Annotated in this window: 73 protein-coding genes (1 of these 73 cut by a window edge); 44 read left to right on the plus strand and 29 right to left on the minus strand. The window is 67.9% G+C overall.

Features of this window, described 5'->3' with window-relative positions; all coding sequences use genetic code 11:
* On the minus strand, positions 1 to 182 hold the start of the coding sequence (locus tag F1599_RS03740) for an SDR family oxidoreductase (RefSeq protein WP_150082224.1). It extends 547 nt beyond the left edge of the window; the window shows 182 of its 729 coding nt (coding positions 1-182); the start codon lies at positions 180 to 182; its stop codon lies beyond the left edge, outside the window.
* A 345-nt stretch (positions 183 to 527) separates the two neighbouring features.
* Between F1599_RS03740 and F1599_RS03745 the strand changes: the two genes are divergently transcribed.
* Complete coding sequence (locus tag F1599_RS03745; protein ID WP_150082225.1) at positions 528 to 1,007, plus strand: DUF4351 domain-containing protein; 480 nt, start codon at positions 528 to 530, stop codon at positions 1,005 to 1,007.
* Between the two features lie 87 nt (positions 1,008 to 1,094).
* Here F1599_RS03745 and F1599_RS03750 read toward each other — a convergent pair whose 3' ends face one another.
* On the minus strand, positions 1,095 to 2,081 hold the full coding sequence (locus tag F1599_RS03750) for a Bug family tripartite tricarboxylate transporter substrate binding protein (protein WP_150082226.1): 987 nt from the start codon (positions 2,079 to 2,081) through the stop codon (positions 1,095 to 1,097).
* 41 nt (positions 2,082 to 2,122) lie between these two features.
* Entirely contained in the window at positions 2,123 to 3,214 is a 1,092-nt protein-coding gene (locus F1599_RS03755) for a porin (RefSeq protein ID WP_150082227.1), read from the minus strand.
* A gap of 286 nt (positions 3,215 to 3,500) precedes the next feature.
* Here F1599_RS03755 and F1599_RS03760 point away from each other — a divergent pair, with 286 nt between their 5' ends.
* From F1599_RS03760 to F1599_RS03820, 13 genes are all read left to right on the plus strand, one after another.
* Positions 3,501 to 4,385, plus strand: a complete 885-nt coding sequence (locus F1599_RS03760) for an alpha/beta fold hydrolase (protein WP_190286293.1) — start codon at positions 3,501 to 3,503, stop codon at positions 4,383 to 4,385.
* Between the two features lie 193 nt (positions 4,386 to 4,578).
* The gene (locus F1599_RS03765; protein WP_150082228.1) at positions 4,579 to 4,884 is read left to right on the plus strand and encodes a recombinase-like helix-turn-helix domain-containing protein; all 306 of its coding nucleotides are present in this window, start codon (positions 4,579 to 4,581) and stop codon (positions 4,882 to 4,884) included.
* Positions 4,885 to 4,933: 49 nt separating this feature from the next.
* A complete protein-coding gene (locus F1599_RS03770) occupies positions 4,934 to 6,001 on the plus strand; it encodes an aromatic ring-hydroxylating oxygenase subunit alpha (protein ID WP_150082229.1) in 1,068 nt (355 codons plus the stop codon).
* Positions 5,994 to 6,776: an SDR family oxidoreductase gene (locus F1599_RS03775; RefSeq protein ID WP_150082230.1), complete on the plus strand. Its 783-nt coding sequence runs from the start codon at positions 5,994 to 5,996 to the stop codon at positions 6,774 to 6,776. The genes F1599_RS03770 and F1599_RS03775 overlap by 8 nt, the downstream gene beginning before the upstream one ends.
* Before the next feature lie 104 nt (positions 6,777 to 6,880).
* The gene (locus F1599_RS03780; protein WP_150082231.1) at positions 6,881 to 7,417 is read left to right on the plus strand and encodes a cupin domain-containing protein; all 537 of its coding nucleotides are present in this window, start codon (positions 6,881 to 6,883) and stop codon (positions 7,415 to 7,417) included.
* Between the two features lie 74 nt (positions 7,418 to 7,491).
* The gene (locus tag F1599_RS03785) at positions 7,492 to 8,313 is read left to right on the plus strand and encodes an IclR family transcriptional regulator (protein WP_150082232.1); all 822 of its coding nucleotides are present in this window, start codon (positions 7,492 to 7,494) and stop codon (positions 8,311 to 8,313) included.
* A 32-nt stretch (positions 8,314 to 8,345) separates the two neighbouring features.
* The gene (locus tag F1599_RS03790) at positions 8,346 to 9,149 is read left to right on the plus strand and encodes an SDR family oxidoreductase (RefSeq protein WP_150082233.1); all 804 of its coding nucleotides are present in this window, start codon (positions 8,346 to 8,348) and stop codon (positions 9,147 to 9,149) included.
* Positions 9,142 to 10,890, plus strand: coding sequence for a thiamine pyrophosphate-binding protein (locus F1599_RS03795; protein WP_150082234.1), 1,749 nt, complete (start codon positions 9,142 to 9,144; stop codon positions 10,888 to 10,890). Before F1599_RS03790 ends, F1599_RS03795 begins: the two co-directional genes overlap by 8 nt.
* 12 nt (positions 10,891 to 10,902) lie before the next feature.
* On the plus strand, positions 10,903 to 11,709 hold the full coding sequence (locus tag F1599_RS03800) for an aspartate dehydrogenase (RefSeq protein ID WP_150082235.1): 807 nt from the start codon (positions 10,903 to 10,905) through the stop codon (positions 11,707 to 11,709).
* Between the two features lie 22 nt (positions 11,710 to 11,731).
* Complete coding sequence (locus F1599_RS03805) at positions 11,732 to 13,213, plus strand: aldehyde dehydrogenase (RefSeq protein WP_150082236.1); 1,482 nt, start codon at positions 11,732 to 11,734, stop codon at positions 13,211 to 13,213.
* Positions 13,214 to 13,236: 23 nt separating this feature from the next.
* Positions 13,237 to 14,211 carry a VOC family protein gene (locus F1599_RS03810; protein WP_150082237.1) on the plus strand — a complete coding sequence of 325 codons (975 nt, stop codon included), beginning with the start codon at positions 13,237 to 13,239 and terminating at the stop codon, positions 14,209 to 14,211.
* Between the two features lie 108 nt (positions 14,212 to 14,319).
* Positions 14,320 to 15,276, plus strand: coding sequence for a PDR/VanB family oxidoreductase (locus F1599_RS03815; protein WP_150082238.1), 957 nt, complete (start codon positions 14,320 to 14,322; stop codon positions 15,274 to 15,276).
* Positions 15,277 to 15,415: 139 nt separating this feature from the next.
* On the plus strand, positions 15,416 to 16,915 hold the full coding sequence (locus F1599_RS03820; RefSeq protein WP_395894739.1) for an MFS transporter: 1,500 nt from the start codon (positions 15,416 to 15,418) through the stop codon (positions 16,913 to 16,915).
* Between the two features lie 60 nt (positions 16,916 to 16,975).
* Here F1599_RS03820 and F1599_RS03825 read toward each other — a convergent pair whose 3' ends face one another.
* On the minus strand, positions 16,976 to 17,539 hold the full coding sequence (locus F1599_RS03825) for a MarR family winged helix-turn-helix transcriptional regulator (protein ID WP_150082239.1): 564 nt from the start codon (positions 17,537 to 17,539) through the stop codon (positions 16,976 to 16,978).
* A gap of 217 nt (positions 17,540 to 17,756) precedes the next feature.
* Here F1599_RS03825 and F1599_RS03830 point away from each other — a divergent pair, with 217 nt between their 5' ends.
* Positions 17,757 to 18,587 (plus strand): IclR family transcriptional regulator, encoded by an 831-nt coding sequence (locus F1599_RS03830; RefSeq protein ID WP_150082240.1) that lies wholly within the window; start codon positions 17,757 to 17,759, stop codon positions 18,585 to 18,587.
* 61 nt (positions 18,588 to 18,648) lie between these two features.
* Complete coding sequence (locus F1599_RS03835; protein ID WP_150082241.1) at positions 18,649 to 19,623, plus strand: tripartite tricarboxylate transporter substrate binding protein; 975 nt, start codon at positions 18,649 to 18,651, stop codon at positions 19,621 to 19,623.
* Positions 19,624 to 19,648: 25 nt separating this feature from the next.
* Here F1599_RS03835 and F1599_RS03840 read toward each other — a convergent pair whose 3' ends face one another.
* Positions 19,649 to 20,488, minus strand: a complete 840-nt coding sequence (locus F1599_RS03840; RefSeq protein ID WP_149319556.1) for a FadR/GntR family transcriptional regulator — start codon at positions 20,486 to 20,488, stop codon at positions 19,649 to 19,651.
* Positions 20,489 to 20,809: 321 nt separating this feature from the next.
* On the opposite strand from F1599_RS03840, the gene F1599_RS03845 reads away from it, so the two are divergent.
* The 7 genes from F1599_RS03845 (at position 20,810) to F1599_RS03875 (ending at position 28,442) form a co-directional block, all read left to right on the plus strand.
* Positions 20,810 to 22,012: an ABC transporter substrate-binding protein gene (locus F1599_RS03845; protein ID WP_150082242.1), complete on the plus strand. Its 1,203-nt coding sequence runs from the start codon at positions 20,810 to 20,812 to the stop codon at positions 22,010 to 22,012.
* A 105-nt stretch (positions 22,013 to 22,117) separates the two neighbouring features.
* The gene (locus F1599_RS03850; protein ID WP_006579287.1) at positions 22,118 to 22,975 is read left to right on the plus strand and encodes a branched-chain amino acid ABC transporter permease; all 858 of its coding nucleotides are present in this window, start codon (positions 22,118 to 22,120) and stop codon (positions 22,973 to 22,975) included.
* Positions 22,975 to 23,988, plus strand: a complete 1,014-nt coding sequence (locus F1599_RS03855; protein WP_150082279.1) for a branched-chain amino acid ABC transporter permease — start codon at positions 22,975 to 22,977, stop codon at positions 23,986 to 23,988. The genes F1599_RS03850 and F1599_RS03855 overlap by 1 nt, the downstream gene beginning before the upstream one ends.
* Positions 23,985 to 24,752, plus strand: coding sequence for an ABC transporter ATP-binding protein (locus F1599_RS03860; protein WP_150082243.1), 768 nt, complete (start codon positions 23,985 to 23,987; stop codon positions 24,750 to 24,752). Before F1599_RS03855 ends, F1599_RS03860 begins: the two co-directional genes overlap by 4 nt.
* 2 nt (positions 24,753 to 24,754) lie before the next feature.
* Positions 24,755 to 25,456 carry an ABC transporter ATP-binding protein gene (locus tag F1599_RS03865; protein ID WP_150082280.1) on the plus strand — a complete coding sequence of 234 codons (702 nt, stop codon included), beginning with the start codon at positions 24,755 to 24,757 and terminating at the stop codon, positions 25,454 to 25,456.
* Positions 25,457 to 25,489: 33 nt separating this feature from the next.
* A complete protein-coding gene (locus tag F1599_RS03870; protein ID WP_223819447.1) occupies positions 25,490 to 26,866 on the plus strand; it encodes a Zn-dependent hydrolase in 1,377 nt (458 codons plus the stop codon).
* A 97-nt stretch (positions 26,867 to 26,963) separates the two neighbouring features.
* Positions 26,964 to 28,442 carry a M81 family metallopeptidase gene (locus F1599_RS03875; protein WP_150082244.1) on the plus strand — a complete coding sequence of 493 codons (1,479 nt, stop codon included), beginning with the start codon at positions 26,964 to 26,966 and terminating at the stop codon, positions 28,440 to 28,442.
* Positions 28,443 to 28,511: 69 nt separating this feature from the next.
* On the opposite strand, the gene F1599_RS03880 is transcribed toward F1599_RS03875, so the two are convergent.
* The 4 genes from F1599_RS03880 to F1599_RS03895 form a co-directional block, all read right to left on the minus strand.
* On the minus strand, positions 28,512 to 29,051 hold the full coding sequence (locus F1599_RS03880; protein WP_150082245.1) for a DUF3597 domain-containing protein: 540 nt from the start codon (positions 29,049 to 29,051) through the stop codon (positions 28,512 to 28,514).
* A 256-nt stretch (positions 29,052 to 29,307) separates the two neighbouring features.
* Positions 29,308 to 30,867, minus strand: a complete 1,560-nt coding sequence (locus F1599_RS03885) for a methyl-accepting chemotaxis protein (protein ID WP_150082246.1) — start codon at positions 30,865 to 30,867, stop codon at positions 29,308 to 29,310.
* A 203-nt stretch (positions 30,868 to 31,070) separates the two neighbouring features.
* Positions 31,071 to 32,042 (minus strand): tripartite tricarboxylate transporter substrate binding protein, encoded by a 972-nt coding sequence (locus F1599_RS03890; RefSeq protein WP_150082247.1) that lies wholly within the window; start codon positions 32,040 to 32,042, stop codon positions 31,071 to 31,073.
* Between the two features lie 153 nt (positions 32,043 to 32,195).
* Positions 32,196 to 33,320, minus strand: coding sequence for a muconate/chloromuconate family cycloisomerase (locus tag F1599_RS03895; RefSeq protein WP_150082248.1), 1,125 nt, complete (start codon positions 33,318 to 33,320; stop codon positions 32,196 to 32,198).
* Positions 33,321 to 33,441: 121 nt separating this feature from the next.
* Between F1599_RS03895 and F1599_RS03900 the strand changes: the two genes are divergently transcribed.
* Positions 33,442 to 34,392 carry a LysR family transcriptional regulator gene (locus F1599_RS03900; RefSeq protein ID WP_150082249.1) on the plus strand — a complete coding sequence of 317 codons (951 nt, stop codon included), beginning with the start codon at positions 33,442 to 33,444 and terminating at the stop codon, positions 34,390 to 34,392.
* Between the two features lie 60 nt (positions 34,393 to 34,452).
* Here F1599_RS03900 and F1599_RS03905 read toward each other — a convergent pair whose 3' ends face one another.
* Positions 34,453 to 35,340: a LysR substrate-binding domain-containing protein gene (locus F1599_RS03905; protein ID WP_150082250.1), complete on the minus strand. Its 888-nt coding sequence runs from the start codon at positions 35,338 to 35,340 to the stop codon at positions 34,453 to 34,455.
* Positions 35,341 to 35,476: 136 nt separating this feature from the next.
* Here F1599_RS03905 and F1599_RS03910 point away from each other — a divergent pair, with 136 nt between their 5' ends.
* Positions 35,477 to 36,202, plus strand: coding sequence for a glutathione S-transferase family protein (locus tag F1599_RS03910; RefSeq protein ID WP_150082251.1), 726 nt, complete (start codon positions 35,477 to 35,479; stop codon positions 36,200 to 36,202).
* 114 nt (positions 36,203 to 36,316) lie between these two features.
* Here F1599_RS03910 and aqpZ read toward each other — a convergent pair whose 3' ends face one another.
* A complete protein-coding gene (gene aqpZ / locus F1599_RS03915) occupies positions 36,317 to 37,015 on the minus strand; it encodes an aquaporin Z (protein ID WP_053823523.1) in 699 nt (232 codons plus the stop codon).
* Between the two features lie 260 nt (positions 37,016 to 37,275).
* Positions 37,276 to 37,974, minus strand: a complete 699-nt coding sequence (locus F1599_RS03920; RefSeq protein ID WP_149319575.1) for a hypothetical protein — start codon at positions 37,972 to 37,974, stop codon at positions 37,276 to 37,278.
* 422 nt (positions 37,975 to 38,396) lie between these two features.
* Between F1599_RS03920 and F1599_RS03925 the strand changes: the two genes are divergently transcribed.
* Positions 38,397 to 38,645 (plus strand): hypothetical protein, encoded by a 249-nt coding sequence (locus tag F1599_RS03925; protein WP_149319576.1) that lies wholly within the window; start codon positions 38,397 to 38,399, stop codon positions 38,643 to 38,645.
* 32 nt (positions 38,646 to 38,677) lie between these two features.
* Here the strand turns inward: F1599_RS03925 and F1599_RS03930 are convergent, their stop codons facing one another.
* Positions 38,678 to 41,239, minus strand: a complete 2,562-nt coding sequence (locus F1599_RS03930) for a hybrid sensor histidine kinase/response regulator (RefSeq protein ID WP_150082252.1) — start codon at positions 41,237 to 41,239, stop codon at positions 38,678 to 38,680.
* 310 nt (positions 41,240 to 41,549) lie between these two features.
* Positions 41,550 to 42,875, minus strand: a complete 1,326-nt coding sequence (locus F1599_RS03935; protein WP_149319578.1) for an MFS transporter — start codon at positions 42,873 to 42,875, stop codon at positions 41,550 to 41,552.
* 201 nt (positions 42,876 to 43,076) lie between these two features.
* On the opposite strand from F1599_RS03935, the gene cyoA reads away from it, so the two are divergent.
* The 10 genes from cyoA (at position 43,077) to F1599_RS03985 (ending at position 54,106) form a co-directional block, all read left to right on the plus strand.
* Positions 43,077 to 44,234: a ubiquinol oxidase subunit II gene (cyoA, locus tag F1599_RS03940; RefSeq protein WP_149319628.1), complete on the plus strand. Its 1,158-nt coding sequence runs from the start codon at positions 43,077 to 43,079 to the stop codon at positions 44,232 to 44,234.
* A complete protein-coding gene (cyoB, locus tag F1599_RS03945) occupies positions 44,227 to 46,230 on the plus strand; it encodes a cytochrome o ubiquinol oxidase subunit I (protein ID WP_150082253.1) in 2,004 nt (667 codons plus the stop codon). The genes cyoA and cyoB overlap by 8 nt, the downstream gene beginning before the upstream one ends.
* On the plus strand, positions 46,223 to 46,879 hold the full coding sequence (cyoC, locus tag F1599_RS03950; protein ID WP_223819448.1) for a cytochrome o ubiquinol oxidase subunit III: 657 nt from the start codon (positions 46,223 to 46,225) through the stop codon (positions 46,877 to 46,879). The genes cyoB and cyoC overlap by 8 nt, the downstream gene beginning before the upstream one ends.
* The gene (gene cyoD, locus F1599_RS03955; protein ID WP_149319580.1) at positions 46,876 to 47,316 is read left to right on the plus strand and encodes a cytochrome o ubiquinol oxidase subunit IV; all 441 of its coding nucleotides are present in this window, start codon (positions 46,876 to 46,878) and stop codon (positions 47,314 to 47,316) included. The genes cyoC and cyoD overlap by 4 nt, the downstream gene beginning before the upstream one ends.
* Positions 47,313 to 48,110 (plus strand): SURF1 family protein, encoded by a 798-nt coding sequence (locus F1599_RS03960; protein ID WP_395894760.1) that lies wholly within the window; start codon positions 47,313 to 47,315, stop codon positions 48,108 to 48,110. Before cyoD ends, F1599_RS03960 begins: the two co-directional genes overlap by 4 nt.
* Positions 48,111 to 48,262: 152 nt before the next feature.
* Entirely contained in the window at positions 48,263 to 49,639 is a 1,377-nt protein-coding gene (locus tag F1599_RS03965; protein ID WP_150082254.1) for an ATP-binding protein, read from the plus strand.
* Positions 49,640 to 49,715: 76 nt separating this feature from the next.
* On the plus strand, positions 49,716 to 50,231 hold the full coding sequence (locus F1599_RS03970) for a response regulator transcription factor (protein ID WP_150082283.1): 516 nt from the start codon (positions 49,716 to 49,718) through the stop codon (positions 50,229 to 50,231).
* A gap of 269 nt (positions 50,232 to 50,500) precedes the next feature.
* Complete coding sequence (locus tag F1599_RS03975; protein ID WP_149319582.1) at positions 50,501 to 50,998, plus strand: VOC family protein; 498 nt, start codon at positions 50,501 to 50,503, stop codon at positions 50,996 to 50,998.
* 238 nt (positions 50,999 to 51,236) lie between these two features.
* Positions 51,237 to 52,799, plus strand: a complete 1,563-nt coding sequence (locus tag F1599_RS03980) for a class I adenylate-forming enzyme family protein (RefSeq protein ID WP_190286295.1) — start codon at positions 51,237 to 51,239, stop codon at positions 52,797 to 52,799.
* Between the two features lie 68 nt (positions 52,800 to 52,867).
* Positions 52,868 to 54,106, plus strand: a complete 1,239-nt coding sequence (locus F1599_RS03985) for a TetR/AcrR family transcriptional regulator (protein WP_150082255.1) — start codon at positions 52,868 to 52,870, stop codon at positions 54,104 to 54,106.
* A gap of 66 nt (positions 54,107 to 54,172) precedes the next feature.
* On the opposite strand, the gene F1599_RS03990 is transcribed toward F1599_RS03985, so the two are convergent.
* The 7 genes from F1599_RS03990 to F1599_RS04020 form a co-directional block, all read right to left on the minus strand.
* Positions 54,173 to 55,258, minus strand: a complete 1,086-nt coding sequence (locus tag F1599_RS03990) for an ABC transporter ATP-binding protein (RefSeq protein ID WP_283949978.1) — start codon at positions 55,256 to 55,258, stop codon at positions 54,173 to 54,175.
* Complete coding sequence (locus F1599_RS03995; RefSeq protein WP_149319584.1) at positions 55,255 to 56,244, minus strand: ABC transporter ATP-binding protein; 990 nt, start codon at positions 56,242 to 56,244, stop codon at positions 55,255 to 55,257. The genes F1599_RS03990 and F1599_RS03995 overlap by 4 nt, the downstream gene beginning before the upstream one ends.
* An 82-nt stretch (positions 56,245 to 56,326) precedes the next feature.
* A complete protein-coding gene (locus F1599_RS04000) occupies positions 56,327 to 58,054 on the minus strand; it encodes an ABC transporter substrate-binding protein (RefSeq protein WP_149319585.1) in 1,728 nt (575 codons plus the stop codon).
* A gap of 122 nt (positions 58,055 to 58,176) precedes the next feature.
* Complete coding sequence (locus F1599_RS04005; protein ID WP_187829282.1) at positions 58,177 to 59,010, minus strand: ABC transporter permease; 834 nt, start codon at positions 59,008 to 59,010, stop codon at positions 58,177 to 58,179.
* A gap of 152 nt (positions 59,011 to 59,162) precedes the next feature.
* Positions 59,163 to 60,119, minus strand: a complete 957-nt coding sequence (locus tag F1599_RS04010; RefSeq protein ID WP_149319586.1) for an ABC transporter permease — start codon at positions 60,117 to 60,119, stop codon at positions 59,163 to 59,165.
* Between the two features lie 311 nt (positions 60,120 to 60,430).
* Complete coding sequence (locus F1599_RS04015) at positions 60,431 to 61,648, minus strand: acyl-CoA dehydrogenase family protein (protein ID WP_150082256.1); 1,218 nt, start codon at positions 61,646 to 61,648, stop codon at positions 60,431 to 60,433.
* A gap of 80 nt (positions 61,649 to 61,728) precedes the next feature.
* Positions 61,729 to 62,913, minus strand: a complete 1,185-nt coding sequence (locus F1599_RS04020; protein ID WP_150082257.1) for an acyl-CoA dehydrogenase family protein — start codon at positions 62,911 to 62,913, stop codon at positions 61,729 to 61,731.
* Positions 62,914 to 63,248: 335 nt separating this feature from the next.
* Between F1599_RS04020 and F1599_RS04025 the strand changes: the two genes are divergently transcribed.
* From F1599_RS04025 to F1599_RS04045, 5 genes are all read left to right on the plus strand, one after another.
* Positions 63,249 to 64,184 (plus strand): alpha/beta fold hydrolase, encoded by a 936-nt coding sequence (locus F1599_RS04025; RefSeq protein WP_149319589.1) that lies wholly within the window; start codon positions 63,249 to 63,251, stop codon positions 64,182 to 64,184.
* Positions 64,185 to 64,186: 2 nt separating this feature from the next.
* A complete protein-coding gene (locus F1599_RS04030) occupies positions 64,187 to 64,912 on the plus strand; it encodes an alpha/beta fold hydrolase (RefSeq protein ID WP_149319590.1) in 726 nt (241 codons plus the stop codon).
* On the plus strand, positions 64,909 to 66,243 hold the full coding sequence (locus tag F1599_RS04035) for an MFS transporter (RefSeq protein WP_150082258.1): 1,335 nt from the start codon (positions 64,909 to 64,911) through the stop codon (positions 66,241 to 66,243). The genes F1599_RS04030 and F1599_RS04035 overlap by 4 nt, the downstream gene beginning before the upstream one ends.
* Before the next feature lie 129 nt (positions 66,244 to 66,372).
* Positions 66,373 to 68,130, plus strand: a complete 1,758-nt coding sequence (locus F1599_RS04040; RefSeq protein WP_150082259.1) for a long-chain-fatty-acid--CoA ligase — start codon at positions 66,373 to 66,375, stop codon at positions 68,128 to 68,130.
* A 123-nt stretch (positions 68,131 to 68,253) separates the two neighbouring features.
* The gene (locus F1599_RS04045; RefSeq protein ID WP_150082260.1) at positions 68,254 to 70,335 is read left to right on the plus strand and encodes a 3-hydroxyacyl-CoA dehydrogenase NAD-binding domain-containing protein; all 2,082 of its coding nucleotides are present in this window, start codon (positions 68,254 to 68,256) and stop codon (positions 70,333 to 70,335) included.
* A gap of 151 nt (positions 70,336 to 70,486) precedes the next feature.
* On the opposite strand, the gene F1599_RS04050 is transcribed toward F1599_RS04045, so the two are convergent.
* The 4 genes from F1599_RS04050 to F1599_RS04065 are packed head-to-tail and all read right to left on the minus strand — an operon-like array spanning position 70,487 to position 73,396.
* On the minus strand, positions 70,487 to 71,479 hold the full coding sequence (locus tag F1599_RS04050) for a TauD/TfdA family dioxygenase (protein ID WP_190286296.1): 993 nt from the start codon (positions 71,477 to 71,479) through the stop codon (positions 70,487 to 70,489).
* Positions 71,476 to 72,414, minus strand: a complete 939-nt coding sequence (locus F1599_RS04055; protein ID WP_150082261.1) for a 4'-phosphopantetheinyl transferase family protein — start codon at positions 72,412 to 72,414, stop codon at positions 71,476 to 71,478. The genes F1599_RS04050 and F1599_RS04055 overlap by 4 nt, the downstream gene beginning before the upstream one ends.
* Positions 72,408 to 73,175 carry a thioesterase II family protein gene (locus F1599_RS04060; protein ID WP_190286297.1) on the minus strand — a complete coding sequence of 256 codons (768 nt, stop codon included), beginning with the start codon at positions 73,173 to 73,175 and terminating at the stop codon, positions 72,408 to 72,410. Before F1599_RS04060 ends, F1599_RS04055 begins: the two co-directional genes overlap by 7 nt.
* Positions 73,172 to 73,396 carry an MbtH family protein gene (locus tag F1599_RS04065; RefSeq protein WP_149319596.1) on the minus strand — a complete coding sequence of 75 codons (225 nt, stop codon included), beginning with the start codon at positions 73,394 to 73,396 and terminating at the stop codon, positions 73,172 to 73,174. The genes F1599_RS04060 and F1599_RS04065 overlap by 4 nt, the downstream gene beginning before the upstream one ends.
* Positions 73,397 to 73,643: 247 nt before the next feature.
* Between F1599_RS04065 and F1599_RS04070 the strand changes: the two genes are divergently transcribed.
* Complete coding sequence (locus F1599_RS04070; protein WP_150082263.1) at positions 73,644 to 75,005, plus strand: lysine N(6)-hydroxylase/L-ornithine N(5)-oxygenase family protein; 1,362 nt, start codon at positions 73,644 to 73,646, stop codon at positions 75,003 to 75,005.
* 94 nt (positions 75,006 to 75,099) lie between these two features.
* Here F1599_RS04070 and F1599_RS04075 read toward each other — a convergent pair whose 3' ends face one another.
* Complete coding sequence (locus F1599_RS04075) at positions 75,100 to 76,197, minus strand: GNAT family N-acetyltransferase (RefSeq protein ID WP_150082264.1); 1,098 nt, start codon at positions 76,195 to 76,197, stop codon at positions 75,100 to 75,102.
* A gap of 193 nt (positions 76,198 to 76,390) precedes the next feature.
* Between F1599_RS04075 and F1599_RS04080 the strand changes: the two genes are divergently transcribed.
* Both F1599_RS04080 and F1599_RS04085 read left to right on the plus strand, forming a co-directional pair.
* Positions 76,391 to 77,599: a PepSY-associated TM helix domain-containing protein gene (locus tag F1599_RS04080; protein ID WP_150082265.1), complete on the plus strand. Its 1,209-nt coding sequence runs from the start codon at positions 76,391 to 76,393 to the stop codon at positions 77,597 to 77,599.
* Positions 77,596 to 77,841 carry a hypothetical protein gene (locus F1599_RS04085; protein WP_149319600.1) on the plus strand — a complete coding sequence of 82 codons (246 nt, stop codon included), beginning with the start codon at positions 77,596 to 77,598 and terminating at the stop codon, positions 77,839 to 77,841. Before F1599_RS04080 ends, F1599_RS04085 begins: the two co-directional genes overlap by 4 nt.
* Here the strand turns inward: F1599_RS04085 and F1599_RS04090 are convergent.
* The 3 genes from F1599_RS04090 to F1599_RS04100 form a co-directional block, all read right to left on the minus strand.
* Positions 77,792 to 84,886 (minus strand): non-ribosomal peptide synthetase, encoded by a 7,095-nt coding sequence (locus F1599_RS04090; protein ID WP_190286298.1) that lies wholly within the window; start codon positions 84,884 to 84,886, stop codon positions 77,792 to 77,794. The genes F1599_RS04085 and F1599_RS04090 overlap by 50 nt on opposite strands.
* A gap of 67 nt (positions 84,887 to 84,953) precedes the next feature.
* Entirely contained in the window at positions 84,954 to 89,588 is a 4,635-nt protein-coding gene (locus F1599_RS04095) for a non-ribosomal peptide synthetase (protein WP_150082267.1), read from the minus strand.
* A partial coding sequence (locus tag F1599_RS04100; RefSeq protein WP_150082268.1) for a non-ribosomal peptide synthetase occupies positions 89,585 to 91,698 on the minus strand: 2,114 nt, incomplete at its 5' end. The genes F1599_RS04095 and F1599_RS04100, both read right to left, overlap by 4 nt.

Below are 91,698 nucleotides of genomic sequence, written 5' to 3' on the forward strand. Positions count from 1 at the left end.
TCCGAGCCAAAGGCATGGGCAATGCCGCCTTCGGCTTCGATCCGCTGGACCAGCGGTGCCAGCTTGTCGGCGTTGCGCCGGGTCACGCAGGCGATATAGCCCTCGCGCGCAAAGCGCCGCGCGATCGCTCCGCCGGTCGCGTCGCCGGCACCGATGACGAGGATGGCCTTCCTTTGGCTCATGGTGTCTCCTTCGAATGGGGCGCTGCTTCGCCGGTCATCCGGCGGCAAGCCGATTGAGAATCTTCGCAACGCCAGACAGTGTCCGCGATTTCGCCGAATGCTGCCGAGCGAGCCATCGATGTGCCGCGCGATCGGGCGTTGATCGATGCCGGTCCGCCGGGCGGCATGAAACGCAAAATGCGTGTCCTTCTGTGAAGCATCGAGAGCTCATGCGGAGGATGCTGTCGGCCTCGACACTCCTAAGTTATCGGCTCCAACCATGGTTCAGCTCGAAGACGCCAGCTACAAGCAGTTGTTTTCCTCTCCATCGATGGTTCGCAACCTGGTTTAAGGCTGAAATACCTGTTGCTGGATAGCGGACGCATCGGCAAGGCGCAACTGCGCGCGATGCGCAATCCGGTTGCCGTGCTGATGCAGCTGGAAGAGGCGGAAACCCAGCAGGAGGTCGGCGAGTTGATCGACAAACTCGCCGACATCGTGAAAGGCGACGAGGAGCTGCAGCGAATCTTCCTCAACGTGTTGCCGGGGCTCATTGGCCGGCGTAGTGGCAACACGCTGGACGTACCGGTGGTCAATGATCTTGTGGAGATGAAGATGAAACTAAGTCAGAGCTTCAAGGTGTGGGCGCATGAATATAAGGCGGCCGGACGGCTGGAGGGCGAGGCCCGGATACTGCAGCGGCAACTTGCCACTCGCTTCGGAACGTTGCCAGAATATGCGGTAGCCAGGATTCAGGCCGCAACGGAGGAGCAGCTCGATCACTGGTCAACGCGATTGCTTCGCGCCGAAACCCTGGCCGAGGTATTCGAAGACGACCCAGCATGACCGCCCGGCCCTTTCACAGAGGCCAACATCCAAAACGGCGCCGCCGTCCACCCGACCCGAACGACCGCGCCGATACCTCCCTCAACATCAATCCGCCTGAATCCCGAACTCCTTGACGATCCGCGCGTAGCGGTTCGCGTCGGCCGCAATCAGCTTGCCGAGATTCGAAGCATCGCCGCCGACCGGGCTGATGCCGAAGGTCGCCATCTTCTCGACGATGTCCGGCATCTTCAGGATCTCGTTGATATGCCCGTTCAGCGTGCGTACCACGTCCGCGGGCATGCCCTTGGGGCCGAGGATCGCCTGCCACGCGCCGACTTCGACGTCCTTGTAGCCCAGCTCGGCCAGCGTCGGCACGTTGGGCGCGAACGGCGAGCGCTTCGGGTCGGCCACGGCGATCGGCAGCAATCTACCGTTGCTCACGTACTGGAACACCGCGCCATAGGTGGAATAGGTCATCGGCACCTGGCCGCCGAGCACGTCGACCACCGCCGGGGCGGTGCCCCGATACGGGACCTGCGCGATCCGCACGCCGGCCGCCTTGTTGAACAATTCCCCCAGGATATGCATCGGCGAGCCGTTGCCCGGCGAGGCATAGGTTTGCACCGTGCCGGCCTTGGCGCGCGCGACCAGATCGCTCATCTTGCTGATGCCGGTCGACTTGTTGACGACCACGAACAGCGACTGGCTGCCGGTCTGGATCACCGGCGTGAAGTCGCGCTGCACATCGTAGGCCGCGCCGGAGCCGGGTTTGAGAACGAGCGGGGCGAGCGCCACGGTGTTCGGCGCGGCCAGCAGCGTGTAGCCGTCCGGCGCCGCCTTGGCGACGTAGGCGCTGCCGATCGTGCCGGCGGCGCCGGTGCGGTTCTCGACGACGACCGACTGGTTCAGCCTGATCGCCAGCTTCTCCGCGATCATGCGGGCCAGCACGTCGGTATCTCCGCCGGCCGGATAGGCGACCACGATCGTGATCGGCTTGCTCGGATAGCCTTGGGCCTGCGCGGCGCCCGTGCCGAGCAGCGCGCTGGCCACGGCAACGGCGGCGAACAATTTGCGGGTGGTGGACTGCTTCATGGTTCCTCCAGTTTTCTGCGCTCGGGGGCGATGGTCGGCGATCAGAACACGTGCTTGATGCCCAGCATCGCGCCGAGCTGCGAGCCGCCGGGGCGGGTGTTCGAACCCGGCGATCCGCCGCTGACCGAAGTGGTCAGCGTGCCGTCGTTGTCGATGAAGCCCGCGGTCGCATAGACCATGGTCCGCTTCGAGAAGGCATACGAGCCGCGCAGCGCGTACAGCATCTGGTCGTTGTCGCTGTGGCGGTACTTCAGGTAGTAGACCTGCCCGGCAAGCTGGAACGCCGGCGTGATGTCGTAGGCCAGGCCCGCGTACCACATGTCGCTGCGCGGGGTGGGGCTGGCCTCGTTGTCGCGGCGGATCAGGCCAGCGCCGGCCTTGACGCGGTCGAGCAGCACATAGCCGCCGACCGACACGCGGTCGTCGGTCAGGCTGCTGCTGGTCAGGCCCGCGAATGCACCGGGGCCGCCGCGCAGCGAATCGTAGGCGGCATGCACGCCCCAGGTCTTGGTCGCGTACTGGACCAGCGCCGACCAGGCGCGGCAGGCGCGCGCATCGGCGGGATTCTCGCCCGCGCAATTGGTCCCCGACGGGCTCGGGCCGGCATTGGCCGCATCGCGGCCGAAGCTGTACGAGGCGCCCACCGTCAGGCCGCCGAAGGTGCCCTTGTAGACCACGGCATTGTCGTGGCGCGTGTTGGGGATATAGCTGTCCAGCGAACCAGAGCCGTAGACGTTCGGCCCGAGGATGTCCGAATCGAGGATCGCCCAGAACAGCATCGTGTACTGCCGGCCCAGCGAGATCTGGCCCCACGGACCGGACACGCCCACCCAGGCCTGACGGCCGAACAGCCGGCCGCCCTGGTTCGCATTGCCCGTATCCGGGCCGAAGCCCGACTCCAGCACGAACAGGCCCTTTAGGCGGCCGCCCAGGTCCTCGGTGCCACGGATGCCCCAGCGTGACGGCACCGTCGCCGTCAGATTGGGCATGCGGACGAGGCTGTCCTTGTTGGGGCCGACATTGTTCACGTACTCGATGCCGGTATCGACCACGCCATACAGCGTGACCGATTGCGCGGCCGCCATCATCGGCACAGCGGCAAGCGCAGCCAGTGCGATCCGTCCAAATTTCATTGCGATTCCTTCCCGTTTCCGTCTCGTGGTGGTTGCTGGCAGCCGCGTCGTCTCTGTGGCCGATCGCGTCCGCCCCCTTGTTGTGGTGGCAGTCATGATTGTCCGTTGCGTTTCATATATAAAACGACGAATTACATAGGAAACGACAAGCGCAATATAGCGGGGGTTTTCGCTTGGGGCGGGCAGGGAATTCCCTAGCGCGGCGCTAGGTGTTTACGCGGATCTTCAGCGGGTTTTCCGGGCGATATAGTCGGAAAGTTTTTACCGACGGACGTAGGTTTCATATATGGAACAATATGCGAGACCCAATCCGGCCTCCATGCTGGCCGGGCTGGCGGATACGTTTGCGGAAGCCGTAGCCACGGTGGATGCCGGCGGAGCCCAGGTGGCCTACCGCAGCGGCGGCGGCCAAGGGCCTGTGGTGCTGCTGTTGCACGGCATCAGCTCGGGCGCGGCGTCATGGTTGCCATGCGCAAGCCTGCTGGCCGCGCACGCCCGCGTGATCGCCTGGGACGCGCCCGGCTATGGCGCGTCGAGTCCCCTCGCCGGGAAGGCGCCGCGCGCCGCCGACTACGCGGTCCGCTTGCAGGGCCTGGTGCGGGCGCTCGATCTGCGGCCCGCCGTGATCGTCGGTCATTCGCTCGGTGCATTGATGGCGGCGGCCTACCTCGCGCAGGCCGAGCCGGGCCGGCGCCCGGCCCGCGTGTTGCTGGCCAGTCCCGCACAAGGCTATGGCGCCACCGGCAAGGAACGGAAGGCGGCGGAGGTCGCGCGGCAACGGCTGGAGGCGCTCGCCACGCTGGGCGTGTCCGGCCTGGCAGAACGCGGGCCCGCGCGGCTGTTGAGCCCGCACGCGGCCGCCGGCGCGCGCGAATGGGTGCGCTGGAACATGAGCCGCCTGAATCCGGACGGTTATCGCCAGGCGGTGGCGATGCTGTGCGGCGACGACATCGACGCCTACCTGGCGCGCCGGCCGGAGGGCGTGCCCGTCGAGATCGGCTGCGGCACGCTCGACGTGGTGACGCCGCCGATCGGCGCCGAGACGCTGGCCCAGCGGTTCGGGCTGCCGTTCACGCCGATCGCCGATGCTGGCCATGCCTGCTACATCGAGCAGGCTGCGGCGGTCGCGCGATGGATTCGCGCGGCGTTGGACCAGCGTCCCGCCCGCTAGACGGCGTCGTTCCTGCGGAGGCGGGGACGACAACATCACCTCTTTCCTCTCCAACGCCCGGTTCCGGGGTAAACCCCAGTCCAATCCCGCAACGCCGAGGTCTATAGTTTAACCGTGTTCAATACATGGATCGCTGTTCCATATATAAAACATACAGCGAGACACCGGCCGATCGGAAAAAGGAGCAAGCGCAATGGAAATCCTCGACTACAACCCGCAGCTCGCGCCCTGGGACAAGCCCACGCCGAACAACGTGGCGGGCAAGGGCTATATCGAGCGGCCGGGCAAGGTTCCCAACATCGTCTGGCAGACGCGCTCGGCGCCGCCGACCGCCTACGAGAACGCGCTCGGCGACGCGCTCGAAGCCGCCTTCGAGGCAGGCGCGACGACTCCCGAAGACGTGGTGCGCGCCTTCAACCGCGCCGGCTTCCTGACCGCGGACGGCCAGCCCTGGACCGAAGCGCGCTTCCTGGCCGAGATGCAGCGCCTCGGCGCCTGACCCGCACGATCCCCGACGACACCCAGCGGTCCCGCAAGAGAGAACAACGATGGAATCGAACAAGCAAGCCCGCATCGAAGAACGGCTCAATACCGGCCTGCGCAACTACTGGTATCCGGTGGCCGCGTCGTGGTCGGTCACCCATGCGCCGATCGGTATCACCCGCCTGAGCCAGAACATCGTGCTGTGGCGCGACGGCGCCGGCCGGGTCCACGCGCTGGAGGACCGCTGCCCGCACCGCGGCGCACGCCTGTCGATGGGCTGGAACCTCGGCGATCGCGTCGCCTGCTGGTATCACGGCGTCGAGGTCGGCGGCGACGGTCAGGTCAAAAGTGTGCCGGCGGTCGAGAGCTGCCCGCTCGAAGGCAAGACCTGCGTGCGCAGCTATCCGGTCCAGGAGAAGGCCGGCGCGATCTTCCTGTGGTTCGGCGACCGCGCTCCGGTCGAGGGCGCCGACAGCGCCGACGCGCTGCGCCTGCCCGAAGAGCTGGAGAACCGGGAGCACAGCCACTTCCTGTGCGTCGCGCACTGGGACTGCAACTACCGCTACGCCATCGACAACGTCATGGACCCGATGCACGGCGCCTATCTGCATGCGGTCTCGCATTCGATGGCAAGCGGCGAGAAGCAGGCGGTAATGGCGGTGCGCGAGACCGAGCACGGCCTGATGTTCGAGAAGACCGGCCAGCGCGGCGTCAACTTCGACTGGGTCGAGTTCGGCGAGACCGGCACGATGTGGCTGCGCCTGGCGATCCCGTATCGCCCGAAGGTCGGCCCCGGCGGTCCGTTCGGCATCGTCGGCGTCGCCACGCCGGTCGACGAGGACCACTGCATGGTGTTCTTCTGGCGCACCCGCCATGTCCAGGGCTGGGAGCGCGACGTCTGGCGCTTCCTCTACCGCAACCGGCTGGAAAAGCTGCACTGGGACGTGCTGGAGCAGGACCGCGTGGTGCTCGAGTCGATGGCGCCGAACGCCCGCGATCATGAAATGCTGTACCAGCACGATGTCGGCATCACGCGCGTGCGCCGCCTGCTGCGCCGCCGCGCCGAGCAGGAGCTGGCCGATGCGCCGGTGGCGATGCTGCAGCCTGCCACGGGAGTCGCCAGCCATGCCTGAGTTTGCGCATCCCGGCGGCGCGTCGCCGATGCTGAGCGGCCGCAAGGTGCTGGTCACCGGCGCCGCGCGCGGCCTGGGCCTGGCGTTCGCCACCGCGATCGCCGAAGCCGGCGCCTCGGTGGCGATGGCCGACATCCTGGCCGATCGCCTGCATCAGGAAGCCGACGCGCTGACGTCCCGCGGCTTGCACGCGGTGGCGCTGCCGCTCGACCTGGCCGACCCGGCCTCGGTGCAGGCCTGCGCCGCCGAGGCGGTGCGCAAGCTCGGCCGGCTCGACGGCCTGGTCAACAACGCCGCGGTGACCGACTCCGGCGGGCGCGATGCCAGCGCCATCGATATCGCGACCTGGGACCGCGTGATGAACGTGAACGTGCGCGGCACCTGGCTGATGACCACGGCCTGCCTGCCGGCGCTGCGCGACAGCGGCCGCGGCGCCATCGTCAATCTGGCCTCCGACACGCCGCTGTGGGGCGCGCCGAACCTGCTGGCCTACGTGGCGAGCAAGAGCGCCATCATCGGCATCACACGCTCGCTGGCACGCGAGCTGGGGCCGGACAACATCACGGTCAATGCCGTGGCGCCGGGCCTGACGCTGGTCGAGGCCACCGAATATGTCCCGCAGAAACGGCACGAGCTCTATCGCGAGCAGCGCGCGATTTCGCGCGAGCAGCTGCCCGCCGATGTCTGCGGCGCCGTGCTGTTTGCGCTGTCCGATCTTTCCCGCTTCGTGACCGGCCAGACCCTGGCGGTGAACGGCGGCTTTGTCATGCATTGATGCATCGATGCACCGACGTACCGACGCATCGAAGACCCGCAAGACTCTCAAGACCCTCAAGACCCTCAAGACCTGAAGACACCGAAAGACCGAAGGAAATCCAAATGAGCGATCTCTCCGAACAACAAGACCTCAAGCGCAGCTGGGACCGTCCCGAGGGCGCCTCGTTCGAACAGTGGATGGAAGGCCGGGTCGCGCGCTTTGCCACGCGCCGCTACGACTGGAACGCGCTGAAGTTCCAGGCCGATTACGACCCGAAGTACCGCCGCGCGCAGATGCGCTATCTGGGCACCGGCGGCACCGGCGTGGCCGCGGACAGCAACACCGTGCCGTCGGAGCATTTCACCTTCTCGACGATGATCATCCCCGCCGGCCATGAGGGTCCGTCGCATCTGCACACGGATGTCGAGGAAGTGTTCTTCATCCTGCGCGGCAAGATCAAGCTGGTGCTGGAGAAGGACGGCGAGCGCTACGAGACCATCCTGACCGATCGCGACCTGGTGTCGGTGCCGCCGGGCGTCTATCGCGAGGAAATCAATATCGGCGAGGAAGACGCGCTGATGTGCGTGATGCTCGGTGCGAAGAAGCCCATCACGCCGACTTATCCGCCCGACCACCCGCTGTCGAAGATCAAGCGCTGACATCCCGCGGCGGCCGCTGAGCGAAGCATCACGACGCGATACAAGCGGCCGCCACGCCCGACCCTCGGATTCTCATGACCCAAGCTCTGCCGCCGGACACCGTCCAGGACAAATACATCGTGCCCGGCCTCGAACGCGGCCTGCGGCTGCTCGGCGAATTCAGCCGCGCGGAACGCACGCTGAGCGCGGCCGAACTCGCCCGGCGTCTGCAGGCGCCGCGCTCGACCGTGTTCCGCCTGCTGGCCACGCTGGAGATGCTGGGCTTCGTCGAGCGCACCGACAACGGACGCGAGTACCGCCTCGGCATGGCCGTGCTGCGGCTGGGCTTCGAATACCTGGCCTCGCTGGAGCTGACCGAGCTCGGGGCGCCGCTGCTCGACCGCCTGCGCGACGAGACAGGCTATCCGTGCAACCTGGTCGTGCGCGACGGCCGCTCGATCGTCTATGTCGCCAAGTCGGTGGCGCCGCGGCCGTTCGCCAGCAGCGTCAACGTCGGCACGCGGCTGCCGGCGCATGCCACGGTGCTGGGGCGCGTGCTGCTGGAGGACCTGACGCTTGCCGAGCTTCGCGAGCTCTATCCCGAGCCGCAGCTGGAGGCCTTCTCCGAAGGCACGCCGCGCACGGTCGATGCGCTGTTCGAGATGGTGCAGACCGACCGCGAGCGCGGCTACGTGCTGCAGGAGGGCTTCTACGAAGCCAGCATCTCGACGATCGCCGCGCCGGTGCGGGACCGCAGCGCACGCGTGGTGGCGGCGATGGGCGTGACCATCCCGGCCTCGCATATCGATCCCGAGGAACTGGGCGGCATGGTCGAAAAGGTCAGGAATACCGCGGGCGAGCTGTCGCGCCTGCTCGACTACCGGCCGCAGCTCGGCCGCAAGGTGGTCAACCTGTGAACGCAGTCAGTGCAGTGAACGGAGCAAGCAAGATGTCCATGATTGAACTCGGCGGCAAGGTTGCCGTCGTGACCGGCGGTTCCTCCGGCATCGGCCTGGCCACGGTCGAGCTGCTGCTGGAGGCCGGCGCCGCGGTGGCGCTGTGCGGCCGCGACGCCGACCGGCTGGCGACCGCCGAGGCGCAGCTGCGCGACGCGCATCCGGGCTGCCGCCTGCACGCGGCGACCTGCGACGTGCTGCAGCCCGAGCAGGTACGCGCCTTCGCCGCCGAGGTCGAAGCGAACCTCGGCCCCGCCGACATGCTGATCAACAACGCGGGGCAGGGCAGGGTCTCGACCTTCGCCGATACCGAGGACCAGGCTTGGCTGGAAGAGCTGCAGCTGAAGTTCTTCTCGGTGATCCACGCCACCCGCGCCTTTCTGCCGCAGCTCGAACGCTCGCCCAGCGCATCGATCGTCTGCGTCAACTCGCTGCTGGCGGTCCAGCCCGAGCCGCATATGGTCGCCACCTCGGCCGCCCGCGCCGGCGTGCACAACCTGGTGCGCTCGCTGGCCACCGAGTTCGCGCCGAAAGGCATCCGCGTCAACGGCATCCTGCTGGGCCTGGTCGAATCGGGCCAATGGCGCCGCCGTTTCGAGGCCCGCCCCGAGGCCGACCGCCATCTGGACTGGGCCGCGTGGACCGCGCGCCTGGCGCAGCAAAAGCATATCCAACTGGGCCGTCTCGGCCTGCCGCAGGAGGCCGCCCGCGCCATCCTGTTCCTTGCCTCGCCGTTGTCTTCGTACACCACGGGCAGCCACATCGATGTTTCCGGAGGACTCTCCCGTCATGCGTAACGAACAACCCCAACAAGATCAACAAGCCGCGCGCGAGCAGCAGGTCACGGTCGGCTGGGCCATCGCGGCCTTCCTCGAGCAGTGCGGCGTCAAGGCGGCCTTCGGCGTGATCTCGATCCACAACATGCCGATCCTCGACGCGATCGGCGAACGCGGCAAGATCCGCTTCGTGCCGGCGCGCGGCGAGGCCGGCGGCGCCAATATGGCCGATGCCTGCGCACGCACCACCGGCGGCCTGGGCGTTTGCCTGACCAGCACCGGCACCGCCGCGGGCAATGCCGCCGGCGCGATGGTCGAGGCGCTGACCGCGGGCACCCCGCTGCTGCATATCACCGGCCAGATCGAGACGCCGTATCTGGACCAGAGCCTGGCCTACATCCACGAGGCGCCGGACCAGCTGACCATGCTCAAGGCTGTGTCGAAGGCCGCCTTCCGCGTGCGCAGCGCCGATACCGCGATCAGCACCATCAAGCTGGCGGTGCAGACCGCGCTGACCGCGCCGACGGGCCCCGTCAGCGTCGAGATTCCGATCGACATCCAGGCCGCGCTGATTCCGCTGCCGACCGACCTGCGCCCGCTGCCGGTGCCGACCCACGTGCCGTCGGCGCACGCGCTCGACGCGCTGGCCGAGCGTCTCATCAATGCCCGCCGTCCGCTGCTGTGGCTGGGCGGCGGCGCGCGCCATGCCGGCGCGCAGGTCAAGCGGCTGCTGGACCTGGGTTTCGGCGTGGTCACCAGCACGCAGGGCCGCGGCATCGTGCCGGAGGACGATCCGCGTTCGCTGGGCGCCTTCAATCTGCACAAGCCGGTCGAGCAGTTCTATCAGACCTGCGATGCGATGGTGGTGGTCGGCTCGCGGCTGCGCGGCAACGAGACGCTGAAGTACGAACTGAAGCTGCCGCGTCCGCTGTTCCGCGTCGACGCCGATCCGGCCGCCGAGGGCCGCTGCTATCAGAGCGACTACTTCGTCAGCGGCGATGCCGCACTGGTGCTCGACGGCCTGGCCGATCGCCTGGAAGCCCGCATGCAGATCGACCCGGCGTTCGCCGGCGACCTGCGCCGCGCGCACGAGATCGCCGTCAAGGGCCTGGTCGACGGCCTCGGGCCGTACTCGGCGCTGGTCGAGGCGCTGCAGGGCGCGGTGGGCCGCCATTTCAACTGGGTGCGCGACGTCACGGTGTCGAACAGCACCTGGGGCAACCGCCAGTTGCGCATCTTCGATTCGCGCGCGGGCGTGCATGCGCTGGGCGGCGGCATCGGCCAGGGCCTGGCGATGGGCATCGGCGCCGCGGTCGGCGCGGCGGCCACCGGCTCGGGCAAGAAGACGTTCTGCCTGGCCGGCGACGGTGGCTTCATCCTGAACCTGGGCGAGCTCGCCACCGCGGTGCAGGAGCGCGCCGATCTGGTGATCGTGCTGATGAACGACAAGGGCTACGGCGTCATCAAGAACATCCAGGACGCGCAGTATGGCGGCCGCCGCCACTACGTCGACCTGCATACGCCGGACTACGCCGCGCTGTCGAAGGCGCTGGCGCTGCGCCATCGCCGCGTCAGCCGCCTCGACGAGATCGGCGCCGCGCTCGATCAGGCCACGATCGAGCCGGGTCCGTTCCTGCTGGAAATCGACATGCTGTCGATCGGCAGCTTCAAGACCGCGTTCGCCGGCCCGCCGGTCAATGCCGCCGAGTCGGCGGAGGAACCGGCCCAGCGTGCCGCCGAACGCGCCACGCTGACGGCCTGAAGGAGAAGCGCGATGCTGCATGTGTCGATGGTGGGCTGCGGCGCGATCGGGCGCGGCGTGCTGGAGCTGCTGAAGTCCGATCCCGACGTGGTGTTCGACTTGGTGATCGTGCCGGAAGGCACGATGGACGAGGCGCGCAGCGCGGTGTCCGAGCTGGCGCCCCGCGCCCGCGTCGCCACGCATCTGAGCGAGTCCGACGGCCGTCCCGACCTGCTGGTCGAATGCGCCGGGCATCGCGCGCTGGAGGAGCACATCGTGCCGGCGCTGGAGCGCGGCATCCCCTGCATGGTGGTGTCGGTCGGCGCGTTGTCCGAGCCGGGCCTGGCCGAGCGGCTGGAAGCGGCGGCGCGGCGCGGCGGCACCCAGGTGCAGCTGCTTTCCGGCGCGATCGGCGCGATCGACGCGCTGGCCGCGGCCCGGGTCGGCGGCCTCGATGAGGTCGTCTATACCGGCCGCAAGCCGCCGCGCGCGTGGAAGGACACGCCGGCCGAGCAGCGCGTCGACCTCGATGCGCTGGACGGTCCCACGGTGATCTTCGAGGGCAGCGCGCGCGATGCCGCGCGCCTCTATCCGAAGAACGCCAACGTCGCCGCGACGCTGTCGCTGGCCGGCCTGGGCCTGGACCGCACGTCGGTCAGGCTGCTGGCCGACCCGGGCGTCGAAGAAAACGTCCATCACGTGGAAGCGCGCGGCGCCTTCGGCGGCTTCGAGCTGACCATGCGCGGCAAGCCGCTTGCCGCCAACCCCAAGACCTCGGCGCTGACCGTGTTCAGCGTGGTGCGCGCGCTGGGCAACCGCGCGCATGCGGTATCGATCTGAACAGCCGAAGCGAGACGCAAACATGAAGACGCAAGACCTTCTCCCCATCTGCATCGCCGGCCAATGGCGCCTCGGCGGCGGCGACCGCTATGCCACGCGCTATCCCGCCACCGGCGAGGTGGTGGCGGAACTCCATGCGGCAAGCCTCGCCGACGTCGAGGAAGCGGTGCAGGGCGCGCAGCGCGCCTTCGAGACCAGCGGCTGGGCCCAGCGCAAGCCGCACGAGCGCGCCGCGGTGCTGTATCGCGTCGCCGAGCTGATCCGCGCCCGCGCCGAGCCGTTGGCGCAGCGGCAGCGGCTGGACAACGGCAAGCCGATCAGCGAGACGCGTGCGCTGGTCGCCAGCGCCGCCGGCACCTTCCAGTTCCTCGCCGCCGCCTGCGAGACGCTGGAGGAAACGCTGACGCCGCCGCGCGGCGACTTCCTGACCATGAGCGTGCACGAGCCGATGGGCGTGGTCGCGGCGATCACGCCGTGGAACTCGCCGATCGCCAGCGAGGCGCAGAAGCTGGCGCCAGCGCTCGCGGCCGGCAATGCGGTGGTGGTCAAGCCGGCCGAGGTCACGCCGCTGATGGCGCTGGAACTGGCCGCGATCTGCGAGGAAGCCGGCGTGCCCCCGGGCCTCGTCAGCGTGCTGCCGGGCAAGGGCTCGGTGATCGGCGATGCGATCACGCAGCATCCGCTGGTGCGGCGCGTGTCGTTCACCGGCGGCACCACCACCGGCAAGCACATCGCGCATATCGCCGCCGACAAGATGATGCCGGTATCGCTGGAACTGGGCGGCAAGTCGCCCACCATGGTGTTCGACGACGCCGACCTCGACCATGCGGTCAACGGCGTGCTGTACGGCATCTTCAGCTCGTCGGGCGAATCGTGCATCGCCGGCTCGCGGCTGTTCGTCGCGCGTTCGCTGTACGAGCCGTTCATGGATCGCCTGGCCGCCGGCGCGGCGCGCCTGCGCGTCGGCGACCCGGCCGACGAGCGCACCCAGATGGGGCCGCTGATCACCGACCGCCATCGAGATTCGATCGAATCGTTCGTCGCGATGGGCGTGGAGGAGGGCGGGCAACTGCGTACCGGCGGCATGCGGCCGAGCGTGCCCGGTCTGGAGAACGGCTACTTCTATACGCCGACCATCATCGAGGGGCTGGATAACCGCGCCCGCATCTGCCAGGAAGAAATCTTCGGGCCGGTGCTGGTGGCGATGCCGTTCGACGACGAGGACGACCTGATTGCCCAGGCCAACGACAGCGTCTATGCGCTGGCGGCCGGCGTCTGGACGCGCGACTACAAGCGCGCCTGGCGCGTCGCGCGCGCGGTGCAGGCGGGCAACGTCTGGATCAACACCTACAAGCAGTTCTCGATCTCGACCCCGTTCGGCGGCTGGCGCGACAGCGGCCTGGGGCGCGAGAAGGGAAGACTGGGAATCCTGCAGTACATGGAGCAGAAGAGCGTGTACTGGGGCCTGCATCAACAACCGCTGCCGTGGGCCAACTGCAATTGAGCCGACGGCCGCTGGAGACCGACATGAATCAAGTACTGGGCATCGACGAGATCGTCTACGGCGCCGACGATTTCGACGCCTGCCGCGGCTTCTTCAACGATTGGGGTTTGACCCTGAAGCGCGACGACGCGCAAGGGCTGGACTTCGAGACGATGAACGGCTGCCGCGTGCTGGTGCGTCGCATCGGCGATCCCGCGCTGCCGCCGGCCATCGAGGCCGGCCCGACGCTGCGCGAGGTGGTCTGGGGCGTCGACACGCGTGCCGCGCTGGACCGCATCGCCGAAGCGATCGCCGGCGAAGCGGGCTTCGTCCGCCAGGGCAGCGGTGACGAGGCGCGCATCGGTTGCACCGATCCCAACGGCCTGGCCGTGCGCTTCCAGGTCACCCGCAAGCGCGACATCGAAGTCGAATGCGCGGCGATGAACACCTGGAGCGCGAAGCCGCGCGTGAACCAGCGTGGGCCGATCTACGAGCGTGCCACGCCGATCGAGGTCGGCCACGTGGTGTTCTTCGTCAAGGATGTCGAGGCCACCGAGCGCTTCTACACCGAGAAATTCGGCTTCGTCGCATCGGACCGCTATCCGGGCCGCGGCGCCTTCCTGCGCTGCGCCGACGAGGGCGGCCACCACGACCTGTTCCTGCTGCAGTTGCCGCAGCCCAGGAGCGGGCTGAACCATGTCGCGTTCACCGTGCGCGATATCCACGAGGTGTTCGGCGGCGGCATGCACATGTCGCGCACCGGCTGGGAGACGCAGCTCGGCCCGGGCCGCCATCCGATCTCGTCGGCCTACTTCTGGTACTTCAAGAATCCGGCCGGCGGCCTGATCGAGTACTACGCCGACGAGGACCACCTCGACGCCCACTGGGAGCCGCGCGAGTTCGAGCCGGGCCCGACGATGTTCGCCGAATGGGCCATCGAGGGCGGCATCGACGGCAATACCCGCCGCCAGAAGAATGCAGGCGGCCCGGAAGGGAAATTCCTGACCGAGAAACGTTGACAACCTTGGCGTCCCGCCTGCGCGGGAACGCCATGGCGGCAGTCGGGGCTTTCGCAGGCATCGTTGCCGTATCGCGCCCCGGCGCGAATCGATTCAGAAGGAAGTGTGATGAGTGCCAGCCCCACCCTGACGATGCGCGTGCAGGCCATGCGCTACGAAGCCCGCGGCGTCGTCAGCATCGAACTGCAGGACCCCGCCGGGGCCGCCTTGCCGGAATTCAGCCCCGGCGCCCATATCGATCTGCATCTGGGCAATGGCCTGGTGCGCAGCTATTCGCTGTGCGGCGCGCCGGAAGCCCGGCACAGCTACACCGTTGGCGTGCTGCTCGATCGCGGCAGCCGGGGCGGCTCGCGCTACATCCACGAGCAGTTGCGCGTCGGCGCGACGCTGCCGGTCGGTGCGCCGCGCAACAACTTCGAGCTCGACGAGAGCGCCTCCCATACGGTGCTGGTCGCCGGCGGCATCGGCGTGACGCCGATCGTCTGCATGGCCCGCCGCCTGCATCAGCTCGGTCGCGCGTTCACGCTGCTCTACTGCGCGCGCTCCCGCGAGGAGGCCGCCTTCGTCGCCGAACTGCAGGCCTATGGCGACGCGGTGCGCCTGCATTTCGACGCAGAGGCCGGCGGCCCGCCCGATCTGGCCGGCATGCTGGCCGGACAGGAGCCGGGCACGCACTTCTATTGCTGCGGCCCGGGTCCGATGCTACAGGCCTTCGAGTCGGCCTGCGAGGCGCACGGCTATCCGAACGTCCATATCGAGCGCTTCGCCGCCGACCCGTCGGTGGAGGCGGTGCAGGAAGGCGAATACGCGGTGTCGCTGGCGCAATCGGGCATGGAGGTGAAGGTGCCCGCCGGCAAGTCGCTGCTCGACGCGCTGCTCGAAGCGGGCATCGCCGTCGACTACAGCTGCCGTGAAGGCGTATGCGGGTCCTGCGAGACGCGCGTGCTCGAAGGCGAGCCCGACCATCGCGACGGCGTGCTCAGCAAGGCCGAGCGCGCTGCCAACCAGTCGATGATGGTCTGCGTGTCCGGCTGCAAGGGCAAGCGGCTGGTGCTGGATCTGTAGCCGCGCCGGTAGGGCCTCTCCTCCGTGGCGCGCCGTGTCCCGCGGCGCCGCCGGTTTTGTCCCTCACCGTCCGTTCCCACGACAGGTCCGCCTCCCGACCGCGGACCGGCCACGGCAATATCAGGAAGCAAGCATCGTGTTGACAGAAAGACAAGAGCTGGCGCCCGCCAGTGTTCCGGGGCCGGCCACGGCCATGTTTCGCGGCGGCGCGGATGGTGAGGCCGCCGGTGTCGGCGCCGATGCGTCAGCCACGAACGGCACCAACGCCACGGCCGCCGATGCCGCGGGTGGCGTGACCCGCGGCCAGATCGTCGCCCGCATCGAGCGCCTGCCCAACAACCTGATGCACGTGAAGGCGCGATTGCTGATCGGGTTGGCAACGTTCTTCGACGGCTTCGACGTGATCGCGATCGCGGCCACGCTGCCGCTGCTGATCGCGCAGTGGTCGCTGACGCCGGGCCAGATCGGCTTCCTGATCGCCGCGCCCTCGGTCGGGCAGCTGGTCGGCGCCCTGTTCTTCCCGTGGCTGGCCGAGCGCTATGGCCGGCTGCACTCGATTGCCTGGAGCGCCGGCATCATCGGCCTGATGAGCATCGCCTGCGGCTTCGCGCCGTCGTTCGAGCTGTTCGCGCTGCTGCGGATCGTGCAGGGCCTGGGGCTGGGCGGCGAACTTCCGGTCGCGGCGACCTATATCAACGAGGTCACGCGCGCGCATGGCCGCGGCCGCTTCGTGCTGCTGTACGAGGTGGTGTTCCCGATCGGCCTGCTGGTGTCGAACGGGGCCGGTGCCTGGCTGGTGCCGCGCTACGGCTGGGAGGTGATGTACTTCATCGGCGGCGTGCCGATCGTGCTGTTCTTCGTGCTGCGCAAGATCATCCCCGAGTCGCCGCGCTGGCTGGCCGAGAAGAATCGCATGGCCGAGGCGGACCGCGCGGTGCGCGCCTTCGAATCGCATGCGCGCACGCCGTTGCCGCCGGTGTGCGATGTCGCGTCGTTCGATGCGATGGCGGCCAGGCATCCGAAGCGGCGCGTGCGCGATCTGCTCAGCGGTGCCTACCGGGGCCGCACGCTGGCGGTGTGGATGCTGTGGGCGACTTGCGGCTTCATCCAGTACGGTCTTTCGACGTGGCTGCCGACGATCTACAAGACCGTCTATCACGCGCCGCTGCAGCTGGCGCTGAACCTGGCGGCGGGGGCTTCGGTGCTGGGCGTGGTCGGTTCGCTGGTCTGCGCGATGGTGGTCGACAAGGTCGGCCGCAAGCCGGTGATCAACGTGTCGTTCGTGCTGTGCGCGCTGTCGCTGGCGCTGGCCGGGCTGCTGCATGCGCAGTCGGTCTATGTCGTGGCGACCCTGTGCGCGTTCGCGATGGGCTTCCTCGCCAGCGGCTTCATCACCGCCTATGTCTATACGCCGGAGCTGTACCCGACGAGCGTGCGGGCGATGGGCTGCGGGTTCGGCGGCGCCTGGCTGAAGATCGCGGCGATCTTCGCGCCGACGCTGATCGCCGGCACCATCGGCAGCGGCGACCTGAGCAGCGCCTTCTATGCCCTGGCCCTGGTACCGTTCGCGGCAGCGCTGACGGTGCACTGGCTCGGCATCGAGACCAAGGGCAAGGTGCTGGAGCAGCTTGAGGCCTGAGTCGTGCGCGGGAACTGCGACCGAAAGACACCAGGCCGCCATCGCGACCTCGTTTGTCCCTCAGCTGGCCTTCCTTGGCCGGGTGCCGGGCTCCACCCCGGGACCCATCACGCATTGCGCGTGCAGTTTCCGCAGCGCCCGATACAGCGCCTCACGCTCGCCGGTGTCCAGCAATCGCAGTACCGCGGCCTGGTGGCGCCGCGCCAGCGGGATGGCCTGGTCGTGCAGCGCCATGCCCGCGCGCGTGATACTGCAAAACAGCTTCTTGCGCGGCGTATTGCCCGCGGAGGTCAGCTTTACCAGCCCCCGCTGTTCCAGCAGGCGCAGCGTACGGCTGACGAGGGCCTTGTCCGAGGTCGACTGCACGACCAGTTCGGCGAATGGCAGCTCCCCCGCATGCGCCAGCAACGCCAGCAGCCGCCATTCCGGCACGGTCAGATCGAATTGCTCGGCGTAGGGCTGGGTCACGGTCCGCCGCAGCGCATTGACCAGCTGACTCAGCATCGTGGTCAGGAAATCGTCGACCGTCAGGCCGGTTCCCTGTTCATCGAGCCCGGTCCAGGGCGTGCGCGCTTCGCGTGTTCCGGCGACGCCCTGGCGGCTGACCTCTGCAGATGTCTTCATCGTATCGGCCTGGATCCAAGGGGAAGGGGGGCGATTGTCGCACAGGGATCGGCGGCGACAGATCGGATGCGGCGCGGGGAAGGCAGCGATTCTGAAGTCGCGCGCCATTCCATAAAGGAAGACGGCACCGATCGGTGCTTTCCGTTCCCGGCGCCGGCGTGTTATATGAGTGTCGATTATCTGGATGGAATGCACTCCGAGAATTCGAGAACCGATCATGAACAACGCTTCCCTGCCCGACGATTCCCAGGAACGGTACATCGTGCCCGGCCTGGAGCGCGGCCTGCGGCTGCTCGGCGAGTTCAGCCGCACCGACCGCACGCTGTCGGCGGCCGAACTGGCCCGGCGCCTGCAGATTCCGCGCTCGACCGTATTCCGCCTGCTGGCGACGCTGGAGATGATGGGCTTCGTCGAGCGCACCGACGGCGGGCGCGAATTCAAGCTCGGCATGGCCGTGTTGCGGCTGGGCTTCGAGTACCTGGCCTCGCTGGAGCTGACCGAACTGGGCCGGCCGCTTCTGGAGCGGCTGCGCGACGACATCCAGCTGCCCTGCAATCTGGTGGTGCGCGACGGCCGCTCGATCGTCTATGTCGCCAAGTCGGTGGCGCCGACGCCGTTCGCCAGCACCGTCAATGTCGGCACGCGGCTGCCGGCGCACGCCACCGTGCTGGGACGCGTGCTGCTCGAGGACCTGACGATGGCCGAGTTGCGCCAGCTCTATCCGGAGCCGCAGCTCGAAGTGTTCTCCGACAGCACGCCGAGGACGGTCGAGGAACTGTTCGACATGGTGCAACGGGACCGCGAGCGCGGCTATGTGCTGCAGGAAGGCTTCTTCGAGGCCAGCATTTCGAGCATCGCGGCGCCGGTGCGCGATCGCAGCGGCAAGGTGGTCGCGGCGATGGGCGTGACCATCCCGGCGGCGAAGATCGATCCGAACAAGCTGGATACGCTGGTCGAGAAGGTACGTGGCGCGGCCCTCGAACTGTCGCGCCTGCTCGACTATCGGCCCCAGGACGAGGGCAAGGTGGTGCCGCTGCATCGCGGCTAGCCGCCAACTGGAAAGGGCGGCCGGCCGGCCGCGGACACGGGAGAGCACGATGAAACGGCGCATGCCCTTTGCCACAACCCTTGCCCTGGCGGCCGCCGTCGCGGCCGGCACGCCGTCGGCCCACGCGGCCACCGCCTGCGCCACGACACGTATCGTAGTGCCGTTCCCCGCGGGCGGCCCCGCCGATCTGCTGGCGCGCACGCTGGCGCACGGCATGCAGCGCGGGCAGGGCCGCACCGTGATCGTCGACAACAAGCCCGGCGCGAACGGCAACATCGGCATCGACGCGGTGCGGCGCGCGGCCGGCGATGGTTGTACGGTGCTGATCGCGCCGGCCGGCAATCTGACCATCTATCCGACGCTGATGCCGCAGCTGCCCTATCGCGTCGAGCGCGACTTCCGCCCGGTGTCGCTGCTGGCGAGTTCGCCGAATGTGCTGGCGGTCCATCCGTCGGTCAAGGCGACGTCGGTGGCCGAACTGGTGGCGCTGGCGCGCACCGCCGAACGTGAAGGCAACCCGCTCGGCTATGCCAGCCCGGGCGTTGGCAGCGGCCTGCATCTGGCCGGTGAACTGTTCCGACAGAAGGCCGGCGTGGCGCTGCTGCATGTCCCGTACAAGGGCACGACCCAGGCGCTGAACGATGTGGTCGGCGGCCAGGTGCCGATCCTGCTCGGCACGCTTCCCACACTGGCGCCGTTCATCCAGTCCGGGGCGCTGCGCGCGATCGCCGTGACGCAGGCCAAACGCTCGCCGGCCGCGCCGAATATCCCTTCGATGGCCGAGCAGGGCATGGCTGGCATCGAGGTCAGCTCGTGGTACGCGATGCTGGCACCGCGCGCGACGCCGGCCGAGACGGTCGTGCAGTTGCACGAGGCGGTGCGGGCCGTGCTGGCGACACCGGCAGTCCGGGCGGACCTGCAGCGCCAGGGCATGGAGCCGCAGGCCGACACGCCGGAGGCGCTGGCCACGCGTATCCGCGAAGAAACCGCGAGCTGGGCCGAGCTGATCCGCGCCAACGGCATCAAGGCGGAATAGCGCTCCGGCGCGGCGTCGCGGCGCCTCAGCTCGTCTGCTCGGGCTCCCGGTCGCGCGGGCGTACCACCAGCGAACGGCGCGGCAATTCCGAATCGAGCACCAGGCGCCCGTGCACGCGCCCGTTCATCCGCGTGATGTGGCGCGTGCAGTCCTGCATATGCGCGGCCATCAGCTTGCGCACCTGCTCGGCATCGCGCGCGCGGGCCGCGGCGACGATCTTCTTGTGGAAGCGGACGTTGGATGCGCCGAACTTCTCGTGCTCGCAGGCCGGCGTGTCGTTGCCGAACACCACCAGCTGCCGCAGCATCTCGTTGATCAGCTCGCAGCAGAACCGCAGCATCGGATTCGGATTGGCCGCGGCCAGGATGTCGTGGAAGCTCAGGTCCTCCTGGCGCTGGTCCAGCGGCGCCGCCGCCGAGGCCGAGGTGGGGTCGCACAGGTCGATCGTATGTTCGAGCGCGCGGAAGTCGTCCTCGGTCAGATGCGGCACCGCGCCGGCGGCCAGCTCCGGCTCCAGCAGCCGGCGCACCGTATAGACGTCGGCAATGCCGACGTCCTTGAAGAACAGGTAGTTCTGCATCAGCTGGAAGGTGCGGTCCAGCGGCACCTCGACGATGGTGCCGCCGCCGGCCGGGCCGGTGCTGACGCTGATCAGCCCCTGCACCTCGAGCGACTTCAGCGCTTCGCGGATCGTGCTCTTGCTGACGCCGAAGGTCTGCTGCAGCTTGATTTCCTGCGGCAGCTTGTCGCCGGGCTTCAGATCGCGCTCGGTGATCAGGCGCTTCAGTTCCTCCGCCACCAGGTCGGCGCGCTTCTGCTTGCGGATCGCCAGAGCCGGCGCCTTCGCGCCGCGGAACGTCACCATGGATTGTCCTTCCTTTCGTTTGATCGCCATGCCGGTGCGGCATGCGCCTTGCCGGCCCACGGCGCGCTGCAACGGTCCTGCCGCGGTCCGTCGCGGTGCGCGCGGCACCGCCATCGCGCATCGGGATCGCGTCCCTGGGCGCAGGTAAACCCTGACCGGCGCTTCATTGACAGTCCCGCAAACCGGCTCCTATGATGCCTTCAACCAGTTTATACGTATAAATAGAATAAACGGGTTCGATTCTTGCTGTAGCGCTGTTGCGATCCTGTCGCGTGCCGGACCTTCCCTTTCGATGGACCCCACAGATCCAAGGAGTGAGCTTTGAATCGTCGTGACGTGCTCAAACTCGGCGCGCTGGCCGCCGTCCCCGCCTCCCTGCTGCGCGCCGGTGCCGTGCTGGCCGCCGACGATGCGATCGAACTCGGTTGCCCGGTGCCGATGTCCGGCCCGTTCGCCGCCAACGGCAAGTTCGCCGACCTCGGCATGAAGCTGATCGTCGAGCAGTACGGCAAGGTGCTCGGCAAGTCGTTGCGCTACAGCGTGCTCGATACCGAAGGCAAGCCCGCCACCGCGGTGCGCAAGGTGCAGGAACTGGCGCAGCAGAAGAGCGCGCGCTACTTCGCCGGCGGCATCCTGTCGTCGGAATCGCTGGCGATGGGCAAGGAGGCCGAGAAGTTCGGCGGGGTGTTCGTCACCACCGCCGGCGCGGACGAGATCACCGGCAAGGACTGCAACCGCGCGACCTTCCGCTGGTCGGTGCCGACCTACGGCGCGATCGAGCGCACCGTGCGGCCGCTGATCGAGTCGATGCCCAAGGCCAAGCGCTGGTACACCATCACGCCGCAATACGTGTTCGGCGAGGGCCTGCTGTCCGCCGCGAAGAACATCTTCAAGGAAAAGGGCATCGAGCACGTGGGCAACAGCTACCACGCGCTCAACGAGAAGGAATTCAGCGGCTATCTGACCAACGCGATCGCCGCCAAGCCCGACGTGCTGCTGATCCTGAACTTCGGCTCGCAATCGGCCGACACGCTGCGCCAGGCGGTCAGCTTCGGCATGAAGAAGAACACGACGATCCTGCTGGCCTGGGCCTCGGGGCTCGAGCAGTTCGAATCGCTGGGCGCGGACCTGTGCGATGGCGTCTATTTCGGCGCGCAGTACTGGCACGGCGTCGATACGCCGCTGAACCGCGATCTGGTGCAGCGCTGCAAGGCCACGTTCAAGTCCAATCCGAACTACAGCCTGGCCGGCTCCTATATCTGTACCAAGCTGATGCTGGACGCGATGGTCAAGGCGGGCAGCGCAGATCCGAAGGCCGTGATCGCGGCGATGGAAGGGCTCAAGTACGAGGGGCTGACCGGCCCCGAGGAAATCCGCGCGGCCGACCACCAGGTGCTGAAGAACTACTACCTGCTCAAGGGCAAGGCCAAGGCCAGGATGAAGGACAAGGACGACTATGCCGACGTGATCAGCGTCGGCAAGGCCTTCCTGCCGCCCGAGCAGACCCAGTGCAAGATGGCGTAAGCCTCTGCCACCGGGTTGTCTCCTCTCGACGACCGCTCCCCAACCCTCTCCCCTTGATCGGGAGAGGGTGCCCGCCAACGCGATAGCCAAAGCGAAAAGCGCTTCATGAACGTCTACCTGTTGCAGGTCATCAACGGCATCGGCATCGGCATGCTGTATTTCCTGCTGGCCGTCGGACTGTCGATCGTCTTCGGCCTGCTGCGTTTCGTCAATTTCGCGCACGGCGCCTTCTATGCGCTGGGCGCCTATCTGTGCTTCCAGGCGCTGCAGCTGGGCATGAACTTCTGGGCCGCGCTGGTGCTGGCGCCGCTGGTGATCGGCGCGCTCGCCTGGCTGGTCGAGCGCGTGATGCTGCGCCACGTCTACGCCCAGCCCCATGAGTTCCATATCCTGGTGACGGTCGGCCTCGCGCTCGCGGTGCAGGAGCTGATCATCGTCGGCTGGGGCCCGCTCGGTGTCGACGTGCCGCCGCCCGACGCGCTGCAGGGCGTGGTGATGTGGGGCGACTTCATCTATCCGAAGTACCGGCTGTTCGTGATCGCCTTCACCGCGCTGCTGGCGGTGGCGCTGTGGTGGCTGCTGGAGGGCACGCGGCTGGGCAGCGCGGTGCGCGCCGGCAGCGAATCGACCGAGATGGTGTCGCTGCTCGGCATCAACGTGTTCCGGCTGTTCAGCCTGATGTTCGCGCTGGGCGCGGCGACGGCGGCGATCGCGGGCGTGCTGGCCGCGCCGATCCGCGGCGCCGAACCGTTCATGGGCGTCGAGGCGCTGGGCGTGGCCTTCATCGTGGTGGTGGTCGGCGGCATGGGCAGCTTCACCGGCGCGCTGATCGGCGGCCTGCTGGTCGGCGTGGTGCAAAGCCTGATGAGCACGCTGTGGCCCGAGGGCGCGCGGCTGATGATCTATGTCGCGATGGCGGCGGTGCTGCTGCTGCGCCCGCACGGCCTGCTGGGGAGGGGATGATGGCGTATCGATTCTGGTGGCTCGCGCTGGCCGTCACGCTGCTGCTGCCGCTGACGCTGCGCTCCGGCACGCTGGCGACCGAGGTGCTGATCTACGCGATGGCGGTGATGGCGTGCAATCTGCTGCTCGGCTATACCGGCCTGCTGTCGTTCGGCCAGGGCATCTTCTTCGGCCTGGGCAGCTATTCGCTCGGGCTGGCGCTGACCCGCATCGCGCTGCCGGTGCCGCTGTCGCTCGCGTTGGCGATCGGCATCGGTGCGGTCGCGGCGGCGCTGGTCGGCTGGTTCTCGATCCGGCAGCGCGGCACCTACTTCGTGATGCTGACGCTGGCGTTTTCGCAGATGTTCTATTTCCTGGCCTATTCGGTGCCGTCGCTGACCGGCGGCGACAACGGCCTGCTCGACATCCCGCGGCCCGCGCTGTCGATCGCCGGCCGCGAGCTGGTCTCGCTGGCCTCGCCGTGGCAGTTCTACGGCTTCGTCGCGGTGCTGTTCCTGCTGGTGTTCTTCCTGGTGCTGCGCGTCACCGATTCGGTGTTCGGCCGCACGCTGCTGGCGATCCGCGACAACGAGGAGCGCGCGCTGGCGGTCGGCTACAACATCAAGGCGTTCAAGCTGCTGGCCTTCGTGATCTCGGGCGCGGTGACCGGCCTGGCCGGCGGCCTGCACGCGATGCTGACCGGCATCGCGCCGCTGGCCAATATCGACTACCACGTCAGCGAGATGATCCTGATCATGACGGTGATCGGCGGCACCGCCAACGTGTTCGCCTCGGTGCTGGGCGCGGCGTTCTACGTGCTGCTGGCCGACTGGCTGTCGACGCTGTGGCCGCGCTGGCTGATGCTGCTGGGCTTCCTGCTGATCGCGGTGAGCCTCTTCATGCAGCGCGGCCTGTGGGGCCTGGGCACGACGATATGGCTGCGGCTGCGCGGCATCCGCCGCGAGCCGGCCGCGATCGGCCCCGACCCGGAGGCCGCCACGAAAATCGTCACCACGGGGGAGGAACGCGCATGACCGCCCCGATTCTCGAGGCCACCGGCGTGGTCAAGCAGTACGGCAAGTTCATGGCGCTCGGCGGTGTGGACCTGCGCGTGATGCCGGGCACCGTGCATTCGGTGATCGGGCCGAACGGCGCCGGCAAGACCACGCTGTTCCATATGCTGACCGGCACGCGCAGCGTCACCAGCGGGCGCATCGTCTTTGACGGACACGACGTCACCGGCGAGACCGACTACCAGCGCGTGCAGCGCGGCATCGCACGCTCGTTCCAGGTCACCAGCCTATTCCCCAGCCTGCCGGTGCGCGAGAACCTGCGGCTCGCCGCGCTCGGCACGCAGCCGCGGCGCGCGATGAACTGCTGGCGGCGGCCGGTCGGCGAGCTGGCGTGTACGGACACCGTGGAACGCGTGCTGGAGCGGCTGGAGCTGACCCGCGTCGCCGATGCCGTGGCCGGTGCGCTGTCGCACGGCCAGCAGCGGCGGCTCGAGGTCGGCATGGCGCTGGCCGCGCGGCCGCGCGCGATCTTCCTGGACGAGCCGACCTCGGGCATGGGCGTCGACGATCTCGGCGCGATGAAGCGGCTGATCCGCGGACTGGCCGAGGACCATACCGTCGTGCTGATCGAGCACAACATGGACATCGTGATGGACATCTCCGACACCATCACCGTGATGCAGCAGGGCAAGGTGCTGATGGAAGGCCCGCCCGACAGCGTGCGCGGCGATCCGCGCGTACGGGCCGCCTATCTCGGCAACATGATCACCGGAGGCCAGCGATGACGATGCTCGATGTGCAAGCCATCCATGCCTACTACGGCAAGAGCCACGTGCTGCAGGGCGTGTCGCTCGCGGTGGGCGAGGGCGAACTGGTCACGCTGCTGGGCCGCAACGGCGCCGGCAAGTCGACCACGCTGAAGGCGATCGCCGGCGTGGTGCCGCCGCGCGGCGGCCGTGTGCTGTTTCGCGGCAACGAGATCGGCGGAATGCCGCCGCATCGCATCGCCGCGCAGGGGCTGTGCTTCGTGCCGGAGCATCGCGGCGTCTTCAAGCTGCTGACCGTCGAGGAGAACCTGAAGCTGGGCGCCCGGCGCGATTCGCCGTGGCAGCTCGACGACGTCTACAAGATCTTCCCGCGGCTGCGCGAGCGGCGCCGCAATGGCGGCGCGCAGCTGTCCGGCGGCGAGCAGCAGATGCTGGCGATCGCGCGGGCGCTGATGAACCATCCGCGCCTGCTGATGCTGGACGAGCCGGTGGAAGGGCTGGCGCCGGTGATCGTCGAGGAGATCGTCGCGCAGCTGAAGATGATCAAGGCGGCCGGCGTGCCGATCCTGCTGGTCGAGCAGAACCTCGAAGTCTGCACGCAGCTGGCCGACCGGCACGTGATCATCGAGCAGGGCGCCGTGGTCTATACGGGCACCAATGCGCAATTCATCGCCGACGAGGCGGTCAAGGACCGCTATCTCGGCGTCGGCCTGGCGGCTTGAATCGAACGATGTAGCGGACGCGAATTGACGGACATGGCAGAAGACACCACCACCAACACAAAGGCCGGCAACCGGCAGGCCGGCAGCACGCAGATTGGCAACCCGCAGGTCGGCGTCCCCCAGGCAGGCACCGCGCCCGCCGGCAACGTGCAAGGAGGCGCACCTCACGCCGGCACCGCGTCGCTGCGCATCGACGGCGCCCGGCTGTGGGACGCGCTGATGCGGCTGGCGAAGATCGGCGCGACGCCCAAGGGCGGCGTCTGCCGGCTGGCACTGACCGATCTCGACCGGCAGGGCCGCGACTTCTTCGTCGCCGAGGCCAAGGCGATCGGCTGCACGGTGCGCGTCGATGCGATCGGCAATATCTTTGCCCGCCGGGCCGGCCGCGACGGCACGCTGCCGCCGGTGATGACGGGCAGCCATATCGACACGCAACCGACGGGCGGAAAGTTCGACGGCAACTATGGCGTGCTGGCCGGCCTCGAAGTGTTGCGCACGCTGGCCGACGCCGGCATCGTCACCGATGCGCCGCTCGAGGTCGCGGTGTGGACCAACGAGGAAGGCTCGCGATTCGTGCCGGTGATGATGGGCTCCGGCGCCTTCATCGGCGAATTCGCGCTGGACCATGTGCTGGCGCAGACGGACCGCGATGGCGTCCGCGTCGGCGACGCGCTGAAGGAAATCGGCTATGCCGGCGCCGAGCCCGTGGGTGGCCGCGCCGTCGGGGCCTATTTCGAGGCCCATATCGAGCAGGGGCCGCTGCTGGAGGCGAACGACACCGTGATCGGCGTGGTCACCGGCGCGCTGGGCCAACGCTGGTACGACGTGGTGTTGACCGGCATGGAGGCGCACGCCGGACCGACGCCGATGGCGCTGCGACGCGACGCGCTGCTGGCCGCGTCCGAACTGGTCGGCATCGTCAATCGCATCGCGCTGGATCACCCGCCGCACGGGCGCGGCACGGTCGGCTGCCTGTCGGTCCATCCGGACTCGCGCAACGTGATTCCCGGCCGCGTGACGATGACGGTGGACCTGCGCGCGGCGGACGACACCGTGCTGTCCGCGATGGACGCGGCCCTGCATCGGGCCTGCACCGCGCTGTCCGAACGCTCGGGCATCGATATCGACGTCAGGCAGGTGGTCTACTTCCCGCCGCAGCCGTTCGAGCCGAGGCTGGTGCAGGCCGTGCGCGACGGCGCCGCGCAGCAGGGACTGTCGGCGATGGACGTGGTCAGCGGCGCCGGCCACGATGCCGTCTATCTGGCCCGCGTCGCGCCGACCGCGATGATCTTCGTGCCCTGCAAGGACGGCATCAGCCATAACGAGATCGAGGACGCGCGCCCCGAGCATCTCGAGGCGGGCGCCAACGTGCTGCTGCACGCGATGCTCGACGCCGCGCGCCGGCGCTGATGCCGCCGACCTTGCCGCCGACGCTGAAACGCTGACGGCGCTGACCGCGTCGCCTGACACGGCCTCCGACCCACACCGCACCGACCGGATCCACGCGATGAAAATCCTGATCGCCCGCCTCAATCACGAGACCAATACCTTCTCGCCAGTGCCCACGCCGCTGGGGTCGTTCGATCCGCGCTATGGCGAGGACGGCTACCGCGCCGCGCGCGGCACGCGCACCGCGGCCGGCGCCTTCATCGACCTGGCCGAAGCGGCCGGCGCCGAGATCGTGGTGCCGGTGATCGCCGGCGCCAATCCCAGCGGGCGCGTCGCAGCGCAGGCCTATACCGCGCTGTGCGACGCGATCGTCGCGGCCGCGCCGGGCTGCGATGCGGTGATGCTGGACCTGCACGGCGCGATGGTGGCCGAGAACAGCGACGACGGCGAGGGCGACCTGCTCGAACGCCTGCGCGCGGTGCTGCCCGACGCGCCGATCGCGGTCGCGCTGGACCTGCACGGCAACATCACGCAGAAGCTGATCGACCATGTCGACGTGGCGGTCAGCTTCAAGACCTATCCGCACGTCGACATGTACGAGACCGGCGAGCACGCGGGCCGGCTGCTGCTGGACCATATCGCGGGCCGCACGAAGCCGGTGGTGGCCTGGCGCCGCCTGCCGCTGCTGACGCATACGCTGTGCAGCCGTACCGATCAGGGTGCGATGCAGCGCGCGGTGGCGGCCGCCAGGGAAGCGGAAGCGCAAGGCATGTTGGGAGTCTCCGTGCTGGCCGGCTTTGGCCTCGCCGATATCGCGGCCCCTTGCCTCAGCGTGATCGTGGTCGGTGACGGCGATGCGGCCGCCGCCGATGCGGTGGCGCAGCGCATTGCCCAGCAGATCTGGGACGACCGCGCCGGCTTCGTCTATCGCAGCGAGCCGCTGGCGCAGTCGATCGCGCACGCAGCCAAACTTGCCGACGCGCCGGGGGAAGGCCCGGTGCTGCTGCTCGACCACGGCGACAACTGCATGTCAGGCGGCACCTGCGACAACATGGCCGTGCTGCACGAAGCGCTGGCGCAGGGCTTGAGCGGCATCGCGGTCGGGCCGGTGTGCGACCCGGAGGCGGTGGCGGCGCTGGTCGCGGCCGGGGTCGGCGCCACGGTGACGCTGCCGGTCGGCGACAAGGTGGCCCTGACCCAGCTGGGCGTCTATCCGCAATCGAAGCCGCTGACCGGCAAGGTCGCCGCACTCGGCGATGGCGAATACGTGATCAGCGGACCCACCTATACCGGCCAGCGCATCCGCATGGGGCGCAGCGCGCTGCTCGATATCGGCGCGGCGCGGATCGTGATCGTCGAGACGCCGCAGGAGCATTGGGACCTGGGCATCTTCACGCATATCGGCGTGGACCCGCATCGCGCGCGTTTCCTGCTGCTGAAATCGCGGATGTACTGCCGGCCGGTGTTCGTGCCGATCGCGCGTGCGGTGGTGGAGTGCGACGGCGAGGGCGTGACCAGCTCGCGCTACGAGCGCTTCCCGTTCCAGCGCGTGGCGCGGCCGGTCTATCCGCTCGACCCGGACACGCGCTGGCCGTAAATCGCTCGCGGTAAAGGAGAACGGGCCGATTCATCGGCCCGCATGTCGCTCAATCTGCCGCGGCAAGCTTCAATCGCGCAATTCCGGCGGCAGCTTGCCGCCGTTGGCCGCGAGCTCCTTCATCACGCGCTTGTGCAGCCATACGTTCATGGCGGCCGAGTCGTTCATGTCGCCGCGGTATTGCAGTTCGCGCGCCAGCTCCTTGCGGTGCTCCAGGCTGCTGTCGATGCCCAGCGCCTTCATGGTGTCGACGATGGACGTGCGCCAGTTCAGCTTCTGGCCGCTCTGCTGCGCCAGGTCGTCGAGGATCTTCTCGACATCGACCTCCGACAGCGGCGCGCTGGCGGCGCCGGTCGCCGTTCCGGCCGCAGTGCTACCCGCCGCAGCGCCGCCCGCCGTGGTGTTGCCGCCGCCGGTGCCCGCCGTCACCGGTGCCGTGGCCGGCGGCGCGGCGCCCTGCGTCTGACCGGCAGCGCCGGTCTGCGGCTGGCCCGCGGTGCCGGTCTGCGGCTGCTGGGCCTGTGTGGATGCCTGCGGGGACGCCTGCGTGGAAGGCTCCGGCCGCGCCTTGCCGCGCAGCCTGTTCAGGATTTCGCCAAAGATGCTCATTGCAGATCCTCCGGTTGCGATGTGCTGCCAAGTACTGGGATGTGCTGGGCTGTGCAGGGGGGCAGCCCGGACGCCGGGCTGCGCCACGCCACCACGCAGGATCCGCGCCACGGCGCGGCGGCCGGTGCTGCCGTGAGGCGGTCTCGGCAAGGCGGGTACTTTTGACAAGGATTGCCGCTTTTTGGGGGGGGCAAAGCCGCGCGCCAAAGCAAAACGGGCCGCATCGCGGCCCGTTCCGTGTTTGTCACTGCACCGATCAGGCGAGTGTCATCTGCGCCGTACCGAGTCGGAACGTCGACACGGCCTGCTTCAGGCGTTGCGCCTGCTCTTCCAGCGAGCCGGCCGCGGCGGCGGCCTGCTCGACCAGCGCGGCGTTCTGCTGCGTCACGGTGTCCATCTGCGTGACGGCCTGGTTCACCTGCTCGATGCCGGCGCTCTGCTCGGCGGACGCGGCGCTGATCTCGCCCATGATGTCGGTCACGCGCTTGACCGCGCCGACGATCTCTTCCATGGTCTGACCGGCTTCCGACACCAGCTGCGAGCCCTTTTCGACGCGCTGGGCCGAATCGTCGATCAGCGACTTGATCTCCTTGGCGGCGGTGGCGCTGCGCTGCGCGAGGCTGCGCACCTCGCCGGCGACCACCGCGAAGCCGCGGCCCTGTTCGCCGGCGCGCGCGGCTTCCACCGCGGCGTTCAGCGCCAGGATATTGGTCTGGAAGGCGATGCTCTCGATCACCGCGATGATGTCGGTGACCTTCTTCGACGCACCGTGGATCTCGTCCATGGTGTCGACCACCTGGCCGACCACGGTGCCGCCCTTGACGGCGATGTCCGAGGCATCGACCGCAAGGCGACTGGCCTGCTTGGCGTTGTCCGCGTTCTGGCGCACGATGCTGGTCAGCTCTTCCATGCTCGAGGCGGTCTGCTGCAGCGACGCGGCCTGTTCCTCGGTGCGCTGCGACAGGTCGGTATTGCCCGCGGCGATCTGGCCGGTGCCGGTGGCGATGGCCTCGGTGCCCAGGCGCACCTCGTTGACGATGCGCAGCAGGTTGCCGTTCATCTCGGCGAGAGCCTGCAGCAGCTGGCCGGTCTCGTCCTTGCTGTCGACGTCGATGCGCGCGCTGAGGTCGCCGGCGGCGACCGTGCGCGCGATATGGACCGCGCGATGCAGCGGACGCGTGATGCCGCGCGTCAGCCAGACCGCGAAGGCGATGCCGATGGCGAGCACCAGCACGCCCAGGCCGATCAGGCGGTTGCGCGCGGTCTGGTAGACGGCGTTGATATCGCGCGCGGTGGCGTCGATGCTGGCGCGCTGGATGTCGAGCAGCTTCTGGATCTCGGCAAGATAGGCGTCGCCGGCCGGCACGAATTCCTTCTCCAGCACGGTGTTCGCTTCGTCGGTCAGCCCTTCCTGCTTGAGCTTGGTGATCTTGTCGCGCGAGGCGTTGTAGGGCTCGCGCACGCGCAGGATGGTCTGGAACGCCTGCTTCTCGGCGTCGGTGCTCAGCAGCGGCTCGATCTTGTCGCGCAGATCGGCGATCGCCTTGACCGAGCCCTTGGTCTCGTTCGCGAAGAACGCGCCGAGCGTCGGGTCCGAGCTCTTGGCCACCGCGGTGGTCCGGCGCACGCTGGTATGCATGTAGCGGTACCAGTCGCTGACCAGCCGTTCCTTGGCCAGCGGCTGCTGCATCATGTCATGCGTGCGCTCCGCGACCTGCTGCAACCGAAGGATGCCAAGTCCGGTCATCAGCGTGGACAGCAGCAATACCACGCCAAAGCCGATGCCAAGGCGCGCACCTATTCCCAAGTTTTTCATTTCTTCTACCTGATGGACATTGAATCGCGGCGAACAACGCCACGCCCGCGGAAGTCCCGCGTGCGTGGTCCGCATTCGCTCTTCGCTCTTGTGTTGCCGCCCGTTCGCTGACGATTGCTTCGGGGGTCGATGTCAAACAACGGCAGTTGGTAGAAAAACTTGAGGAGAGGGCGTCTCGGCAACGGAGAAACCGCGCAGGGTGTTCAGTCCGCGCGGATGCCCCGCGCGCGGATCAGCTTGCCCCATTTGTCGGTTTCCTTCGCCAGATGCTGCTTCAGCTCGGCGGGCGTGCTGCCGATCGGCTCGGCGCCGATCGCGGCCAGGAGCTTCTGCACCGCGGGCTTGCGCAGCGCGTCGACCATCGCGCGGTGCAGCGTCTCCACCACGGCTGGGGGCGTGCCGGCCGGCACGAACGCGGCGAACCACGGCGACAGCTCGTAGCCCGGCAGGCCGGCCTCTGCCACCGTCGGCACGTTGGGCAGCGTGGCCGAGCGCTTGCTGGTGGTCACCGCGATGGCGGTCAGCTTGCCGGCATCGATATGCGGCTTGGCGGACGTGATGCTGTCGAACATGTAGTCGACCTGGCCGCCGAGCAGGTCGGTGACCGCCGGACCGCTGCCCTTGTAGGGCACGTGCAGCAGCTCGACGCCGGCCATCGACGTGAACAGCTCGCCGGCCAGGTGGATCGAGGTGCCGTTGCCCGCGGACGCATAGGTGTACTTGCCCGGCTGGCTCTTCGCGCTGGCGATCACCTCCGGCACGGTCTTCGCGCTGGTCTTCGCCTTGTTGGCGACCAGCACGTTGGGCACCACGGCCAGCAGCGATACCGGCGCGAAATCCTTGATCGGGTCGTAGGTCAGCTTGCGGTACAGCGCCGGATTGACCGCCATGCCGTTGGCGACGATCAGCATCGTGTAGCCGTCGGCGGGCGAGCGCGCGACCAGCTCGGCGCCGATATTGCCGCCGGCCCCGGGGCGGTTCTCCACGACGATCGATTGGCCCAGCGTTTGCGACATCTCCTCGCCGAGCGTGCGGGCGATATTGTCCATCGCGCCGGCGGCGGGGAAGGGGACGATCCAGCGGATCGGACGTTCGGGGTAGGCGGCCTGCGCGGCCGGCGTGGTGAGGGCCGCGGCGAGGCCGAGGACCACGGTGGCGAGAGTGAGCGACTTCATTGTCTCCGTTCCTTCGTGAAGTTCGAAACTAGGGTGCCCGGCCCGCGTTGGGCGCGGCTCGGTGGCGTTATCCAGCGGTGATGCGGCTGTGGTGCGGCGCTTACACGGGCGTGGTGCGGCCGTTATGTGGCCATCATGTCGTTGTTGTCGGTGCTATGCGCAATCGCGCCGGTAATGTGCGAGCTTGTCCTCGTCCAGCGCCAGACCGAGCCCGGGACCGTCCGGCAGGCGCAGCGCGAAGTCCCGATATGCGGGACGTTCGAGCACCACGTCGTCCTTGAGCAGCAGCGGCCCGAACAGCTCGGTGCCCCAGGCCAGTTGCGGCAGCGTGCAGAAGCCGTGCGCCGCGGCGATGGTGCCGACGCTGCCTTCGAGCATGGTGCCGCCATAGAGCGCGATGCCGGCTGCATCGCCGACCGCGGCGGTGCGCAGCATGCCGAAGATGCCGCCGGACTTGGCGATCTTCAGCGCGAATACATCCGCGGCGCCCAGGCGCGCCAGTTCCATCGCGTCCTCCGGCCCGGTCACCGCTTCGTCGGCCATGATCGGCACCACGAAGCGCGCCGCCAGCCGCGCCAGCCCGACACGATTCTCTCGGGCGATCGGCTGCTCGATCAGGTCGATGCCGGCGGCCTCCAGCATCGCGATGCCGTTGGCCCCGTCCGCCTCGTTCCAGGCCTGATTGACGTCGACCGTCACGCGGGCGCGGTCGCCCAGCGCGCGCTTGATCGCGGCGACATGGGCGACGTCGTCGCGCACGGCACGGCGGCCGATCTTGAGCTTGAAGGTGTCGTGGCGGCGCTCGGCCAGCAGGCGCTCGGCCTCCTCGATATCGCGCGCGGTATCGCCGCTGGCCAGCGTCCACAGCACCGGCAGCGCGTCGCGCACCGCGCCGCCGAGCAGCGTGGCGAGCGGCACGCCGAGCCGCTTGCCCTGTGCGTCGAGCAGCGCGGTTTCCAGCGCCGACTTGGCGAAGCGGTTGCCGCGCGCGACCTTGTTCAGCCGGGCCATCGCGCCATGGACATTGGTGGCGTCCTGGCCGATCAAGGCCGGGGCCAGATAGGTATCGATGGCCAGCTTGATGCCTTCCGGGCTTTCCTCGCCGTAGGACAGGCCGCCGATCGTGGTGGCCTCGCCGATGCCTTCGATGCCGTCGCTGGCGCGCAGCCGCACGATGACCAGCGTCTGCTGCTGCATGGTCGCCATGGCCAGCTGATGCGCGCGGATGGTGGGCAGGTCGACCAGGATCGCGTCGACGGATGTGATGGTGGTTGCCATACCTGGAGGATTGGATTGAGGGTTTGCGGTCGAGTATGCGGCTTGACCGGAGGCCTGTCCAAGACCGAAGATGTCTGATTCCATACCCGTAAGGTATGGATGGAAGGTCAAGGAGGCCACCATGGAACTGCGCCATCTGCGCTATTTCCAGACCGTCGCGCGCGAGCTGAACGTGACCCGCGCCGCCGCGCTGCTGCATATCGCCCAGCCGCCGCTGTCGCGCCAGATCCGCCAGTTCGAAGACGAACTGGGCGTGCCGCTGTTCGAGCGCGTCGGGCGCGGGTTGCGGCTGACCGAGGCGGGGCGCTTTCTGCTCGAACAATCGCTGCAGTTGACGCAGCGGCTCGACGAGATGATCGAAGGCACCCGGCGCATCGGCCGCAACGAGAAGCGCTGGTTCGGCATCGGCTTCGTGCCGTCGGTGCTCTATGGCGTGCTGCCGGACCTGATCCGCGAGTTGCGCGCCGACCAGAGCGAGGTCGAGGTCGGCCTGACGGAAATGATCTCGGTTCAGCAGCTCGAGGCGCTCAAGTCCGGCCGCATCGATCTGGGCTTTGGCCGGCTGGCGCTGAGCGATCCTGCCATCGTGCAGCAGGTCGTGATGGCAGAGCCGCTGGTCGCGGCGCTGCCGGCGCGGGCCGCCCCGCGTGAAGGTGAAGGCGGCGATGGCGGTGGCCGTGGCCGCGTCGGTGGCGATGGCCGTGGGGGTGGCGATGGCCCGATGGCGCCGGCCGAACTGGCGCGGCGCGGGCTGATTCTCTATCCCGCGCGTCCGCGGCCCAGCTATGCGGACCACGTGCTGTCGCTGTTCCGCGCCCAGGGGCTGCAGCCGCGCGTGGTGCAGGAGGCGAACGAGCTGCAGACCGCGCTGGGCCTGGTCGCCGCGGGGCTCGGCATCACGCTGGTGCCGGCCTCGGTGCAGCGGTTGCATCGGGACGATGTCCGCTATTGCCCGATCGACGCGCCGGGCTTCGTGTCGCCGGTGATCATGAGCTATCGCGCGGGCGATGCGTCGCCGTTCCTGGCGAGGGCGGTGGCGTGGGTGCGGAGGCAGGCGGAAGCCTCGGGTTGAAACCTCGGGCTGAAACCTCGGGCTGAAACCTCGGGCTGAATCGGGGCCGTCGCCGATCGTTCATTCTTCGGCAAAACACCGCGCCAGAAATTCCACCACCGCCCGTACCGCCGGAAGCTGCCCGCGCCGATGCGGCATCACGACCGACGTCATCACGTGGCCGGCGGTCCAGTCCGGCAGCACGCGCACGATGTCGCCGCGCTGCAGGGCCGCGCGGCAGACCGACAAGGGCAGGCATGCAATGCCGAGGCCGGCCGCAGCCGCGCTGAGCAGCGCGGTCGATTCGTTGGCGGTCATGCGTGGACGCGGGGTAGCGATGACCGTCTCGCCGTCACGGCTCAGTCGCCAGCTCGTCGCCAGCGGGCGGGTCAGCAGCCCGTCATGGCCGGCCAGCGCCGCGGGCGTCTGCAGCGGGTCGGCGGCGGCGAGATAGCGCGGCGAGGCGACCAGGATGATCGGCTCGGTCGACAGCAGCCGCTGCACCAGTTCGGAATCGGGCAGCGGCGCGAAGTGGCTGCGGATCGCGAGGTCGTAGCCCTCCTGGGCGACATCGACGAAGCGGTCCGACACGTCCAGCTGGAGATGCAGCTTCGGGTAGGCGAGGGCCAGTTCGGGCAGGCGCGGCGCCAAGGTTTGCTGCGCGACCGGTACCGAGGTCGTCAGGCGCACCGTGCCGCTCGGCTCGGCGGCGCGCTGGCGCACCACGTCGTGCGCGGCCTCGGCCTCGATCAGCGCGGCGCGGGCGTGCTCGTGGAAGGCTCGGCCGACGTCCGTCAGCGCGAAGCTGCGCGAGTTGCGGTGGATCAGCCGCGCGCCCAGCCGCTGTTCGAGTTCGGCGACGCGCTTGCTCAGCGTCGACTTCGGGATGCCGAGCTGGCGGGAGGCCGCGGCAAAGCCGCCGTGTTCGACGGCGGCGACGAACAGCGAGAGGTCATTCAGGTTGAGCATGGGAGTCCGCAGCAGCGCATCAAAGTCCATATATATGGACGTTGCGTTGAATTTTTGCCGACTACCGCTTCAATGTCCACAAATCTATAGTCTCTCCATCGACCCGATGCCCGGGTCCTTCACTCGGAGAAACAACATGACCCCCATCCTCTTCTATGGCGTTCCGTCGGGATGCTCGTTCGGTTCGATCGTCGCGCTCGAATGGCTGGGCCAGCCGTATCGGCTGTCCCGCATCGAGATGCCGGAGGTGGTGACCAGCGAGGCCTTCCGCCGCATCAACCCGGTGGGCGAGACGCCGGCGTTGGCCACCGATGCCGGCGCGATCGTGACAGAAAGCATGGCGATCATGAACTGGATCGGCGCGCGCGGCATCGACAGCGCGCTCGGCTTTGCCCAGGGCACACCGGAATTCAACCGGCTCAACCAGATGCTGGCCTACCTGAACACGACCTTCTTCAACGCCTTCGTGCCGCTGTGGCATCTATACGAGCACGCCAGCGACGACACCACCAAGGCGGTGCTGCGCGAGTTCGGGCGGGTGAAGGTGGAGAAGGCGCATGCGCAGCTGAACGCGATGCTGGGCGATCGCCGCTGGCTGCTGGGCGACCGGCGCACGGTGGCCGACGCGTACTTCGCCGGGATTGCGCGCTGGACCGACTACCACGGCGTCGTAAACCGCGCGGACTACCCGAACCTGGATCGGCTCTATCGGCAGCTGCAGGAGGATCCGGCCGTGCGCTTCGCGCATGGGATCGAGGCGCAGGCCGAGGTGAAATCGGCCGGCGGCTTCGCCGGCCATGTGGAACTGGAGCAGGCCTGGGCAGAGACCCTGGCCGCGCGCCAGCAGCGGCTGGCGGCTTGAAGCTTGAGGCTGAGGCTTGAGGCTTGAGGCTGAGGCTCAGCCTCGCTGAGCCGAGGCTTGTGGCGCGGCCGGCGGGGATGTCGCCGGCCATCCCCGCAGTACCTTGGTGTTCGCTTACTCGTCGTCGCTGTACAGCACGCGGCCGACCACGCCGGCGGCGATTGCACCGACGATCGGCGCCACCCAGAACAGCCACAGCTGATGCAGCGCCATGCCGCCCACCATCAGCGCCGGGCCGGTCGAGCGGGCCGGGTTGACCGAGGTGTTCGACACCGGGATCGTGACCAGGTGGATCAGCGTCAGGCACAGGCCGATCGCGAGCGGCGCCAGCGCGCCGTGCGCGCGTTGCGCGGTCGCGCCCAGGATGATCAGCACGAAGAAGAAGGTGGCCAGCACCTCGGTGGCGAACACCGGCATCATGCCGAAGCCGGACGGCGAGCCGGCGTCGAAGCCGTTGGCGGCCAGGCCGCTGACGGTCACGTCGAAGCCGGGCTTGGCGTCCATCAGCTGCAGCAGCGCCAGCGCGGCGAGCGCGCCGCCGATCACCTGCGCCACGATATAGACCGGCGCTTCCTTCCACGGGAAGCGCCCCGCGGTGGCGAGGCCAACCGTCACGGCCGGGTTCAGATGGCATCCCGACACCGGACCCACCGCATAGGCCATGGTCAGCACGGTCAGGCCGAAGGCCAGCGAGACACCGGCAAAGCCGATGCCCAGGTGCGGAAATGCGGCCGCGAGCACGGCCGAGCCGCAGCCGCCGAAGACGAGCCAGAACGTGCCGAAGGCTTCGGCAAGGGGGCGCTTGAAGTGCATGGATCCTTCTCCCGATTGTTTTGAGGCGCGCCGCACGGACACGCGAGGGCGACGTCCGAAAGGTCGCAGCGTGCGGGAGGATTCTAGGTGCCGGTTACGGCGATGTCATGACTCAGGGCGCACTCTTTGCAGTCGTTCACAATTGGCCGGATGAGTGAGACAGGCTTGAACCCAACGTGAATGCTCTCGTGCCAGCCGATGTCTCGAATGCGGGCTGTCAGCAACGGCGCTGGTGGGAGGCGGCTTTCGAGTGGAATGCGTCATGCTTCCTCAGGCTCGAAGCAGGGCTGCACCTTCGTCCGGCATGCCGCGAATGCGGCCGCCGACAGCGCCCCGTCGAAAGGGTCGCAATGCGTCAGCAAGCAGGCTGCGGCCGGACAAAGCGAGCGGACAACGCGGTCGATATCCTGCTTGCGCTGTGCCAAGTCGGGGAGGTGGGCCACGCGTTCCCAATGGGACACCCGATTGCGCAGTGTTCGTAGCGGTTGCAAGAGAGCACTGATTGCGTTGCGTTGTCGCAGGTGCCGCGGCGCATGCGGGAAGATGGCTCTCAGCAGATCTGGTTGGGCGCGCCAGTAGGCCTCGTAGTACCCCGCAAACAAGCCCGCCCAGAACCCCATTGTCAGTTCGGCAACTAATCGATCTGGTGTTTCGGTCTTTTGTGCCTTGTGAAGGGTTGTGCGCGCGACCGCAATCTGGCCGATCTGCTTGTACCCGAGCCACTCCGCCGTGTCGTACCACGTCGCGGTGCCGTATTTCGCCGAAAAGGCGCTGTGGATATTGTTGCGAAGCGCCACCTCCAGCACGTGCAAAGCCGGAGACAAGCGCATCGCGACATCCATGTTGTGTGCATAGCGCGTGGCGATGTCGAGTTTCGAAGGGGCCGGTTCGCCATCGTGGTAGGCGTGCAATCGAGCCACCGAGAAGGTACGCTGAAGCGCCGGGTAGAAGCCTTGCATGGGGATTCCGTCCTGCTATACTCGCCGAGTAATCCCCGGCAAGGTCTTCTCCTGGCCACGACCCGCGCAAGCGGGGTGCCAAACAGTCAGTGCTCAGACTCCGGGGCTGGGATTGGAAAAGGGCGCCTAATAAGCGCCCTTTTCGCATTTGTGCGTGCCGTTAGGCACAAAGACTGATCTTAGCTTCGGGACGCCGACGTTACATCCGCTTCTTGCTTGCAAAGCAGTGGGGCTTGTTGCATTCCAATAGTGTGGCGACGAAATCGAACGCGGTTTGTGGGCCGGCTCGATTGGGTTCTCGCTGTTGCCGGCCCGCCCCGCATCGCAGCATGACAACGCATCGACCGACGCCGAGGATTTCGGTCGGGGTTGTCCGCTTGCGAGCGATTCGGACGTCGCGATGTTTCCGCTGCGAGAACCGCATGTACAAAGTCTATTGGACCACCTACGACGCCGACGGCGTGCCTGCCGCGCATGCCGAGGACTACGGCCCGGATCAGCTTGCCGCCGTGCTGGCGCGTTGCGAGGCGCTGCGGGCGCGGCAGCGCGCCGGTGAGCCGGTCGGCTTTGTGACGATGGTGTCGGAGAATCCGTATAGCGTCGGGCATCCAGGGGCGGCCGATGTCGAGCCCGGCTATGCCTGGTACAAGCGGCGGCCGCCGCCGCGCTAGGGCAACGGGAGGATGCCGAGGCTTGCGCCTGACTACTGCACCGCCTCGATGTCCCCCATCCACGGGCCGAGCTCGCGCCGCAAGGTCGACAGGTCGATCGGCTTGCCCAGCACGCGCGCACCGGCGATCGGCTCCTGCAGGTCCGCGCCGGCGCCATAGCCGGTCATCAGCACCACATCGATATGCGGCTGCTGGGCGCGCAGCGCTACGGCCAGCGCGTCGCCGGCCATGCCCGGCAGCGTGATATCGGTCAGCAGCACGTCGAAGCGCCGGGCGTCGGCCAGTTGCAGCGCTTCCTCCGCCGAAGCTGCCGCGGAGCAGTCCAGGCCGAAGCCGAGCAGTACTTCCTGCAGTGCCTCGCGCGACGGGACGTCGTCCTCCACCAGCAATACGGTGGCGGCCACGCCATCGCGCCGGGGCTGCGGCAACTGGGCAGGCGCCGGCTCGCTCTTGCGCCGATGGGCGTCCAGCACGGCGCGGACCGCGCGGGCCAGATCGTCGCGCCGGTAGGGTTTGTTCAGCAGCGTCACCCCGTGGTCGAGCCTGCCCAGGTGAAAGATCTCGTCGCGGGTATAGCCGGAGGCGAACAGCACCGGAATCGGCGGCCGGCGCTGCGCCGCCCGGCGCGCCAGTTCGCCGCCCTTGATGGTGCCGGGCATGATCACGTCGGTGAACAGCAGGTCGATGCCGATGCCGCTGTCGATCAGCGACCAGGCGGCGTCGCCGTTCGGCGCGATGCGCACGCGATAGCCGAGCTGGGCCAGCATCTCGACCGCGGTGATGCGCACGTCGGGATCGTCCTCGACCACCAGGATGGTCTCGCCGCCGCCGACCGGCGCCGGCTCCTGCTCCGCGGTCTCGGGCGTTTCTGCCTCGACGCAGCGGGGGAAGAACATCTGCACCGTGGTGCCGCGGCCGACGGTGCTCTGGATCGCGATATGGCCGCCGCTCTGCTTGACGAAGCCGAACACAATGCTCAGGCCCAGGCCGGTGCCGTGGCCGTCGGCCTTGGTGGTGAAGAAGGGCTCGAAGGCGTGCTCCAGCACGTCGGCGGTCATGCCGGTACCGGTGTCGGCCACGCGAAAGACCACGTAGTCGCCGTCCGGCCGTTCGGGCGCGTTGGTGGTCCAGGTGTCGGCGTCGGAGGATGGCATGCCGTCGAGCACGATATTGGCGGCCGAGATGGTCAGCGTGCCGCCGCCGCGCATCGCGTCGCGGCCGTTGATGGCCAGGTTCAGCAGCGCGTTCTCGAGCTGGTTGCGGTCCGCCTTGATGTTCCACAGGTCGTCGGGCGTCTGCGTCTCGACCTTGATCGCCTCGCCCAGCGCCCGATGCAGGATCTCGGCCATGCCGCCGATCAGCCGGCCGGGATTGACCACCGCCGGCGACAGCGGCTGGCGGCGCGCGAAGGCCAGCAGGTGCGAGGCCAGCTTGGCGCCGCGGCGCACCGCGTTGGCGGCCGTCGCGATGCGGCCCTGCGCGATCGGGTTGTCGCCGGCTTCGGTGGCGAGCATCTGCAGGTTGCCGCTGATGACCTGCAGCACGTTGTTGAAGTCATGCGCGATGCCGCCGGTCAGGTTGCCGATCGCCCCCATCTTCTGCGCCTGCCGCAGCTGGCCCTCGGCCAGCGCGCGCGCCGCGATCGCGTCGGCGACGCGCTTTTCCAGCGTCTCGGTTAGCTGCCGCAGCGCCTGCTCGGCGAGCTTTCGCTCGTCGATGTCGATCAGCACGCCGGGAAAGCGGTAGGGCTCGCCATGCGAGTCGAACTCGCACTGGCCGTTGGCCTGGACCCACAGATAGCTGTCGTGGGCGCGCCGGATCCGGTATTCGGCGCGGAACGGCGCGCCGGTGCGGATGGCCTCGTCGGTCAGGCGGGCCAGTTCCTCGATGTCGTCCGGGTGGATCACCGCGTTGATGATCGTGCGCGGCACGCCTTTCACAGCCTGGGCCAGTCCGACCGAGAAGGTGCGGGCGAAGCGTTCGTCCCCGGTCAGGGTATCGGAGGCGATGTCCCAGACCCAGGTGCCCAGCACCGCGCCGGTATTGAGCGCCAGCTGCAGCCGTTCGTTGGCCTGCTGCAGCGCCGTCTCGGCTTCCTGCCGCCAACGCTCGGTCAGCACGCGCTCGGTGGTCTCGACCACCACCGCCAGCACGCCGGAGGGGGCGCCGTCGTCGTTGGCCACCGGGCTGTAGTAGAGGTCCATCCAGACCTCCTCGGGACGTCCGTTGCGCAGCAGCACCAGTTCCTTGTCGCGGAAGGACAGCGTGCCGCCGGCCAGGCAGGTCTGCATCACGTGGCGGTTGAAGTCGGCCACCTCGGGCCACCCCAGTTCGACCGGGCAGCCCAGCAGATACGGATGCCGGCCGCCTGCGAAGACGGCGTAGGCATCGTTGTAGATCATGTAGCCCGGCCGGCCCCACAACATCACCATCGGCACCGGCGAGGCCAGCAGCAGCCGGACCGCGGCGGCCAGGCTGGGCGGCCAGCGGTCGATCGGGCCCAGCTCGGTGGTGGACCAGTCGAACGCGCGGATGCGTTCGGCCATTTCGCCGTGCCAGCCGGAACAGTCGTGATGTTCTGCCAGGAATGGCATGGTGTGAAGCGAGAGTGGCGACAGGGAGATTGTGCTGGCGCAGAGGGCGTTTGCCAATGCCGGCGCCCCGGGGAGGGCGGCTCCGCGGACCCACCCCTATATATAGAGAGAGGCCAGAGCCGCGGAGGCGCATCGTCGCGAGCGCGCTGTCTAGCGGCGGTCGAGCGCGCAGTCGAGCGGAGGGTGGAGCGGACGGTCGCGCAGGCGATCAAGCGGACCGCGCCGCCCCGTCACTGCGCTCCGGCCACGACCGGCTGAGACGGATGGGCGCGGCGGCCGGAGCCGCCGCGCCGGTCTCGGTGGCCGAGGCTCAGTCGCGCGTTTCGAGCGCGCGGTTGATGCGCAGCGCCAGCATCGTGCACGCGACGCCGGACAGCAGGTAGATGCTGACCGCGACCAGGCCGAACTTGACCGACAGGCCGAGCGCGACCAGCGGGGCAAACGCGGCGCCGAACAGCCAGGCGAAATCCGAGGTCAGCGCCGCGCCGGTATAGCGGAAGCGCCGTTCGAAGTTCGAGGTCACGGTGCCGGACGCCTGGCCATACGACAGGCCGAGCAGCAGGAAGCCGATCAGGATGAACAGGTCCTGCGCCGCCTCGCCGCCGCCGAGCAGCATCGGCGTGAACAGGCTGAACACGCCGATCAGCGTCGCCAGCAGGCCCAGCGTGGTGCGCCGGCCGATGCGGTCGGCGATCCAGCCCGACAGGATGGTGCCGACGATGCCGACCAGCGCGCCGGCGATCTGCACCTTCAGCACGCTGTTGACACTTTGCGTCGCCTGCAGCGCCAGCCAGGACAGCGGGAACACCGTCACCAGGTGGAACAGCGCGTAGCTGGCCAGCGCGGCGAAGGCGCCGATGAAGATGTTGTAGCCCTGGCCGCGCACCATCTCACGGGTGCTGATCGGCTCGAGCTCGCCTTCCTCCAGCAGCCGGGTGTATTCCTCGGTCACCACCAGGCGCAGCCGGGCGAACAGCGCGACCACGTTGATGGCGAAGGCCACGTAGAACGGATAGCGCCAGCCCCACTCGAGGAAGTCGTCCGCCGCCAGGTTGGCGTGCAGGTACAGGAACAGCCCGCTGGCGACCAGGAAGCCGATCGGCGCGCCCAGCTGGCCCAGCATCGCGTACCAGCCGCGTCGATCGGGCGGCGCGTTCAGCGCCAGCAGCGACGGCAGGCCGTCCCACGAGCCGCCGAAGGCCACGCCCTGCAGGAAGCGGAACACCGCCAGCATCACGATCGCGTTCTCGCCCAGCGAGGCATAGCCGGGCAGGAAGGCGATGCCGACGGTCGAACAGCCCAGCAGGAACAGCGCGGCGGTCAGCTTGACGCCGCGGCCCCAGCGCCGCTGGATCGCCATGAACAGCGCGGTGCCCAGCGGGCGCCCGAAAAAGGCGATCGCAAAGATGGTGAAGGCGTAGAGCGTCCCTTCCAGCCGCCCAACGAACGGGAAGAACACCGACGGGAAGACCAGCACCGAGGCGATGCCGTAGACGAAGAAGTCGAAGTACTCGGAGGCCCGGCCAATGACGACGCCGGTGGCGATCTCGCCCGGCGCGACCGGCGAATGCGATCGGTCGTCGCTGGCGGGAAGTGAAGGGAAAGGCGCTTGCGAATCGTGCGTGATACTCGACATGCTTCCTCGCTAAATCAGATAGCGCTACGCCGGACGGACGCGCCCGCCAGGCGCCGCGACCATTGGGACAAAATGTCCAATTCTCCGCGCTTGCCGAATAGAGTACATTTCGCTCCGGTTGTAACAGCTGCGTCCGTCGCACCCGAAGCATTCGTAGTACCAGTCTCCCCCAAGACGGCTACGCTATTTCCTCTGCCGGCAATGCCCCTCATTAATACCATTCGCGGGTTGATTTTGCTGCCCGCCATTACCCTATTGACAGGTTGTAATGCTGTGTTGTTGTCTCCTTCGGGTGACATTGCGGTACAGCAACGTAACCTAATATACATCTCCACGGCGCTGATGCTGCTGATCATCGTCCCGGTGATCGCGCTGACGCTGTTCTTCGCCTGGCGGTATCGGGCGTCGAACAAGGACGCCCCCTACTCGCCCGACTGGGACCATTCCACGGTGCTGGAACTGGTGATCTGGTCGGCGCCGCTGCTGATCATCATCGCGCTGGGCGCGATCACCTGGGTCAGCACCCATGCGCTGGACCCGTACCGGCCGCTGGAGCGGATCGACGCCAAGCGTTCGCTGCCGACCAACGTCAAGCCATTGACGGTGGAAGTCGTGGCGCTGGACTGGAAGTGGCTGTTCTTCTATCCGGAGCACGGCATCGCCACCGTCAATGAAATGGCGGCGCCGGTCGACCGTCCGATCCAGTTCAAGATCACCGCCTCGACCGTCATGAACTCGTTCTTCGTGCCGGCGCTGGCAGGGCAGATCTACGCGATGCCGGGCATGGAGACCAAGCTGCATGCGGTCATCAACAAGCCTGGCGAATACGAGGGCCTGTCGGCCAACTACAGCGGCGCGGGCTTCTCCGGCATGCGCTTCAGGTTCCACGGCCTGGACGAGCAGGGCTTCGAGCAGTGGATCGCCAAGGCCAAGGCCAGCGGCCAGACCCTGACCCGCGAGGACTACCTGAAGCTGGAGCAGCCGAGCGAACGCGAGCCGGTGCGCTACTACGCCAGCGTCGACAAGGGCCTGTACGACAAGATCCTGAACCGCTGCGTCGAAGCGAACCGGATGTGCATGAACGAAATGATGGCGATCGACGAGCAGGGCGGCCAGGGCAAGCCCGGCGCCTTCAACGTCGCCACGCTCGACCCCGCCACGCGCGCGCGCCTTGGCCTGCAGGATGCGCCGGTGCGCAGCTATGTCGGCGGCATGTGCACGGTCGCCGATCCGGACGGCTCCGGTGCCTTCGGCCCGGCGGCGTCCACCTTTGCGCCGGCCGGCGAATCCGCCGCCGTGACGCTTCCCCAGCTACCCCTCACACAACGCGCTGTAGCCGGCGTTGACCAGCATGCTTGACAGTTTCGACCTCACCAAGCTCATTTTCGGCCGTCTCTCCTGGGAGGCGATTCCGCTGCACGAGCCCATCCTGATCGCCACCTTCGCGGCGGTCGTGCTCGGCGGGCTGACGCTCGTCGGCGCGCTGACCTATTTCCGCGCCTGGGGCTACCTGTGGCACGAGTGGTTCACCAGCATCGATCACAAGAAGATCGGCATCATGTACATGGTGCTCGGCCTCGTGATGCTGCTGCGCGGCTTTGCCGACGCGATCATGATGCGTCTGCAGCAGGCGATCGCCTTCGGCGACAACATGGGCTACCTGCCACCGCATCACTACGACCAGATCTTCACCGCCCACGGCGTGATCATGATCTTCTTCGTCGCGATGCCGCTGGTCACGGGCCTGATGAACTACGTGGTGCCGCTGCAGATCGGCGCGCGCGACGTGGCCTTCCCGTTCCTGAACAACTTCAGCTTCTGGATGACCACCGCCGGCGCCGTGCTGGTGATGGTGTCGCTGTTCGTCGGCGAATTCGCCAAGACGGGCTGGCTGGCCTATCCGCCGCTGTCGGGCATCCTGCAGAGTCCGGACGTGGGGGTGGATTACTACATCTGGGCCTTGCAGATAGCGGGCATCGGTACCTTGCTGTCAGGCGTCAACCTGCTGGTGACCATCGTCAAGATGCGCGCCCCGGGCATGAGCATGATGAAGATGCCGGTCTTCACTTGGACCTCGCTGTGCACCAACGTGCTGATCGTCGCCGCCTTCCCGGTGCTGACGGCCGTGCTCGCGCTGCTGTCGCTGGACCGCTACGTCGGCACCAACTTCTTCACGAACGACTTCGGCGGCAACCCGATGATGTACGTGAACCTGATCTGGATCTGGGGCCACCCCGAGGTGTACATCCTGATCCTGCCGGCGTTCGGCATCTTCTCGGAAGTGGTGTCGACCTTCTGCCGCAAGCGCCTGTTCGGCTATGCGTCGATGGTCTACGCGACGGTCGTGATCACGGTGCTGTCGTACCTGGTCTGGCTGCACCACTTCTTCACGATGGGTTCGGGTGCCAGCGTCAACTCGTTCTTCGGCATCACGACGATGATCATCTCGATCCCGACCGGTGCGAAGATCTTCAACTGGCTGTTCACGATGTACCGCGGCCGCATCCGCTTCGAAGTGCCGATGCTGTGGACCGTGGGCTTCATGGTCACCTTCGTGATCGGTGGCATGACCGGCGTGCTGCTCGCCGTGCCGCCCGCCGACTTCGTGCTGCATAACAGCCTGTTCCTGATCGCCCACTTCCACAACGTGATCATCGGTGGCGTGCTGTTCGGCCTGTTCGCCGGCATCAACTACTGGTTCCCGAAGGCGTTCGGCTTCAAGCTCGACGATTTCTGGGGCAAGGTCTCGTTCTGGTTCTGGCTGGTCGGCTTCTATGCCGCGTTCATGCCGCTGTACGTGCTGGGCCTGATGGGCGTGACCCGCCGCGTCAGCCACTTCACCGATCCGTCGCTGCAGATCTGGTTCCAGGTCGCCGCCGTCGGTGCGTTCCTGATCGCGATCGGCATCGCCGCCTTCGTGATCCAGCTGGTGGTCAGCTTCAAGCGCCGTGCCCAGCTGCGCGACGTGACCGGCGATCCGTGGGATGGCCGCACGCTGGAATGGTCGACCTCGTCGCCGCCGCCCGCGTACAACTTCGCGTTCACGCCCGTGGTGCACGACAACGACGCCTGGTGGCAGATGAAGGACCGCGGCTACGAGCGTCCGCAGAAGGGCTTCCTGCCGATCCACATGCCGAAGAACACCGGTGCGGGCATCATCCTCGCCGGCCTGTCGACGGTGCTGGGCTTTGCGCTGATCTGGCATATGTGGCTGCCGGCCGCCGTCGCGTTCGTCGCCCTGCTGGCGGTCGCGATCGGCCACACCTTCAACTACCAGCGTGATTACTACATCCCGGCGGAGCACGTCGTCCGCACCGAGGAAGAACGCACCCGCCTGCTTGCACAACATGCTTGACACCATCGCAACCCAACCGGCCGGCGCCAGCGGCGCGCCGGTCCGCGGCGGCTCCAACGAGCTGCGCTTCTACCTGCCGACCGAGCATCACCCGCAGAACGGGACGATGCTGGGCTTCTGGCTGTACCTGATGAGCGACTGCCTCATCTTCGCCTGCCTGTTCGCCGTGCACGGCGTGCTGGGCCGCAGCTATGCGGCCGGCCCGTCGGGCGCCGACCTGTTCGACCTGCCGCTGGTGGCGCTGAACACGTCGATGCTGCTGCTGTCGTCGATCACCTACGGCTTCGCGATGCTGGAGATGCAGCGCAACAAGCTCAAGGGCACGAAGGTGTGGCTGGCCATCACCGGCCTGCTGGGCGCGGCCTTCGTCGGCCTGGAACTGTACGAGTTCTCGCACCTGATCCACGAAGGCGCGGTGCCGCAGCGCAGCGCGTTCCTGTCCTCGTTCTTCACGCTGGTCGGCACCCATGGCCTGCACGTGACCTTCGGCATCATCTGGCTGATCACGCTGATGTTCCAGCTGAACAAGCACGGCCTGATCGCGGCCAACAAGCGCCGCCTGATGTGCCTGTCGCTGTTCTGGCACTTTCTGGATGTGGTCTGGATCGGCGTGTTTACCTTCGTCTATCTGATGGGAGTGATGGTATGAGCGCCCACGACTATTCGTTCTCGAACCTGGCCGACCAGGGCGGCCACGGCCATCACGGCGATCACGGCCATGGCCACGACGATCACCACGATCACGACGACGGCGCCGCGCATGGCACCCTGAAGAGCTATGTGATCGGCTTCGTGCTGTCGGTGATCCTGACGGCGATCCCGTTCTGGCTGGTGATGGGCAAGGTCATCGACAACCAGAACACCACCGCGCTGGTGATTCTCGGCTTCGCCGCCGTGCAGATCGTGGTCCACATGATCTACTTCCTGCACATGAACACCAAGTCGGAAGGTGGCTGGAACATGCTGGCGCTGATCTTCACGATCGTGCTGGTCGTCATCACGCTGGCCGGCTCGCTCTGGGTCATGTATCACATGAACACGAATATGATGCCGGTGATGACGCACGACATGAAATCGATGCCTTGACCACGCCTCGTTCCGCAAACCACAGCCCGGATCGCAAGCCCGTTCCCCGCAGCCCGGCCGCCCTCGCGGTCCTGGCGCTGCTGGCGGTACTGGCTTTCGCCGGGCTGTTTGCATTGGGCACCTGGCAGGTCGAGCGCCGCGCCTGGAAGCTCGACCTGATCGAACGCGTCGAGTCGCGCGTGCATGCGCCGCCGGTGGATGCGCCGGCGCCCGAGCGCTGGCCGCTGGTCAGCGCCGCGGCCGACGAATACCGGCATGTGCGCGTGACCGGCACCTTCCTGCACGATCGCGAGACGCTGGTGCAGGCCACCACCGCGTTCGGCGGCGGCTTCTGGGTGATGACGCCGATGCGCATGCGCGACGGCACCGTCGTGCTGATCAACCGCGGCTTCGTGCCGCCCGAATTCCGCTCGCGCGAGAGCCGCGCCAAGGACGAGCCGTCCGGCGAGACCACGGTCACTGGCCTGCTGCGCATCAGCCAGACCGGCGGCGGCTTCCTGCGCCGCAACGACCCCGCCGCCGATCGGTGGTATTCGCGCGATGTGCAGGCCATTGCCGCCGCGCGCGGGCTCGAACGGGTCGCGCCTTACTTCATCGATGCCGACGCCGGCCCGCAGGAGGCGTTCGGCGCGTCGGGCGCGCCGCGCCGCTGGCCGGTCGGCGGGCTGACCGTGGTGACCTTCCACAACAGCCATCTGGTCTACGCGCTGACCTGGTACGGGCTGGCGCTGATGGTGCTGGGCGCCGCCTGGTACGTCGGCCGCGAGGAACTTCGGCTGCGCCGCGGCCGATGAGGGACAATGCGGGGCATGCCGGTCCGCCGGGCTTGCCCCGCACGTCCGGCACGTCCGGCACGTCCGGCATGTCTGGCATGTACGGCATGCCACGGCCCGCGCCGCGGCGGCTCGCTTCGAGCCCCGGCGCCATCCTGCTTCGACCCTGATTGATGCCTCTTTCCACCGATTCCCCTCCGAAGCCCGCGGGCGCCGCGCTGTCCGCCGCCAAGGGCGCCCCGGCCCCCGAGCGGCGGGGCGAGCGCGCGCTCGACGCGACCGCCCGCAAGAACATGGAGCAGCTGATCGAGCTGCGCTGGATCGCGGTGCTCGGCCAGGTCGCCACCATCAGCGTGGTGCATTTCGGCCTCGACGTGCCGCTGCCGGTCAACCAGATGCTGGCGGTGCTGCTCGGCCTGATCGCCTTCAACGCGCTGAGCCTGCTGCGGCTGCGCTTCGTCGCCGAGGTCTCGCAGACGCAGCTGTTCGTCTCGCTGCTGGTCGATATCGGCATGCTGACCGCGCTGCTGTACCTGAGCGGCGGCGCCTCCAATCCCTTTGTCTTCCTCTACCTGCTGCAGGTGATCCTCGGCGCGGTGCTGCTGCAGGCGTGGTCGATCTGGGTGATCGTGGTGGTCACCGCCTCGTGCTTCGCGGGCCTGGCGCTGGTCGGCAAGCCGCTGGCGCTGCCGCCGGATCACGAGCAGGGGCTCGCCAGCCTCTATATCCAGGGCATGCTGATCTGCTTCGTGCTGAACGCGGCCCTGCTGGTGGTCTTCATCACGCGGATCATGCGCAATCTGCGCGCCCGCGACGAGCATCTGGCCGACCTGCGCCAGCGCGCCGCCGAGGAAGAACATATCGTCCGCATGGGCCTGCTGGCCTCCGGCGCCGCGCATGAACTCGGCACGCCGCTGGCCACGCTGGCGGTGATCCTGTCCGACTGGCGCCGCATGGAACCGTTCTCGAAGGACCCGGAACTGCTGCAGGAACTCGGCGAGATGCAGACCCAGGTGCAGCGCTGCAAGTCCATCGTCAGCGGCATCCTGCTGTCGGCGGGCGAGGCGCGCGGCGAGGCGCTGACCGAAACCACGGTGCGCCGCTTCGTCGACGATCTGGTCGCCGAATGGCGCGCGACGCGGCCGGTCGGCGAGTTCTCCTACGAATACCGCTTCGGCCAGGACCTGCCGATCCTGTCGGACTCGGCCATCAAGCAGATGGTCTGCAACGTGCTCGACAACGCGCTGGAGGCCTCGCCGCGCTGGGTCGGCTTCGACGTGCGGCGCGAGGATGATACGCTGGTGCTGTCGGTGCTCGACGAAGGCCCCGGCTTCGCGCCGCAGATGCTCGAGCGGCTGGGCAAGCCCTATCAGTCGAGCAAGGGCCGGCCGGGCGGCGGACTGGGGCTGTTCCTGGTCGTCAATGTCGCCCGCACGCTGGGCGGCAGCGTGGCCGCGCACAACCGTCCGCAAGGCGGCGCGATGGTGACGATGAAGCTGCCGCTGGCGGCAATCACGCTGGAAGAGGAGGCCGAAGATGCAGCCCAATGATCCCGAGCGCGACGCCGCTGCGGCCGATCAATCGACCCAGACGACCCAGCCGCAGGCCGAGGCCGGTCGCGTGCTGATGATCGTCGAGGACGACGCGGCCTTCGCCCGCACGTTGCGCCGCTCGTTCGAGCGGCGCGGCTATCAGGTCCTGCATGCGACCAGCCTCGAAGGGATGAAGGAACTGCTGAAGGAGCATTCGCCGGGCTATGCGGTGGTGGACCTGAAGCTCAAGGGCGAGGCCTCGGGCCTGGCCTGCGTGCAGGCGCTGCATGCGCACGATGCGGACATGCTGATCGTGGTGCTGACCGGCTACGCCAGCATTGCCACCGCGGTCGAGGCGGTCAAGCTCGGCGCCTGCCACTATCTGGCCAAGCCGTCGACCACCGACGACATCGAGGCCGCCTTCGAGCGCGCCACCGGCGATGTGGACGTCGAGGTCACCGGCCGTCCCACCTCGATCAAGACGCTCGAGTGGGAGCACATCCACGAGACGCTGGCCGCCACCGGCTTCAATATCTCCGAGGCGGCGCGCCGGCTCGGCATGCACCGCCGCACGCTGGCGCGCAAGCTGGAGAAGCAGCGGATCAAGTAGGGCCGGGCGGCGGGCATCCCCCGTCGTACGTCTGCCGCCGTACGTCTCCCGGGCGGACGTCTCCCGGCGGACATCTCCGGGCGAACATCTCCGGGCGAACATCTCCGGGTGGACACCTCCGGGCGGACACCTCCAGGCGGACACCTCCAGGCGGACACCTCCAGGCGGACATCTTCCGTCCGGCGTCTCCGATCGGCGGAAATGGGTATAGGCTAATTCGTGCCGATGTCGGGCCCGATGCCGGCGCCCATTTCTCCAGGAGACGCGAAATGACCAGCAAGAACACCATCTGTCTGTGGTACGACGGCGACGCGCTCGACGCCGCCAACTTCTATGCCCAGACCTTTCCCGACAGCGCTGTCGGCGCCGTCCACCGTGCGCCGGGCGACTATCCCGACGGCAAGGAGGGCAATGTCCTGATGGTCGAGTTCACCGTGATCGGCATCCCTTGCCTCGGGCTGAACGGCGGCCCGCATTTCAAGCACAACGAATCCTTCTCCTTCCTGGTCAGGACCGAGGACCAGGCCGAGACCGACCGCCTGTGGAACGCGATCGTCTCGAATGGCGGCCAGGAAAGCGAATGCGGCTGGTGCAAGGACCGCTGGGGCCTGTCGTGGCAGATCACCCCGCGGGCGCTGCTCGATGCGGTGACGAGTTCCGATCGCGCGGCGGCCAAGCGCGCCTTCGACGCGATGATGACGATGAAGAAGATCGACATCGCCACGATCGAGGCGGCACGGCGGGGGCAGGCCGCGTCGTCGAGTTGAGCAAGCCGATCGAGCGATCGAGCCAATCGAGCCGATCGAGGTGGTCCATACCCCGATTCGTTGTTACGGTATGGGCCCGTATACTCGTGGAACCGATAACTGCACGGGATAGATGTAGCGCTTACAATGAGCGCTGACCGAATTAGAAAAAGAGGTCGGCCAGATTCGCGTGCCTTGCGTGGATGCGCCTCGCCATGGCGCATGCATCGGGCCGGCCCCATCACGGAGACTTCCCGCCATGCAGATCGCGTCCCTGCTGGACCAGCCGCTCGGCAATCTCGCCGACTGCGTCCGTGCCCACGCCAACGCCCGTCCCGCGCATCCCGCCGTCATCGACGATCGCGCCAGCCTGTCGTATCGCGAGTTCGACGAACTGGTCGACCGCGTCGCGGCGGCCCTGCAGCGCGATGGCCTGCAGCCGGGCGATGCGCTGGCGATCTGCGCCGCCGCGTCGATCGAGTACGCGGCGGTGTTCCTGGGCGGGCTGCGCGCCGGCGTGGCGATCGCACCGCTGGCACCGTCGTCGACCCCGCAGGCACTGGCCGGCATGATCGCCGATTCGGATGCGAGGCTGCTGTTCGTCGACGCGCCGGTGCTCGACGCCCTGCAGGGCGCCGGCATCGAAGCCACGGTGCCGCGCATCGGACTGGGCGGCGCGCAGACCGGCAAGGCCTTCGCCGACTGGCTGGCGCCGGCCGGCAGCCGGCCGCGCGAGACGCCGCTGCGCGAGGGGCAGGTCTTCAACATCATCTATTCGTCCGGCACCACGGGCGCGCCCAAGGGCATCGTGCACGACCACGCGCTGCGCTGGAACCAGATCCGCCGCACGCACGAGAGCGGCGGCTACGGGCCCGACGCGGTGACGCTGATCGCCACGCCGCTGTATTCGAACACCACGCTGGTCAGCTTCATTCCGACGCTGGCGCTCGGCGGCACCGTGGTGCTGATGCCGAAGTTCGATGCGCAACGCTATCTCGAACTGGCCGAGCGGCACCGCGTCACGCACGCGATGCTGGTCCCGGTGCAATACCAGCGGCTGCTGGCCAGGGAGGATTTCGATCGCTACGACCTGTCGTCGTTCCGGATGAAGTTCTCGACCAGCGCCCCGCTCGGCGCGGCGCTGAAGGCCGACATTCTGCGCCGCTGGCCGGGTGGACTGGTCGAGTACTACGGCATGACCGAAGGCGGCGGCAGCTGCGTGCTGGCCGCCCACGAGTTTCCGGACAAGCTCCATACCGTCGGCAAGCCGATGGAAGGGCACGACATCCGGCTGATCGACGACGACGGCAACGAGGTGCCGGTCGGCCAGATCGGCGAGGTGGTGGGGCATTCGAACACCATCATGGCGGGCTATCACAAGCAGCCCGACAAGACCGCCGCCGCGGAGTGGTATGACGCCACCGGCAAGCGCTTTATCCGCACGGGCGACGTCGGCCGCTTCGACGAGGACGGCTTCCTGACGCTGATGGACCGCAAGAAGGACATGATCATCAGCGGCGGCTTCAACATCTATCCGAGCGACCTCGAGGCGGTGCTGCAGCAGCATGCGGACGTGGTCGAATGCGCGGTGGTCGGCGTGCCTTCGCAAAGCTGGGGCGAGACGCCGGTGGCCTTCGTGGTGTTGCGCCAGGGCGCGGCAGTCGATGCCGAGGCGCTGCGCGAATGGGTCAATGCGCAGGTCGGCAAGACCCAGCGGCTCGCCGCGCTGGAGCTGTGCGCGCAGCTGCCGCGTAGCGCGATCGGCAAGGTGCTCAAGCGCGAACTGCGGGATGGGTTTCGTGGGGGCAAGGCGATGGCATGAGGCGTCAGGGTGGCCGCCACCCGCCCGCTATAATCCGCCGACCGATCGACTGCCCAACGCTCCCCTCCATGCTCAAGGACCCTGTCGAAGCCCGCCCGACGCGCCGCTATGTCGAGAAGCGCGAGACCATTCTCGATGCGGCCGCGATGCGCTTCAATCGCAAGGGCGTGCGCGGCACCACGCTGTCGGATGTCGCGCAGGACGTGGGCCTGAGCACGAACAGCATCACCTACTACTACCGCAAGAAGGAAGACCTGGTGGTCGCCTGCCTGTTGCGGACCATCGACGAGATGGTCGGCATCGCGGCGCAGGCGAGCGAGCTGCCCACGCCGGGCGAGCGGGTGGCGGGCTTCATCCGCTTGTTCTTCGCGCGGCTCGCGCTGACGGCCACCGGAGAACGTCCGGAGCTGATGAGCTTCCGCGAGATCCGCACGCTGCCCGACAGCCATGCCGAGGTCGCGTTCAGCGCGTACAACGACATGTTCCGCCGCATCCGCCAACTGCTGCGCGAGCGCACGCCGGTCGACGCGGCCGAGCGCAGCGTGCTCAGCGCGCGCGCCCACCTGCTGCTGTCGCTGGCGACGGGCGCGATGGTCTGGATCGAGCGCTACGAGCCCGAGGACTATCCGAAGGTCGCCGAGTCGGTGATCGATCTGCTGCTGCACGGCATCGGCTCGCGTGCGGCGCGCTGGCAGCCGACGCTCGATACCGCCGCGCTGCTGCCTTGCCTGGACCAGCCGGAAACCACGCAGCAGGCCTTCCTGCGCGCCGCCACCGAACTGCTGAACGAGCAGGGCTACCGAGGCGCCTCGGCTGACCGCATCTCCGCCCGGCTCAATCTGACCAAGGGGTCGTTCTACCACCACAACGAGAACAAGGACGACCTGATCGGCGCCTGCTTCGATCGGATGTTCGACGTGATACGCAGCACGCAGACGCTGGTCGAGAACGGGTCGGGCACCGGCTGGGACAAGCTGTGCGCGGTCACGCGCGCGCTGGTCCACTACCAGTTCTCCAGCCAGGGGCCGCTGCTGCGGCTGACGATCTATGGCGCCTTGCCCGAGGAAATGCGCAAGGAGAAGATGCTGACGATGAACCGGCTGTCGGCACGCTTCGTGCGATTCCTGGTGCAGGGCATGCAGGATGGTTCGATCCGGCCGCTGGACCAGTCGATCGCCGCCCTGCAGATCAACGGCATGATCAACGCCGCGGTCGAGCTGCGCCGCTGGGTGCGCGATGCCTCGGCCGACAACGCGGCCGACCTGTTCGTGCGGCCGCTGCTGATGGGGATCCTGTCGCCGGCGTAGCGGCGTGGCGGTGCTGCGGAGTTCGGCGCCGCCGGCTCGGTCGACCGAGCCGACCAGCCGTCAAGATTAGTCATACAGATGGCACGCCACCATCTGCCCGTCGCCGCTGTCGCGCAGCGCCGGCTCCTGCGATTTGCAGCGCTCCATCGCCACCGGGCAACGCGTATGAAAGCGGCAGCCCGACGGCGGATGCATCGGGCTGGGCACCTCGCCCCGCAGCACGATGCGCTTGCGTTGCCGTTCCGCCTGGACATTGGCCACCGGCACCGCCGACAGCAGCGCCTGCGTGTAGGGGTGGCGCGGCTGCGCATAGAGCGCGTCGCGATCGGCGATCTCGACGATGCGGCCCAGGTACATCACCGCGATGCGGTCGCTGATATGGCGCACCACCGCCAGGTCGTGCGCAATGAACAGGTACGACAGCCCGAGCCGCCGCTGCAGGTCCATGAAGACATTGACCACCTGCGCCTGGATCGAGACGTCCAGCGCCGACACCGGCTCGTCGCAGACGATCACGCCGGGCTTGAGCGCCAGCGCACGGGCGATGCCGATGCGCTGGCGTTGCCCGCCGGAGAACTCGTGCGGATAGCGGTCCGCCATATACGGTAGCAGCCCGACCATCTCCAGCAGCTCGCCCACGCGCGCCCGCACGGCCGCGCGATCGCCGGCCATGCCATGGATCTCGAGCGGCTCGGCCACGATGTCGCGCACCTTCATGCGCGGGTTCAGCGAGCCGAACGGGTCCTGGTAGACCATCTGCACGCTGCGGCGGAAATGCTTCTCCTGCGCGCGCGTCATCCGGGCCAGATCGGTGCCGTCGTAGTCGATGTGCCCGCCGCTGGCGGCCAGCATCTTCAGGATCGCCAGGCCGGTGGTCGACTTGCCGCAGCCGCTTTCGCCGACCAGGCCCAGCGTTTCGCCCTGGCGCAGCGTGAAGGAGACACCGTCGACGGCCTTGACCGAGCCGACCTGGCGCTTGAACACCACGCCGCGCGTGACCGGGAAGTGCACCTTCAGGTCCTGCACGCGCAGGATCTCGCGGCCGATGGTGCGCGGGCTGGGCGCCGGAGCCGGGGCGGCGAGCGGCATGCCGCCGGCGTTCAAGGCGGCGTCCTTCATGGCGGGCGTGTCGAGCGCGGCGGTGGCGGTCATGGCGTCTCCTGCAGGTGGCACGCATTCAGGTGAACGGACAGGCCGCGGCCGCCGGTGGTCCGCAGCATCGGGCGCGTGACGCGGCATTGCGCCTGGGCCAGCGCGCAGCGCGGCTGGAACGCGCAGCCGGGACCGAGCGCGGTCAGGTCGGGCGGCTGGCCCTCGATCGGCACCAGCGCCTGGCTGGTATCGCCATCGAGCCGCGGCACGCAGGCCATCAGCCCGCGCGTGTACGGATGGCGCGGCTGGCGGTACAGGTCGTCGGCCGAAGCCATCTCGACCAGGCGACCGCCGTACATCACCGCGACGCGATCGGCGTAGCGCGCCACCACGCCGAGGTCGTGCGTGATCAGGATCAGCGCGGTGCCGAGCCGCTGCGCCAGGTCCTTCAGCAGATCGAGGATCTGCGCCTGCACCGTGACGTCGAGCGCGGTGGTCGGCTCGTCGGCGATGATCAGCTGCGGCTTGCAGGCCAGCGCCATCGCGATCATCGCGCGCTGCCGCATGCCGCCGGAGAACTGGTGCGGATAGGCATTGAGGCGGCTGGCCGGCTCGGGGATCTGCACCTGGCCGAGCAGCTCGGCGGCCATGCCGAGCGCGGTCTTCCACGGCAGCTTCTGATGCAGCTGGATCGGCTCGGCGATCTGCTTGCCGATCGTCAGCGCCGGATTCATCGACGACATCGGCTCCTGGAAGATCATCGCGATGCGATTGCCGCGGATCGCGCGCATCGCGTCGGCGTCGAGCTTGAGCAGGTCCTGCCCGTCGAACAGGATCTCGCCGGCGTCGATCGAGCCGGCCGGACGCGGGATCAGCCCCAGGATCGACAGCGCCGTCACGCTCTTGCCTGAGCCCGATTCGCCGACGATGGCGAGCGTCTCTCCGGGCGCCACGTCGAAGGAGACCTGATCGACCGCGGTGACCACGCCGCGATCGGTGCGAAAGCGCGTGGTCAGGTCGCGGACCTGCAGGATCGGCTGCGTCATCGCTTGCTCCTGGTGGTGCGAGGTTGGCGCCGGCATCGGGCAAAGCTGCCGGCGGCGTGTGCGGGCTTGGGCGGGTTTGGGCTCAGAAGCCCATCTTCTTCTTCATCTCCTGATCGATCCACAGCCGCGCGTAGATCGGTCCGGGCCGCACCGCGCCGGCACGCAGTTCGCCGCCGTAGTTCTTGACCCACGGCCACCAGGCCGTATAGACGTACTGCGTCGGCAGCCAGATATACGGCGCCTGCGCGACGATCTCGCGCGTCAGCGCGCGCAGCGCCTCCTGCCGCTTGCCGACGTCGCGCAGCTCGAAGGCTTCCTCGACGCGCTTGTCGAACTTCGGATCGTTCCACTGCGAGGCGTTCCACACCTGGCCGCTGACGAAGCTCTTGCGGATCGTCGTGGTCGGATTGGTGTGGCCGTTGTTCATCATGTAGCCGGGCGCGTTGGTCTTGGTCGTCATCGCCGACAGGAAGGCGCCGTACTCCATCGGCTGGATCTGGATGCGCACGCCCACCTGTTCGAGGTAGGCGGCGATCAGCGGCAGCAGCTCCATATGGTCCGGGCTGCAGGCGCACACCTGCACCTTGAAGGTGAAGCCCTTCGGATAGCCGGCCTCGGCCAGCAGCTTGCGTGCCTTGTCCGGATTGTAGGTAAACAGCTCCTTGACGTTGTCCGGCATCGCGCTGAGCGGCTCGTAGTAACCGACATAGTCGGGATGCTGCGGATAGGCGAACAGCTCGGCGTTGCCGCCGTAGTACTGCTTGACGATCTCCTGCTTGTTGATCGCCATGTTCAGCGCCCGCCGGACGCGGATATCGTTGAACGGCTTGGTGTCGACCCGCAGCGCCAGATACTGGCCCGTGTACGACAGCCAGCGCGACCACTGCAGCTGCGGCGCGCTGCGCTTGAGTTCGTCCACCGCGGTCCAGCGCAGGCCCTCCATGATGTCGAGCTTGCCGGTGCGCAGCATGGTGTTGCGCGTGGCCTCGTCCTTGATCGTGCGCAGCACCACCTTGTCGACGAAGGGCAGCTTGTAGTCCTTGTTGCCGATGCGCTCGCTGTCCCAGTACTGCGGATTCTTCGTGTAGGTGCTGGCGTTGCCCTGCACGAACTGCGTCAGCGTGAACGGGCCCGTGCCGTTGACGTTCTTCCAGTTGGCGGCGCCGGCCGTGGCCACCTCCTTGGGCATGATCCCGGAGTAGTAGCCCCAGCCGAAGCGGTAGTCCCATTCGGCGTTGAATTCCTTGAAGCGGAACACCACCGTGTGCTTGTCGCGCGCCTCGACCTTGCTCAGGTGATCGAAGTACGTCGGGATCTTCTTCGCGCTGGCCTCCTGCCGGCTGTAGCTGAACACCACATCCTCGGCGACCAGTTCGCGCTCTTCCATCACGCCGGGCTTGGCGGGGAACTTGACGCCCTTGCGCAGCTTGACCTCGAGCGTCAGCGGATCGGTCCATTTCCACGACTCGGCCAGCTCGCCGCGGATCGCGTCCTCCGGCAGCCAGGCATCGGCCTGGAAGGCGTACTTGCCGCCGTTGCGCTTGGCCTTGCTCAGGTCGGCGGCGAACAGATGCTCGTAGACCTGGCCGGTGTCGTAGTTCTGCTTCCAGTTCCAGTCGGCGAGATCCCACGACAGGGCGGAGATGGTCGGGTAGACCGAGCCGATCTCCACGGTGCCGCCGTATTTCGGCGCCTCGGCCTGCGCGATGGCGCTGCCGGCGGTCACGGCCATTCCGGCCAGCGCGACAGCCGCGGCGATGGCCGCTGCCCGTTTCGCCGTGCGGTGGACCGCCTTGTCGTTGTCGATCATCGCTGTCTCCTGTCTCTGTTCTTGTAGGGGGTGAGTCCGTGCCGTGCTGCCGGGCGCCGTGTTCACGGCTGCCGTGGCACCGGGTGCTGCAGTACCGGTTGCCGCGTTGCCGGGCACCGTCGCTACCGCGTGCCCCGCATGCGCGGATCGAGCAGGTCGCGCAGCGCGTCGCCGTAGACGTTGATCGCGTAGACGACCACGGTCAGGCAGGCGCCGGGCGCCAGCGCCAGCCACGGGCCCTGGAACATGAAGGTGCGGCCGTCGCCCGACAGCATGCCGCCCCAGGTCGGCGCCGGCGGCGGCACGCCCAGGCCGAGGAAGGACAGTCCCGACTCGGCGAGGATCGCGGTACCGACGCGGGTGGTGAACAGCACGATCACCGGCGGCAGCACGTTGGGCAGGATGTGGCGCCACAGGATGCGCGGCGTCGACGCGCCCATCGACTGCGCGGCGTGCACATACATGTTCTCGCGCACCGAGACGACCGCGCTGCGCACGATGCGCGAGCCGCCGATGCCGAGCAGCAGGCCCAGCGTCACCACGATCTGCCAGCTGCCCGGGCCGAGCACCGACACCACCACAATCAGGATCACCAGGTCCGGAAAGCTCATCCACGCATCGACGAAGCGCTGCGCCACCAGGTCGAACTTGCCGCCGAGATAGCCGGTCAGGATGCCGAGCAGTACCGATACCGCGGTGGCCAGCGTCGCGGCCGACAGGCCGATCACCACCGACAGCTGCGCGCCGTACAGGCAGCGCGACAGCATGTCGCGGCCGAGGTTGTCGGTGCCGAAGGGATGGGCCCACGACGGCGCCTGCAGGCGATGCAGCATGTTGATCTCGTTGACGCCGTAGGGCGCCAGCACATCGGCGAAGACACCGCAGAACAGGAAGATCGCGCAGATCACCGCGCCTGCCGCGCCGAGCGGCTTGTCGCGGAACAGGCGGCGCAGCAGGCCGAAGCCGGGCCAGTGGCGGGCCGTGGCGGACGCCGATATTGCCGTTGCTGCGGTTGCTGTCGCCGTTGCTCCGGAAGCCGCTGCAGTCGCCGCGGCGGCGTCGGCCGCCACCGGCGCGACAGGAGTCAGGGGAGTCGCGGAACGTGCCATCAGCGGTGCCTCACTTTCGGATCGAACAAACCGTAGCTGAGATCGACCAGCAGATTGATCAGCATCACCGCCACGCCGACCACCAGGAAAACGCCGGTGATCACCGGATAGTCGCGTTGATGCACCGCGTCGAGCAGCAGCAGGCCCATGCCGGGCAGCGCGAAGATCTGCTCGATGATGACGGCGCCGCCGATCAGCAGCGGCGCCTGCAGGCCTACCAGCGTCACCACGGGAATCAGCGCGTTGCGCAGCGCATGCCGCAGGATCACCATCCGTTCGTTCAGCCCCTTGGCCCAGGCGGTGCGGATATAGTCCTGGCGCAGCACCTCCAGCATCATCGTGCGCGTCATCCGCATCGTGATCGCCGACAGCGCCATGCCCAGCACGATCGCCGGCACCAGCATCTGCTCGATGTGCTGCAGCGGGTTTTCGCGGAACGGCACGTAGCGAACCTCGGGCGACCAGCCCCACCAGACCGAGGGAAACACCATCACCATCGTGCCCAGCCAGAAGCTCGGCACCGCCAGCATCAGGATCGAGAACGAGCGCGCCACGTAGTCGGCCGCGCTGTCCTGCCGGATCGCCGACAGCACGCCGATCGGCAGCGCCACCGACAACGCGACCACCAGCGCGATGGCGCCAAGCGACAGCGTCACCGGAATGCGCGCCATCACCATCTTCAGCACCGGCTCGCCCTGCCACAGCGACACGCCGAGATCGCCGTGCAGCACGATATTGCCGATCCAGTGCAGGTATTGCTCCCACATCGGCCGGTCGAGGCCGAGCAGCTGCATCAGTTCCTCGCGGCTGCGCACATCGGCGCTGATGTCGTTCTGGCTCAGCATCAGGTCGACCACGTCGCCCGGCACCAGCCGCACGATCGAGAACACGATGATGCTGGCGAACAGCAGCGTGGGCAGCAGCGCCAGCAGCCGGCGCATCAGGTAGGCGCTCATGGACGCCTCGCGTGACGAGGGGCGCGGCTGGCCGCGCGCGCCGATGCCGGCGGGGATACCGGCAACACGATTTCTGCTGATGCTCCGGCCATGCTGTCTCCTGTTTCCGTCCACAGGTCATTGCCTGTGGCGGTATTTCGGCACGCGGAATGCAGTTTTTGTGCGGGACGATACAGCGACCGGCTTTGCGCCAATCGCGATCCCAGCATACTCATCGTTCGAAGCGATGACAACCCGGAAGCGCCCCCGGCGCTCTAGTGAATTTCCCGGGGGCGGGCCGCGGCGCGGCCTCTGCTTTGTCGCCGCGGCGGCTAGTAGCCGCGCAGCCGGGCCCAGCGATCGGCGTGGAAGTTCGCGTCGCCCAGCCACTCCTGCGCGGTGCGTGCGCGCTTCATGAAGAAGCCGATCTCGAACTCGTCGGTCATGCCGATGCCGCCGTGCATCTGCACGCCTTCCTGCACCGCCAGCGTCGCGGTCTCGCCGGCGCGGGCCTTGGCGGCCGACACCAGTGGCTCGGGGCCGTCCGGCGCCGATTCGTCGAGCCGTTGCTGGCAGCGCAGCACGATCGCGCGAGTGAGTTCCAGTTCGGTGAACAGATGCGCGGCGCGGTGCTGCAGCGCCTGGAATTCGCCGATGATCTTGCCGAACTGGCGGCGCTCCTTCAGATACGCCAGCGTGCGGGCGAAGGCCTCGTCCGCGATGCCGAGCAGCTCGGAGGACAGCACCGCGCGGCCGATGTCGAGCGCGCGCTCAAGCAGGGCGCCGCCGCCGTCGACTGCGCCGAGTACGGCGTCCGCGGGCACGTGCACGCCTTCGAAGACGATGCGCGCGGCCTGCGTGGCGTCGGCCAATACCACGCGTTCGATCCGCACGCCCGGGGTGGCGCGGGGCACCAGCAGCAGCGTGATGCCTTGCGTGTCGTCGGCTCCGGCGGCATTGACGGCGTTGGCGGCATTGGTGGCATTGGTGGCATTGGTGGCATTGGTGGCTTGTCCCGCCCGGGCATCGCCGGTGCGCGCCGCGACGATCAGCGTATCCGCGACGTGGCCGTCGACGACCAGCTGCTTGGTGCCGTCGATGCGATAGCCGCCGGCATGCGGCGTCGCGCGCGTGGCCAGGCGGAACGGGCGATGCTTGCCGGCCTCGTCGAGCGCCAGCGCGGTCAGGTGCCGGCCAGATGCGATGGCGGGCAGCAGCGCGTCGCGTTGTGCATCGCTGCCGTAGTGCGTCAGCAGGGAGGCGCCGATTACCGCGGTGGAGAGGAAGGGGGAGGGCGCCAGCGTGCGGCCGATCGCCTCCATGATGACGCCGGCTTCCACCACGCCGAGCCCGCTGCCGCCGTAGGCCTCGGGCACCAGCACGCCGGCCAGGCCGAGGTCGGCAAAGCGTTGCCACAGCTCGCGCGAGAAGCCGACCGGATCGCCGCTGTCGCGCATCGCGCGCAGCGCGGAGATCGGTGCGTTCTCGCGCAGGAAGGTCAGCGCGCTGTCGCGCAGCATGTCCTGGGTGTCGTTCAGTACGATGGCCATGTCGATGTCCGCGAAGGGTGCCGGGGCGCCGTGCGATCGCGCGGCCCCGGCCCGGTGAAGGGAAGGAAGGGGCAGTGGCGTCAGGCGCCGGGCAGGCCCAGGATGCGCTTGGCGACGATGTTCAGCTGGACCTCGCTGGTGCCGCCCTCGATCGAATTGGCCTTGGTGCGCAGCCAGGCGCGCGCGGTGGCGCCCTGATGGCTGCGCTCGCTTTCCCATTCGAGCGCATCGCTGCCGCCGATCGACATCAAGAGCTCGTAGCGGCGCTTGTTCAGCTCGGCGCCGTAGTACTTGAGCACCGACGAGAAGGCCGCGATGCCTTCACCTTGCTTCGCCAGGTCGCGCACCCGTTCGCCGGCGAAACCGAACGCGGCCTCGTCGATCTCGAAGCGGGCCAGTTGCGCGCGCAGCATCGGCTCGTCGAGCCGGCCGGCCGCATCGGTGCCGATCGCCTTGGCGGCGTGCCGCCCCAGCGGCTGCCGGAAGCCCCGGCTGCCGATCGCGCTGATCATGTCGCGCTCATGGGTCAGCAGATACTTGGCGATCTCCCAGCCGCCGTTGAGTTCGCCGACCAGCTGGTCGCGCGGCACCACGACGTCGTCGAAGAAGGTCTCGCAGAACGGCGACTTGCCGGAGATCAGCACGATCGGGTGGGTCGTCACGCCCGGCGTCTCCATGTCGAACAGCAGGAAGCTGATGCCGGTGTGCTTCTGCGCGGAGAAATCGGTGCGCACCAGGCAGAAGATCCAGTCGGCCTTGTCGGCATACGAGGTCCAGATCTTCTGGCCGTTGACGACGAAGTGGTCGCCACGGTCCTCGGCGCGGGTCTGCAGCGCCGCCAGGTCGGAGCCGGCGTTCGGCTCGGAATAGCCCTGGCACCAGCGGATCTCGCCGCGCGCGATCTTCGGCAGGTGCTCGCGCTTCTGCGCCTCGCTGCCGTACTTGAGCAGCGCCGGCCCGAGCATCGAGATGCCGAAGCTCTGCAGCGGCACTCGGCAGCCGAGCCGCTGCATTTCCTCGCGCAGGATCTTGGCCTGTTCGCGGCTCAGGCCGCCGCCACCGTATTCGCGCGGCCATTCGGGCACGGTCCAGCCGCGCTCGGCCATCCGTTCGAGCCATTGGCGCTGGGCCTCGGAGCGGAAGCGGAACTTGCGTCCGCCCCAGCAGATGTCCTCGTCGTCCTGCACCGGCTGCCGCATCTCGGGCGGGCAATTGTCCTGCAGCCAGGCGTGTGTCTGCTGCCGGAACGTCTCCAGGTCTTCCACGGTGGTCTCCTGTCGCGGTGGCCGGCCTCTGCGGGCCGTGGTCGTTGCTTGAACCCGTTGCTTGAACCCCTTGCTCGAACCGTGCGCCGCCGAATACGGACTGCGCCGATCCGGGGCCGCAGGGCCGTTATACAAGCGGGCGCTCGCCACCGTCAATACGCTATTTACGAAAACGGTATCGGCCATGCAGAGCGCGCATATCGAATATGCCCCATGCGGTGCAGTTTGAAAGGCAATATGGCGGAGCGCGAGCGCTGTGTTAGCATCGCCGGAAACATACCAGAGTTACGAAACAGGTCGACGGCGCGATGCGCCGGAGCGGCCGAGGTGGAGACATGGAGACCAGCGAGGCTTCGATCGACGAAGCGGTGTGGACCTTCCCCGGCGCGCGCGCGCCCGACCGCCGCCGCTGGGTCGACGCCAGCGGCCTGCGGCTGGCCGTCTACGAATGGGGCGAGCCGGATGCCACGCCGCTGCTGCTCGTCCATGGCGCGCTCGATTTCGCCCGCACCTTCGATGGCTTCGCGCCGCTGCTGGCCGATGCGGGCTACCGCGTGGTCTCGTACGACCATCGCGGCCACGGCGATTCCGATCACGCCGATCTCTACAACTGGGTCGCCGATGTGCGCGACATGCTGGCGGTGGCGGATTCGATCACGCGTGAGCCGTGCCTGGCGGTCGGCCACAGCAAGGGCGGCTCGCTGCTGGTGCAGGCGATCCAGGCGCTGCCGCACCGGTTCATCCGTTTTGCTTCGATCGACGGCCTGCCGTTCCGCAGCCCGCATGCCGACAGCGCCGTACGCGAACGCAAGTCCTCGCTGACCGGGCCCGTCATCGCCCGCTGGCTCGATGCGCGCCGCCGCAGCGGCGAGCTCGAGCGCCGGCCCGGCACGCTCGAGGAACTGGCACAGCGCCGCGCCCGGATGAACCCGCGCCTGAGCCATGAATGGCTGTGCTACATCGCCTCGCACGGCGCGCGCCGCGACGAGCAGGGCTGGCGCTGGAAGCTGGACCCCGCGATCGGCGTGGGCGGCTTCGGACCGATGCGGGTGCGCTGGATGACCGACAGGCTGCCGGGTTTTCCGATCCCGATGCTGGCGATCTTCGGCTCCGAGAAGGAACCGATGGGCTGGGACGCGACCGCCGACGACCTGATGCCGTTCTTCCCGGCCACCACCGAGGTCCATCGCATGCAGGACGTCGGCCATTTCATCCATATCGAACGGCCGCAGGAGACGGCGCGCCGCATCCTTCAGTTCTTCGGCGCATGACCATGTCCTCGATTCCATCTCCGCGCCAGTCCCCGCGCCAGTCCCCGCCCCACTACCTGCGCCACCATCGTCTGCGGCTCGCGCTGCATCGGCTCAAGGATGGCGGCGGTCATCCGCTGCTGTTGCTGCATGGGCTGGGCGAACGTTCGCCGGCTACCCTGCCGGCCGAATACGCGAGCTGGCCCGGTCCGATCCATGCGCTCGACTTCACCGGCCATGGTGAATCGGACCTGCCGCGCGGCGGCGGCTACAGCTGTGAATTCCTGATGGCCGATGCCGACATCGCGCTGGCGCATCTGGGCCCCTGCACGGTCGCCGGACGCGGCATCGGCGGCTATGTCGCGCTGCTGCTGGCCGGGGCGCGTCCGGGCGAGGTGCGCGGCGCCATCGTGCGCGACGGACCCGGGCTGTCCGGCGGCGGCGGCGCGGCGCGCAGCCCCTATATTCCGGTGCCGGATCTGAACCAGTTGGCGCCGCCCGATCCGTTTGCGATTGCGGAGCTGGCCAATGACGTCCGCCCGCCCAGCTATGCGTCGAGCTTCGCGATGCTGGCGTCGCAGCATTCCGACCTCGATACGCCCATCTCCGTCTGCTGCTGCGAGCGCCCGCCGTGGCTCGCCGCGGTGATGGAGCTGCTGTCGCTGGAGCCGGTCGCGCTGGACCAGGCGTTGCAGCAATACGCGGCGGCTGCGGGCGCCGGCATCCGCCCGGAGCGGGAGTCGGCATGAGCCCGGCCCTGTCGTCCGCGCGCGAGTCCGCCGACGCGGACGACGATGCCGAGCGCGGCTATCTGGACCATGTGTCGCGGCATTTCCGCCGCAATGCGCTGGCCTTCCTGGCCCACGGCATGCTGGGCATGACCGGCTTCCGGCTGGTCACCGCGCCGACCTTCGTGCCGGCCTATCTCTACCTGCTGTCCGGCTCGAAGCTGACCGTCGGCCTGGTGCTGTCGGCGCAGTACGCCGGCATGGCCGCGTCGTCGCTGTGGGGCGCGACGCTGATCGAGCATCGGCAACAGGTGATGCCGATGCTGTACCGCGTCGGCTGGCTGGTACGGCTGCAGGTGCTGGGGCTGGCGCTGTCGGCGCTGTGGCTGTCTGGCACGGCGGCGCTGACGGCGGCGGCCGTCTTCCTGCTGCTGTTCGGGCTGCTGAACGGCGTGCAGAACGTCGCCTTCCAATACCTGACCTCGAAGATCATTCCGCTGCATCGGCGTGGCGGACTCAGCGCGCTGCGCAACTTCTTCGGCGGCCTGACCGCGGCGGCGGTGGCCTGGCTCGGCGGGCGCTATCTGGTCGGCAACGACGTGCTCGGCAACGGCTATGCGGCGACCTTCCTGGCCGCCTTCGTGCTGACCAGCCTCGGCATCTCCGCCCTGGCCGGCATGCGCGAGCCCGCCTTGCAGGACGTGCGCCTGCCGGTCGGCTTTCGGCGCCGCATCCGCGAGGTGCCGGCCTTGCTGCGGGCGCAGCCCGACTTCGTGCGCTTCTTCGTCGCCCGCGCGCTGGTGGCGCTGGGCATGATGGCGATGCCGTTCTATGCGATCTACGCCGGCCAGCATATCGACCTGTCCGGCGCGACGCTGGGCTATCTGAGCCTGGCCTATCTGCTGGCGCAGACCGCGAGCAATCTGCTGTGGGGCCGGCTGGCCGACCGCTGCGGCTATCGGCTGGTATTTCTCGCCAGCATCGCGCTATGGATCGCCGCCACCGCGCTGCTGCTGTGCTGCGGCTCGCTGGGCTGGTTCGTGCTCGCCTTCTGTGGGCTGGGCGCGGGCTTCGGCGGGTTCTTCATCTCGGCCGACAACCTGGTGATGGAATTCGGCGCACGCAAGGACCGGCCGATGCTGCTGGCCGTCGCGGGCACCGGCACCTACGCGATGATGGCGATCGGCCCGGTGCTGGGCGGCATGCTGGCGCAGGGCGTGCGCTTCTGGCTGGTGTTCGCGCTGGCCATCGCGGTCAAGTGCCTGGCGTTCGCGATGGCGCTGGCGATGAAGGACCCCCGACGACGGCCCGGCCCGTTGCCGCCGAACCAGGGCGATCCCATGACGTCGTGACGTGCTGACGCTCTGACGCTTGGGTACGCCGATGCCCGGACGACGACGCTTTGCCCACGGTCTGCTTGCTTCTCCCGCCTGCGGGAAAGGGCTGGGGCAGAGGGCAAAAGACAAACACCAGGAGACGAGATGGAAGCCAGAACCTATCCCGAGTTCAGCACCCACTATCCGCTGCTGCTGACCACCATCATGCGGCGGCCGGTGCGGATGTATCCCGATCAGATCGGCGTCGTCTACCGCAATCACCTCAGCGGCGAGTACTTCCGCTTTACCTGGGACCAGTGGTATCGGCGCGTCTGCCGGCTGGCCAACGCGCTGTCGTCCGAACTCGACGTCGTGGCGGGTACTCCGCGCGAACCGGGCGACCGCATAGCCACCATGGCGCTGAACACGCACCGCCACCTGGAGCTGTACTTCGGCGTGCCCGGCGTCGGCGCGACGCTGCATCCGGTCAACGTCCGGCTGTCCCCCGAGCACATCGTCTACACCATCCGCCATGCGCAGGACCGCGTGCTGTTCTTCGACGACGCGCTGCTGCCGCTGGTCGAGGGCATCTACGACCATATCAAGGACGTGGTGCAGCGCTTCGTCTATCTGTCGGACAAGCCCGGGCTGCCCGAAACGCGCATCGCCAACCTGATCCACTACGAGGATCTGCTGGCGCGGCAGCCAGAGCAGTTCGACTGGCCGGCCCTGCACGAGGACGTCAACGCGACGCTGTGCTACACCACCGGCACCACCGGACAGCCCAAGGGCGCGACCTTCACGCATCGCCAGCTGTATCTGATGACGGTGCACGTGATGGCGCAGATGGCGATCGCCAACACGCCGTCGATCGACATCGAGGACGGCCTGGGCGTGCGGCTCGGCGAATCGGCGGTGCCGCTGCTGAACACGCCGATGTTCCATATCCACGCCTGGGGCGCGCCCTTCATCGCGGTCTACAGCGCGCAGAAGATCGTGCTGCACGGCACCTTCACCGTGCAGGGGTTCTGCGAGCTGGTCGAGCGCGAGAAGGTGACCTCGGTCGGCATCGTCGCCACCATCGCGGCGATGCTGCTCGAATACCCGGATCTGCACAAATACGACCTGAGCAGCCTGGTGCGCGTCAACGTCGGCGGCGGTGCGCTGCCGCTGGGCCTGAAGAAGAAGCTCGAAGCGCTGATTCCGTCGTTCCGGATGAGCTCCGGGTACGGCATGACGGAGACCGCCCCGACCATCGTCACCTCCTTCATCAAGAAGGACCTGGTCGACCTGGACCGCGAGCAGACCGATGCGCTGCTGGTCAAGGCGGGCCTGCCGATCCTCGGCGTCGACGTCGAGGTGGTGGACGATGACGGCAAGCCGGTGCCGAAGGACGACCAGACCGTCGGCGAGATCGTCGTGCGCGCGCCGTGGACCACCGAACGCTATTTCCGCGATCCCGAGAAGAGCGCCGAGCTGTGGCGCGGCGGCTGGCTGCATACCGGCGACCTTGCCAAGGTCGATGCGCACGGCTACATCACGATCGCGGACCGCATCAAGGACGTGATCCGCAGCGGCGCCGAGATGGTGCCGACCGTGCTGCTGGAAAACCTGATCGCGATGGCCGACTTCGTGCAGGAGGCGACCGTGGTCGGCGTGCCCGATCCGGTCTGGGGCGAACGGCCGATGGCGCTGGTCAGCGTGCGCACCGGCTTCGAGGCCGACGAATACGCGGTCATCGATTTCCTGAAGACCCATGGCGTCGACACCGGCCGCATCACCAAATGGATGCTGCCCAAGCTGGTGGCGATCACGCGCGACATCCCGAAGACCAGCGTCGGCAAGTACAACAAGAAGCGCATCCGCGACGAGCTGGATCGCTTTCTGGCCATCGCGCGGGATGTCAGCGATCGTGCGAGCTGAGGTGGGGGCGGGCTGCGTGGTGTTGATCCTTGCCCGATCCCGATCCCGATTCGGACCCCGAGCCCGATCCTGAGTGCGGATCCAGTTCTGATTTCAATTCCCAATTCCAATGGAGACATCTCGATGACGACCATCAACCCGGTCACCGACCTCACCGTGGACGCCGGCGTCGCCGTGCTGACGATCGACTCGCCGCCGGTCAACGCGCTGTCGGCCAATGTTCGCGCGGGCATCCTGGCGGGCGTCCGGCAAGCCGTCGCCGACGACGCGGTGAAGGCCATCGTGCTGATCTGCGCCGGCAAGACCTTTATCGCGGGCGCCGATATCACCGAGTTCGGCAAGCCCCCGACCGGCCCGTCGTTGCCCGAGGTGCAGGCCGCCATCGAGGACGCGCCCAAGCCGGTGATTGCCGCCATCCACGGTACCGCACTCGGCGGCGGACTCGAAGTCGCGCTGGTCTGCCACTATCGCGTGGCGGCGCGTTCCGCCAAATGCGGCCTGCCCGAGGTCAATCTGGGCCTGCTGCCCGGCGCGGGCGGCACCCAGCGGCTGCCGCGCATCGTCGGCGTCGAGAAGGCGCTGGAAATGGTCACCTCGGGCACCCACGTGCCGGCGCCGGCCGCGGCCGAGATGGGCCTGGTCGATCTGCTGACCGACGACGCCAGCCTGCGCGCCGATGCGATCGCCTTCGCCCGCCAGGTCGTGGCCGAGGCGCGGCCGCTGCGCAAGGTCCGCGATCTCGACGACAAGATCGCCGCCGCGCGCGGGAAGCCGGAGATCTTCGCCGAGTTCCGCCGGGCCAACGCCCGGCGCTTTCGCGGCTTCGATGCGCCGGAATACAACATCCGCTGCATCGAGGCGGCGGTCGAACTGCCGTTCGACGAAGGGCTCAAGCGCGAGCGTGCGATGTTCGTCGAGCTGCTGAACGGCAACCAGTCGGCGGCGCAGCGCTACTACTTCTTCGCCTCGCGCCAGGTCTGGCAGTTGCCCGATATCGGCGCCGATACGCCGCTGCTGCCGGTCAAGCAGGTGGGCATCATCGGGGCCGGCACCATGGGCGGCGGCATTGCGATGAACTTTCTCAATGCCGGCTATCCGGTCACCATCGTCGAGACCTCGCAGCAGGCGCTGGACCGTGGGGTGCGGACCATCCGCGCCAACTACGAGAACACGGCGAAGAAGGGCCGCATCACGGCCGCCGACATCGAGCGCCGCATGGCGCTGCTGACGCCGACGCTGCAGATGGAGCGGCTGGCCGACGCCGATCTGGTGATCGAGGCCGTGTTCGAGAACATGGACGTCAAGAAGGACGTGTTCGGCCGGCTCGACCGCATCGCCAAGCCGGGCGCGATCCTGGCGACCAATACTTCGGCGCTGGACGTCGACGAGATCGCCGCCGCCACGTCGCGGCCTGAGGCGGTGATCGGCCTGCATTTCTTCTCGCCGGCCAATGTGATGAAGCTGCTGGAGGTCGTGCGCGGCGCGAAGACCGCCAAGCCGGTGATCCGCACGTCGATGGAACTGGCCCGCAAGATCGGCAAGATCGCCGCGCTGGTGGGCGTCTGCCCGGGCTTCGTCGGCAACCGGATGCTGGCGCAGCGCCAGCGCGAGGCACAGAAGCTGGTGCTGGAAGGCGCGCTGCCGTGGGATGTCGACCGCGTGCTGTACGACTTCGGCTTCCCGATGGGACCGTTCGCGATGAGTGACCTCGCCGGCCTCGACCTTGGCTGGGTCCGGGAGAAGTCGAGCAGCTCGACGCTGCGCGAAATCCTCTGCGAAATGGATCGGCGCGGGCAGAAGACCGGGGCGGGGTACTACGACTACGACGAGAAGCGCAACGCCAGGCCGTCGCCGGTGGTCGAGCAGGTGATCCGCGATTTCGCGGCGAAGCAGGGCCGCACCAGCCGCGTCGTCTCCGAGCAGGAGATCCTGGAGCGCTGCATCTATCCGATGATCAACGAGGGCGCCAAGATCCTGGAAGAAGGCAAGGCGATCCGCGCGTCGGATATCGATGTGATCTGGGTCAACGGCTATGGCTGGCCGGTCTACCGCGGCGGCCCGATGTTCTATGCGGACACGATCGGCCTCGACAAGGTGCTGGAGACGCTGCGGCGCTACGAGGAAAGCTTCGGTGCCGACTTCAAGCCGGCCGGGCTGCTCGAAGACCTGGTGGCGCAGGGTCGCAAGTTTGGCGACCTGAAGTAGGCCCATCAGTCCAGGCATTGTGGCCGCCATACGGGGCCGCCATACGGGGCCGCAATGCCGTCGTCCCCGCGAAACGGGGAAGCGGCGGCCCGTATGATCCTGCATTCCGCATCGGCGGAAGGACCAACTCCGCCGTGCGATCTCGGTCGGCCTAGGCCGGCACGCCGTGCGGCTCGGCCATCGCCACCACGACCTTGCGCGGTCCGCTGAACGGCTCGCGCGCATGCGCGGTCAGCATATTGTCCAGCATCAGCACATCGCCCTGACGCCACGGGAACACGATCTTGTGCGCGTCGAGCACCGCGCGGACGGCGTCCAGTTCGGCGTCCGGAATCGGCGCGCCGTCGCCGTAATAGACATTGCGCGGCAGGTCCTCTTCGCCGACCGTATCGAGCAGCACCTCGCGCATCTCGGGCGCCAGCGCCGACAGATGGAACAGGTGCGCCTGGTTGAACCACACCGGATCGCCGGTATGCGGATGATGGGCGATGCCCTGCACCCGCTGGCGCGTGCGCAGTTCGCCGTCGTCCTTCCATTCGCAGACGATGCCATGCCGCGCGCAGTAGGCCTCGACCTGGGCGCGGTCCTCGGTGTTGAACACCTGCTGCCACGGCACATCCATGCCATTGCCGAAGTTGCGCACATAGCAAAGCCCGCGCGTGGCAAAGCGCTCCCGTGTGCCGGCATCGACCGCACGGTAGATCGCGCGGCTGTCGGCGATCGGCGTTTCGCCGCCCTGTGGCGCCGCGCGCTCGCAATAGAACCAGATCTTCATCGGCCATTCGCGCGTATAGGCCTGCTCGTTGTGCAGCGGGATCGACTGGTGCGCGGGGTATTCGGTCGAGGTATAGACGCCGCCGGTCACCTTGCTGCGCGGCGTGGAGCCGAACTCATAGCTGAGCAGCGGATGGCCGAAGGCGGCGGCGAAGGCGCGAAAGTCCTCGGCGCCGTCGACGGCGAACGAGCGGAACAGCACGCCGCCGGTGGTGCGCAGGTGTTCCTCGATCTGGGCGCGCAGCCGTGGCAGCGCTTCGATCAGCGGCTCGCCCGCACTGGCGGCCTCGATGGTGAAAGGCAGCTCCGCCGCGCGCGGCAACGACGCGGCGGTCAGCGACTCGACGGTAGGCGTGGACAGATCGGTCATGCGGTCCTCATCGGGAGAGCTTGGGCGGAAATGCCTTCGGCGGGAAGGGCTTCGGCGGAAATGCCTTCGGCGGAAAGGGCTTGGGCGGGAAGCGCTTCGGCGCGAAGGGCGGAAACGGTGTTTCTCCCCTCTCCCGCTTGCGGGAGGGCGGGGCAGAGGGAAGTATCAGGAGCCCCGGTGAGCAGCGCCAAGGCGGCGCGATATGGCGCATCGTCGGCGTTCGCTTGGCACGGCAGCGAAGCAACCTCGCAGGCCTGCGCCGGATGCCACGCCCCCGCGGCGGTCGGTAGCGCCGCCCCCGGACCGTGCGGCCGCCAGCGGCCGTCGCCCGACCCCTGCAGCGCGACCTGCTGCCAACGGGGATCGGCGATGCCGGTGCCGGCCGCCTTGGTCAGGGCTTCGCGCGCGGTCCACAGCGCATAGAAGCGATCCAGCCGCAAGGCGGGATGGCAGCCGCACAGCATGGCCTGCTCGTCCGCCGAGAACGCCGATGCGGCCAACGTCAGCGGCTCCACCGGGCGGCATTGCTCGATGTCGACGCCGACCGCTGCGATCGCGGGATCCGTCGCGATGGCGATCAGTCCGATGCCGCCGCTGTGCGAGACATTGAAGCGCGGCGCGCCGTCGATCCCCGGCGGCAAGATCGGTTTGCCCAGCGGATCGGCCTCCAGCGGGACCGCCTGCGGCGCAAGTTCGACAATCGCGCCAAGCAGACGGCGCAACGCGGCGCGTACCGCGGCAAAGCGGGCCCGATCGGCACCGCGACGATAGCCGAGCAGCCGCGCCGCTTCCTGCGGCGACAGGACTGCCAGGTCACCGGGTGCGGGCTCGGCCCTGACGTCGATATCGATCCGCCAGACGCGCACGTCGTAGGACTCGAGCGGCGCGGGCAGCGGCACGGGCGTCGGCTCCATCGATCGCAGCGGCGCTAGCATGCGCTGACCTCCACGGCTGCGCTCCCCGCCGCGGCCGCAGTCGAAACGCCAAGCTGCGTGCCGATCCGCGCGAGCATCGATGCGGCGTGGTCGCGCAGGAAGAAGTGCCCGCCGTCGTACCAGTCCAGCGTGAAGGCGCCCTCCGTTTCGTGGCCCCAGCCGGCGATCGTACCGCCGACGGTGCGGTCGCTGCGCCCGCCGAAGGCATGCAGCGGACAGCGCAGCAACGCCCGCTCGCGATGCCGATAACTCGCGCAGACACGGAAGTCGGCACGCAGCACCGGCAACGTCAGCGCCATCATTTCCTCGTGTTCCAGCAATTCCGGCGGCGTGCCGTCGAGCGCGCGCAGACGGTCCATCAGCGCGGCGTCGTCCAGCGGTCCGGCGAAGCGGTCAGGGTCGCGCAGGCGCGGGGCCGGACAACCGGAGACCACCAATGCGCAAGCGGGCTCGCCCTCGCCCTGCCAGCGGTGCGCCAGCTCGTAGGCGATCAGCGCCCCCATGCTGTGGCCGAACAGCGCATGGCGGCTGCGCGGCGATTCGGCCAGCAGCCGCTGCTGGCGCAACTCGAGCGCCAGCTGGTCGCACAGCGTATCGAACGATTCGCACAGCGGCTGCCCAATCCGGGTGCCGCGGCCGGGCAGTTCGACCGGCCGGATCGTCAGCCCGGCCGGCGCCGCGCGGCGCCATCCGGCATAGGCCGCGGCGCCCGCGCCCGCATTGGGCAGGCACCACAGCGTGACCGGGCCGGTGGCGGTCATCGCGCCGCGGGCTCGCCCTGCGCTTGCATCGCGGCACGCAGGCTCGCGGGCCGCATATCGGTCCAGTGTGTCTCGATGTACTCCAGGCATTGCTGCCGCTGGCCGCTGAAGCCGACGGCGCGCCAGCCCGCCGGGATCGGACGGTAATCGGGCCAGATCGAATACTGCTCTTCCGGATTGATGACGACCTGGAAGAGCAGGGTGTCGCTGTCGAAGCTCATGGTGTGTCCCTCGTCTGACTGGATGCGTGGCAGTGGCGGCGCCCAAGCGAACGCCCGTGACAACTAGACGGACCGCGACGGCGCGAATTTAGTCGAGAGGGACCCGGCGGGCTCGCGTCGGCGATCGCCGGATTGAATCCAAAATCTAAATATCGCCCGCCCCGGATCGTCACATCGGATATCCCCGCACGAGACGCGGGGTCGGCCGCTGCGTCGGTCGCCGAACTCCCACCGCAAGGGGCATCAGATGACAAGCAGTGCTTTGGAATACGACCTACTCGGCATCGGCTTCGGGCCATCGAATCTGGCGCTGGCCATTGCGATGGAAGAGCGCGCCGGTGCCGCGGCGGCGGCCCGCACCGCGCGGCCGCCGCGCTATGCCTTCATCGAGCGCAAGCCCGATTTCGTCTGGCATGGCGGCATGCTGCTGGACGACACCGACATGCAGATTTCCTTCCTGAAGGATCTGGCGACGCTGCGCAATCCGCGCAGCCCTTATACCTTCATCAACTATCTGCACAGCCGCGGTCGGCTCGAAGCGTTCATCAACCTGAAGACGTTCTTCCCGAGCCGGATCGAGTTCAACGACTATCTGGCGTGGGTCGCGTCGCACTTCGGCGAGCGCTGCCACTATGGGGAGGAGGTGATCGACGTGCTGCCGGAGCCGGCGGACGGCGTGGTGCAGCGCCTGCGCGTCCGCTCGAGGGATGCGGACGGGCGCATTCATGAGCGCCTGACGCGCAATCTGGTGCTGGGCGTCGGCGGCGAGCCGCAGGTGCCCGCGGCCTTCCGTGGCTGGCGCGATGCGCGCGTGGTGCATTCCTCCGGCTATCTGGACCGGATCGCCCAGTATCGCGACGACAATGCGCCGCGGCGGATCGCGGTGGTCGGTGGCGGCCAGAGCGCGGCCGAGGTCTTCATGGACCTGGTCAAGCGCTTCCCGGCCTCGGAGGTCGCGATGGTGTTGCGCGGCGGCGCGCTCAAGCCGTCGGACGACAGCCCGTTCGTCAACGAGATCTTCAGCCCCGGCTTCACCGACTTCATCTATCGGCAACCCGGCGAGCGCCGGCAGCAGATGCTGCAGGAATATCGCAATACCAACTACTCGGTGGTCGACCTCGACCTGATCGAGCGCATCTATCAGCTGCTCTATCAGCAGAAGGTGGTCGACAATCCGCAGCACCAGCTGATGCCGGGCAAGGACATCGAGGCGGCCGCGCCGCAGCCGGACGGCATTGCCTGCGTGCTGCGCGACCGTGCCAATGGCGCCGTGCAGCGCCAGCAGTTCGATCTGGTGGTGCTGGCCACCGGCTATCGGCGCCAGGCCCACCAGCGCATGCTTGCGCCGCTGGCCTCGCTGATCGGCGAGGGCTTTCGCGTCGACCGCCACTATCGGCTGCAAACGTCGACGCGTTGCCTGCCGCAGATTTTTCTGCAGGGTTGCTGCGAGGACAGCCACGGCCTCAGCGATACCTTGCTGTCGGTGCTGGCCGTGCGCTCGCACGAAATCGCCGAGGCGGTGCTGGAGAACGAGATGCAGGCGGATCGTGATGCCGTGCGCGTCGCGCGGGACGCCGCCGACGTGCGGCCGCTGGTTGGCACGGCATAGCCGGCCGTGTGGTGTCTGCCGGTTTGCGCCGGCCCTTTCCTGCCGATCTCGGCAAGGCGGCCGGCGCGTTCCGGCCGTCAGTCGTTCAGGACGCTCAGGACGCTTGGGCCGGTGACGGTGCGGTTCCCAGTCCGTCCCGGTCCGCGGGCAGGTACAGATGCTCGCCGAAGAAGCGCTCGCGCAGCAGCATCACAAGCATCGCCTGCTTGTGCGGGAAGTCGAACAGCTTGACCTTCGAGAAGCCGGCCCGATCCAGGTTGGCGATCTGGCGATGGTGGTCGGAGCGGGGCTCGCCGACGATGCGCTGCGTGCGCGGATCGTCCAGGAACTGGAAATGCTGGATGGCCGGGAACCATGCGGTCAGGAAGGCCTTGCCCCGAAACGCCGGCTCGCCGATCAGCACATGCCAGCCGCGATCGAAGTCGTTGGCGTCATAGAACGGCGCGATGCGGTTTTCCTTGGCCCAATAGACCTCGAAGTAGCCGAACGGCGTGCCATCGATCGACGCGATCAGCGGCAGCATGTGCGGATCGTCGATCAGCCCTTGCAGATAGCACCGATGCTTTTCCTCGTCGCCTTCCTCCTGCCAGAAGTGCGCGACATCCGGATCGTTCATCCAGCGATGCAGGCTGGCAAGGTCGTGCTCGACCGTGGCGGCGTGCAGCGTAAAGGTCCGGCGCAGCCAGGGGATATAGCGGGCGTAGACCGTGCCCGCGGGCTTCGGCGGCCGCACCGGATGGCGCTTCTCACCGGTCATCGCATAGCGCAGCGGATAGGGCGCCTCGGCGCGGCTGCCCAGCCATAGCGGCGCGTATTGCCACAGCATCGCGGCCTCGCAGCGGTCGCCGTCGGCGTGCGGACGCACGACACCGCGCCGATGCAGCAACGCCCGCGTCGGCTGGTGTTCGATGTCGACATCCACTTCGGTGACCGCCCACTGCGTCGTGATCGCCTCGAGCGCCGCGATCGCGGCATCGGCGGACGCGTCGGTATCGGCAAAGGACTCCGCGAGGCGCAGTACCGGGCGCGGTCCCGGGGCAACGGCGAAGCTCGCGAGCGGTTCGTTGCGGCGGGCGTCACGTACCTCGAGCCGCCCGGCTTCCCACGACGATTCCAGGGCGTCGCCGCGCGCCTCGAAGGAGCGAAACCCCTGGAAGGCGGCGGCCGCGCTGCCCGACTGTTCGATCGGCATGATGTTCTCCATGGTGATGGCCGGCAAAGGCGTTCGACCGGTGCTGGAGAGACGGTGGGCGAGGCGGGAAATTTAGCGCGTGGGGCACGCTGTGCCGGCGCCTGCGCCCGTAGGCTATCCGGGGGCCGCCAGACCCATATAGAATGCGAATCATTCGCAAATAGAGATCGACCGCCGCCGGGCGCCAGCCACCATGCATATCCGAACGTTCCGCATCTGGTACCTGATCCACAAATGGACCAGCCTGATCTGCACCGTCTTCCTGCTGTTGCTGTGCCTGACCGGCCTGCCACTGATCTTCGGGCATGAGATCGACCACTGGCTCGGCAATGGCGTCGAGGCGCCGGAGCTGCCGGCCGACGCGGGCCGGGTGCCGGTCGATCGCATCGTCGCCGACGCGCTGGAGCGGCGCCCGGGCACGGCGGTCCGTTTCGTCACCGCCGACGACGAGGAGCCGGTGTGGTTCGTCTCGCTGTCCTCGCGGGAAGCGCCTCGCCAGGGCGGGGCGCTGCTGACCTACGACGCCCGGACCGGCGACCTGCTGCGCGATACGCCGCTGCGGTCCGGCTTCATGCTGATCATGGTGAAGCTGCATACGGACCTGTTCGCCGGGCTGGCAGGCACGCTGTTCCTGGGCTTCATGGGCCTGTTGTTCGTGATCTCGATCGTCTCGGGCATCGTCGTCTATGGCCCGTTGATGAAGAAGCTGCCCTTCGGCACGGTGCGCCGCGAACGGTCGACCCGGCTCAAATGGCTGGACCTGCATAACGTGCTGGGCATGGCCACGCTGTCGTGGGCCTTCGTGGTTGGGCTGACCGGCGTGCTGCTGACGCTGGCCAAGCCGACGTACAGCTTCTGGCAGGCCACCGAGCTGAAGGCGATGGTCGCGCCGTTCGCGGCCAGGGACGGCGCGTCGCCCGCCGCGGCCGCGCCGCCGGAAAAGCTGGCCTCGCTCGACGCCGCGATCGCGCTGGCCAAGGCCGAGGAGCCGGACATGACCACCGCCTTCGTCGCCTTCCCCGGCACGCCGCTGGCCGGCAACCATCACTACGCCGTGTTCATGCGCGGCGACGCCCATATCACCTCGCGGCTGATCAAGCCGGTGCTGATCGACGCGCAGACCGGCGCCTTCGCGGCCAAGCGCGAGATGCCCTGGTACGTCGCCGCGCTGCGGATCTCCGGGCCGCTGCATTTCGGCGACTACGGCGCGATGCCGCTGAAGATCCTGTGGGCCATCCTCGATGTCATCACGATCGTGCTGCTCGGCAGCGGCATCTATCTGTGGGTTGGCCGCACGCGTACCACCAATGCGCGGCTGCGCAAGATGGAAGACGAACAGCGCACGGCCGAGCGCGCCGCTCCCGCGGTCGCCGCGGTGAGCCAAACCGGAGCGAGCCGATGAAAACGCCCGGGACGTTTCTGTGGATCTATGGCATGCCGATCGTCCTGGCCATCGCCGGCTGCGTCGGCCTGGCGGCCGCGCTGTTCGCGGACGGGGTATGGGATTGGGTCTCGTGGCTGGCCCTGGGCGCGATGACAGCGGCAGGGCTCTGGTATGCGCTGATCCCGGCCGCCTCGTCCACCGAGCGTGGCGTCAACCGTTCGCCGGCACGGCCTCCAGCCGATCGCGCAGCCCCTCGATAAAGGCCGGCGCCCGCACGATCCCCAGATGGGTCGCCGCGACGCGCTGCGAATAGGCCGGCTGCCGTTCCAGCAAGGCAACCAGCCGTTCCATATCGTCCTCGGCGCGGTCGGCTGCCCACCAGCAGGTCGGCGCCACCTGCAGCGCCTGCAGCGACATGTCGTGACTGAGCTCGCGCAGCCGTTCGGCCGTGGCGAACATCCGTGACAGTTCGTCCGGGCCCGCTTGCTCCGCGCCGCCGGCCAGCGCGAAGGCGCGCCGGATCAGATGCTCGACGAGCTCGGGACCTTGCATCTCCGCCTGTGCCCTCGTCAGCTCGTCCGCAAAGCCGCTGTTTGCCAATTGCGGGAACAGCTGCAACAGATACGCGTGGAGTTCGTCGATCGAGCCACGCTGCCTGACCGGCGCCGTTCCCTGGCGCGGCACCAGGCTGTCCACCAGGCCGAGGAAGGCCACGGTCTCGCCGGCGTCCTCCAGGATCGCAGCCATCCGCGCCGCCAGTGCGCCACCGAGCGACCATCCCAGCAGCCGATAGGGACCCGTGGGCTGCACGGCCCGGATCGCCTTCACATGCAGATGGGCGAGATGTTCGAGCGAGTCGAACGTGTCCACCGGCGGGCACGCAAGCCCATGGACCTTGCAGGCCCCCTCAAGTGCTCGCGCAAGCGGCGTGTAGTCGAACACATTGCCGAAGGATGCGTGCACGCAGAACAGCGGCGGCGTCTCGGCGGCGGACCGATTCAGGGGTACAGGCCGATGCTGCGCCGAGCCCGCGCCGCCGAGCACCTGGCAGAGCGAGGCGATGGTCTGATGTTCCATCAGATGGCGCAGCTCGATGGCCAGACCGGCGCCGGTCGTGGCACGCAGGCGCGTCAGCACCTGCAGGCACAGCAGCGAATGTCCGCCGAGTTCGAAGAAGTTGTCGTGGATGCCGACCTGGTCGACGCCAAGGACTTCTTGCCAGACCTGCGCCAGCAGGGTCTCGATCTCGTTGCGCGGGGCGATGTAGCCTTGCGTCTCCCATACTGGCGCGGGCAAGGCGCGACGATCGAGCTTGCCGTTGGGCGTGACCGGCAGGCGGTCCAGCGCGATGATTTGCGCCGGGACCATGTGGTCGGGCAGTTGGGCCTTGAGCTGGGTTTTCAGTGTGACGGTATCCGTGCCGTCCAGCACGCAGTAGGCGACCAGCCGGTCCTCATGGACGATCACGGCGGCGTCCTTGACGCCAGCTTGCGATCGCAGCAGATGCGCGATTTCGCCGAGTTCTACGCGATAACCGCGGATCTTGACCTGTTCGTCCTGGCGGCCAAGGTATTCGATTCGGCCTGCCGCATCCTGCCTGACGCGGTCGCCGGTGCGGTACATCCTTGCCCCGGCGGTGAAGGGATCGGGGACGAAGCGCTCGGCGGTCAGTCCCGGGCGACCAAGGTAGCCGCGGGCCAGTTGGGGCCCGGCGATATAGAGTTCGCCGACGATGCCGGCGGGAACCGGGTTCAGGTCGGCGTCAAGCACATAGACGCGGGAGCCCGGCAACGGCGTCCCGGTCGGCAACTGCCGTTCGGGCACGGTCACCGCTTCATGCGTCAGCACGCCGACCGTGGTTTCGGTCGGGCCGTAGTGATTGAACAGCCGACAGTGCGGCTTCAGGCCGCGGATCGTCCGAGCCAGTTCGGCCGAGGTAGCCTCGCCGCCAAGAATCAGCGCCTGCTCGGGCAGCACGTCCGCGGGTTGCCGCGCTTGGAGCAATCCGCGCAGATGGCTGGGTACGATCTTGAGCACGCCGACGCGGTGCCGGGCCATGTACTCGGCGAAACGATCGGGATCGAAGCCCCGCTCGCGCGAAATCAGATGCAAGGTGCGGCCGCTGCAGAGGGCGCCGAACAGCACGGTATGGCCGAGGTCGGCGGCGGTGGTGGATACCATCGCCATCGAGGCATCGGCAGGCAACTGCAGCCGGTGCAGCACGCCGCAGACGTAATGCGCGAGCGCGTCGTGGCTGACCACCACACCCTTCGGGGTGCCGGTGGAGCCAGAGGTATAAATCAGGTACGCGGCTTGGCCCGGAAGCAGCGAGACGGACGGCGCATCGTCGACCGGCGTCACGGACGTCGGATCGATGCAATCGAACCCCGGCCCGAACCCCGGTCCGAACTCCGGCACGGAGCCCGGCCCCGAGCCTACGACAACACTGGCCCCAGCGTCGTCCAATAGCTGGCGCAAGCGCTCGGCCGGCTGCGCCGGGTCGAGCGGCACGCAAACCGCCCCGGCCTTCAGAATCCCAAGCAGCCCGGTCACGAACCCTGGCGAGCGTCCGACACAAAGCCCAACCCGCATCTCGCGTCCAATGCCGCGTTCGGCCAGCGCCGCCGCGATGCCATTGGCAATTCGATCGGTCTCGCCCCGAGTCAGCGTCTGATCCTCATATCGCAGCGCGACAGCCGGAGCATCCTCCACGACGCTACGCCGCCATGCCGTCAGCACATCGACCGGCCTGGAGGCCCCCGCCTCACCGATCAGCCGTCCTTCGCCCCTTTCTTCGTCCCCGCCATTCAACACGAACTCGCCAACACGAAGCCCCAGCCCCGCCGCCATCTGCTCGAGGACGCCAAGGTAGTGCGCCAGCATCCGTTCAACCGTACGATGGTCGAAAAGATCGCACGCATATCCCATGGCCCCGAACACCGCGCCGGTCTGGTCCTCCTGCGTATCGAGGGACAGGTCCACCTTGGTCGAGCGGACCGATCGCTCCACCGGTTCCAGCTGCAATCCCGGAAGCCGTTGCGCGATGCTGCGGTCGCGCCGTTGGTGGTTCAGCATGACCTGGAACAGCGGGTTGCGTGACGGGTCGCGTTCCGGTTGAAGGGCCTCGACCAGTTGCTCGAACGGGAGCTCCTGATGCGCTTGCGCTTGCAGCACCGATTCCCGAGCGCGGGCGAGTACCGCGTCAAACGCCATGCCGCCGTCGATTTCGGTGCGCAAGACCTGCGTGTTGACGAAGAAGCCGACCACGCCTTCGGTCTCGACCCGATTGCGATTGGCCACGGGGACGCCGACGCGCAGGTCGCGCTGACCGGTGTAGCGGTAGAGCAGGACCTGGAAGGCGGCCAGCAGCACGGTAAAGAGCGTGGTGTCGGCACGGCGCGCCAATGCCCTGAGCTGGGCTGACAGGCCAGTGTCGAGCGAGAACGAAACCGCGCCGCCGCGGTGACTCGGGACAGCCGGGCGCGGCCGGTCGGTCGGCAGTTCCAGCACGACGGTGCCATCGTCTGCCAGATGCGACTTCCAATAGCGCAGTTGCCGCTCCAGTTCGCCGGCCTCGAGCCACTGCTTCTGCCACGCCGCATAGTCGGCGTACTGGATCGGCAGCGGCGCCAACTGCGCCGGCTGGCCGCTGACGAAGCCCGCATAGAGCCGCGCGAACTCGTCGATCACCACGTTCATCGACCAGCCGTCGGAGACGATATGGTGCATGGTGACCAACAGGATGTGGTCGTCGTCGGCCAATCGCAGCAGGCGCACGCGCAGCAGCGGTCCTTGTTCGAGGTCGAACGGCGCTTGGGCCTCGGCGTCGACCAGCGACTGGACCGTGGCGTCGCGCTGCGTCGGATCGGTGTCGCGCAGATCGCTGATGGCGATCGGCAGGGGGGCGGGCGGATGGATGCGCTGCACCGCCTGCTCGCCCCCCTGATGGAAGGTGGTGCGCAGGCTTTCGTGCCGCTCCACCAGCGCATCGAAGGTCCGCTGCAGCGCCGATCGATCGAGGTTGCCGCGCAGGCGTACCGCTCTTGGGATGTTGTACGCGGCGCTATTGCGGTTCCATTGCCACAGGAACCATAGCCGTTGCTGGGACCAGGACAACGGGATCGCGGCGCTGCGATGGGCCCGGGCCGGAGTGCGATCCGCCGTCGCTGACGAAGACGAAGACGAGGCGCCGTTCTGATTCGTCGCGATCGCCTGCGCAAGGTCGCCCAGTACCGGGTTGGCAAACACCTGCTTGGGCAACAGCTTGTGACCGGCCTTCTTCAGGCGGGCGATCAGCTTCAGCGACAGGATTGAATCGCCACCAAGCTCGAAGAAATTGTCGGTGGCGCCGACGCGCTCGACGCCAAGGACTTCTTGCCAGACCTGCGCGAGCAGGGTTTCGATCTCGTTGCGCGGGGCGACGTAGCCTTGCGTCTCCCATACCGGAGCGGGCAGGGCGCGGCGGTCCAGCTTGCCGTTTGACGTGACCGGCAGGCGGTCGAGCGCGATGAGCTGTGCCGGGACCATGTGGTCGGGTAGTTGGGCCTTGAGCTGGGCTTTCAGTGTGACGGTATCCGTGCCGTTCAGCACGCAGTAGGCGACCAGCCGGTCCTCGTGGACGATCACGGCCGCGTCCTTGACACCGGCTTGCGATCGCAGCAGATGCGCGATTTCGCCGAGTTCTACGCGATAACCGCGGATCTTGACCTGTTCGTCCTGGCGGCCTAGGTATTCGATCCGGCCATCGGCGTCCTGCCTGACGCGGTCGCCGGTGCGGTACATCCGTGCCCCGGCGGTGAAGGGATCGGGGACGAAGCGCTCGGCGGTCAGCCCTGGGCGACCGAGGTAGCCGCGCGCCAGCTGCGGTCCGGCGATATAGAGTTCGCCGACGATGCCGGCGGGAACCGGGTTCAGGTCGGCGTCAAGCACATAGACGCGGGAGCCAGGCAACGGCGTGCCGGTCGGCAACTGCCGTTCGGGCAGGGCCACCGCTTCATGCGTCAGCACGCCGACCGTGGTTTCGGTCGGGCCGTAGTGATTGAACAGCCGACAGTGCGGCTTCAGGTCGCGGATCGTCCGAGCCAATTCGGCCGAGGTCGCTTCGCCGCCAAGAATCAGCGCCTGCTCGGGCAGGACGTCCGCGGGTTGCCGCGCTTGGAGCAATCCGCGCAGATGGCTCGGGACGATCTTGAGCACACCGACGCGGTGCCGGGCAATGTACTCGGCGAAACGATCGGGATCGAAGCCCCGCTCGCGCGAAATCAGATGCAAGGTGCGGCCGCTGCAGAGGGCGCCGAACAGCACGGTATGGCCGAGGTCGGCGGCGGTGGTGGATACCATCGCCATCGAGGCATCGGCAGGCAACTGCAGCCGGTGCAGCACGCCGCAGACGTAATGCGCGAGCGCATCGTGGCTGACCACCACACCCTTCGGGGTGCCGGTGGAGCCGGAGGTGTAGATCAGGTAAGCGGCCTGGCCGGGAAGTAGAGAGACCGAAGGCGCATCGCTGACCGGCGTCACCGAGGCCGGATCGATGCAATCGAACCCCGGCCCGAACTCCGGCACGGAGCCCGGCCCCGAGCCCACGACAACACTGGCTCCAGCGTCGTCCAATAGCTGGCGCAAGCGCTCGGCTGGCTGCGCCGGATCGAGCGGCACGCAAACTGCCCCGGCCTTCAGGATGCCAAGCAAGCCTGTAACGAACCCCAGCGAGCGCTCGACACAAAGTCCGACCCGCGTCTCCCGCCCAATGCCGCGTTCGGCCAGCGCCGCCGCGATGCCGTTGGCGATCCGATCGGTCTCCTCGCGCGTCAGCGTCTGATCCTCATATCGCAACGCCATCGCGGAAGGATCGGCCTCGACGCCGCGCCGCCAGGCAGCCAGGACATCCGGCAGCGCTCCGTCGACGGTTTCGGCAACCAGCACGCCCCCGTCCCCGGCGATGCCGATCTGCCCGAGCCGTTGGTCGGGGTCGGCCAGCATACGTGCCAGCGCCTGTTCCATCCGGCCCAGCAACGCCGTGACGTCCCGGTCGGCGAAGCGGTCGCGCTGGTACGCGAGCGTCAGATGCAGGCGCTCGTCCATCGCCGCGATCAGGCTCAGCGGATAGTTATTGCGGCCGCTGATGACAAATTCAGCGCCTGCCTCCTTGACGGCGGCGCCCAGCAGGCGGATGTCGATCTCGCCCTGCCGCTGTTTCAGCGCGGCGTCGACGGGGTAGTTCTCGAACACCACGATGCTGTCGAACAACGCGCCGCCTTCGCCCGGGCGTGCCAGCCGCTGGATGTCCGGCAGCGGCATATGTTCGTGCTGCTGGTTCTCCACGGCCTGTTGCTGGATGGCGCGCCACCATTGCCGGACCGGCAGGTCGCTCGGCAGTCGCACACGCAGCGGAACCGTGTTGATGAACAGGCCGACCATCGATTCGATGCCGAGGAAATTGCCGGAGCGGCCCGACACCGTGGTGCCGAACACCACGTCGCCGCCGCCGCCATGCCGTGCCAGTGTCCAGGCCCACAGCCCTTGCACCAGCGTATTGACGGTGACGCCTGCCTGCCGCGCCAGCGTGCGCGCGGCTTCGCTGAGGGTGGGCGACAGCGACAGCTTCTGCTCCGCATAGCCGGATCGCCCGACCTCCGGCGCACTGGCCGGCAACGGCGTTGGCACTTCCACATCCGCCAGTGCCTGCTGCCAGTAGCTGGCCGACGCCGCCTTGTCGCGCTGGCCCAGCCACTGCAGATAGGCGCTGAAGGGACGCGGCGCCGTGGCGGGCAGCGGCTGGCCGCGGCGCAGCGCCAGATACGACTGCAGGACATCGCTCAGCACCATGCCAACGCTCCAGCCGTCCATCGCGACATGATGGAAGGACCAGGCCAGCCACCAGCGCCGCGCCTCCACCTGGACCAGGCAGAGCCGAAGATCGGCGGCGCGGCGGAAGGGGAATCCGTCCTGCCGCTGCGCGCTGAGCCTGGCTTCGAGTTGCCGGCGCTGTTCGTCCGGCGGCATGCCGCGCCAATCGACCTGTTCCAGTTGAACGGGCCGCCGCTTGTACGCGATCTGCAGCGGCACGTCGCTCTCGCCCCAGATAAAGTCGCTGCGCAGGGCCTGATGCCGGTCGGCGGTCCATTGCCAGGCGCGGACGAAGTCGTCGATCGCCAGCTCGCCGCGAATGTCGAAGACGCGCTGATAGTGATAGGGGTCGCCGTCGCCGCGTTCCAGTGCGTGGAACAGGACGCCCTGCTGCAAGGCGGTCAGTGCCGCAATGCTCTCGATGTCCTGTTTGCGTCGTTCGGTGGCAGTCGTCATGGTGATCGGATTCAAAGGCAGCAAGCGGTATGGAGCTCGTTTCAGAGCTCGCATTTGGGAGCACGGTTTAGAGCACGTTATCGAGCAGCGCGTCGAGCGCGTCCTGGTCGATCTGGACATTGACCAGGTCGGATGGCGTCATGCCGTGGTTGTCGTGACAGAGGCAGTGCTCGATGACGGCTTCCAGTTCGCGACGGAGTGCATCGCCCAGGCGCTCGATGGTGGCGGGCTCGAACTGTTTGCAGCTATAGCCGAGTTTCAACACCAGCTCGGCGCCGAATACCTGGCCATTGATGGTCAGCGCGTTGCCGAGCGGGGCCTGGGCATCGCGGCTGGCCCCGCTCGGTTCGTCGGCCATGGCGAAGTCGGCGTCCTCGCCCGCGGTCTGGTCGAATTGCCCCAGATAGTTGAACGTGATGCGCGGCTCGGCGCGGCGGGCCAGCTCCGACCGGATCTCCGCGGGGCCCAGATGACGCAGCAGGCCATAGCCGATGCCGTTGTCGGGGATCGCGCGCAAGGTCTCCTTGACCTGCTTGATGGTGTCGCCGATATCCGGCGCGACGGGCAGCACCACGGGGAACACCGTGGTGAACCAGCCCACCGTGCGGCTGATGTCGACCGAATCGGAAAGCGCTTCCCGTCCATGCCCTTCCAGCTGGATCGCGACACGCGGCCGTTGCGTCCATGTGCCAACGGCACGGGCGACGGCGGTCAGCAGCAGGTCGTTGATGCGGGTGCGATAGGCGCCGTGCGCTTGTTGCAACAGTTGCGTGGTTCGCGCCGCGTCCAGGCGGATCGTGTGCTGGCGCCCGTCGATGGCAAGCGCCGGTTCGTCGTGATCGGGTTCCAGCGCCGGCACGTCGGGCTGCGATAGCCAGTAGTCCGCCTGCTGCCGCAGGGCGTCCCCATTGGCGTGCGCCGCCAAGGTCTGCCCCCACGTCTTGTACGACGCGGTCTTGGGCGCAAGGACGATGGCTTCACCTTGCCGTGCGAGGCGATACGCCTGCTGCAGGTCTTCCATCAGGATCCGCCATGACACCCCATCGACCACCAGATGGTGCACGGCGAGCAGCAGCCGCTCGCTGCCGTCGGCCAGTCGCAGGTGCAGCGCGCGCAGCAACGGGCCCTGTTCGAGGTTCAAGCTCCGTTGGGCATCGCTGCAACGGTCCGTGATGGTGGCGAAGTTGGCCACCTCCTCGTGCCGCAGCAGGTCATGATCCTCGTGCTCGGCGTAATGCTGTTGCCATTGGCCGTCGCACTGTCGATAGCGCAGGCGCAAGGCATCGTGATGGGCGACGAGGGCCTGAAGCGCCTGGCGTAGCGCTGCCTGGTCGATCGGTGCAAGAGGCTTCAGCAGTACCGACTGGTTCCAATGATGGCGATTCGGCATCGGCGTCTCGAAGAACCATCGTTGAATCGGCAGCAGCGGCACTTCGCCCGTTGGTTTGTCTTCGACGGGCCGTTCCGTGTCCTCGCGCGTCGCCGCCCGGGCCAGCGCCTGCACGGTCTGATGCAGGAACAGGTCCTTGGGCGTGAAGCGCAGGCCAAGGCGTCGCGCCTTGCTGACGGCCTGGATCGACAGGATCGAGTCGCCGCCGAGCTCGAAGAAGTTGTCGGTGATGCCGACTCGCTCTACGCCAAGGACCTCCTGCCAGACCTGAGTCAGCTTGGCCTCGACCTCGTTGCTCGCGGCGACGTAGCCCTGCACCTCCCACACCGGCTCCGGAAGCGCCCGGCGGTCGAGCTTGCCGTTCGGGGTGACCGGCAGCTGGTTCAGCGGCATGATCTGCGCCGGCACCATGTAGGGCGGCAGGACGTTCTCGAGATATGCCCGGAGCCGCGCCGGGACCTCCACCTCGCCGTGGTCTGGCACAACGTAAGCGACCAGCTGTTTGCCACTTGGACCATCGTGGGCCACGACCACCGCTTCCCGCACGGTGGCGTGGGCGCGCAGGCGCGCCTCGATCTCGCCGAGTTCGATGCGATAGCCGCGGATCTTGACCTGATGGTCGAGCCGGCCGACGTATTCGATGCTGCCGTCGCGGCAGCGCCGGACCAGATCGCCGGTGCGGTACATGCGCGCGCCGGCGGTGAACGGGTCCGGGATGAAGCGTTCGGCGGTCAGTCCCGGTTTGCCGACATAGCCGCGCGCCAGGCCGTGGCCGCCGATATACAACTCGCCGGCCACGCCTACCGGCACCGGATTCAGATCCGCGTCGAGCACGTAGGCGGTGCGGTCGCCCACCGGTCGGCCGATCGGCACGTATGCGCTCGGGCAATCGGTGTCGCGCGGCCCGACCCAAGCCAGCGGCGTGACCACGGCCTCGGTCGGTCCGTAGCCGTTGATCAGCGTGCCGGCCTGGAACTTCTGCTTGATGCGAGCCAAGGCCTCGCGCGACATCGCTTCGCCGCCGAAGGAAAGCAGGCGCAGCGGCACCGGTTCGGTGGCCGCCTCGGCCAGTCGCAGCAGGTACGCAGGCGGGAAGCCGGCATTGGTGACGCCTTCGCGCGCGATCACTTCGAGAGTCTGCTCGGCGCTCCACAGGGCGTCGTCGCGCAGCACCAACTGGGCGCCGGCGATCAGCGGTACCAGCCAGCGTTCGTGGGCCCCATCGAAATTGAACGACAGGAAGTGCAACTCCCGGTCATCCGGTCCCATGCCGTATTGCTCGACGGTGGCGTGGCAGTGCATTGCCAGGGGGCCGTGTTCGACGGCGACGCCCTTGGGCGTGCCGGTGGAGCCGGAGGTGTAGATGAGATAGGCGAGCTGGCGAGGATCGACGGTCGGCAGTTGCACCGCCTCCGGTTCACCAACGTCTTCCATGACGATGACCGGCAGGGTGGTATCGATGCGGCCGGCCAGCGCCTGGGACGTCAGAACGAGCTTGACCCTGGCGTCCTGCAGCAACTGATCGATACGGGCGCGCGGCAGTTCCGGGTCCAGCGGCAGGTAGGCGGCGCCGGCCTTCAGCGTAGCGAGCAAACGCACGATCAGGTCTGGGCTGCGGTCGAGCACCACGCCAACGACGGTTTCCGGGCCCGCACTGGCTGCATGCAGGGCGTAGGCAAGACGTGTGGCGCTGGCATCGAGTTCGCCGTAGCTGACCGCGCGTTCGCCGCAACGCAGCGCAATGGCATCAGGGCGCTGTGCCGCCTGACGCGCGATGGCGACGTGGACGGGATCCGCAGCCGAGTAGCGGCGATCGGCGACATTCCAGTCGGTCAGCTGGTGTCGCTCGTCCGCAAGCAGCAGCGGGATCGCGGCGATGGCGATCGCCGGTTCCTCCGCCACGGCGCGTAACACGCCGACATAGTGCCGCTGCAAACGCTCGACCGTATCGTGCTCGAACAGATCGGCGGCATAGCCGAACACGCCGCTGAGGGCGCCATGCTCGTCCTCCTGCGTATCGAGCGCCAGATCGACCTTGGCCGCGTTGGCGGTACGCTCGACTTTCTCCAGCACCAGACCGGGCAGGCGATCCAGCGCGCGCAGGTCGCGCCGCTGATGGTTCAGCATGACCTGGAACAAGGGGTTGTGCGACAGGTTTCGCTCGGGCTGCAGCGCCTCGACCAACTGCTCGAACGGCAGTTCCTGATGCGCCTGCGCTTGCAGCACGGACTCGCGAGCGCGGGCGAGCACCGCGTCAAACGCCATGCTGCCGTCGATTTCCGTGCGAAGGACCTGCGTGTTGACGATGAAGCCGACCACGCCCTCGGTCTCGACGCGATTGCGATTGGCCACGGGGACGCCGACGCGCAGGTCGCGCTGACCGGTGTAGCGGTAGAGCAGGACCTGGAAGGCGGCCAGCAGTACGGTAAAGACGGTGGTGTCCGCACTGCGGGCCAGCGTACGGAGCTTCGACGACAGTTCGGCGTCGAGCGAAAACGAAACCGCGCCGCCGCGATGGCTTGGCACCGCAGGACGCGGCCGGTCGGTCGGCAGTTCCAGCACCACGGTGCCATCGTCGGCCAGATGCGACTTCCAGTAGCTTAGTTGCCGCTCCAGTTCGCCGGCCTCGAGCCACTGCTTCTGCCACGCCGCATAGTCGGCGTACTGGATCGGCAGCGGCGCCAACTGCGCCGGCTGGCCGCTGACGAAGCCCGCATAGAGCCGCGCGAACTCGTCGATCACCACGTTCATGGACCAGCCGTCGGAGACGATATGGTGCATGGTGACCAGCAGGATATGGTCGTCGTCGGCCAATCGCAGCAGGCGCACGCGCAGCAGCGGTCCTTGTTCGAGGTCGAACGGCGCCTGGGCCTCGGCGTCGACCTGCGATTGCACAGCAGCGTCGCGCTGTGCCGGATCTGTGTCGCGCAGATCGGTGATGGCGATCGGCAGGGGCTGAGGCGCGTGAATCCGTTGCACCGCCTGCTCGCCCTCCTGATGGAAGGTGGTGCGCAGGCTTTCGTGCCGCTCCACCAGCGCATAGAAGGTCCGCTGCAGTGACGACCGATCGAGCGCGCCGCGTAGTCGCACGGCGCGCGGAATGTTGTACAGGCCGCTGTCCCGCTCGAGCTGCCACAGGAACCATAGCCGCTGCTGCGCATACGACAACGCGGCCTCGCTGCGTCCACGCGCCGCGATGGGCAGTCGGCCGAAATCCATGCCGCGGGCCTTCAGTTCGGCAATGAATCGCTGCTGCCCCTCGGGCGACAGACTGGCGAACCGTTGTGCGAGGCGGAGTTTGTCAACGCTCATGCTTCTGTCTCCAGCGTGTCCAGCCACGCGTCCATGTCGGCCCAGCCTTCGGCTTCGGCCGCCTTCTCTTGCTTGTGCTGAAGGCCATTCGACGATTCGATGCTGGCTGCCATTTCGGCGAGCGTCGCCGATTCGAAGTAGACGCGTAGCGGGACCGGCACCGACAGACGGGCGTTGACCAGCGCCGCCAGCCGCGTGACCAGCAGGGAATGGCCGCCGAGTTCGAAAAAGTTGTCGCGGATGCCGACCTGCTCGACGCCAAGGACTTCTTGCCAGACCTGCGCCAGCAGGGTTTCGATCTCGTTGCGCGGGGCGACGTAGCCCTGGGTTTCCCAGACCGGGGCGGGCAGGGCGCGACGATCGAGCTTGCCGTTTGGCGTGACCGGCAGGCGGTCCAGCGCGATCAGTTGCGCCGGGACCATGTGGTCGGGAAGTTGGGCCTTCAGTTCGGTCTTTAGCGTGGCGGAATCCGTGCCGTCCAGCACGCAATAGGCGACCAGACGGTCCTCATGGACGATCACGGCGGCGTCCTTGACACCGGCTTGCGACCGCAGCAGATGCGCGATTTCGCCCAACTCGACCCGGTAGCCGCGGATCTTGACCTGTTCGTCCTGGCGGCCAAGGTATTCGATCCGGCCATCGGCGTCCTGCCTGACGCGGTCGCCGGTGCGGTACATCCTTGCACCGGCGGTGAAGGGATCGGGGACGAAGCGCTCGGCGGTCAGTCCCGGGCGACCGAGGTAGCCGCGCGCCAGCTGCGGTCCGGCGATATAGAGTTCGCCGACGATGCCGGCGGGCACCGGGTTCAGGTCGGCGTCAAGCACATAGACGCGTGAGCCCGGCAGCGGGGTGCCGGTCGGCAACTGGCGTTCGGGCAGGGCCACCGCTTCATGCGTCAGCACGCCGACCGTGGTCTCCGTCGGGCCGTAATGGTTGAACAGCCGGCATTGCCGCTTCAGGTCGCGGATCGTCCGAGCCAGTTCGGCCGAGGTAGCCTCGCCGCCAAGAATCAGCGCCTCTTCGGGCAGGACGTCGGCAGGCTGCCGCGCCTGCAGCAATCCGCGCAGATGGCTGGGTACGATCTTGAGCACGCCGACGCGGTGCCGCGACATGTACTCGGCGAAACGATCGGGATCGAAGCCCCGCTCGCGCGAGATCAGATGCAAGGTGCGGCCGCTGCAGAGGGCGCCGAACAGCACGGTATGGCCGAGATCGGCGGCGGTAGTCGAGACCATCGCCATCGAGGCGTCCGCAGTCAACTGCAGCCGGTGCAGCACGCCGGAGACGTAATGCGCGAGCGCATCGTGGCTGACCACCACGCCCTTGGGGGTGCCGGTGGAGCCGGAGGTGTAGATCAAGTAAGCGGCTTGCCCCGGAAGCAACGAGACGGAAGGCGCATCGTCGACCGGCGTCACGGATGCCGGATCGATGCAATCGAAGCCCGGCCCGAACTCCGGTCCGAACTCCGGCACGGAGCCGGGCACCGAGCCGACGACAACACCGGCGCCGGCGTCGTCCAATAGCTGGCGCAAGCGTTCGGCTGGCTGCGCCGGATCGAGCGGCACGCACACCGCCCCGGCCTTCAGGATGCCAAGCAGTCCGGTGACGAATGCAGGAGAGCGTTCGACACAAAGCCCAACCCGCGTCTCGCGCCCAATGCCGCGTGCGGCCAGCGCCGCCGCGATGCCATTGGCGATCCGATCGGTCTCGCCGCGCGTCAGCGTTTGCTCCTCATATCGCAGCGCCATCGCGGAAGGGTCGGCGGCGACATTGCGCTGCCAGGCGGCCAACACATCGGCAGCTCCGGTGTCCTGCGCGTTGCCCACCAGCTTTCCGTCCTCTGCGCTGGCAAACTGCAATTCGCCAACACGAGCGTCCGGCGCCGCGGCGATCTGCTCGAGCACGGCTACATAGTGCCGCTGCAATTGCTGGACGGTCGCCTGCGAAAAGAGATCGCACTGGTAGCTGCAACCGATTTCGAGGGTGGCACCGGCCGAGATCACCAGCGTCAGCGGATAGTTGGTAGTCGCCGCATGGCTGACCTCGCCGAGCTTCAGGCCGTTCTGCTCGCGCTGGCGCAGTGCCGCATCGACCGGGTAGTTCTCGAACA

The organism is Cupriavidus cauae (assembly GCF_008632125.1).
Lineage (GTDB): Bacteria > Pseudomonadota > Gammaproteobacteria > Burkholderiales > Burkholderiaceae > Cupriavidus > Cupriavidus cauae.

Coding starts and splice junctions, on each gene's coding strand:
- F1599_RS03980 (WP_190286295.1), top strand. CDS start 51,237: ATGCAGATCGCGTCCCTGCTGGACCAGCCGCTCGGCAATCTCGCCGAC.
- F1599_RS03855 (WP_150082279.1), top strand. CDS start 22,975: ATGGCGTATCGATTCTGGTGGCTCGCGCTGGCCGTCACGCTGCTGCTG.
- F1599_RS03775 (WP_150082230.1), top strand. CDS start 5,994: ATGCCTGAGTTTGCGCATCCCGGCGGCGCGTCGCCGATGCTGAGCGGC.
- F1599_RS04040 (WP_150082259.1), top strand. CDS start 66,373: ATGGAAGCCAGAACCTATCCCGAGTTCAGCACCCACTATCCGCTGCTG.
- F1599_RS03900 (WP_150082249.1), top strand. CDS start 33,442: ATGGAACTGCGCCATCTGCGCTATTTCCAGACCGTCGCGCGCGAGCTG.
- F1599_RS03875 (WP_150082244.1), top strand. CDS start 26,964: ATGAAAATCCTGATCGCCCGCCTCAATCACGAGACCAATACCTTCTCG.
- F1599_RS04000 (WP_149319585.1), bottom strand. CDS start 58,054: ATGATCGACAACGACAAGGCGGTCCACCGCACGGCGAAACGGGCAGCG.
- F1599_RS04090 (WP_190286298.1), bottom strand. CDS start 84,886: ATGACGACTGCCACCGAACGACGCAAACAGGACATCGAGAGCATTGCG.
- F1599_RS03840 (WP_149319556.1), bottom strand. CDS start 20,488: ATGGTGACGTTCCGCGGCGCGAAGGCGCCGGCTCTGGCGATCCGCAAG.
- F1599_RS04025 (WP_149319589.1), top strand. CDS start 63,249: ATGGAGACCAGCGAGGCTTCGATCGACGAAGCGGTGTGGACCTTCCCC.
- F1599_RS04085 (WP_149319600.1), top strand. CDS start 77,596: ATGAAAACGCCCGGGACGTTTCTGTGGATCTATGGCATGCCGATCGTC.
- F1599_RS03910 (WP_150082251.1), top strand. CDS start 35,477: ATGACCCCCATCCTCTTCTATGGCGTTCCGTCGGGATGCTCGTTCGGT.
- F1599_RS04080 (WP_150082265.1), top strand. CDS start 76,391: ATGCATATCCGAACGTTCCGCATCTGGTACCTGATCCACAAATGGACC.
- F1599_RS03780 (WP_150082231.1), top strand. CDS start 6,881: ATGAGCGATCTCTCCGAACAACAAGACCTCAAGCGCAGCTGGGACCGT.
- F1599_RS03785 (WP_150082232.1), top strand. CDS start 7,492: ATGACCCAAGCTCTGCCGCCGGACACCGTCCAGGACAAATACATCGTG.
- F1599_RS04050 (WP_190286296.1), bottom strand. CDS start 71,479: ATGACCGATCTGTCCACGCCTACCGTCGAGTCGCTGACCGCCGCGTCG.
- F1599_RS03985 (WP_150082255.1), top strand. CDS start 52,868: ATGCTCAAGGACCCTGTCGAAGCCCGCCCGACGCGCCGCTATGTCGAG.
- F1599_RS03760 (WP_190286293.1), top strand. CDS start 3,501: ATGGAACAATATGCGAGACCCAATCCGGCCTCCATGCTGGCCGGGCTG.
- F1599_RS03750 (WP_150082226.1), bottom strand. CDS start 2,081: ATGAAGCAGTCCACCACCCGCAAATTGTTCGCCGCCGTTGCCGTGGCC.
- F1599_RS03810 (WP_150082237.1), top strand. CDS start 13,237: ATGAATCAAGTACTGGGCATCGACGAGATCGTCTACGGCGCCGACGAT.
- F1599_RS03970 (WP_150082283.1), top strand. CDS start 49,716: ATGATCGTCGAGGACGACGCGGCCTTCGCCCGCACGTTGCGCCGCTCG.
- F1599_RS03920 (WP_149319575.1), bottom strand. CDS start 37,974: ATGCAAGGCTTCTACCCGGCGCTTCAGCGTACCTTCTCGGTGGCTCGA.
- F1599_RS03905 (WP_150082250.1), bottom strand. CDS start 35,340: ATGCTCAACCTGAATGACCTCTCGCTGTTCGTCGCCGCCGTCGAACAC.
- F1599_RS03850 (WP_006579287.1), top strand. CDS start 22,118: ATGAACGTCTACCTGTTGCAGGTCATCAACGGCATCGGCATCGGCATG.
- cyoD (WP_149319580.1), top strand. CDS start 46,876: ATGAGCGCCCACGACTATTCGTTCTCGAACCTGGCCGACCAGGGCGGC.
- F1599_RS04075 (WP_150082264.1), bottom strand. CDS start 76,197: ATGCCGATCGAACAGTCGGGCAGCGCGGCCGCCGCCTTCCAGGGGTTT.
- F1599_RS03830 (WP_150082240.1), top strand. CDS start 17,757: ATGAACAACGCTTCCCTGCCCGACGATTCCCAGGAACGGTACATCGTG.
- F1599_RS03770 (WP_150082229.1), top strand. CDS start 4,934: ATGGAATCGAACAAGCAAGCCCGCATCGAAGAACGGCTCAATACCGGC.
- cyoB (WP_150082253.1), top strand. CDS start 44,227: ATGCTTGACAGTTTCGACCTCACCAAGCTCATTTTCGGCCGTCTCTCC.
- F1599_RS03860 (WP_150082243.1), top strand. CDS start 23,985: ATGACCGCCCCGATTCTCGAGGCCACCGGCGTGGTCAAGCAGTACGGC.
- F1599_RS03825 (WP_150082239.1), bottom strand. CDS start 17,539: ATGAAGACATCTGCAGAGGTCAGCCGCCAGGGCGTCGCCGGAACACGC.
- F1599_RS03870 (WP_223819447.1), top strand. CDS start 25,490: ATGGCAGAAGACACCACCACCAACACAAAGGCCGGCAACCGGCAGGCC.
- F1599_RS03800 (WP_150082235.1), top strand. CDS start 10,903: ATGCTGCATGTGTCGATGGTGGGCTGCGGCGCGATCGGGCGCGGCGTG.
- F1599_RS03765 (WP_150082228.1), top strand. CDS start 4,579: ATGGAAATCCTCGACTACAACCCGCAGCTCGCGCCCTGGGACAAGCCC.
- F1599_RS03885 (WP_150082246.1), bottom strand. CDS start 30,867: ATGAAAAACTTGGGAATAGGTGCGCGCCTTGGCATCGGCTTTGGCGTG.
- F1599_RS04055 (WP_150082261.1), bottom strand. CDS start 72,414: ATGCTAGCGCCGCTGCGATCGATGGAGCCGACGCCCGTGCCGCTGCCC.
- F1599_RS03835 (WP_150082241.1), top strand. CDS start 18,649: ATGCCCTTTGCCACAACCCTTGCCCTGGCGGCCGCCGTCGCGGCCGGC.
- F1599_RS03895 (WP_150082248.1), bottom strand. CDS start 33,320: ATGGCAACCACCATCACATCCGTCGACGCGATCCTGGTCGACCTGCCC.
- F1599_RS03935 (WP_149319578.1), bottom strand. CDS start 42,875: ATGTCGAGTATCACGCACGATTCGCAAGCGCCTTTCCCTTCACTTCCC.
- F1599_RS04065 (WP_149319596.1), bottom strand. CDS start 73,396: ATGAGCTTCGACAGCGACACCCTGCTCTTCCAGGTCGTCATCAATCCG.
- F1599_RS03790 (WP_150082233.1), top strand. CDS start 8,346: ATGTCCATGATTGAACTCGGCGGCAAGGTTGCCGTCGTGACCGGCGGT.
- aqpZ (WP_053823523.1), bottom strand. CDS start 37,015: ATGCACTTCAAGCGCCCCCTTGCCGAAGCCTTCGGCACGTTCTGGCTC.
- F1599_RS04035 (WP_150082258.1), top strand. CDS start 64,909: ATGAGCCCGGCCCTGTCGTCCGCGCGCGAGTCCGCCGACGCGGACGAC.
- F1599_RS03975 (WP_149319582.1), top strand. CDS start 50,501: ATGACCAGCAAGAACACCATCTGTCTGTGGTACGACGGCGACGCGCTC.
- F1599_RS04095 (WP_150082267.1), bottom strand. CDS start 89,588: ATGAGCGTTGACAAACTCCGCCTCGCACAACGGTTCGCCAGTCTGTCG.
- F1599_RS03995 (WP_149319584.1), bottom strand. CDS start 56,244: ATGACGCAGCCGATCCTGCAGGTCCGCGACCTGACCACGCGCTTTCGC.
- F1599_RS04045 (WP_150082260.1), top strand. CDS start 68,254: ATGACGACCATCAACCCGGTCACCGACCTCACCGTGGACGCCGGCGTC.
- F1599_RS03880 (WP_150082245.1), bottom strand. CDS start 29,051: ATGAGCATCTTTGGCGAAATCCTGAACAGGCTGCGCGGCAAGGCGCGG.
- F1599_RS03890 (WP_150082247.1), bottom strand. CDS start 32,042: ATGAAGTCGCTCACTCTCGCCACCGTGGTCCTCGGCCTCGCCGCGGCC.
- F1599_RS03930 (WP_150082252.1), bottom strand. CDS start 41,239: ATGCCATTCCTGGCAGAACATCACGACTGTTCCGGCTGGCACGGCGAA.
- F1599_RS03990 (WP_283949978.1), bottom strand. CDS start 55,258: ATGACCGCCACCGCCGCGCTCGACACGCCCGCCATGAAGGACGCCGCC.
- F1599_RS03865 (WP_150082280.1), top strand. CDS start 24,755: ATGCTCGATGTGCAAGCCATCCATGCCTACTACGGCAAGAGCCACGTG.
- F1599_RS03795 (WP_150082234.1), top strand. CDS start 9,142: ATGCGTAACGAACAACCCCAACAAGATCAACAAGCCGCGCGCGAGCAG.
- F1599_RS03755 (WP_150082227.1), bottom strand. CDS start 3,214: ATGAAATTTGGACGGATCGCACTGGCTGCGCTTGCCGCTGTGCCGATG.
- F1599_RS04030 (WP_149319590.1), top strand. CDS start 64,187: ATGTCCTCGATTCCATCTCCGCGCCAGTCCCCGCGCCAGTCCCCGCCC.
- F1599_RS03815 (WP_150082238.1), top strand. CDS start 14,320: ATGAGTGCCAGCCCCACCCTGACGATGCGCGTGCAGGCCATGCGCTAC.
- F1599_RS04070 (WP_150082263.1), top strand. CDS start 73,644: ATGACAAGCAGTGCTTTGGAATACGACCTACTCGGCATCGGCTTCGGG.
- F1599_RS04010 (WP_149319586.1), bottom strand. CDS start 60,119: ATGAGCGCCTACCTGATGCGCCGGCTGCTGGCGCTGCTGCCCACGCTG.
- F1599_RS03965 (WP_150082254.1), top strand. CDS start 48,263: ATGCCTCTTTCCACCGATTCCCCTCCGAAGCCCGCGGGCGCCGCGCTG.
- cyoA (WP_149319628.1), top strand. CDS start 43,077: ATGCCCCTCATTAATACCATTCGCGGGTTGATTTTGCTGCCCGCCATT.
- cyoC (WP_223819448.1), top strand. CDS start 46,223: ATGCTTGACACCATCGCAACCCAACCGGCCGGCGCCAGCGGCGCGCCG.
- F1599_RS04060 (WP_190286297.1), bottom strand. CDS start 73,175: ATGACCGCCACCGGCCCGGTCACGCTGTGGTGCCTGCCCAATGCGGGC.
- F1599_RS04015 (WP_150082256.1), bottom strand. CDS start 61,648: ATGGCCATCGTACTGAACGACACCCAGGACATGCTGCGCGACAGCGCG.
- F1599_RS03925 (WP_149319576.1), top strand. CDS start 38,397: ATGTACAAAGTCTATTGGACCACCTACGACGCCGACGGCGTGCCTGCC.
- F1599_RS03805 (WP_150082236.1), top strand. CDS start 11,732: ATGAAGACGCAAGACCTTCTCCCCATCTGCATCGCCGGCCAATGGCGC.